The organism is Ralstonia sp. 25mfcol4.1 (assembly GCF_900104095.1).
Lineage (GTDB): Bacteria > Pseudomonadota > Gammaproteobacteria > Burkholderiales > Burkholderiaceae > Cupriavidus.
Window position 1 is genome coordinate 57,672 of record NZ_FNJO01000015.1, and the last position, 102,273, is coordinate 159,944.

Consider the following 102,273-nt stretch of genomic DNA (forward strand, 5'->3'; position numbering starts at 1 on the left):
CGCCGAAGGGATTTCATATTCGCGGCATCTGGCCGCCGCACCTGGGTCTGATCTTCCAGCTTGCGGCCATCCTGATCGCTTCGTGGGTGGGCGCCCGCCTGCTGGCGCGGCCGGTGCAGCAACTGGCCAGCGGCGCGAACCGTCTGGCGCAGGACGTCCACGCGCCACCGCTGGACGAAGACACCGGCCCCGCCGAAGCGCGCGACGCCACGCACGCGCTGAACCTGATGCAGCAGCGCATCCGTACCCAGCTGGCGCAGCAGTCGCGCTTCCTGGCAGCGGTGTCGCATGACCTGCGCACGCCGCTGACGCGCATGAGCCTGCGTATCGAACGCATCGAGGACAACGACGTGCGCTATCGCCTGCGTCAGGATCTGGCCGAGATGAATGGCCTGATCGACGCCACGCTGTATTACCTGCGCGAACGCGACGACGGCGCCGGCCCGCGCCAGCGGGTAGACATGGTGGCGCTGCTGCAGGCGGTGGTCGACGACGCCCAGGAAATCGGCCAGGACGTGCGCCTGTCTGGCGATGCGGCGCCGCTGCTGGCCTATCCGACCGAACTGCGGCGCGCCGTGGTGAACCTGGTGGAGAACGCACACCGCTATGGCGGGGCCGCGCACATCATCCTTACCGACAGCCCCGAGCGCGTCTCGATCGATGTTTGCGACAACGGTCCCGGCATTCCGCCGGCCGAACTGCAGCGCGTGCTGGAGCCGTTCTATCGCGTGGAGTCGTCGCGCAGCCGCGCCACCGGCGGGGTGGGCATGGGCCTGTCGATTGCCGCCGATATCGTGGCGCGCCACGGTGGCGAATTGAAGCTGACCAACCGGGCGGAGGGTGGCCTGCGCGTCAGCATCACGCTGCCGCGCGCCTGACCGTAGCGATCAAGCCTGCGCTCAGGCGCGCTGCGGCAGTCCGCTCTTGCCGATCGCCGCCAGCTGCACATACTGCGACCCGCGCAGGCCACGCGTGAAGTCCAGCGTGAAATCGCCGACGTCGATGCGGGCCTGCAGCACGCGCCGCAATTCCGCCGTGCCCGGCGCCTTCATGCCGGCGGCCGCGCGCACCAGCCAGGCCGCACCGATATAGCCGGCCAGCGTGGCAGGCGAGGGCGGCTCGTCCAGGTACTGCTTCATGCGGGCCACGTGCTCCTTCACTACGCGCAGCGTCGACTCCTGCGGTCCCGGTGCGATCTGTGTCACCACCATGCCACCCGCATAGCTGGCGCCCAGGATCTCGCGCGCCGACGACGGGCTGACCGCCGAAAGCCCTACCAGAAAGCCGTACCAGTTTTGCGCCGCCAGTGCGCGGCCCAGGCCGCCATAGGCGAGCGTGTCGCCAGCGACGATCACGGCGCCGGGCCGGGCCGCGGCAATGCGCCGGGCGCTGTCGTCGAAATTGCCCGTCAGCCCCACGGCGCGCGTCGAGATGTCCTTTTCCAGACGGGCCAGCCACGGCGTGCCGACTCCGAGCGTGCCCGCCGCGAAATCGGGCGATACCGCCAGCGCGATGCCGGTCAGCCCGTAGCTGCGCAGCTGATGCACGGCGGCATCGAGTTCGGCCTGATAGTCGGCGCGCGTGAACCACACGTTGTCGGCGCGCAGCGCCAGCCCCGACAGCGGCGCGACGATCTGCACCCCGCGCCGCGTAAGGTCCGCCGAGCCCGCCAGCGTGGGCAGGAGGCTGTCGCCAGGCCCGAACAGCACCTCCGCACGTTCGTTGTCGGCCAGCGCCAGGGCCTGTGCGGCGGCGGCGCGCGGGTTCGACGCGTCCGCATCGCGCACCAGATGAACGATGCGCAGCCCGCCGTTGCCGGCCTGCGACGCGTTGAAGGCATCAAACATCACCTTGGCACCCGCCAGATAGTCACGCGCCTGATCGGCTTGTGGTCCCACGCGGTCCACCAGGTGGCCCACGACAAGCTGGCGGCGCAGAATCTGGCCGGCCGGCTGTGCCAGCGCCGGCAGCACAGCGGCGGAAGTCAGGGCGCCTAGCATCTGCAAGGCGCGGCGGCGGCCCGTTGAAGCGGGCGGACACGCGAGGGGCGACTGCGGCAAGGCTGGGCGCATGGCAGTGGGAGTCGGATGGACAGGATGTGCTGCGGAAAGCAAAGGCGCGGCTTCGAGAGCCGGGCCCGAGACTATCGGCCGTTCATGACGCTTCCGTGACTTTTGCCAGACATGCGGCCCCCCATTGGCAGGGATGGCAGGCGGAGCATCGCCATGCTCTTGATGCGCATCAAGGTTGTTGCGCCGGGCGAGGCATAGCATCGATCGTCACTCCGCCCACAAAACGAGTCTCCGCATGTCCGCCCCCATTCCAGACGTCGCCGGCACGGCTTTCGACCGCCGCGCGCTTGCCGATTTCCGCAGCCTCGCCGGCCGTATCGACGGCAACGGTCCCCGCTATACCTCCTATCCCACCGCCGATCGCTTCCACAACGAAGTGGGCGACGCCGGCTACCAGACGGCGCTGCAGGCGTGCCGCGCCGATTCGCCGGCGCCGCTGTCGCTGTATCTCCATATCCCGTTCTGCGAGAACATCTGCTACTACTGCGGTTGCAACAAGATCATCACCAAGGATCACAGCCGTAGCGCGCAGTATGTGGACTACCTGTCGCGCGAAATGGCGATGGTCGCCGGGCGCCTGGGCGAGCGACGCGCCGTGATGCAGTCGCACTGGGGCGGCGGCACGCCGACCTTCCTCGACCCCGACGAAATGCGCCGGGTGATGGCGGCGCTGCACGAGCATTTCGTGCTGCTGCCGGAGGGTGAGCATTCGATCGAGATCGATCCGCGCCGCGTCACCGACGCACGCATGGACCTGCTGGCCGAACTGGGTTTCAACCGCATCAGCCTGGGCGTGCAGGATTTCGATCCCGAGGTGCAGGAGGCCGTGCACCGGGTGCAGTCGTACGAGGAAACGCGCGCCGTGGTGCTGGCGGCGCGCCGCCTGGGATTCCAGTCGGTCAGCGTGGACCTGATCTACGGCCTGCCGCACCAGACCACCGCGCGCTTCGGCAAGACGATCGAAAAGGTACTGGAGTTGCGGCCAAACCGGCTGTCGGTGTACAGCTACGCCCACCTGCCGCACGTGTTCAAGCCGCAACGCCGTATTGATGCCGCAACACTGCCGCCGGCCGCCGAGAAGCTCGATATCCTGGTCTCGACGATCGAACGGCTGACCGCCGCCGGCTATGTCTACATCGGCATGGATCACTTTGCGCTGCCCGACGACGACCTCGCGATAGCCCAGCGTGAAGGCCGGCTGCAACGCAATTTCCAGGGCTATGCCACGCATGCCGGCTACGACCAGATCGGTCTTGGCGTATCGGCCATCGGCGCCGTGGCCGGCCACTATGTGCAGAACGCCCGTACCACGGACGACTACTACGCCGCGATCGATGCCGGGCGGCTGCCGGTGGTGCGCGGTTTCGAGATGTCGGCCGACGACCATCTGCGCAAGGCCATCATCGGCGCGCTGATGTGCAATGGCACGCTGGACATTGCCGAGGTCGAAAAAACCTGCGGCATCGACTTCGCCGCCACCTTCGCCGCCGAGCTGGCCGACCTGGACCGGCTCGCGGAGGACAATCTGGTACGCCGCACGCCGGCCCGCATCGACATTACCGAGTTGGGACGCCTGCTGGTACGCCGCGTGGCCATGGTGTTCGACCGCTACCTGCGCGACGACGCCGCCCGTCCGCAGTCGGCGCCCAGCGCCGCCAACGATGCCAAGGTGATCCCGCTGGTGCGCTATTCGCGCGTGGTCTAGCGGCCGCGGCAACGGCGGAAACGAAAAAGCCCGCGACACATTCGCGGGCTTTTTACTGGGCGCAGGCCCGGTTGCCCGGACCTGGATTGAAGCGTAGGACGCTTATTTGGCTGCGTTGGCCATGTAATCGGACGCGGCGATCACGTCCGCATCCGGACCGGCGTAGCCACCCTTGGGCGGCATCACACCCTTGCCCTTGAGCGCGTAGTTGTGAACCACGTCCATGCCTTCCTTGAGGCGGGGGGCCCAGGCAGCCTTGTCGCCGAACTTCGGCGCACCGGCCACGCCGGCTGCGTGGCAGGCGGCGCAAACCTGTTCGTAGACCTTCTTGCCCGTGTCTGCCGATGCCACAGCCGGTGCAGCAGCGGGTGCAGCCGGTGCAGCGGCTGCCGGGGCAGGAGCTGCCGCAGGTGCGGGCGCGGCGGCGGCCGGTGCTGCAGCCGCCTCGGGCGCCGAGGCCGCAGCCTGGGCGGTGGCACCCTGGGCCGGGGCAGCCGGCTCGGGAAACTTGGCGCCGCCGGCATCGGCCATGTAGACCACGGCGCGGGCCAGTTCGTAATCGCTGAGATCGTCCGGAGACGTGCCGGCGCGGGCGGGCATCGCGCCCTTGCCGTTCAGCACAGCCTTCAGCAGGCCATCGAAGCCCTGGCCGATCCGGGCCGTCCAGTCGCCGGCCGTGCCGTACTTCGGCGCACCGGCCGCGCCCGTGGCGTGGCACGCGGCGCAAACTTCCTTGTAGACCTGCTCGCCCGTCTTGAAGACGCGCGGGGCATTGGGATCCTTGATTTCGAGTGACGCGACCGGCGCGATACGGCTGTTCACCGCCTCCACGCTCTGGGTGGAGCCGGCGCCCTCGCGGGTGCCATGTCCGACAAAATTGACCAGCAGGATGATGACGATGATCGGCACCAGGAAGGCGGCGATCACAACAGCGATAAGCTGCTTAGGGGTCTTGATTGGCGACTCGTGGTGGTCGTTTTGATGGACGTCACTCATACAGAACTCTCGATTTTGCGGGAAACCTATTGCACAGCACGTGGGGGCGGCTTGCTTGTCTGGCCCTGTCTTCGGGGATGAATCTGTCGGTCTTCGCGTCCGGGGCGTCTCCTGCCCCGCTACGTCTCTGGTACGACGCAAATAGCTGCCGATTATAGACCCAAGACTCGGCCCCGGGGGCCAAAAGCGACGGCTCAGAGACCTGTGAAAACCCGGGTTGGCAGGCCCCCGGCGCATCCCGCATGGACGGCCACGGACAAGTCGGGTATCCTATGCGACTTTCCGACGACGGCACTCGCCGTTGTCAATGCAGCTCACAACGCGCCCGTAGCTCAATGGATAGAGTACTGCCCTCCGAAGGCAGGGGTTGCTGGTTCGATCCCAGCCGGGCGCGCCAATCTGACTGATTCGCTGGCACTTCGCCAAATGTCCCCTTCGAAGCGCGAAATGCTTCGCGCCCTGGGCTCCGACGCCACGAGTACGCCATTTTCTGGCCACGGTGCGAATCTCTGTCACTCGCGGGGCCGATTTCCCTGAAAAGCCCGCATTCCCTTATCGCCCCATCCGCCGTTGATAGCTTTGCGTGATCCGGTTGACCAGCCCCGGATCGCGGGAATCGGCCGCCTGGAATTCCACGCGCACGCTGCCATCCGACTGCTGCCGGATCATGGCCGCCACGGGGGTGCTGCCGTAGTAGCCGGTGATATTGCCGGTGGTCGGCTCCTGCGTCTGCACGGCCACGCCCTGGTCGCGCATGGCATCGGCCGCCGCGTAGAACGAGCGGTCGTAGCTGGTCGGTCCCGGTCCTGGCGCGGGCGGATAGCCGTAATAGCAGCCGCCAAGCAGCAGGGCCGTCCAGAGGGCAAGGATCAGTGGCAGGCGTTTCATGGCATCCCCTTCAATCTGTCGGCGCCGAGTTTCCGTTCTAGCACCGGGGCGGGGGCGCTGGATATTGGGCGGAAGGCCCGGATGCGGAACGGCCCGGCACGCTGCAGGCCCAATGAACAGGTGAATCGATGCACCGCGCATCGAGACAGAGAGACAGGATGCAAGATGAACGAACAGACCGACTATCAGGTGATGGCGCTGGCCAACGGCAAGCCAGTCAAGATGTGGACGGCTGGCGTGCCCGTCGAGGCTGATGCCCGGCGGCAGTTGCAGAACACCGCGCGCATGCCCTTCGTGTTCCATCATCTGGCCGTGATGCCGGATGTACATCTGGGCAAGGGATCGACGATAGGCACGGTTATTCCTACCCAAGGAGCCATCATCCCAGCGGCGGTGGGCGTCGACATCGGCTGCGGCATGATGGCTGCGCGCACGACGCTCAAGGCGGCGGACCTGCCCGATTCATTGCATGGACTGCGCGGCGCTATCGAACGTGCGGTGCCGCATGGCCGCGCGCCGGGACGGCGCGATCCGGGTGCCTGGGGTGATCGTCCGCCCCACGCCGTGGACGAAGCGTGGAAGACGCTGGTGCCGGGCTTCGAGCGAATCTGCCAGAAATACCCCAGGCTCGCGCGGACGAACAACCATGTCCACCTCGGGACGCTCGGCACGGGCAATCACTTCATCGAAGTCTGCCTCGACGAAAGCGGCACGGTCTGGTTCATGCTCCATAGCGGGTCACGTGGCGTGGGCAATGCTATCGGCACGCAGTTCATCGAACTGGCGCAGCAGGACATGCGACACCACATTGCCAACCTGCCCGATCGTGACCTGGCGTATTTCGAAGAAGGCAGCGCGCATTTCGACGACTACGTCGAGGCCGTGGGCTGGGCGCAGGAATACGCGCGCCGCAATCGCGAAGTGATGATGGCCGCCGTGGTCGGGGCGGCGCGGGCCGCAATCGGCAAGCCATTCGCGGTGGATGAGCACGCGGTGAACTGCCACCACAACTATGTGCAGAAAGAGCGCCACTTTGGCGCCGATGTCTTCGTGACGCGCAAGGGCGCTGTCTCGGCACAGAAGGGCCAACTCGGCATCATCCCGGGGTCGATGGGCGCCAGGAGCTTCATCGTGCGCGGGCTTGGGAACGCCGAAAGCTTCTGCTCCTGCAGTCACGGCGCCGGCCGCACCATGAGCCGCAGCGAGGCCAGGCGCCGCTATACGGTGGCGGACCACGTCAAGGCCACCGCGCACGTGGAATGCCGCAAGGACGCGGCAGTGATCGACGAGATCCCGATGGCCTACAAGGACATCGACGCTGTCATGGCCGCCCAGAGCAGCCTGGTGGAAGTTGTCCACACCCTGCGGCAGGTGGTCTGCGTCAAGGGGTAGGCGGGGCGGAGCGGCCGGCAGATGCCGTTCCGTGTCATTCGTCGTTCAATGCTGGACCTCACAGCGCGAGATGCCGACCTCTGCGCAAGATCTGCCTGGCATGGCGGTGTCTTGCCAACGTCGCCTCAAGAGTGCAACAGTTTGTGCGGACCGCTCGGTCATAAGCAGGCACATCATCGCCGCAACCGTTGGTGCGAAGCCGATCGCCGGTGCCTGGCGCGTGCCTTGCATCGGTAGCCTTTCCCGAGAAGATCGTTGTTGAGAAAGGGGAGGGTTCATCATGCCCACGCTTGCCGCCGACCACATCGAAATGCTGCGCAAGGCCGTGCGCGGCAAGGTGCTGCTGCCGCACCACGCCGGTTACGACGTGGCGCGCACCGTCTGGAACGCCACTGTCGACCGCCGGCCTGCGGTCATCGTCCAATGCACGGGCACGGCCGATGTGATGCAGGCCGTCAACTTTGCGCGCGATCATGGTCTGCCGGTCGCCGTGCGCGGCGGTGGCCACAACATTGCCGGCAGCGCCATCTGCCATGACGGGCTGGTTGTCGACCTGTCAGGGTTGCGCGCCGTCCATATCGATCCGCGCGACAAGGTCGCGTGGGTGAGCCCTGGCGCCACGTTGGGTGATTTTGACCACGAGGCACAGGCCCTCGCCCTGGCCACGCCGCTCGGCATCAACTCGACGACGGGGGTGGCGGGGCTGACCCTTGGCGGCGGATTCGGCTGGCTGACCCGCCAGTACGGCATGACCGTCGATAACCTGCGGGGCTGCGAGGTCGTGACGGCCGATGGCGAGCGACGCTGGGCCGATGCCAACCACGAGCCGGAACTGTTCTGGGCCCTGCGCGGTGGCGGCGGCAATTTCGGCGTGGTCACGCTGTTCGAGTTCAAGGTGCATGCGGTGGGCCCGCTGGTGACGGCCGGGCTGATCGTGTTCCCGGCCGTCGAAGGCAAGTCGGTGCTGCGCCAGTACCGCGCTTTTACGGAATCGGCCATGCCTGACGATATGAACGTCTGGGTCGTCCTGCGCAAGGCGCCCCCGCTGCCATTCCTGCCGTCGTCGGCACACGGCGCCAATGTGGTGGTGCTGGCGGTCTTCTATAACGGCGACCCGGGGAAGGCCGACAGGGCGATCGACCCCCTGCGCGGATTCGGCCAGGCCATTGGCGAGCATGTCGGGCAGATGCCCTACACGGCCTGGCAGCAGGCGTTCGACCCGCTGCTGACACCGGGTGCGCGCAATTACTGGAAGTCTCACAACTTCACGCGGCTGGACGACGCGGCCATCGACCTGATGACCGACTACGCGGCGCGCGGGCCGTCGGCCCATGCCGAGATCTTTATCGGACAGGTGGGCGGCGTGGCCAACCGCGTGCCACCCGACGCCACGGCATACCACCACCGCGACGCGCGCTACGTGATGAACGTGCATTCGCGCTGGGACCGTACCGACGAGGACACTGCCTGCATCGGCTGGGCGCGCGACTTCTTCGACGCCACCGCGCCCTATGCCACGGGCGGCGTGTATGTGAATTTCATGACCGAGGACGAAGGCGCGCGCGTCAACGCGGCGTACGGCCACAACTTCGACCGCCTGGCGCGGGCCAAGCGCACGTACGATCCGCAGAACCTGTTCTGCTCGAACCAGAACATCAAGCCGGCGCCGTGACACGAGGCGCCGCACACCGCCCGGCCATGCGTTGCTATGATGCGGCGCATGGCCGACGACCTGTTCATCCCTCACCACGAGTACGAGATCACCGCAATCCGCGCGCAGGGCGCGGGCGGGCAGAACATCAACAAGGTGTCCAATGCGGTACACCTGCGTTATGACGTGCGCACGTCGTCGCTGGCCGCCGATCACAAGGAACGCCTGCTGGCGCTGCACGACCACCGCATCACGCGCGATGGGGTGATCGTCATCAAGGCGCAGCAGCACCGCAGCCTGGAAATGAACCGCGAGGAAGCCATCCGGCGCCTGCATGAACTGGTACGCAGCGTGGCCCAGCCGCCGCGCATCCGGCGCGCCACCCGGCCCACCCGGGCGTCGAAGGTCCGCCGTCTCGACGCCAAGGTGCAGCGCGGCCAGATCAAGGCGCTGCGCGGGCGGGTGGTCGATTAGAGGGCCGCCTCGGAAGCCGAACAAATATTTCAAACGGACGGAGACCGGGCGGGACAATGTGGCGATAGACAGGCATGCTCTGGCATCGCGCCGCCCAGCCATTTCCGATTTCGACAAGGAACGCCCCCATCCATGTCATCCGTCACGTCCGCCGCTACCCTGGAACCGATTCCGCGCGATCCCGGCTGGCCCATCGTCGGCAACCTGTTCCAGATCACGCCCGGCGAAGTCGGCCAGCACCTGCTGGCGCGCAGCCGTCATCACGACGGCATCTTCGAGCTTGATTTCGCTGGCCGGCGCGTGCCGTTCGTGTCGTCGGTGGCGCTGGCGGCCGAAGTTTGCGACCCGGCGCGCTTTCGCAAGATCATCGGGCCGCCACTGTCGTATCTGCGCGACATGGCCGGCGACGGCCTGTTCACCGCCCATAGCGACGAGCCCAACTGGGGCTGCGCGCACCGCATCCTGATGCCGGCCTTCAGCCAGCGCGCGATGAAGGGCTACTTCGACGTGATGCTGCGCGTGGCCAACCGGCTGGTGGACAAATGGGACCGCAAGGGGCCCGATGCCGATATCGCCGTGGCCGACGACATGACGCGGCTGACGCTCGACACCATCGCGCTGTCCGGCTTCGGCTACGACTTCGCGTCGTTCGCCAGCGAAGAGCTTGACCCGTTTATCGTGGCGATGGTGGGCGCGCTGGAAGAGGCCATGCGCAAGCTCACGCGCCTGCCGATCCAGGACCGCTTCATGGGCCGCGCGCACCGCCAGTTCGCCGACGACGTGGCCTACATGCGCAACCTCGTGGACGACGTGATCCGCCAGCGCCGGACCGCGCCCCGGCCGGGCATGGACCTGCTGAACCTGATGCTCGAAGCGCGCGACCCCGAGACGGACCGCCAGCTCGACGACGCCAATATCCGCAACCAGGTCATCACATTCCTGATCGCCGGCCACGAAACCACCAGCGGCCTGCTGACCTTCACGCTGTACGAACTGCTGCGCAACCCGGCCGTACTGGCGCAGGCCTATGCCGAAGTTGACGCCGTGCTGCCCGGCGACGCGCCGCCGGTCTATGCCGACCTGGCGCGCCTGCCTGTGCTGGATCGTGTTTTGAAGGAAACACTACGCCTGTGGCCGACCGCGCCGGCCTTCGCGGTGGCGCCGTTCGACGATGTGGTGATCGGCGGCCGCTACCGGTTGCGGCAGAACCGTCGCATCTCGGTGGTGCTGACGGCGCTGCATCGCGATCCGAAGGTGTGGGCGCACCCGGAGCGGTTCGATATCGACCGCTTCCTGCCCGAGAACGAAGCGGCGCTGCCGGCGCACGCCTATATGCCGTTTGGCCATGGCGAACGCGCCTGTATCGGCCGCCAGTTTGCGCTGACCGAGGCCAAGCTGGCGCTGGCGCTGATGCTGCGCAACTTCGCATTCCACGATCCGTACGACTACCAGTTCCGGCTCAAGGAAACGCTGACGATCAAGCCCGACAACTTCGTGCTGCGCGCCAGGCGCCGGCGTCCGCATGAGCGAATCGCCGTGCAGGCCGTCAACGAGGGGGTGGCCGATGCCGCGCAGGCCGACGTACGGGGCAACGGCCACGCCATGACCGTGCTGTGCGCGTCGAGCCTGGGCACGGCACGCGAGCTGGCGGAGCAGATCCATGGCGGCGCCGTGGCAGCGGGCTTCGATGCCACCCTGGCCGATCTGGACGACGTGGCCGATGCCCTGCCGACCTCGGGCCTGCTGGTGGTGGTGGCGGCCACTTACAACGGCCGCGCGCCGGATTCCGGCCGTCGGTTCGAAGCGATGCTCGATGCCGGCGGTGCCGGCGGCTACCGCGCCGAGGGCTTGCGGCTGGCGTTGCTCGGCTGCGGCAACGCGCAATGGGCGACATACCAGGCCTTTCCGCGCCGCGTGTTCGACTTTTTCACGGCCGCCGGCGCTGTCCCGTTGCTGCCGCGCGGCGAGGCCGATGGCAATGCCGATTTCGACCAGGCGGCGGAACGCTGGCTGGCGCAGTTGTGGCGGGCGCTGCAGGCCGACGATGCCAGCACGGGCGGCATCAGCGTGGACGTGCAGTGGCGCAGCGTCGAAGCCATGCGCGCCGACACCCTGCCGGCCGGCACGCAGGCCTTTACGGTGCTGGCCAATGCCGAACTGGTTGCCGATCCCGCCGGGCTATGGGACTTCGCCATCGAAGCGCCGCGCACATCGACGCGCGACATCCGGCTGCAACTGCCACCCGGTACGACCTACCGGACCGGCGATCACGTTGCGATCTGGCCACAGAATGACGCGGCACTGGTGGCGGCGCTCTGCGAGCGCCTGGACCTTGACGCCGAGGCCATGGTCACGCTGTCGGCCCGCCAAGGCGCCGGGCGCGGGCTGCCGATTGGCGAAACGCTGCCGCTGCGGCAACTGCTGACGCACTTCGTCGAACTGCAGGACGTGGTGTCGCGCCAGACGCTGTGTGCGCTGGCGCAGGCCACACGCTGCCCGTTCACACGCCAGTCGCTGGAGCAGCTTGCCGCCGACGATGCCGATACCGGCTACGCCGCCCAGGTGGCCGCGCGGCGGCTGAACCTGCTCGATGTGCTGATCCGCTTCCCGGCCATCGCCCTGACGCTCCCGCAACTGCTGGCCTGCACGGTGCCGATGCGGCCGCGCTTCTATTCGATTGCTTCGTCGCCACGGGTCTCGCCTGATGCCGCGACGCTGCTGGTGGGCACGGTCTGGGCGCCTGCGCTGTCGGGGCGCGGCCAGTTCCGCGGCGTGGCGTCCACGTGGCTGCAGGGCCTGCCGCCGGGGGCGCGCATATCGGCGTCGATCCGCACGCCGAATCCGCCGTTCGCGCCGCCTGACGATCCATCGGTGCCGATGCTGCTGATCGGCCCCGGTACGGGCATCGCGCCGTTCCGGGGCTTTCTGGAAGAGCGCGCCGCCCAGCAGGCGGCCGGGCAGAGCATCACGCCGGTGCAGCTGTACTTCGGCTGCCGCCATCCCCGGCACGACTGGCTGTTCCACGACGAGATCGCGGCCTGGGCCGACGCGGGCGTCGCCGAGGTCCACACGGCGTACTCGGTGGTGCCCGGCGCCGCGCGCTATGTGCAGGATCTGCTCTGGCAGCGGCGCGCGCAGGTCTGGGACCAACTGCAGGCCGGGGCGATGGTCTATGTCTGCGGCGACGGACGGCGCATGGCGCCCGCCGTGCGGCAGGTGCTGATCGAGATCGGCGCGCAGCAGGGCGGCATGACGGCCGACGCGGCATCGGACTGGTTCGCCGGTCTGGTGGCGCAGGGCCGCTACCGGCAGGACGTGTTCAACTGACAACCACGTGGCATCGGAGGGTCGCTACGGTTTTGGCAGGATTCCGCTGAACATTGTCAGTCGGCCGCCCGGCCGGGCCCTTACGCTGGAAACCATCCCTTTTTCCAGAATCCGGAGACTCCGATGGCTTCCCCCGCGATGCGCCAGGCGCGCGTGCTGGCGCTGTGCCAGGCGCTGTTCACGTCCGCCATATCCGTCGACCTGACGCTGACCGGGCTGGTCGGCTACACGCTCGCGCCAGCCAAGGCGTTGGCCACGCTGCCGTTCGCGCTGATTACCGTGGCGGGCGCGGCCACGGCCCTGGGCGTGCCGTTCGTGATCGAACGATTCGGGCGCCGCTTCGCGTTTTGCCTGGGCGGCGTGGCCTGCATGCTGGGCGGATGGGTGTCGGTGGCGGCGATCTGGCGCCACGACTTCTGGCTGTTCTGCGCCGGTACGGCCCTGGTCGGCGTGTTCCAGTCGTTCGCCCGCTTCTACCGGCTGGCCGCCGCCGACGCAGCGCCGCTGCCGGAAAAGCCGCGCGTGATCTCGGTGGTACTGACCGGCGGTGTGGTGGCCGCCGTGTGCGGCCCGGCCATTGCGGCGTGGAGTGCCGGCATGATGCTGCCGACGCCCTTTGCCGGATCCTACGCCGTGGTGGCGGCCTTCGGGGCGCTGACCGTGATGCTGCTGATGCTGGCGTACCGCGAGTCGCCGGTCGCCCTGGCCGCCGCCGCCGCCGACACCCGGCCGGCGCGCCCGCTCGGCGAGATCGTCCGGCAGCCGGTGTTCCTGGCGTCGTTTGCCAACAACGGCATTGGCAACGCCGTGATGATGTTCGTGATGACCGCCACGCCGATTGCGGCCATCGCGTGCAACCACACGATCGCGCAGGGCGCGCAAATCATCGAATGGCATCTGGTGGGCATGTACGCACCGTCGTTCTTCTCGGGGTGGCTGCTGCAGCGGTTCGGCAACCCGGTGATGCTGGTGGCCGGCATCGCGCTATCCGCGCTGGCTGCCGTGGTGGCGCTGTGCTCGACGTCGCTGGTGGCGTTCTACGTGGCGCTGCTGTGCCTGGGCATGGGGTGGAATTTCATGTCGGTGGGCGGCACGACGCTGCTGGCCGGCAGCTATCGGCCCAGCGAACGGGCGCGCACGCAGTCGGCCAGCGAGTTTTCGTCGGCCGTGCTGACGGCGGCCGCCACGCTGGCGGCAGGTCAGGTGCTGACCGTCTGGGGCTGGCAGGGCGTGAATCTGGCGGTACTGCCGGCGCTGGGCATCGCGCTGGTGGTGACGCTGGCGTGGCAGCGCCGGGAACGGGCGGCGGCGGTGGCTGCGGCAGTATGATCGTGGCAACGTAAGCGCCAGCGCGTCAATCACCCATCACGCAACACATCATGCACCTCGTCCCAGACCCGCCGCGCGTCGTGGTGATCGTCGCGCCAGATCCGTCGCAGGAACTTGACGTGACGGGGCCCACGGCAGTCTTCAGCACGGCAAGCAAGCTCTGCGGCCGCGACCAGCCGGCGTACGAGGTCCACGTGGCGAGCGTCAGCGACGACGCCATCGTGCATACCGAATGCGGGCTGCGGCTGCTGGCCGAGGCGCCGTACCACCAGATCGCCGGCCGGATCGGCAAGCCCATCGATACGATGCTGATCTCCGGCGGCGCGGGCTCGCGCGCCGCCGCGGATGACGCGCGGCTGATCGACTGGCTGCGCGAGCAGGCCGGCACGGTGCGGCGCATGGGTGCCGTGTGCACGGGCGCCTTCGCGCTGTGCCGCACCGGCCTGCTCGACGGCCAGCGCGTGACCACGCATTGGCGCCACGCCGAACGGCTGGCGCAGCGTCATCCCGAACTGACTGTCGATGCCGATCCGATCTGGATTCGCGCCGGACGCTTCTACACGTCGGCCGGCGTCACGGCAGGCATGGACCTGTCGCTGGCGCTGGTCGAGGAAGACCTGGGCCACGCGGTGTCGCTGGAAGTGGCGCGGGAACTGGTGATGTTCCTGCGTCGCCCCGGCAGCCAGGCGCAGTTTTCCACCGTGCTGCGCGCGCAAGCGGCGCAAAGCCCGGAGTTGCGCGCGCTGCAGACGTGGATCGCCGACAACCTCGGCCGCGACCTGTCGGTGGGGGTGCTGGCCGAGCAGGCGGCCATGAGCCCCCGCAACTTTGCTCGGGTTTTCGTCAAGCAGGTAGGAGAAACGCCAGCGCGCTATGTGGAGCGGCTGCGCGTGGAAGCCGTGCGGCGGCTGCTGGAAGGCAGCGACCGCCGGCTCGAAGCGATCGCCCGCACCACGGGATTCGGCAATGCCGATGTCATGCGGCAGGCGTTCCTGCGTCATGTGCAGACCACGCCCGAACGCTACCGGGCTGCGTTCCGGTCGGACGCGGCGGAGGCGGGGGAAGACGGCCTGGCGGCGTAGCCGTACGGGCCACGCCGCCGGCCGTACCGCATCAGCGGGCGTTCTGCAGCGCGGCGATACGCGATTCGATCGGCGGGTGGCTGGAAAACAGCGCCATCCACGACTTGCCGCCCGAGATGCCCATGGCCTGCATGTTCTGCGGCAGGCCGTCGGCGTCCAGTCCACCGAGGCGGCGCAGCGCGCCCACCATCGGCACGGGCGTACCCATCAGGCCGGCCGCGCCCGCATCGGCCCGGTACTCGCGATGCCGTGAGAAAGCCGCCACGATGATGCTGGCCAGGATGCCGAACACGATCTCGCAGACCACCACCGTGATCATGTAGCCGATGCCGGGGCCGCTCGATTCCTCGTCATTGCGGCGCAGCCACGAGTCGACAAAGTAGCCGACCACGCGTGCCATGAAGATCACGAACGTGTTCACCACGCCCTGGATCAGCGTCAGGGTGACCATGTCGCCGTTGGCGATGTGGGCCACCTCGTGCGCCAGCACGGCCTCCACCTCGTCATGCGACATCGATTGCAGCAGGCCCGTGGACACGGCCACCAGCGAACTGTTTTTCGACGCGCCCGTGGCAAAGGCGTTGGGCTCGCCGTCGTAGATGGCCACTTCGGGCATCGGCAGGCCGGCGCGCGTGGCCAGCTTCTCGACGGTCTGCACCAGCCAGAGTTCGGTGCTGGTGCTCGGATGGGTGATGACCTGGGCACCGGTGGACCACTTGGCGATGGTCTTGGACATCAGCAGCGAGATGAACGACCCGCCAAAGCCCATCAGCGCGGCAAAGGCCAGCAGCATGCCGAGGTTCAGGCCGTTGGACGTCAGGAAGCGGTTCACGCCCAGCAGGCTGGCGGTGATGCTGAGGACGAGCATGACGGCGATGTTGGTCGCCAGGAACAGGAAAATGCGTTTCATGGTTGTGGGGCAGTGCAGGTAAGGACGCGGACAGGCCGCAGGCGCGCACGGCACGCATCCGGCGTGCCGCGCGACAGGGGTAGGCGCGGCACATCTCGGCCGCGCGAAAGCGGGATCAGCCGCGCGGCGGGCGCGGCAGCCGGGGCAGGTCGGGATCGGGCAGCGGGGCGGCCGCGTAGCGCGGCACGGTGCCACGCGCGGCCGATGTCACCACACGCGGCAGGGGCGCCGGCAGCAGCTGCTCGGCAAAGTCGGCGCCGGGCGGCGTCGGCTCGGCACTATCGGCAGGCAGGGAGGAATCGGGCGAAACCGGCGCGGCAGACGGATGGGATACATCAGCCGGGTCGGCGGCCACCGCGACGTTGCCTTGCGCCATGGCGGCCACGTGCGGCGCCTGTATGCCTGGGGCTGCCATGGACGTACCAATGCCGGCCCAGGCCTGCAGGGGCAGGAAGGCAAGCAGCACGATCATCATCAGGAGCCGAAGCGGAGGCACGGGGGCGGGTGACGCACAATACAAAAACGATGCGTCGATTCTACAGGATGACGCGCCAGCCGCAGGGCAGCCGATTGCCGTGCCGACGCGGCCGTTACTGCAAGCCCGGCGGGACAGGTCTACACTATCGACTAACCCTGTAATGACTACAGGGATGAATCATCGATCCCAGTTCGGAGACTTCTGCCATGCGCATCGGCGAACTGTCGCGCCATAGCGGCTGCGACGTGGAAACCATCCGGTATTACGAACGCGAAGGGCTGCTCGACGCCCCCCAGCGCGAAGACAACGGCTACCGGCGCTATGGCGACGGTCACCTGGTGCAGCTGAATTTCGTGCGCCACTGCCGCTCGCTGGGCATGAGCCTGGCCGATGTCCGCCGGCTGCGCGACTTCCAGCGCAACCCGTCGCTGGCGTGTGCCGATATCGACACGTTGCTGGATCGCCAGATCGAGCAGATCCACGCGCAACGTGTGGCGCTTGAGGCGCTGGAAGGGCAGCTCCGTACGCTGCGCCATACCTGCGAAAATCCCAATCCGCATCCGGCCAGCGAGTGCGGCATCCTCCAGAACCTGCAGCAGGCTGCAGAAGGGGCTGGCTGCGAGTGCCATCCGGAGCCGCCGCGACACTGAACCGCCAGGCAGTTCACGCGAGCCGAGTCCCGGCCAGAGCGGGGATGTTTCTCATCGGCCGTGTGGCGATGGCTGTGCTAGCATGGCCGTTCGCGTCCCAGAGGCGCTTTTTTTCAGAAATTTCCTACGATGTCTCGCCGCCTTCCGTCCGCCGCCCTTGTCCTGGTTCGCACCATGCGACCGGCGTGCGCGCGCATGGTGGCGCAGCCCATCACCGCCACCCGCCGGATCAACGCCCCGCTTGATCCTGCCCGGTTCCCGGCCTGACCGACCCCACTCCTGAGCAGCAAGGGTCCGGTGCCGAACCGGGCCCGAGCCACCACGCTAATCCGCTGTAACGCCGCCGGTGCCTGTTGCGCGCCGGCCCGACCGAATTTCAACGGCTGCCGCCTGCGCCGGGGTTTCGTCCCGACGCGCGGCCACCGCTTTTGCGAGAGGCACTGCCATGGCAAAGACCAAGAACCCGACCCTCTACCTGACCGAACTCGACGTGACCCGCCTGGAGGGTATCGCCAGCCGTGCCGGCACCGCCGAGCTGGACGAGATGCTCGACGAACTGCTGGCCCGCGCGGCCATCGTGTCGCCCGATGCCATTCCCAGGGATGTCGTGACGATGAATTCGCGCGTCGTCTGCACGCTGGAAGGCGAAGCCGCGCCGCGTGAGTGGACACTGGCTTATCCGGACGATGCCGACCTGGCGGCGGGCCGGCTGTCGGTGCTGTCGCCGATCGGTCAGGCCCTGCTGGGTGCCCGCGCCGGCAAGACCGTCGACTATCGCCTGCCTAACGGCGGCGCGCAGCGCGTGACCATTGTCAGCATCGCGTTCCAGCCCGAGGCCAGCGGCCAGTACACGCTCTGAACCCACGGCCGCGCTGCGTGACGGAAGACGTCCGCGGCGCCCGCCACCTGCCCGTGCGCGTACCGCAGGGTAGGTGGCCTGTTCCGTACAGCGGAATACCCCTCCTGGCAGCCATTCGGTCGCCAACCCCTACCGTTCATCCACAGACCCGGCATTTCACGGCGAGCAACGCACCATTCGTCGCAGCGGTGTTTCTCGTAGAAGTGCTAGCCACTAACCTTCAGTCCGTGCTCGCATCGCTACACAGATAGCGCGTCCGGGCAGTAGTCAGCTGTATCCATAAAAAAGTTGTGAATCAGTTGAAGGAGTCCCAGATGAACGCCAAACGTATCCTTGGCGGCGCTCTCGTGCTTGCCACGTTTGCTGCGTCGACCGCTTTTGCCGCGCCCGCCTCGACCAAGAAGGTCGGCAAGTTCGACGTGTATGCCGATGCCGCGCGCCAAGGCAAGTTCGACACGTACAGTGAAGGCTCGAAGATCGGCAAGTTCGATTTCTTCACCGACGGCCAACGCAAGTTCGACAGCTACACGGACGGCGCCCGCCAGGGCAAGTTCGACAGTTTCGGCGAAGGCGCACGCAGCTTCAGCGGCGAGATCTCCGGCTCCGCGCTGGACAACTCGCGCAACGGCGATCTGTACGGCTACAAGGTCTGATGACCTGTCAGCCGGCCAGAACGCAAATCGGCGGCCCCGGGTCACCTCCGGGCCGCCGATTCTGATTTCCGGTTTCTCTCCCACCTGCGCGGCCGACCTCCTCCTTCTCTCTGAAGTCGCGCAGGTGATTTTTCCCCCGCCTGCCGTTATCGCATTTTTTCCCGTAGTTCTTTCCTGATTTTTCCGAAGTACCGTCAGAGCTGCCGCTGCGCGAAGGTGTCGCACTTGCGGATGTCGCCGGTCGTCAGGCCCTGTCGCAGCCACCGCACGCGTTGTTCGCTGGTGCCGTGCGTGAACGCCTCGGGCACCACATAGCCCTGCGACTGCTTCTGCAGGCGGTCGTCGCCGATCGCGGCCGCGGCCTTCAGACCCTGTTCGATATCGCCGGGCTCGATCAGCTGCTGGTTGAGCTTGCCCGCCGTGGCGGCCCACACGCCGGCCAGGCAGTCCGCCTGCAGTTCCATGCGCACCGAAAGCTGATTGGCCTGCGCCTCGCTCATGCGGCGCCGCGCGGCATCCACCTTGTTCGACACGCCCAGCAGGTTCTGAACGTGATGGCCAACTTCGTGGGCGATCACATAGGCCTGGGCGAAGTCGCCGCCCGCGCCGAACCGCTGGCGCAGTTCGTTGTAGAACGACAGATCGATATAGACCTTCTGGTCGGCGGGACAGTAGAACGGCCCCATGGCCGACTGCCCCGTGCCGCACGCGGTGGGCGTGGCGCCCGTGAACATCACCAGCGTCGGCGGCGCATAGCGGCGGTTCAGGTCGCTCTCGAAGATGTGTTCCCATGTACGCTCGGTATTGCCCAGGACCTTGCGCGTGAACACCGAGAGCTGGTCGGTGGCCGGCGGCCGGTGCGACTGCGATTGCGGGGCCTGTTCCTGCTGTTGCTGCAGCGCCGAGCCGCCCTGCAGGATCAGCCTGGGGTCGATGCCGAAGAAGTACGACGCGGCCAGCGCAACGATGATCGTGCCGATGCCGATCGATTTGCCGCCGATGCCGAATCCGCCACCTCCACCACGGCGGTCTTCCACATTCTGGCTTTCGGCTTCGTCATCGAGACGCATGTTGTTACGCTCCGGGGATCTGTTATGCCAATGGAGTATAGCAACGGCTATGCCACCGGCTCCGGCGCCCCTGCGCGCACACGCCGGGCAGCCGCAGCCACGCGGCGAACTGACGAACCTGCCGTGTCGCGCGGCAACGGGTGGCGCCCTCTGGCCCCGACGAGTAGCGGTAAGCACCAGCTGCCCGGGATGCGAAGGGGCGGCTACATCGCGTTTCTGTCAAAGGACGCCCTGCGCATCGCGATGGCCAAAAAGAGCGCCGCCCACGCCAATCGGGCTGTGGATTGGCGTGGGCGGCGGCTGAACGGGGGGTCAGCCCGTCCTACGCAAGGGAAAGCGCGATATGTGGTGCAGTCGTCAGACGGCGGCCGTGGCGGGCGCCTTGCTGATATCCAGCGCGGCCACTTCCGTACCAACCTCCGCCACGCGCAGCAGGTTGGTCGTGCCGCCCTGGCCGAACGGCATGCCGGCCGCAATCGTGATCTGGTCGCCCGGCGCGGCATAGCCTTCCACCAGCGCGGCGCGGGCCGCGGCTTCCACCATCTCGTCCACGCTCTGCACGTCCGGGCTCACCGTCGAATGCACGCCCCAGGTGATGGCCAGCCGGCGGGCGATATCCAGGTTCGGCGTGATGCTGACGATCGGCGCGCACGGCCGCTCGCGGGCGGCACGCAGTGCGGTGGCGCCCGACGACGTGTACGTCACCGTGGCCTTGGCGCCGATGATATGCGTGACCTCGCGCAGCGCGGCGCAGATCGCGTCCTGGCGCGTGGAAAGCGGCACCTCGTGCTGGGCGTCGATCATGTTGCGGTAGAGCGGATCGCGCTCCACCTCGGTGATGATGCGATCCATCATCGACACGGCCGGCACTGGATGGCGGCCGTTGGCGGACTCGGCCGACAGCATCACCGCATCGGCGCCGTCGTAGATCGCGCTGGCCACGTCCGACGCTTCGGCGCGCGTGGGCACCGGCGAATCGATCATTGATTCCAGCATCTGCGTGGCAATCACCACCGGCTTGCCCAGCTGGCGGCAGATGCGCAGGATGCGCTTCTGTACGCCGGGCACGCGCTCGGGCGGCAGTTCCACGCCCAGGTCGCCACGGGCCACCATGACGGAATCGGACACGCGCACGATCTCGTCGAGCTGCTGCAGCGCAGCCGGCTTCTCGATCTTCGACAGCACGCCGGCACGCGTGCCGATGATCTCGCGCGCCTCGACGATGTCCGACGGCCGCTGCACGAACGACAGCGCGATCCAGTCGGCGCCCAGTTCCAGCGCAAATGCCAGGTCGCGGCGGTCCTTGTCGGTGAGCGCGGGAATCGGGATCACGGCGTCGGGCACGTTCACGCCCTTGCGGTCGGACAGCGTGCCGTTGTTGGCCACCCGCGTGGTGATGCTGCCGCTGGCCACCGCCTCGATGTTCAGGCGTACCTTGCCGTCGTCGATCAGCAGCGACTGGCCCGCTTTGGCCGCCTGGAACAGCTCGGGGTGCGGCAGGTAGACGCGCGTGGCGTCGCCGGGGGTCGGGTCGCTGTCCAGTACGAACGTATCGCCGGCGCGCACGGCCACCTTGCCCACGGCGAACGTGCCGATGCGCAGCTTGGGGCCCTGCAGGTCGGCCAGGATCGCGATGGGTCGGCCCGTCTCGGCCTCCACCCGCCGCACGGCGTCGTAGCGGGCCCGGTGATCATCGTGCGTGCCGTGGCTGAAGTTCAGGCGGAACACGTCGGCTCCGGCATCGAACAGCTGGCGGATCACCGCGATGTCCGAGCTGGCCGGGCCCAGGGTGGCCACGATCTTGGCTTTGCGCTGGCGTCTCATGAAAGTCTCCTTCTCCATCCTCTTTTATGCTGCAGCTCGCGATCTCAAACGATCAGGATCGCGCGGAAATCGTTGACGTTGGTACGGGTGGGCCCGGTCACGACCAGATCGTCGAGCCCGGCAAAGAAGCCGTAGCCGTCGTTGTTGTCCAGGTGTGCGCGGGCCGACAGGCCGCGCGATGCGGCGCGCGTCAGCGTGTCGGGGCCCAGCAGCGCACCGGCGTTGTCTTCGGAACCGTCGATGCCGTCGGTGTCGGCCGCCATCGCGTGCACGCCGGGCAGGCCATCGAGTGCCACCGCCAGCGACAGCAGGAATTCCGCGTTGCGGCCGCCCCGGCCGTTGCCGCGCACGGTGACCGTGGTCTCGCCGCCGGACAGGATCACGCACGGTTTCTGGAACGGCTGCCCATGGGCGACGATCTGGCGGGCGATGGCGGCATGCACTTCGGCCACGTCGCGGGCCTCGCCCTCGATGCTGTCGGACAGGATGTGCGCGGTCAGGCCCAGTTCGCGGGCGCGGGCGGCGGCAGCTTCCAGCGACTGCTGCGCGCTGGCCAGCGTGACGCTGCGGTGGCCTTCGAAGCGGGCATCGCCGGGCTTGGGCGTTTCACCGGCGCCGGACTCCAGGTGCGCACGCACGTTGGCCGGCACGTCGATGTCGTACTTGGCGATGACCGCGAGCGCGTCGGCGCACGTGGTGGCGTCGGGCAGCGTGGGGCCGCTGGCGATCAGCGTCGGATCGTCGCCGGGAATATCGGAAATCAGCAGCGTCTCCACACGGGCCGGTGCGCAGGCCAGGGCGAGGCGGCCCCCCTTGAGCGCGGACAGGTGCTTGCGCACGCAGTTCATCTCGCCGATGCTGGCGCCGCTGCGCAGCAGCGCCTTGTTCACCGCCTGCTTGTCAGCCAGCGTGATGCCGGGCGCGGGCGCGGCCAGCAGCGCCGAGCCGCCGCCGGAAATTAGGCAAAGTACGAGGTCATCGGCTGTCAGGCCCTGCACCAGTTCCACCATGCGCTGCGCGGCCTGCTGGCCCGCGGCATCGGGCACCGGATGGGCGGCCTCGACCACTTCGATACGGTGGCAATCGGCGCCATGGTCGTAGCGCGTCACCACCAGCCCCGACAGCTCGCCTTGCCAGTGCGCGTCCACAGTCTGCGCCATCGCCGCAGCGGCCTTGCCTGCCCCGATCACCACGGTGCGGCCCTTCGGCGGCTGCGGCAGGTGTGGCGGCAGGCAGTGGCTGGCGCTCACGGCGGCCACTGCCGTATCGAACAGGTCGCGCAGCAAGGCGCGGGCTTGTGCAGGGTTGCGATAGTCGGTCTGCCGCTGGGGCGAAAGCAGGGCGGCGTTGGCGTCGGTGGCGAACATGCGAATCCTGAGGAATCTTGGGAAAAACGATGCAATCGCCTTCACGCAAAGGCGATTGCAATACTGCTATGGCATTTACTTCGCGGCTTTGGCGATTTCGTGATTCGACATGATCTCGATCGCACGGCACAGCGCCGAGTGGTCGAGCTTGCCGTAGCCATTGGCGGCGCACGCGTTGAACAGTTCCTGCGCGGCCGACGTGTTCGGCAGCGACACGCCCAGCGTCTTGGCGCCCTGCAGGGCCAGGTTCAGGTCCTTCTGGTGCAGTTCGATGCGGAAGCCCGGATCGAACGTACGCTTGACCATGCGCTCGCCGTGAACTTCAAGAATCCGCGATGCCGCAAAGCCGCCCATCAGCGCCTGGCGCACCTTGGCCGGGTCGGCGCCAGCCTTCGAGGCGAACAGCAGCGCCTCGGACACGGCCTGGATGTTCAGCGCCACGATGATCTGGTTGGCCACCTTGGTGGTCTGGCCGTCACCGTTGCCGCCCACCAGCGTGATGTTCTTGCCCATCAGCTCGAACAGCGGCTTCACCTCGTCGAACGCTTCCGACGGGCCGCCCACCATGATCGTCAGCGAGGCAGCCTTGGCACCCACTTCGCCGCCCGACACCGGGGCGTCCAGGTACGAAGCGCCGAGCTTGTTGATGCGCGCGGCGAAGTCCTTGGTGGCGATGGGCGAGATCGAGCTCATGTCGACCACGATCTTGCCGTAGGTGGCTTCCTTGCCGGCGGCCTTGAACGCGGCGGCGATGCCCTTTTCGGCGAACAGCACGGCTTCCACGTGCGGGGTGTCCGGCACCATGACGATCACGATGTCGGCGCGCTTGGCCACTTCCTCGGCGCTGGTGCAGACGGTGACGCCGGCATCGACCAGGGCCTGCGGGGCCGGGTTCACGTCATGCACGAACAGCGTGTGGCCGGCGGCGCGCAGGTGGCCCGCCATCGGTGCGCCCATGATGCCCAGGCCGATAAAGCCGACGTTGCGTTGGTTTGCCATGTTTGTCTCCATTGGATCAGATTGAGTGGGTTTCTCCCCTCTCCCATTCATGGGAGAGGGGCGGAGGAGAGGGCCAGCCGTTCGAATTGCCACTCTCGGCAAGCAGGGCGCTGTTGCCCTCTCCCCCAACCCCTCTCCCGCAAAGCGGGAGAGGGGAGCGGACTTTCCGTACTTCAGACGCCGTGCGCGGCGCGCCAGCCCAGGCCGGCTTCGGTGGTGGTCTTCGGCTTGTACTCGCAGCCGATCCAGCCCTGGTAGCCGATCTCGTCGAGGAAGCGGAACAGGTAGGGGTAGTTCAGTTCGCCGGTGCCCGGTTCGTTGCGGCCGGGGTTGTCGGCCAGCTGCACGTGGCGGATCTTCGGCAGGTTGGCGCGGATCGTGTTGGCGATCTCGCCCTCCATGCGCTGCATGTGATAGATGTCGTACTGCACGTAGAGGTTGGGCGCGTTGACCTGGCCGATCAGGTCGACGGCCTGCTGCGTGCGCGACAGGAAGAAGCCGGGAATGTCGAACGTGTTGATCGGTTCGACCAGCAGGTCGATATGTTCCCTGGCCAGCGCGTTGGCGGCGAAGCGCAGGTTCTCGACCAGCGTCTCGTTGGCCTGCTCGCGCTTGACGTTCTGCGGCAGGATGCCCACCAGGCAGTTCAGCTGCCGCACGCCCAGCACCTTGGCGTACTTGATGGCTTCACCCACGCCGTCCTGGAACTCGCCCACGCGGTCCGGGTGGCAGGCGATGCCCCGCTCGCCGGCATCCCACTTGCCGGCCGGCAGGTTGTGCAGAACCAGGTCCAGCTGGAAGCGGTTCAGGCGGTCGGCGATCTGGTCGGCGTGGAACGCGTACGGAAACAGGAACTCCACGCCACGGAACCCGGCGCGGGCGGCGGCCTCGAAACGGTCCAGGAAGCCCACTTCGTTGAACAGCATCGTCAGGTTGGCTGCGAGCTTTGGCATTGTGATGTCTCTCTCGGTGTTGGGAAAAACGGTGGCCCGGCCGCCCCGGTGGAGCGGGGCGGTGGGCGTACTGCAGGTATGACAGGGTTCGGCGCGAGACTTACGCGGTGACGGTCTCTTCGGCCAGGATCGCTTCTTCCGCGTCTTCCAGGTCTTCGATCGGCTCGAACTCGTTGATGTTGTCGATCTCGGTGCCCATCGCGATGTTGGTCACGCGCTCCAGGATCACCTCGACGACGACCGGCACCGAGAACTCGGCCATCAGGTCGCGGGCTTCGGCAAAGGCCGGGGCGATGTCCTCGGGCTTGAACACGCGGATCGCCTTGCAGCCCAGGCCTTCCACGACCTTCACGTGGTCCACGCCGTAGCCTTCCAGTTCGGGCGCGTTGACGTTGTCGAAGGCCAGCTGCACGCAGTAGTCCATCTCGAAGTTGCGCTGCGCCTGGCGGATCAGGCCAAGGTACGAGTTGTTCACCACCACGTGGATGTACGGCACCTTGAACTGCGCGGCCACGGCCAGTTCCTCGATCATGAACTGGAAGTCGTAGTCGCCGGAGATGGCCACGATGTCCGAGTTCGGCGACGCGGTCTTCACGCCGATGGCGGCCGGAATGGTCCAGCCCAGCGGGCCGGCCTGGCCGCAGTTGATCCAGTGGCGCGGCTGGTTCACCGACAGGAACTGCGCGGCGGCGATCTGCGACAGGCCGATCGTCGTCACGTAGCGCACGTCGCGCGGGAAGTACTGGTTCATCTCGCGGTACACGCGCTGCGGCTTGACCGGCACGTTGTCGAAGTCGCTCTTGCGCTTCATGGTGCGGCGGCGCTTCTGCACGTCGGCCACCCAGGCCTTGCGGCACGGCAGGCGGCCGGCCATCTTCATTTCGCGTGCCACTTCCACGAACAGCTCCAGCGCGGCCTTGGCGTCGGACACGATGCCCAGGTCCGGGCCGAACACGCGGCCGATCTGGGTGGGCTCGATATCGACGTGCACGAACTTGCGGCCCTTCGTGTACACGTCGATGCTGCCGGTGTGGCGGTTGGCCCAGCGGTTGCCGATGCCCATCACGAAGTCCGAAGCCAGCAGCGTCGCGTTGCCATAGCGGTGCGACGTCTGCAGGCCCACCATGCCGGCCTGCAGCGGATGGTCGTCGGCCAGCACGCCCCAGCCCATCAGGGTCGGCACGACCGGCACGTTGACCAGTTCGGCAAACTCGACCAGCAGCTCGTCGGCGTTGGCGTTGATCACACCGCCGCCGCAGACGATCAGCGGACGCTCGGCCTGGTTCAGCATCGAGATGGCTTTCTCGATCTGGGCGCGCGAGGCGGCCGGCTTGTACGGCTGCAGCGGCTGGTACGTTTCCGGATCGAATTCGATCTCGGCCACCTGCACGTCGAACGGCAGGTCGATCAGCACCGGACCCGGGCGGCCCGAGCGCATCAGATGGAACGCCTGCTGGAACACCTGCGGCACCAGCGCCGGCTCACGCACGGTGACGGCCCACTTGGTCACCGGCTTGGCGATCGATTCGATATCGACGGCCTGGAAGTCTTCCTTGTACAGGCGGGCGCGCGGCGCCTGGCCGGTGATGCACAGGATAGGGATCGAATCGGCCCAGGCCGAGTACAGGCCCGTGATCATGTCGGTGCCGGCGGGGCCCGACGTACCGACGCAGACGCCGATGTTGCCGGGCTCGGCACGCGTGTAGCCCTCGGCCATGTGCGAGGCGCCTTCCACGTGGCGGGCCAGCAGGTGGCGGATCGACCCAGCCTTGCGCATGGCCGAGTAGAACGGATTGATGGCGGCGCCGGGCACGCCGAACGCGGTGGTGATGCCTTCCTTTTCCAGCACGGCAATGGCCGCGTCGACTGCTCTCATCTTCGGCATGTCTCTCTCCAGTACGCTCAGAAGCAATGGTTGGGATTTCGTTCTGGCGTTGACTTTATGCCCGGAGAGGGCTGTGGATAAACAGAAGGGCGATCAGTTGATTCGATACCTGGCGTAAGGAATGCTGCAGCAAGTGACGCGTAAATGTGCACTTTCAGATACACGTCCGCGCCGCAACACGGCACCCCCCGATACGTGGGGTTGGGGTAATTTGCGACGGTTTTCCCCTATCGGCGGCAACCGGGCCCGGGTCAAAATAGCGGGTTTGGAATCGCCCTGTTTCGCCATGTACACGCGGCTGCCGAGCACCTACGAACTGATGGAAGCGTTGCAGACGGCGCCGGCCGAAAAATCGCCCGACGGCCGGCTGGCTATGGGCCTGTGGGCCGGCTTCGTCCTGGCACTGGTGCCGACGCTCGTGGCCGGCGGGGCGCTGGTCTGGTGGCACCAGGTCCTGGCGCAGGCGCCGCCGGCCTGGCTGCCGCAGGCGTTCCACGTGCTGCTGGCCATCAGCGGGGGGTTCTATGCCGGCGCGTGGCTGTCGCGGCTGCTGGCCGGCCGAGATGCACTGCGTCATCCCTTGCGGTGGCTGAGCCGCCGTGTCGATGCCCAGAGCGAAGTCGAGAATGCGCTGCTGCTGCGCCTGGGCCGGATTCCGGTGTTGCAACTGCGCGCGCGGCAGCGGCGCGTCCTGCTGCAGGCGCGGCTGTGGGAAGGGGGCGCGCGCACGGTGGCGCTGATCCTGGCGCTGGTGCCGGCGGCCGTCGTGCTGGCAGACGGGCTGGCGGTCATGGCCCCGGGCCATGGCCCCTCGGTGGTGGCGCTCTACGCCGTGGTGCTGGTCGGCGGCAGCGCGCTGGCGCTGTTCGCGCAACTGCAATGCAGCACGCCACTCCGACGCCTGGCCCACGTGCTTGGCGAGGCCGCGGAGATCAACGAAAAGCTCGGCCGCTAGGCCGGATCCGGTTCTTCCAGCGCCCGGCCGGGGAGCCATCTTCAGCGCCGTTCATGGCGTGCGACGGATGCACGGCATCGCCGTGCGGGGATGCGCACCATGGCGTCCATGCCTCACAATGTGTCGGCAGGAGACAAAAGGCGTTATGGACAAACTCAAACAAATCGAAGCATTCATCGCCGTGGTGGAACACGGCAGCATGGCCGCCGCGGCGCTCACGCAGAACGTGACGCCGGTCATGATCGGCCGGCGCATCAACGCGCTGGAAGCCCGCATCGGCGTGAAGCTGCTGCACCGGTCCACCCGGCGCATCGTGGTGACGGAGCAGGGCGCGGCGTTCATGGAGCAGTGCAAGAAGGCGCTGTCGGATCTGGATCGCGCCGAGATGCTGATCGCCGAAGGCAAGCACAAGGCCACCGGCCACCTGATCGTGTCGGCGCCGGCCGCCTTTGGCCGCAAGCACGTGGCGCCGCATGCGCCGGCGTTCCTGTCGGCCAATCCCGAAGTCCAGATCTCGTTCAACCTGACCGACCGGGTGGTGGACCTGGTGCGCGAGGGCTACGACCTGGGCATCCGCATCGGCGGCGCCATCGACCCGAACTTCGTGGCGATCAAGCTGGCCACCAACAAGCGCGTGGTGTGCGGCACCCCGGCCTACTTCGCCAGACATGGCGTGCCACATACGCTCGAAGACCTGGAAAAGCACAACTGCCTGGCATTCAACCTGCAGGGCGGCCAGCAGCGCGGCTGGTACTTCCAGCAGAACGGCAAGACCGTGACCGTGCGGGTGCGCGGCAACCTCGACTGCAATGACGGCGAACTGCTGCACCGCTGGACTGGCGAAAGCCTGGGGCTGGGATGGCGCTCGACGTGGGAAATCCTGCCGCAGCTGGAAAGCGGCGAGCTGATCACCGTGCTCGATGAGTTCGCGCTGCCCGACTACGACATCCTGGCGGTGTACCCGCAACAGCGGCCGGTGCCGGCCAAGATCCGCTTCTTCATCGAACACCTGAAGCAGGCGTTCGCCAAACCGGGCTACTGGACCGAGCGCGGCAGCAGCTGGACCGACGCCGCCCAGCGGCAGTCAGCCTGAGGGCGGAGATCGGGCGGAAATCAGGCGGGAAAGAGGGAAGACCGGAAGACCGGGAGACCGGGAGACCGGGAGACCGGGAGATCGGGAGATCGGGAGACCGGGAGACCGGGAGACCGGGAGACGGCAGGAATGCCGGAAGGGCAGCCCAAAAGAAAAAGCCCGCAGCCGTTGCGGTCTGCGGGCAGCCCTTCTTGCGAAGGACGGGGAGAGCTCATGAAGTGCGCCCCCGCAACTTCATGGCGAGGGGAATGATGCGCCTCCCACCCCGTCCACGTCCTTGATGGCGATCAAGCCTGATGCACTGGCCTACGCCAGCAATGCGGCGACCAGGTCCTTGCCGCGCGTGGCGGCCGGTACTTCCTCGAAGTGCAGCGCGCTTTCGACGTGATTCAGGTGCTCCACCATCAGCGCCACGGCCCGGTCGGCGTCGCCTGCGCGGGCGGCTTCGATGAACGCCCGGTGCTCGTCGGACGAACACGTGGCATCGCGCCGGCTCTGGTAAAGCATGGTGATCACCGCGCTGCGCATCGACAGCTCGCGCATGATTTCCGTCAGCACGTTGTTGCCCGCCACCTCCGCCAGCACGATGTGGAAATCGCCCAGCAAGCGGGTGCGCGTCTGCGCGTCGTTGCCCGCCAGCGACTTCCGTTCGGCGGCCAGATGCTTTTCGATGCGCTTGTAGTCGGCCGGCGTGGCGCGGGCCACGAATTCGCGCGCCAGTGCGGCCTCCAGGATGCGGCGCACGGCAAAGACCTCGCGCGCCTCTTCGGCGCTGGGCTTGGCCACGAACGCACCCTTGTCCGGCACGATCTGGATGACCTTGTCCTTGGACAGCATCAGCAGCGCCGCGCGCACCTTGGTACGGCTGACGCGGTAGACGCTGGCCAGGGCTTCCTCGCGCAGCTTGGTGCCGGGCGGCAGCCGGTGCGAGACGATGGCCGCGACGATATCGTCGGCAATCGCCTCGGCGGTCATGTCTGGATCGATATGCTCGGGCATGGTGTGCGCGTCTCTTGCCGGACCTGCGCGTTGACTGGGATGGCGCGATTCTACCGTCCCGACGCCGCCCCGGGCAGCGGCGCCGGCACAGGGACTTCCCCGACGCCGTCCGCCAGCGCCGACAGCCCTTCGTCCAGTTCGCCGGCCGGGATGGTGCCGTTGAGCACGCCGTGGGCGCGCTCGCGGTCGATATCGCGTTCCCAGGCCGCCACCACCACGGTCGCCACGCAGTTGCCGATCAGGTTGCCCACGGCGCGGGCGATGCCGATGAACCAGTCCACCGACAGCACCAGCACCAGCCCGATGGCGGGGATGGCCGGATGGGCCGACAGCGTGGCCGCCAGGATCACGATGGCCGACCCCGGAATGCCGTGCGCGCCCTTGGACGTGACCAGCGCCACGGCCAGGATGCCGAGCAGGTCGCCCAGCGCCAGCGGCGTATTGGTGGCCTGCGCGATAAACACCGCCGCCAGCGTCAGGTAGATCGAGAACGCATCCAGGTTGAACGAGTAGCCGGTGGGGATCACCAGGCCCACCACCGACTTCTTGATGCCCATGAATTCGAGCTTCTTCATGACCTGCGGCAGCACGCTGTCCGACGAGGCCGTGCCCAGCACCACCAGCAGTTCGGCGCGCAGGTAGCGGATCAGCTTCAGCACCGAGAAGCCGCACAGGCGCAGGATCAGGCCCAGCACGCCCAGCACGAAGACCACCACGGCGCCGTAGAACAGGATCACCAGGAAGCCGAGCTGCTTGAGCGACCCGATGCCGTACTTGCCCACCGTGAAGGCCACGGCGCCCAGCACGCCCAGCGGCGCCAGCTTGATGATGAAGCCCATCATCTTGAACAGCGTGGCCGAGAAGTTGTCGATCATCCGCACCAGCGGCTTGCCCGGTTCGCCCACCACCGACAGCGCGCAGCCGAACAGCACCGACACCAGCAGCACCTGCAGCACGTCGCCGCTGGTGAACGCGCCCATGATCGTGTTCGGGATCAGCTTCATCAGGAAGTCCACCGTGCCGGCGCTCTTCACCTTGTCGGCCGATTCGATGTAGGCGGCCATGGCCGAGATGTCGAGGCTGCGCGGGTTCACGTTCATGCCGGTGCCCGGCTGGAACACGTAGGCCAGCACGATGCCCAGCGCCAGCGCGATGGTCGTGACGATCTCGAAGTAGACCACCGCCTTGATGCCCACGCGGCCCACCTTCTTGAGTTCGCCGGCGCCGCAGATGCCGGCCACCACCACGCAGAAGACCACCGGGCCGATCAGCATCTTGATCAGCTTGATGAAGCCGTCGCCCAGCGGCTTGAGCTTGGCGGCGAATTCGGGAAAGGCGAGGCCCAGGAGGGTGCCGAGCGCCAGGGCAATCAGTACCTGGCCAAACAACGAACGGGTGAAGCGCGTGTGCAGGCGGCCGGCGGCGCGCTGCGTGGGTACGGCATGCTGCATTGTTGTCTCCGTGCCGGGCGGGTCCGTGGCGCATCGCTTGCCATCGGCCTGCCCTGATCTGGTTCAGGGGTGCCCGCCGTCACATGCCTGCCGACGCCGGGATGGTTGCACTTCCGGAAGGTACTGGGGCCAATCGGCCCGCCCGCCTTGCCCCACGCGGAAAGCCCCCCTGTTGAGGCGGAATCCACGCCATCCACTTGTCCGGACCGGATTGTCCGCGGCGGATTGTCGGTGCGTGGAAGCCAATATAGTGCATATCATTTTTGTATGCAATTTTTGAATTCACTGTGCTAACATGAATCGCACAGAATAGAGAGCACGGTCCCGGGCGCCCGCCCGGACTGGCAGGATTGCCAGGCATCCTTGAACCGGGCTCAGGCACCAAGCAGGAGAGACACGCACATGGCAGCAACCCCTACGCCGTTGTCCGCTGACACCGGCACCCGCATCATGGCCTGGGCCGACAGCCTGGCCGTCCATACCGATCAGCCCGGACTGCTCACCCGCACCTACCTGACCGACGCCCACCACGGCGCTGCCGCGCAGCTGACCGAATGGATGGAAGCGGCCGGCATGACCGTGCGCCGCGACGCCGCCGGCAACGTGATCGGCCGCTACGAAGGCACCAAACCCAATGCCCCCGCACTGCTGACCGGCTCGCACTTCGACACCGTGCGCGATGCCGGCCGCTACGACGGCAACCTGGGCGTGATCCTGCCGATTGCCTGCGTGGCCGAGTGGAACCGCCAGGGCAGGCGCTTTCCGTTTGCGCTGGAAGTGGTCGGGTTTGCCGAGGAAGAGGGCGTGCGCTTCAAGGCCACGCTGCTGGGCAGCCGCGCCATCGCCGGCACGTTCGACACCAACGTGCTCGACAACGTGGACGACTCCGGCAAGACCATGCGCGAAGTGATGCGTGCCGCCGGCTTTGAACCCGACCAGCTGCCCGCCGCCCGCCACGATCGCAGCCGGGTGCTGGCCTTCATCGAGGTGCATATCGAGCAGGGCCCCGTGCTGTTGAACGAAGGCCTGCCCGTGGGCGTGGTCACGGCGATCTCGGGCGCCACGCGCTTTATCGTCGAACTGGAAGGCCTGGCCGGGCACGCCGGCACGGTGCCGATGGACATGCGCCGCGACGCCGCGATGGCGGGCGCAGAGATCGGCCTGTTCATCGAGAAGCGTTGCGGCGGCAAGCCGGGCCTGGTGGGCACGGTAGGCCAGTTCAACGTGCCGAACGGCGCCACCAACGTGGTGCCGGGCCGCGCGACGTTTTCCATCGACATCCGCGCCGGCATCGATGCCGAGCGCGAGGCCGCCGTCAACGACGTGCTGGCCGAAATCGAACGTGTCTGCGCGCGCCGCAACGTGCGCGCGCAGATCCGCAAGACGCACGAGGCCGCCAGCGTGCCGTGCGCGCCGTGGCTGCAGTCGCAATGGGCTGCCGCCGTGGAACGCCAGAACGTACCCGTGCGTCACCTGCCCTCCGGTGCCGGCCATGACGCGATGGCCATCGCCGCCATCGCCGATGTGGCCATGCTGTTCGTTCGCTGCGGCAACGGCGGCATCAGCCACCATCCCACCGAGACCATGACGGCCGAAGACGCCCAGATTGCCGCGCGCGTGTTCGCGGACTTCGTCGAGCACTTTCACCGTCCCCAATAAGCCTACCGGCAACCAGAAGACTCCCGAGATACGAAGATGACCGCACGAGACAACATGAATCCCATCGAATCCACGCTGACCCAGTTCATCGACCAGCACCGTCCGCAGCAGGAAGCGTTCCTGGCCGAACTGGTCAAGGTGCCGTCGGACAACCCCGCCGGCGATTGCGCGGCCCACGGCAAGCGTGCCAAGGAACTGCTGGAAGGGCTGGGCTTCAAGGTGGAAGCCCACAAGGTGCCTGATGAACTGGTCAAGGCGGCCGGCATGATCAGCGCCACGAACCTGCTGGTGCGCAAGACGTTCGGCAGCGGCGGCCCCACCATCGCGATGAACGCGCACGGCGACGTGGTGCCGCCGGGCCTGGGCTGGACCAAGGATCCGTACGGCGGCGAGATCGCCGACAGCGAACACGGCCCGGTCATGTACGGTCGCGGCGTGGCCGTGTCGAAGTCGGACTTCGCCACCTACGCGTACGCCGTGCTGGCGCTGCAGGAAGCCGAGAGGCAGGGCGCGAAGATCAACGGCACCGTGGAACTGCAATTCACGTACGACGAGGAAACCGGCGGCGACATCGGCCCGAAGTTCCTGCTCGACGAAGGCCTGACCAAGCCCGACTACGCGATCTCGGCCGGCTTCTCGTACGGCATCACGTCGGCGCACAACGGGTGCCTGCACGTGGAAGTGACCGTCAAGGGCAAGCAGGGCCACGCCGCCATGCCGCACACGGGCGTGGACGCCATCGAGGCCGCCACGCACATCCTGCACGCGGTCTACGGCCTGCGCGCCGAACTGGCCACGCGCAAGAGCAAGGTGCCGGGCATCGACACCGCCACGCTGAACGTCGGCCTGATCAAGGGCGGCATCAACACCAACGTGGTGCCTGACCTGGTCACGTTCCGCGTGGACCGCCGCATGATTCCGGAAGAGATCGGCTTCGACGCCGAAGGCGAGCTGCGCGCCGTGGTGGAAAAGGCCGCCAAGGATCGTCCGGGTATCGAGGTCAAGGTCGAGCGCATCATCCTGGCCGAGCCGCTGTCGGAACTGCCGGGCGTGGACAAGCTGATCGGCGCGCTGAAGACGCGTGCCGAATCGGTGTTCGGCGTGGAAATCCCGGTGCAGGGCGTGCCGCTCTACACCGACGCGCGCCACTACACGAGCCGCGGCATCCCGACCGTGCTGTACGGCGCCGGCCCGCGCACGCTGATGGAAGCCCGCGGCCACAATTCCGACGAAAACCTGCGCCTGAACGACCTGAACCGCGCCACCAAGGTGGTGGCCCTGGCGCTGTCCGACCTGATGGCCTGAGCCGTCGGCATCGGCAGCCACGCAGAACCCTGTAGCACCCCCTTGTTGTGATGATGGCCCGTACGGCGTTTGCCGGCGGGCCTTTTTTCATGGCGGTGGCGGCCGCGCCAGCGCGGCGGGCATCGCTATTCCGCCAGATCCTCGCCGGGCACGGCCAGGCTCACCAGCCAGCGCCGCACCACGGCTTCCTCGTCGGGCGTCAGCCCCGCGCGCAACTGCTGGTCGACCTCGGTGGCGCGTACCTTGCACTGCGCCAGCAGCGCGCGGCCGGCCTCGGACAGCGCGACGGTCTGGATGCGGCCATGCACCGGATGCGGCTGGCGGACGATCGCACCCATCTTGTCCAGATTGCCCATGATGACGCTGACCGTCTGCGGCGTCAGCATCGCCAGCCGCGCCACGTCGGCGCCCGAGATGCCGGGGTAGGCCCCGAGCATCGTCAGCACGAAGAACTGCGGCAGCGTGACGCCCAGATCGGCCAGCGCGCGCTCCATACGTAGCCGGTTGGCCGCGCTGGCCTGCCGCAGCAGGTACGCCAGATAGCCGCTTTCACCGCGCTTGCCTTCGCCCGGTGCCGGAATCGCCACGTCGTCGGCGGGCTCGCTGTCCCGTTTCGCCGGGTTCTTCCCCTGGTTTTTCCCTTTGGACGGCAGGGTCTTTGTCATAATGTCAGAACTCTTACATTAATCTTCGAACTCTGACATCTTACCCGAAGGAGTTCGACATGGATTTCCAGGCTTTCACGCAGGCCGCGCCCGACGTCTACGCGTCGCTGGGTGGCGTCAGCAAGGCGGTGACGGCGTCCGGCATGGACAAGGCGCTGACCGAACTGGTCAAGCTGCGCGTCTCGCAGATCAATGGCTGTGCCTTTTGCCTGCAGTACCACCTGAACATCGCGCGCAAGCTGGATATCGACCCGCGCAAGTTCGACCTGCTGGCAGGCTGGCGTGACGCCGGCATCTATGCCGAACGCGAAATGGCCGCGCTGGGCTGGGCCGAGGCCCTGACGCAGCTGACCGATCCGCCGGCCCGCGATGCCGCGCTGGCCCGGGCCCAGGCGGTGTTCGACGACAGGGAGCTGGTGTTCCTGGCCGCGACCATTGCGTCGATCAACGCCTGGAACCGTATCGCTGTCGGGCTGCACTTTCCGCCGCCGGCGGCCGAACCCGACCGGAGCCAGGCATGAGCGCGAACATCGCTGCCGGCGGGCAGATCACCGGCCGGATCCAGATCCGGCGGCTGGAAACGGCCGCCGAGGTGGCCGACGCCTTCCCGCTGATGCACCAGCTGCGCCCGCACCTGGCCGATGCGGCCGAACTGGTCACGCGCTGGCGCCGCCAGACCGGCGACGGCTACCATCTGGCCGGACTGTGGGACGGCGAGCGCCTGGTCGCCCTGGCCGGCTATCGCTTCGCGGACAACCTGATCGTCGGCCACCATACGTACGTGGATGATCTTGTCACCGACGCCAACGCGCGCAGCGGCGGGTACGGCCGGCAACTGATGGACTGGCTGAAGGCCGAGACCAAAGCGGCAGGCTGCACCGAGCTTGTGCTCGATACCCCGCTGACCAATGTGCTGGGGCACCGCTTCTATTACCGAAACGGCCTGCTGGCGCGGGCCCTGCGCTTCTATTTTCCGATCGACTGAACCGGTCCACTTGAGCGAAACATGGCAACCCTGCTTCACCTGAACGTCAGCCCCCGTGGCGACGCCTCCACCAGCCGCCGCGCGGGCCGGATCGTGCGTGCGGAACTGGCCGCCCGACATGGCGAACTGACCGTGATCGAACGCGACCTGGCGGCCCAGCCGCTGCCGCCCATCGACGCGGCCTTTACCGACGCCAACATGGCGGTGGCCGCCGGACGCGCCGACGCCGATCCCGCCGCGCTGGCGCTGTCGGAGACGCTGATCGCCGAACTGCAGGCCGCCGACATGGTGCTGATCACCACGCCGATGCACAACTTCACGGTGCCGGCATCGCTTAAGACGTGGATCGACCTGGTCGTCCGGACGGACCGCACGTTTGCCCGGACGCCGCAAGGCAAGCAGGGCCTGCTGCGCGACCGCCCGGTGCTGGCCGTGGTGTCGTGCGGTGGCCGGTTCTCGGACGACGCCGCGAGCCAGCGCGATTTTTTCGGCCCGTACCTGACCTATGTGCTGGAGACGATCGGGCTGAAGCAGGTAGAGATCCTGCGCATGGAAAGTACGTCGCGCGGGCCCGAGCACGTGGCCCGGGCTTTCGACCAGCTGCAGTCCTGGTGCGCCACGGTGGTACCGAGGATGCTGGCGTAGGGCGCAGGGGTGTAGGGGCGCAGGGCGCAGAGGCGCTAGCGCAGGGCGTCCGGGTCGGGCAGCGTTGCGTCGCCCGCCCCCAGCGGGCGCTGCATCAGCAAGGTATCGATCCACTGGCCATGCTTGAGGCCGACCGATTCCAGCCGGCCAACGGTACGGAACCCCAGCCGCTCGTGCACGGCCACCGAGCCCGCGCCTTCGCCGCTGGACGTCAGCGCCACCACGGCAACCATCTGGCGCCAGGGGCCGGCCTCGCAACGCGCGATCAGCTCGGCCAGCAGCGCGCGGCCCAGGCCTTCGCCGGTATGGCGATGGTGGATATAGATCGAATCCTCGATCGCGAAGCGGTAGGCACTGCGGGCGCGATAGCTCGACGCATAGGCGTACCCCAGGATCTCGCCATCGCGCTCGGCCACGATATAGGGCAGGCCCTTGCGCAAGACTTCGGCAAAGCGCATCTGCATGTCGTCGGGCGTAGGCGCGACCTCCTCGAACGAGGCGCGGCCGTGCGCCACATGGTGGGCGTAGATGGCGTGGATGGCGGGCACGTCGGCAGCGGTGGCATCGCGCAGGGCGAAGGGCTTGCGGACGGGAACGGCAGTGGTTTCGGGCAGCGCGGACACGGTTTCTCTAAATAGTGCAGGGCAGCGCCGGCACGGTGCCGGCGACCCTGGAAGACGGGGTGATCATGCCCATGCACGATGCATGCCCGCCACATCCCGTACCTTACCGCGCCAGCGTGGTGCATGCGCGCGTCGCGGCGGTATAGTGCGGGATATTTGAACGCCCGAAAGCAGGCAGGAGGAAGCCGCCATGATCACGATCTACCATAACCCCCGTTGCTCCAAGTCGCGCGAAACGCTTGCGCTGGTGGAGACCGCTGCGCAGCGGCTGGGCGAGCCTGTGGAGATCGTCGAATACCTGAAGTCGCCGCCCACGCTGTCCACGCTGCGCCAGCTGCATACGATGCTGGGCGTGCCGGTGCGCGAAATGATCCGCGACGGCGAGTCCGTCTACAAGGAACTGGATCTGGCCGATTCGGGCCTGACCGACGCCGAACTGCTGGCCGCCGTGGCCGACAACCCCATCCTGCTGCAGCGTCCGGTGGTGGTGCGCAACCGCCGCGCCGTGATCGGCCGTCCGCCCGAGAACGTGGCCCCGCTGCTGGCCTGATTCGCGCGTTTGTTGCGGCGCACAAAATAGAACCGGCCTCCCCGAGGGAGGCCGGCCGGTCAGTTGGCGATTCGCTTCAGGCGAGTCGTCGTTTATTCAACACCCAGCCAGTGCATGGCCTCCTGACCGAAACTGATGCCTGCCAATACGAACAGCAGCACGATCGCGGTGACCGCGCTCACATAGATCAGCGCCTTGGCGACTTCAGCATCTTCCGTTGAGGAATGGAAATGCGAAACGACGTTGGTACGCGCGTGGGAGCGATGCGGCCAATGCAGCCTGCCTGACAGGTCCTTGAAGTGAAGGTCTGGATGGAAACGCATGGTCGCACCTCCTGGGCATGCCGCCGCGCAATGGGGTCGGCCGCTCTCGTGGCCCCGGCGGGCCACCGCACACTTCCAATATAGGAGACGCCGCGCAAATGTGGTGCCCTTGTCGCCACTGGCGGCCGCCGCCGGGCGCCGGCGCTTGTGGCCTAGCGCACCGATTTGCCCGGGCCGGGCTGTGGATGTGAGGCTTCGCTTTCGCTGTCGCCCTTGTCAGGCAATGCATCAGGCGATGATGCAAGCGCCGCCACACGCGCTTCGCGCGTGCGCAGTTCTGCGAGCATGTTGCAGAACAGGGCGCCTTGTTCCAGTGCATCGTCCAGCGCCACATGGGTATGCGGCAATGGATCGTGCCAGTGCGCCGGAAAGGCGGCCTTCACCGACTTCCGGTACGGCCGGCCTGTCAGCGCGAAGCCCAGCGTCTTGATGTCCAGCGCGGCCCAGCCGAACGGCGAGCGGCCGGCAAAGCGCATCATGTACCAGAACATCCAGGTGAAATCGAACCCGGCCGGAAAGGCGATGAAGACCGGCTTGCCCGGCAGCTTCTCGACCCATTCCACGTAGCGGGGCAGCACGTCCTCGGGGCGCTCCAGGTCGCGTCGGCAAGCCGCCCAGGCGTCGGGCTGGGTTTTCCACCACTGCATCTGCACCGGATGGCCCGCCGCGCCCGGCAGGGTTTCCAGGTTGGCGGAGAACGTGCCGATCACGGTCTTGTCCGCCAGCATCGCGGCCGATGCAAACGACAGCATCGAATGCGGCCCGGGAATCGGGCCATCGGCCTCGACATCGGTGCTGACGTAAATCTCCGGTCGCGTGTCGGGCGGCTGCTTCTTTGCCATGCGTCAGGCCAAGTCGATCAGGTGATCGGCCACAAACGGGTTGCTACGGCGTTCCTCGCCGAACGTCGATGCCGGGCCGTGGCCGGGCACGAAGGTCACGTCGTCGCCCAGCGGCCAGAGCCGCGTGCGGATCGAGCGCACCAGATCGGCGTGATTGCCGCGCGGAAAGTCGGTGCGGCCGATCGATCCGGCAAACAGCACGTCGCCCACGATGGCCAGCCGGTTCGCCCGCGAGAAGAACACCACGTGGCCTGGCGTATGGCCCGGGCAATGGTAGACCTCCAGCGTTTCGTTGCCGAAGGTCACCGTGTCGCCGTTCTGCAGCCAGCGGTCGGGTTCGAAGACTTCCGCGTGGCCAAAGCCGAAGCGGCGCGTCTGCTCGGGCAGTTGGTCGATCCAGAACCGCTCGTCTTCCTGCGGGCCTTCGATCGGCACGCCGTACTGGCGCGCCAGCGCGGCAGCGCCTGCGCAGTGGTCCACGTGCCCATGGGTCAGGAAAATCTTCTCCAGCGTCACGCCGTGTTCGGCGATGGCCTCGGTGATGCGATTCAGATCGCCACCGGGATCACAGACGGCGGCGCGCTGCGTGGCTTCATCGATCAGCAGCGAACAGTTCTGCTGGAAAGGCGTCACGGGGATCAGGAGGACTTTCATTTTTGTGATCTGTAAGCCTGCTCGGGCGCGTGCCTTCGAGGGGGTGGAGGTGGCCCGGAGGGTGGCCCATTGTAGCTGCCGAAAACGCCCCCGGCAGAGGGTAAAACGTTTGAATCGGCACTGAGAATCGTCCGCAAGTTACGTTTTGAGCACCCGTATGTTGCGCTGCGGCAACCGGCGCAATCCCTTGCCAGGCGGTGGATTGCGGGGAATTGCACGGCGTTGTAACAGATTTCGTAACAAAATCAAGGGACTAGCCTCAAAGGACCGATGTTAGACTGCGCGCTTATGTCCAGTCTGCCCCTTTTCCGTCCGGGGTCCGTGCGCGAGACAGCGCCCGGCTCCAACCGCTTCCTGCGTCACTGCGCGATCCTTGTGTCGGCGCTGGTGCTGGCTGCGTGCGCGACGCCACCGGGCGGCGACACCGACAACGCGTCGAACACCACCGGCGCGCTGTCCACGAAGGCGGCGAAGCCGGCGAAGTCCACCGCCAATGGCGCGAAGACCGACGATCGCGGCAACTGGAACCTGTTTGGCTGGCAGGACGAGAATGCCCCGACGCAGTCGTCGATCGACGGCCTGCGCGCCGACATGGGTACGTTCGAGCAGCGCGGCATGGCATCGTGGTACGGCAAGGGCTTTCATGGCCGCAAGACGGCCAATGGCGAACGGTTCGACATGCGCGCCATGACGGCGGCGCATCCGTCGCTGCCGCTCGATAGCTGGGTGCTGGTGCGCAACCTGCGCAACAACAAGGTGGCCGTGGTCCGTATCAACGACCGTGGCCCGTACCATGGCAACCGGATCCTGGACCTGTCCTATGCCGCGGCCAAGCGCCTGAGCTTTGTCGACCACGGCGCCACGCAGGTGGAAATCCGCCGGCTGTCGCGCACCGAGGTGGCGGCGCTGGGCCCGAACCTGGAAGCGGGTGGCATGGAAGCCGGTGACGGCAGCGGTGCCGACGAGGTGCCCGACACCGCCAATACGCTGGTGCCGGCGAAATCGAAGGCCAGGGCCAGGTCCGGCAAGACCGTCGTCAAACACAAGCACAAGTAAGGCGATGCACACCGGCCGGAATCCGATTCTCGCGCTCCCGACCCTCCGCCCGCTGCTTCCCTCGCAAGTAAGAAAATTCTCAAAAGGCACGATCTCCCGGATCGTGCCTTTTGTGCTTTCAGGCGTCGTTGTCGCCGTCGTCCGCCCCGTCCGCGCGCTGCGCGAGCGCCAGCTTGTACAGCGCGTCGGTCCTGGCGCCGGTAACGGCTGCGGCCAGCTTGGCGGCGCGCTTGGCGGGCAGCTCGGCCAGCAGGAGCTTCAGCACACGCTGGGCTTCCGCGTCAGGGGTCTCGGTGTCGGCGCCGTCGGTGCGGCCCGCGCCTTCCACCACCAGCACGAACTCTCCCTTGCCTCGCGTGGCTTCGGCGGCCAGCCAGGCGGGCGCCTCGGCCACCGTCAGCACCGGCGTTTCTTCAAACAGCTTGGTCAGTTCGCGCCCGATCAGCAAACGGCGTGTGCCGGGCAGGCCGGCGGCCAGCGCCGCCAGGGTTTCGGCGATGCGGTGCGGGGCCTCGTAGCACACCCAGGCGTGATCGAGCGCCGCCAGCCCGGCGATGGCGTCCTGGCGAGCCTTGGGCTTGCCGGGCAGGAAGCCGACAAAGGTGAAGCGGCCTTCGCCGGCCTCAAGCATGTCGCCCGCCACCGACAGCGCCGTCACGGCCGCACTGGGGCCCGGCAGCGGCACCACCTTCAGCCCGGCCGCGCGCACGGCTTCGACGAGCCGGGCGCCGGGATCGGAAATGCCGGGCGTGCCGGCATCGGATACGTAAGCAATGCGTTCGCCGGCCGCGAGCCGTTCGACGATGCGCACGGCCGCCTCCCGCTCGTTGTGCTCATGGACGGCCACCAGCGGCCGCTGCAGCCCCACGCGCGACAGCAGCTGGCCGGTGTTGCGCGTGTCTTCGCAGGCGATGGCGTCGGCCAGGCCGAGCACATGCAGCGCGCGCAGCGACAGGTCGGCCACGTTGCCGATGGGCGTGGCCACCACGTAAAGCGTGCCGGCGGGGTACGTCTGGCCGGCGGCCAGCTGGGTCCAGTCACTCATGCTTGAGAACTTCCGTTGAATCACTCATTCAAATCCACCACGCAAGCCAACCTGCGTAGCACGACGCAACGCGGCGCGCTGGCCGAAGACCGCGCGCTGGCCTATCTTCAGCGACAGGGGCTCGCGCCGGTCGTCCGCAATTATCGCTGCAAAGGCGGCGAGATCGACCTGATCATGCGTGCCGCCGACGGTACGCTGGTGTTCGTCGAGGTCAGGCAGCGCCGCAGCCGGGGGTTTGGCGGGGCAGCGCAGAGCGTGACGCCGGCCAAGCAGCGGCGCGTGCTGCATGCGGCGGCGCACTATCTGGCCACGCTGGACGGCGTACCGCCATGCCGCATGGACGTGGTCGCCATGGACGCCGGCCGGATCGACTGGCTGCCCGGCGCGTTCGACCTCACGTCGGCCGATGGGAACAGCGGCGCGGGCGCTGCGTCATAATGCGCGGGATTGTGCAGATGTCACCAGACCATGAGTATTGAAAGTATCGAGCAGCATTTCCTGGACAGTGCCGACACCAAGCGGCTGGCCGCGACGCTGATGGCGCCGCATATCGATGCCGCCGTGGAGCGGATGGTGACGGCACTGACCAGCGGCAACAAGATCCTGGTGTGCGGCAACGGCGGGTCCGCTGCCGACGCCCAGCACTTTGCCGCCGAACTGATCGGCCGCTTCGAGCGCGAGCGCCCGGGCCTGGCCGCCATCGCCCTGACCACCGACAGTTCGATCCTGACCGCCATCGGCAACGACTATGACTTCTCGGTGGTGTTTTCCAAACAGGTGGAGGCGCTGGGCCAGCCAGGCGACATCCTGCTGGCGCTGTCCACGTCGGGCGATTCGGCCAACGTGGTAGCCGCCGTCCAGGCCGCCCACCAGCGCGACATGGGCGTGGTGGCGCTGACCGGCAAGGGCGGTGGCCGGATTGCCACCTTGCTCGACGAATTCGATATCCATCTGTGCGCGCCCAGCGACCGCACGGCCCGCATCCAGGAAGTGCATCTGCTGACACTGCATTGCCTGTGCGACGGCATCGACGAAGCCTTGCTGGGCGAAGCATGACGCCCGGGCAGCCCGGACCGGCAAGCGTTATCCCCGGATATCCACAGGGCTGCCCACAACCTATGCACAGGAATCGCCATGTCTTCCACAGCCTTATCCACAGACATGGCGAAAACCTGAAACTGCAACCTGTTTCACGCATCCTTTCGGCATCCACCCAGAACCCAAGAACCGCATGACGAACGTGACCCACCCAAACAAGACCTCTCCCGCCCGCCTGGCCCGTACCGCTGTCACCGTGGCCGCACTGCTGGTGTCCGCCACGCAGCTGGCCGGCTGCTTCCCCGTACTGGCCGGCGCCGTGGGCACCGGCGTGGTGATGGCCACCGACCGCCGCCCGACCGGCACGCAGGCCATCGACCGTGGCCTGCAGGTGGAGATCGACAGCACGCTGAGCCAGCGTTACAGCGACAGTCAGGCGCGCGTGAGCACGACGGTGTTCAACCGCAAGGTGCTGCTGACCGGCGAGGCCGCGAATGCCCAGATCAAGCAGCAGATCGAGCAGTACGTGCGCGGGCTGTCGAACACGCGCGACGTGGTCAACGAACTGGAAATCACGGCGTCACCTGGTTTCATGACCCGCAGCAACGACACCTACCTGACCAGCAAGGTGAAAACGTTCCTGGTCACGGCTGATGGTGTACCGGCCAACTCGATCAAGGTCACCACCGAGAAGAGCGTGGTGTACCTGATGGGCGTGGTGACCACGACCGAGGGCGACAAGGCCACCGACGTCGCCCGTAACGCCAGCGGCGTGCAGAAGGTGGTCAAGGTGTTCGACTACGTGAGCGAAGCCGAACGGGCGCGCCTGGATCAGGCCGCCTCGTCGCAGAACGGCAACGCCGGCAGCGATGCCGTGGGCACGCCGGCGCCGGTGCAGACCGTGCCGGGCAGCCAGCCGAACGCGCCGGTCACGTCGGATGCGCCGGCGTCGATGGGCACCTCGGGCGCCACCACCAGCCCGGTGGCCGCCCCGGTATCGTCGCCGGTGGCCCTGCCGCCGGGACGCAATCTCCCCTGATCCATTTAAGGAAAATGCCATGACAACCCTGCTGCGATTCCCGATCTTCCTGCGCTGGACGGCCGGTATCGCGGCCGGGCTGTGTGCCGCGCCGTTGCTGGCACAGTCGCCGGCGGCGGCTCCGGCATCGGCATCCGCGCCTTCGCCCGCACCCTCGGCACCCATGACCGCCGGGCCTGCCGACGCGGGCAAGATGCCGATCGAGGTCCAGCGGTCGCGCACCGAGCAGGCGCGCAACCAGGCGGCCTCGTGCGCCGTCTGCCATGGCCCGGACGGCAGGCCGCCCGCCGATAGTCCCGTCCCCCGCCTGGCTGGCCGGCAGCAGGCCGAACTGGTCGAGCTGATGCTCAACTTCAAGAACGGCAGGCTCCCCGGCACGGTGATGCCCCAGATTGCCAAGGGCTATAGCGACACCGAGATCATCGCCATTTCCGCGTGGTTCGCGGACCAGAAATAGACCGATGCACCGACGATCCGTCCTGAAGGCGGCGCTGGCCGCCACGGCATTGTCCGGACTGACCGTGCGCCAGGCACGGGCCGCCGCGCCGGCAAAAGTGGTCGTCATCGGCGGCGGCTACGGCGGTGCCACCGCCGCGCGCTACCTGCGCACCTGGAGCCGTGGCGCGGTGGACGTGACGCTGGTGGAACCCGATGCCGCGTTCGTGTCGTGCCCGCTGTCGAACCTCGTGGTGGCCGGCTATCGCCAGATGGCCGACATCACGGTGCCCTACGACGCGCTGGTCAGGCGTCACGGTGTGAAGCACGTGCGCGATATGGCGACCGCCATCGACCTCGGCAGGCGCACGGTGCGGCTGGCCGGTGGCGCGACGCTGCCGTTTGACCGGCTGGTGCTGTCGCCGGGCGTGGAAATGCAGTCCGGCGCGATCGACGGCCTGTCGGCGCCCGGCGGCGAGCAGATCGTCCATGCCTGGAAGGCCGGTCCGCAGACCGATGTCCTGCGCCGGCAACTGGCGGCCATGCCGGACGGCGGCACCTTTGCCATCACCATTCCGCTGGCGCCATACCGCTGCCCGCCGGGCCCCTACGAGCGCGCCTGCCTGGTGGCGGACTACCTGAAACAGCACAAGCCGCGCAGCAAGGTGCTGGTGTTCGATGCCAATCCCGATATCACGTCGAAGGGCGCGCTGTTCCGTCAGGTCTGGCAGACGCGCTACGCGGGCATGATCGAGTACCGGCCCCAGCACGAAACGGTGGGTGTCGACCCGGCTACCCGTACGATCCGGTTCGACGTTCAGGACGACGAACGCGCGGACGTGGTCAACCTGCTGCCGCCGCAGCGGGCCGGTGCCATCGCCGTGGCGGCCGGACTGGCCACCGCCAACGGCCGCTGGTGCGAGGTCGATTTCGTGACGATGGCGTCGCGTGTGGCGCCGGACGTACACGTGCTGGGCGACGCCGTCCAGATCGCGCCGCTGATGCCGAAATCGGGCACCATGGCCAACCAGCACGGCAAGGTGGCCGCCGCCGCCATCCTGCAGCAACTGGCCGGGCAGGCGCCCGATCCGATGCCGCTCTATACCAATACCTGCTACAGCTTCACATCGTCGACCGAGGCCATCCACATCGCCACCGTGCATCGCTATGACGCCGCCGAGCGGACGATGCTGACGGTGCCGGGATCTGGCGGGTTGTCCACGGCCCCGAGCGCCCTGGAAGGCCGGTACGGGTTCGCATGGGCCCGCAGCATCTGGGCCGACATGCTGGCGTAGCGCAGTACAGCAGCGCAGATCAAAAAGGGCCTCGGGGGCCACAAACAAACCGCAGGATCGTGCAATGCCTGGCCGGTGCGGGCTGCTACGCTAATCGTGCCGAACGTCCATGCCCCTGTCTGGCCACAACCAGGACGCGGCTTTCTCTCAAGATCATGCAAGCCAAAGACCGTCTGCTCGCCCTCGCCATCATCATGGTCTGGGGTGTCAATTTCGTTGTCATCAAGGTGGGCCTGTCCGGCGTGCCGCCGATGCTGCTGGGTACGCTGCGGTTCAGCCTGGTGGTATTCCCGGCCATCTTCTTCGTCCCGCGGCCCCGCATTCCGCTGCGCATGCTGGTGGCCTATGGTGCGGCGATCAGCCTGGGCCAGTTCGCGTTCCTGTTCTATGCGATGGCCGTGGGCATGCCGGCCGGGCTGGCGTCGCTGGTGCTGCAGTCGCAGGTGTTCTTCACGGTGGCCATCGCCGCGCTGTGGCTGGGCGAACCGCTGCGCTGGCACAACCTGGCCGGCATGGCGATTGCCGCCGGCGGGCTGGCGTTGATCGGCAGCGCCGCCGCCCACGGCCCCGGCGGCATGACGGCGGCGGGCTTCCTGCTGACGTTGTGCGCGGCGCTGTGCTGGGCCACGGGCAATATCGTCAGCAAGAAGATCGGCCCCGTGGACCTGCTGGGCCTGGTGGTGTGGGGCGCGCTGATCCCCATCGTGCCATTTGCGCTGCTGTCGCTCTGGTTCGAGGGGCCGGCACGCATCGCCGATGCACTGACCCATGTCTCCGGCACGGCCGTGTTCGCGGTCGCCTACCTGGCGTTTGCCGCCACGATCTTCGGCTACACGATGTGGGGTCGCCTGCTGACGCGCTACCCGGCCAGCAAGGTGGCGCCGCTGACGCTGCTGGTGCCCGTGGTGGGACTGCTGTCGGCCCACCTGCTGCTGGGCGAAGACCTGGCGGCCGCGCAATGGGCCGGCGCCGTGGTGGTCATGGCCGGCCTGCTGCTGAACGTGTTCGGCAACCGCCTCTGGGCGGGCAGGGCGCTGGCACGCCGATAGCGGCGCCTGTCGGTCCGACCCGCGCCAATCCAAGGGTTAACCCGCAATAAGGCGACAATTCCCACCTGTTTTGTGCATATGGTTATCACTGTCGCATCCATATACGCGCCTTGACTTCAGGCAAAATAGCGGACTGGCCGCATACGCCCGGGAGCCCTCGACGATCACCGCAGGGCGCTCCTGAGAAGCCCGCCCCAACGGCGGCCAGCGCGCGCCGCGCCGTGGAGCAATCGAGCGCGGGCATTTGCCGTCCCCACGGCTCTCATACAGTTTGGAGCACAACACATGAAGCAGTTTGTCATCGCCGCCGCGCTGCTGGTCGCCGCCGCGTCCGCGCACGCCGCCGTCGACGCCGCCAAGGCCCAGGCCATCGCCAACAAGAACGCCTGCATGGGCTGCCACCAGGTAGACAAGAAGCTGGTCGGCCCGGCCTTCAAGGAAGTGGCCGCCAAGTACAAGGGCGACAAGGACGCCCTGACCAAGTTGTCGGCCAAGGTGAAGAATGGCGGTTCGGGCGTCTGGGGCCCGGTGCCTATGCCGGCCAACGCCGCCGTCAGCGACGCCGATATCAAGACCGTGGTGGAGTGGGTTCTGGCCGGCGCACCGGCCAAGTAATCGGGGCTCTGGCCTGGGCGGGCGGCTGGCAGTGCCGGCCGTCCGCGACGTTTGAAGTATTCGCAAGATGCATGCATGGGCCGGCGACGCACCGGCGCGGCAGGGGTCGACAGGAAACCGGGTAGTACGGGAACACAGCAAGATGAACGCAAAACGACGAGATGTACTGCGGATGACCGCCGTACTGTCGCTGATGGCCGCCACCGGCCTGATCAGCGAGGCACAGGCCGCGGAATGGAACAAGACTGCCTTCGACGGCAAGAGCGTGGCCGACGTGATCAAGGCGCTGGGCGGCAGCGGCACCGAGAAGAGCAGCGCCATCACCTTCAACGCCCCGGACATCGCCGAAAACGGCGCCGTGGTGCCGGTGGCGGTAACCAGCAACATCCCGGATACCGAGCAGATCGCCATCCTGGTGGAAAAGAACCCGAACACGCTGGCGGCCGACTTCACGATCCCGGCCGGCACCGAGCCGTTCGTGTCCACGCGCGTGAAGATGGGCCAGACGTCGGTGGTGCATGCCGCGGTCAAGGCCGGCGGCAAGTGGTACGTGGCATCGAAGGAAATCAAGGTCACGCTGGGCGGCTGCGGCGGCTGAGCGCCGCCCGGCCGTTGCACCGTTCGAGACCAGATTTCCAGATTACTGCTGACAGGAGAAGCACATGGCAGACCCGATGCGCGTTCGCGCCACTGAAAACGGCGGCGTCGTAGACGTCAAGATTCTGATGAAGCACGACATGGAAACCGGCCAGCGCAAGGATTCGGCCGGCAAGACCATTCCGGCCTGGCATATCCAGACCGTGGTGGCATCGTGCAAGGGCAAGGAAGTATTCCACGCGCAGTTCGGCGCGGCCGTGTCGAAGGACCCGTTCCTGAACTTCAAGTTCAAGGGCGGCGCCAAGGGCGACAAGGTCACCGTGACCTGGGTCGACAACCGCGGCGACAAGCGTACCGACGAAGCCACCATCGCCTGATGGCCTGACACCGGCCTGATACGGGCGAAGGAGAAGCAGCATGCGTCGAGCATTCATTCGTGCCACCGCGGCCCTGGCGGCCATCGGACTGTCCGCGAAGGCGGCGGCCCAGCAGGCCCCGGCCCCCACGTCCGCCGCGTCGGGCAAGGGCCGCGTCAAGGTGGTGTACCAGCTGTCGGACGGTATCGACCAGGCCGTGCGCGCCATGTCGAACCTGCGCAACCACCTGAACGGGGCGCCCGACACGAAGATCGTGGTGGTGGCATTCGGCTATGGGGTGGACTTCCTGGTGGAGGGCGCCAAGGACGCGCGCGGCAACACGTTCGAGGCCGCGGTGGCGTCGCTGACGTCGTCGGGCGTGGAATTCCGCGCCTGCCGCAACACGCTGACCGCCCGGCGCATTTCCGAGCAGAGCCTGTTGATGGACGCCAAGGTGGTGCAGGCGGGCGTGGTGGAAATCGCGCGCCTGCAGTTCGACGAAGGCTACGCCTACATCAAGCCGTGACGGACCGGGGCGGCCGCTGCGCATCGTCGCGGCCTGCCTGGGTTCACTGACAAGCCGTCCGGCAACGAGCCGCCGGACCCGCACAAGAAGGCCGTCCGCCCGCCAGCCATGCGGCGCGATGGCGAGGAGAATCCCCCAATGGTTACCGTGCGCAACATTCGCCGTCTGCGCCGCACCGTGGCCCCCGCGCTGGTGGCGCTGGGCGCCGTGGCGGCCGCCGTCACCGCGACGCTGTCCGGCCCCGCGCTGGCGCAGGACAACACCGCCGAGGAAATCGCCAAGTACCGCCAGATGCTGGCCGAAGGCAATCCCGCCGAACTGTGGGAAGCGGCTGGCGAGGAACTGTGGAAAAAGCCCGCCGGCCCGAAGAACGCATCGCTGGAGCAATGCGACCTGGGCAAGGGCCCGGGCGTGACCAAGGGTGCCTACGCCGAGCTGCCGCGCTACTTCAAGGACGCCAACAAGGTGATGGACCTGGAGCAGCGCCTGGCTTACTGCCGCGTGACGCTGCAGGGCCTGACCCAGGAAGAGGCCACGAAGAACCCGTTCGCGTCGCAGGGCAAGCCGTCCGACATCGAGCGCCTGGCCGCCTTCCTGACCGGCGAATCGCGCGGCGTGAAGATGAACGTCCAGCTGGCGCACCCCGAGGAAAAGCGCGTCTACGCGCTGGGCCAGAAGATGTTCTTCTACCGTGCCGGCGCCTATGACTTTGCCTGCGCCACGTGCCACGCCGTGGACGGCCAGCGCATCCGCCTGCAGGACCTTCCGAACCTGATGACCCAGAAGGGCGCCCAGGCTGCATACACCACCTGGCCCGCGTACCGCGTGTCGCAGGGCGAGGTCCGCACCATGCAGCACCGACTGTACGACTGCCTGCGCCAGCAGCGATTCCCCGAACCGGCCTACGGCTCCGACGTGATCACCGCCCTGACGATGTTCCTGGCGAAGAACGCCAACGGCGGCACGTACGACGGCCCGAACATGAAGCGCTGAGCACCGGAGCAGAACAATATGAAGACACTCCATACGATGGCCGCCGCCGCACTGGTGCTGCTGGCCGCATCGGGCGCGCACGCGCAGACCGCCGCCAGGGGCGCCAAGGCCGACAAGCCGGTCAAGGTCACCGACGCCGACGTGCGCCAGATGATCGAATCGTCGTTTACATCGAAGGGCCCGGCCACGGTCGAGGGCGTGACCAATCAGGACGCCACGCAGAAGGCCTGCAGCCAGTACCCGGACCGCCTGCACGTGCCCGCCGCCGTGGCGAAGAAGGTCGAGGCCGCCGAGCTGAAGCAGGTGAAGTACCCGGCCGACAACCAGTTCATCGGCGACTGGAAGGAAGGCGAAAAGATCGCCCAGAACGGCCGCGGCATGCAGTTCTCGGACCAGGCGGGCGCGCCCAACGGTGCCAACTGCTACGCCTGCCACCAGCTGACCAAGGCAGAGATCTCGTTCGGCAATATCGGCCCGTCGCTCTACCACTACGGCAAGCTGCGCGGCAATTCGCCGGACGTGGTGCGCTACACGTGGGGCAAGATCTGGGATTCGAACGCGTACAGCGCGTGCTCGAACATGCCACGGTTTGGCCACAAGGGCATCCTGACCGAACAGCAGATCCGCGACGTCATGGCGCTGTTGCTGGACCCGGCATCCCCGGTCAACCAGTAAGGGCGGCATGATGCGGGCGTGGCGCGTGGCGACGATATGGCTGCTGGCTGTGCTTGGCATGGCCAGCGCGCTCGCCCGTGCCGCCGAGGTGGGCGACACCATCCACCTGCCCGATGTCAGACTGCTCGACGGCCGCACGGTGCCTGCCTCGCAATGGGCGGGCAAGCCGGTGGTGATCGAGTTCTGGGCGTCGTGGTGCCCGTTCTGCGCGCTGCAGAACCCGCGGCTGCAGGCGCTCCACGACAAGACGCGCGGCACGACACTGCAGGTGCTGACCATCAGCATCGACAAGCAGCCGCAAGACGCCGTGGCGTACCTGAAGCAGCGCGGCTACACCTTCCCCGCGGCGATGGATTCCGACGCGCTGCGCCGCGCATTTGGCGCACGCAAGGGCCTGCCCGAGCTGTACGTGCTGGACGGGCAAGGACGCGTGGTGCAGAAGGAAGTCGGCGAGATGATCGACGACGACGTGGCCGCGCTGGCACGCTACGGCAAGCCCTGAGCCGGCGCGCCGGCGAATCAAACGGATAACAGCATGAACCGACGCGAGTTCCTGCAGGTGCTGGCCGTGGCCGGCGCCGGAGGCATGACGTTCCCCGGCGGCGACGCCCAGGCGGCCCAGGCCGCTGCGCGCCTCTATGACGTGCCGCGCTTCGGCAACGTCCACCTGCTGCACTTCACCGATTGCCACGCGCAGTTGCGACCCGTGCATTTCCGCGAGCCGAACGTGAACCTGGGCGTGGCCGAGTGGGCCGGCAAGCCGCCGCATCTGGTGGGCGACGCATTCCTGCGCCAGTACGGCATCGCGCCGGGCAGCGCCACCGCGCACGCGTTCACCTGTCTGGATTTCGCGGAAGCGGCGCGCCGCTACGGCAAGGTGGGCGGGTTTGCCCATCTGTCGACCCTGATCCAGCGGATGAAGGCCAGCCGGCCCGGCGCCCTGCTGCTGGACGGCGGCGATACCTGGCAGGGATCGGCCACGGCGCTGTGGACCAGGGGGCAGGACATGGTCGATGCGGCGCTGCAGCTTGGGGTCGATGTGATGACGCCGCACTGGGAAATGACGCTCGGCGCGGATCGCGTGAAGCAGATCGTCGACAACGACTTCAAGGGCAAGGTGGCGTTCCTGGCCCAGAACGTGAAGACCAGCGACTTCGGCGACCCGGTCTTCGATCCTTACGTGATTCGCGAGATAAATGGTGTGCCCGTGGCCATCATCGGCCAGGCGTTTCCGTACACGCCCATCGCCAACCCGCGCTACCTGGTGCCGGACTGGACCTTCGGCATCCAGGAAGAGAACCTGCAGCAGGTGATCGACGAGGTGCGCGGCAAGGGCGGCAAGGTGGTGGTGCTGCTGTCGCACAACGGCATGGATGTCGACCTGAAGCTGGCGTCGCGTGTGCGCGGGCTCGACGCCATCCTGGGCGGACACACCCACGACGGCGTGCCCGCCCCGGTGCCTGTGAAAAACGCCGGCGGGGTCACGCTGGTGACCAATGCCGGGTCCAACGGCAAGTTCCTGGGTGTGCTGGACTTCGACGTGCGCAACGGCAAGGTGACCGACTTCCGCTACAAGCTGCTACCGGTCTTCGCCAACTACCTACCGGCCGATCCGGCGATGAACAAGCTGATCCAGAAGGTGCGCGCACCCTACGAGAACAAGCTGGGCGAAGTGCTGGCCGTGAATCGCGGCCTGCTGTACCGGCGCGGTAACTTCAATGGCACTTTCGACCAGCTGATCCTGGATGGCCTGATGGCCGTGCAAGACGCCCAGATCGCATTTTCGCCAGGTTTCCGCTGGGGCACGACACTGCTGCCGGGAGAGCACATCACGATGGAAGCGCTGATGGACCAGACCGCCATCACGTACCCGTACACCACCGTGACACCGATGACGGGCGAGACGATCAAGACCATCCTCGAAGACGTGGCCGACAACCTGTTCAACCCCGATCCGTACTACCAGCAGGGCGGCGACATGGTGCGCGTGGGCGGCCTGCAATACACGATCGACCCCAACCAGCCGATCGGCAAACGCATCACCGACATGCGCCTGGCCGGCCAGCCGGTGGACGCCGGCAAGACCTACAAGGTAGCCGGCTGGGCGCCGGTTTCGGAAGACGCCCGCCAGACCGGCGGCCCCCCGATCTGGGACGTGATGGCCCAGTGGCTGCGCGCCGCCAAGGAAGTTAGCGCCCGCCCACTGAACCTGCCCACCGTGCGCGGCATGGACGGCAATCCCGGCATGGCAGCAACCTGAAACGCGGCCCAAAGTGTTGGTTCGAAGCGATTGAAAGGCCGCTCGCGATTCGGCTACAATCAGTCGCGACGGGCCGATAGCTCAGCTGGGAGAGCGCTGCGTTCGCAATGCAGAGGTCGGGAGTTCGATCCTCCTTCGGTCCACCAGGATTTTCCTTGTAAAACAACGCACTACGTCGAAAGATGTGGCGCGTTGTTTTGCTTTTGGGGGCTGGAGCTTCTGAAGGCCCAGCCCTTGCCTGGATATTCCTCCGCTCAAGCAGTTTCGTATCGATCCGATTGTTCGCTGGAGCGCAATGCGTCCAAATGCTCGCTTGAATCCTCGAAAGGAGGACGCGTGATGAGCAAACGAAACGTTACGGCAGCGACGGAGTCTCGAGCATGATGCGCAGGATTGCGGTGGTTGGCGACCGCCTCGCGCCACAGGGAGGACAGCTATCGGATAGTTCGAGTCCCCCAGTCTTCTTCCATGGCCACCAACTCGCCCTGATTGGTGGCAAAGCTTACTGCGAAGGCTGCGATAGCGTGGGAACCATTTGCAAGACCGGAAGCCCGCGCCGAATGTGGTTCATGGGTGAAGTCGCGCTGGATGGCGATCGGGTCCTTTGCCAATGCAAGACCCGGCCGCGCATCGTTGCCCAACTGGCTGGCGAAGTCTGGTACGACGACGCAGCCGAAGCGAACGGGCCGGTCGCGTCGAAGCCCGTTGTCCTCACGAACGCAGCCGAGACCTTCGACGAACTCGTGATTGCTATTTCGCCGACCGGGCCGGTAGCGGACTATCCATACTTTGTTGAAACATCCGAGGGCCAGAGCCAGTTCGGATACACAGATGCGCACGGGCAGTTGCCACGCGTTGCCACGGATGCACCAGGCTCAATCACAGTGTACTGGGGGGATGAGGCGTTGGCTAAGCGGCATGGGAACGGCGATGCCAAATAAAAGCAATCGCCTGCCCACCAACACCACAGCGCAATCCAGGGCCGAGGTTCAACTTAAGGTTGTGACCTTCTCGGAACTGTGGTCGGCATACCCTAGAATATCCCCCGTGTGCAAAGACCCCGCAACGGGCAAGGCCGCGTTTTCGGACGAGTGCGCTATCCGCGTAGGTGCATGTCTCGCCGCGGTCGGCATTACCAACAAGTCGTTCAAGGGCGCCCGCTGCTGGTTCAAGGACCATCCGCGCGCACATATGCTACGAGCTGAAGAGGTCGCAAACTGGTTGCAGCAAAGGCCGTTCGCCGGATGTCCCAAGCCTATCGATATGACAGGCAAGGATTGGGTTTCGAAGGCGCAGGGTAAAACTGGCCTCATTTTCTTTAAGGACTATTGGCTGCGAAACGGAGAAAGCAGTCCGACGGGCGACCATATCGATTTGTGGAATGGCGAACGACTGACAGCGGTCTCCTGGCGGGGGCGCGTGAACAACTTCATGCGCTTCACGGTAGGCGCCGGCGCCCTCTGGTATTCGGATCTGGCGAATGCCAAAAGGATTCTGTTTTGGCCAATCTCATGAGAGGCCTTTTCCGCCTCGTGGGTGGCAGTATGGCCGGCGGACTTCTTGGCGGCTTGGGAGGCCTCATTGCAGCACAGGCGGTGCCAATATGCGGCGAAGACTGCTTCGCATTTTCGGCCGGCCTCATCGTTGGAGGCGCCATCGCGGGGGTGTGCAGTTTTCCCCTGACCTATACATTGGCCCGAGCCATGGGTTGGCGCCGATCTGCCGTTTTCTTTCTCGTGTTTGCCGTTGTGACCGTCGCGGGGGCAAGATGGGCAACGCTACATCATTATTCGCGCGTACATGATCCGCAGGAATCGGCCGGTAAATGAGACGGCGCCCCGGAACCCCAGGAAATGCTACCGTTCCACCTATCGCCCACCATCCTTTGCCGTCCATGCGCGAACCCCACGTCGCCCCCGCCCTTGGCGCCGACAGCCTTGATGCCGAAGCCCGCCACCTGGCTGGGCGGCGGTCCACGCTGGTCAGTGTTTTCGTCAATATTGGCCTGACGATTGCCCAGGGCGTGATCGGGGTCGTCGCAGGCTCGCAGGCGCTGGTGGCCGATTCGCTCCATTCCCTGTCCGACCTCGTTTCCGATTTCGTCGTGTTGTTTGCCGGCCATCACAGCCGCAAGGGGGCCGATACCGATCACCCGTACGGGCATCAGCGGTTTGAGACGGCGGCCTCGCTGGCGCTGGGCGCGCTGCTGCTGGCCGTGGGCGTGGGCATGCTGTGGGCGGCGGTTGGCAAGATCCAGCATCCGGAGGGGGCGCAGCCGGTGCAGACGGTGGCGTTGTGGGTGGCGCTGGGGGCGCTGGCGGCCAAGGAGGGGCTGTTCCGCTACATGCTGCGCGTGGCGGAGCGAGTCAGGTCGAGCATGCTGGTGGCCAATGCCTGGCATGCGCGGTCCGATGCGGCGTCGTCATTGGTGGTGGCACTGGGCATCGGCGGCAACCTGCTCGGGTATCACGTGCTCGATCCCGTCGCGGCCATCGTGGTGGGCTTGATGGTGTCGCGCATGGGCCTGCGATTTGGCTGGGATGCGATGAACGACCTGATGGACCGCGCCGCCGACGAAGATGTGGTGGCCAGTCTGCGCGACGCGATGCTGGACACCCCCGGCGTGCTGGGTCTGCATGATCTCAAGACGCGCAAGATGGGGGACATGATCCTGGTCGACGTGCATCTGGAGATCCAGGCCGACCTGACCGTCGAGCAGGGCCACGCGATTGCCACCGAGGCCCGCCGGCGTGCGATGGAGCGCGACGACGTCCTGAACGTCATGACGCATGTGGACCCGGTCAGGGTGCCACGCACGCAGTCGGTGTCGGCCGAGTCAGCGTAGGTCGCTGCGCCGGTACAGGCTCAGGCCCACGGCCAGGAAGGCCAGCATGCCGGCACAGCCCCGGTTGATCCACTGCACGGCCCGCGCCGACAGCGTCCGCACCGCGTGGCGGCCGCCGAACGCGTAGATCGCCATCATCAAGATATCCATCAGCGCGGCAATCACGGCCAGGATCACGTACTGGATGGCGACGGGTTTGTCCGCGTGGACGAACTGCGGCACGAAGGCCGACGTGAACAGGATGGTCTTGGGGTTCGACAGGGCCACGAACAGCGCGCGCAGGAAGGCCGCGCGGCCGCTGGCCGACGTGGCATCCGACGTCGCCACCAGTTCCCGCGTGGGCGCCCGCCACATCGAGACAGCCAGGTAAAACAGGTAGGCCGCGCCCAGCCATTTGATCGCCGTGAACAGGTGCTCGGATGCCTGCAGCACCGCGCCAAGCCCGCAGCCCACGGCGCCGATCAGAATCAGGTCGGCCAGTGCGGCGCCGGCGATGCCGCAGGCGGCCACGCGCATCGGGCGAGTGGCGCCGTTGCTCAGGGCCAGCAACATCGTCGGGCCAGGGGTGACCATGACGGCGGCCACCGCAATCAGGTAGAGAAAGAGGGTTGTGCTGTCCATCGAAACGCGCTCCGGAAAGGCGCCGCATTGGCGAGGCGCCAGTGTGAGCCGATTCGCGCCGATATGCACGCGCTTCCTGTGGATAACCGGGTGAACAAACCTGTGGGCGGGCCTGGGGGCTGCCTGTGGGGCGGCTGTGGGACGTATACGTACAACCCGGCACGTATACGTCAGCGCCCCCGCCTCCTCCTGCATTTACCCACGCCCGTCCACGTCTGCGCCGCACGGTTTCCCAGAGGGTTATCTGTTCCGTAACCCCATGATTGGAAGGGAAGAAACGGGGTTATCCACGGCTACGGGGCAGTGTTAACCATTACTACTACTATTTATGTATACGTAAACAATGTCGGTATACGTATACGGACCATTGCGCGAGACGATCTGGCTGGCGAACGTCGTCGACGTTGCGCCAGGCTGTGGCGGCCGACTGGCCCAAGCCCAACGGCCGTCTCGTGGCAGGGTGCCGCACCCTAGCGCGGCACCTTGAACGCCTTGCGGGCCCGTAGTACCGCGGCGCGGGTCGAGCAGCCGTCCATGTGGTCGTTGACCAGCCCCATGGCCTGCATCAGCGCGTACATCGTGGTCGGGCCGACAAACTTCCAGCCGCGCTTCTTGAGATCCTTCGACAGCGCCGTCGATTCCGGGCTGATGGCCATCGTGCGCAGCACTTCCGGCGTCAGCGTCTTCGGGCGGCTTTTCGGGTCGGGTTCGAACTTCCAGAAGTAGGCCGCCAGCGACGGTTCGGTTTTCAGCAGTTCCTGCGCGCACTTCGCGTTGTGGATGGCCGCCTCGATCTTGCCCCGATGGCGCACGATGCCGGCATCGCCGAGCAGCCGCTCCACGTCGCGCTCGGTAAAGCGCGCCACCTTGTCGATCTCGAAATTGGCGAAGGCCTTGCGGAAGGCCTCGCGCTTGCGCAGGATGGTCAGCCAGCTCAGGCCGGACTGGAAGCCTTCCAGACACAGCTTTTCGAACAGGCGCCGGTCGTCGTCCACCGGAAAGCCCCATTCGTTGTCGTGATAGTGGCAGTAGTCCTCCAGATCACCGCACCAGCCGCAGCGTACCAGTGTCTGCGGCGCGGATTTCGTCGTCATTCGCCTTCGCTCCTTCATCTATGGCCCACACGGCGCCGCAGCGATCATGCGCCCGGAAGGCCACGTCGTAAAGACTGCAGCCGGCCGGATCCGGACATCCAACTGACAAACGGCGGAGCAATGCGGGCGAAAAAAAGCCAACCCGAAGGTTGGCTTCTTTGGGGCGGCAAACCGGCCGGTCAGGCCAGCTTCTTGCCCGTACGGTCGTGCATGAATGCCAGCGCGACCAGGCTGATGGCTGCGGCGGCAATCACGTAGTACGCGGGGGCCAGCTTGTTGTGGGTCGACTCGATCAGCCACGTCACGATCAGCGGGGCGAAGCCGCCGAAGATCGTCACGGCGAAGTTGTAGGCCAGCGACAGGCCGGTGGAACGCACTTCGGTCGGGAACTGCTCGGCCAGCACGGCTGGCGCCGGGCCCGTGAAGGCGGCCAGCAGGATGCCCAGCACGATCTGCACCTGCAGCAGCGTGGCGGTGGTCGGCGACACGTTGAGCCAGTGGAACAGCGGGTAGGCCAGCACCAGGATGGCCAGCGCCACCACGCTCAGCATGCGCTTGCGGCCCACGCGGTCGGACAGCATGCCCATCAGCGGGCACAGCACCAGGATGATGGCGCCGCAGATGGCCGTCGACTGGAACGTCGCGCCAAGCGGCAGGCCCAGCTGCTGCTTGGCGTACGAGGGCATGTAGAAGACCAGCACATAGGTGCAGACCGTCCACAGGATGGTCACGCCCAGGCCGGCCAGCACTTCGCGCGGATGGTCGCGCAGCACCTGCGAGAGGGGCGAGAACTTCACATTGTTGGCGCGGCGCTCGGCCTGGCGCTGCTCGAACTCGGGCGGCTCTTCCAGGTGCGAGCGGATGTACATGCCCACCGGGCCGATCAGCAGGCCGAACAGGAACGGAATGCGCCAGCCCCATGCGTCGATCTGGGCCTGGTCCAGGCCATTCGTGACCAGCGCCCCCATGGCGGCGCCCAGCATGAACGAAATACCCTGGCTGGCCTGCTGCCAGCTGGCGTAGGCGCCGCGCTCCTCGTCGGGCGCATGTTCGATCAGGAACGCCGTGGCGCCGCCGACTTCGCCGCCGGCCGAAAAGCCCTGGATCAGGCGCGCCAGCACGATCAGCGCCGGTGCCCAGAGGCCGATCGATGCATAGGTGGGGGCCAGGCCGATGATGGCCGTACCCAGTGCCATCAGCAGGATGGTCAGCGTCAGCGCGGCCTTGCGGCCCACGCGGTCGGCGTAGACGCCCAGCACGATGGCGCCGACCGGGCGCATGAAGAAGCCCACGCCGAACGTGGCCACGGTCAGCAGGAACGACGTCAGGTCGTTGCCAGTGGGGAAGAACAGCTTGGCGATGATGACCGCGAAGAAGCTGTAGACGGTGAAATCGAACCATTCGAGGCCGTTGCCGATGGTGGCGGCGATGATCGCGCGGCGTCGGGTGGCTTTGGACAGGTCGTTGGCGGATGCTGCAGTAACGGACATGAGGCTGGCTACAACGATGAAAGAACCGGTGGATGCCCCCGCAAGTGTGCCCCGGCGGTGACGCAAGCCAGCATCTTAAGCGATTCCTTACATCAATTTGTCATACGGAGGTGCCGACGAAGGTTGCCGATCCATCACCTGATACCCATGGCCCCGAACCGCGACGGCCTTATCCGACGCCGTGCCCATGATGGTTGGGCGTGTGCGGCGTCTGGGTGGGGGCGGCCAGGTCGAGCGGGGTAAGGTCGCGGGCCGGCGCCGGACGCTTGCGCGTGAACCACAGCCAGGCGGCGCTCGAGAGCCAGCCGATGACGAAGACGGTGTCGCCGGCATGGTTGAGCAGGGCCGGCGCCAGCGGCGTGCCGAACACGTCGGCCAGCATGTCGGCGGGCAGGCGCGCGACGATCCAGAGCAACACGGCCGGGCCGCTGCCGTAAACGCCGGGCTGCCACCACAGCGCGTGGGGCAGGGCGTGCAGGGGATCGAAACGCTTGGACACGGGCTTTCTCCGGCGGATGCGTGCGTCGCATCTCTGGAGGACATCATAGGCCGATTCGTGTTACGGCCGCTGTCGGTGTTTGGGGAAACCGTCCGGGGTGTGTGCGGTATCCAACGCCCAACATGCCCGGGGCGCGGGACCTTCAAGTTTTTTGCAGGACTTGTCCGCAAAAGCCATGCGTCACGGCGCGACATCTTTGCCAGACTCCATCCATTGGATACCTCCGCTTAACGGCCCGACGCCATGACTACCCTTTTGCCCGCCATCTATGTGTCACACGGATCGCCGATGCTGGCGATCGATCCCGGCCCCACCGGCGCCGCGTTTGACGCGCTGGGGGGCCGTCTGCGCGCGCTCAAGCCGAAGGCCGTGCTGGTGATATCCGCGCACTGGATCTACAGCACGCTGGCCGTCAGCACGCGTTCGCGCCAGGAAGCCTGGCACGACTTCGGCGGTTTTCCGCGCGAACTGTACGCGCTGCGCTATGACGCCCCGGGGTCGCCCGACCTGGCCGCGCGCGTGAAGGCGCTGATCGAGGCCGCCGCCATTCCGGGTGCCGGCTTCGTGGCCGAAGACCAGGACCGCCCGTTGGACCACGGCGCCTGGATGCCGCTGCGCCACTTCTTCCCCGATGCCGATGTGCCGGTGGTGCAGCTGGCCTTCAACCCATACCTGAGCCCGGCGACCCAGATCGAGATCGGCCGCGCCCTGGCGCCGCTGCGCGCTGAAGGCGTGCTGGTGATCGGATCGGGCAGCTTTACCCATAACCTGCAGGAAGTGTTTGGCGGCGGCGCCCGCAAGGCCCAGCATGGCCCCGAGACCGAGCCATACGTGGATGCCTTCCGGGGCTGGATGGCCGATGCGCTGAACGATGCGCTGGCCACCGGCGACGTGAGCCGGATCGCCGATTACCGCACCCAGGCGCCCTTCGCGCGCCGGGCCCATCCGACCGACGAGCACCTGCTGCCGTTCTACGTGACGCTGGGTGCGGCCATCGGCCCGGACGCGGCGACAGGCAAGGACGCCAGCGTCGCCCGTGTGGCCGATGAAGTGACGTACGGCGTGCTGGCCATGGACACCTTCGTGTTCGACGGCATCGGCACCGGCCACGCGCCGCTGCCCAAGGCGGCCTGATCGCTGGCTGAACGCTGCCTGAACGCGCCTTGATCGCTGCCTGATCCTGGCCGGACCGCGCTGGCGGTCAGGTCGTCAGGTAGCGTCGCACCGACCGCGCGCCGAACAGCGCGATATAGCCCATCGTCAGCGCCACCACGGCGATGCCGATGCGCAGGCTGGCCAGGTGCGCCACGCCGCCGATCATCACCGGGCCAAGCAGCAGGCCCACGTAGGCAAAGCGCGCCACGCGCGCGATGGCTTCGGCAGCGGTCACGCCGGGCAGGCGCGACGCCGCCACGAAGAAGATCGGCACCAGGTTCGCGGCGCCCAGGCCCATCAGGCTGAAGCCGATCAGCGCGGCCAGCGGCCACGGCACGGCAATGGCCAGTGCGATACCGGCAAAGCCCAGCCAGGCGCTGCCGGTCAGCGTGCGGGCATCGCCGAAACGGGCCCGCAGGCGGTCACCGCCGAAGCGGCCGCAGGCCATGCCGCCCGAAAAGGCTGCGTAGCCGAAGCTGATCCATGCCAGCGGCGCCTCGGCCACCTCGCGCATGTAGACCGTGGTCCAGTCGTACATGGCCCCTTCTCCCACCAGCCCCAGGAACGCCATCAGGCCCAGCAGCCACAATCCGCGCGTGGCGTGGTCCTTGTGGTGGTCGGCCGTGGGCAGCACCGGATGGTCGGCCAGCAGCCCGCGACGCGTGCCCAGCGCCACGGCGGCCGTCATGGCCGCGATCAGCGCCGTGTGTAGCAGCGGCGGCACCTGCAGGCTCAGCATCAGCCCGCCAAATGCCGCGCCAATCATGCCGCCCAGGCTGAACATGCCGTGCAGGGCCGACATCACGGGCCGTGTGCTGCGGCTGGCTTCGACGGTGGCGGCCTGCGCGTTCATCCCGACGTCGAACATCGCGTTGGCCATGCCGAACACCAGCAGCGCCGGCAGCAGCAGCGCGAAGCTGGGCATGGCCAGGATCACCAGCGTCATGCAGGCAAACGCGACACCGCCCAGCATCGACGCCCGCGCGCTGCCCATCTTGCCCACCCAGCGGCCCACCGGGCCCATGACCAGGATCGCGCCGCCGGTAACGGCCAGCATGGCCAGCGACAGCATGGCGTCGGACAGCCCGAAGCGGGCCTTGATGGTTGGGATGTGGACCCCCCAGGTGGCAAACGTGGCGCCGTTGGCAAAGAACAGCGCCATGGTGCCGCGCGTGGCGCGCGAGACGGCCGACGGGGACGGGGCGGGAGCGGAGACGGAGGGCGAAGTGGTATCGATCGAATAATCGGACATCAGGACAACCGGACACGGCCGGTACAACAAGGCACAGATCGGAAAAAACTCAGGCTGGCGCGGCGCCAGGCCGCAGCAGGCCGCGCTGGTGCAGCGCGAAGGCGAACGCGCCCAGCGCGCCTACCGCCAGCGCCACCATGACCCACAGCATCAGCCAGTAGCCGCCGGCCACGCGCCAGAGCAGGGCGCCAATCCACGGCGCGGCGGCCTGCATCAGCAACACCGGGGTCATCATTAACCCGTTCAGCGTTGCATAGTGATGACGCGAGATCAACTCGGGCATGGCCATCGCGCGCAGCATGGTGTTGACGCCGTTGGCGCAGCCATAGCAGACCGCCGCCACCATCAGCCAGTAGCCGTCGCCGAGCGTCAGGCACAGCAGGCCCAGGCTCATGACGATATACACCGGCATCGACAGCCGCACCGGGTGATCGATGGGCAACCGCGCCATGGCCAGACGGCCCGCCACCTGCGCAGGCCCGATCAGCGCCGCGACGACCAGTTGCTGGCCCACCGGCAGGCCCTTTTCGGTCAGCATCGGAATCAGGTGGGCGCCCAGCAGCGACGCGATCACGGCGGTGGCCGTGAAGGCCAGCACCACGGCCCAGAACACGGGCTGGCGCAGCGTGGTACGGGCGATGCCTGGCGACGCGGCGCCGGGCAGCGGGGAGCTGGCGTGTGCGCCGGTATGTGAATAGCTGGGATGCACCGCGTAGCGCAGCCTGGCGTGCAGCGGCGCGCAGACAAACAGGTTCAGCGCCGCGAAGATGACCAGCGTCTCGCGCCAGCCCCAATGCAGCACCAGCCACTGGCCGATCGGAATGAAGAGGGTGCTGGCAAAGCCGGCGAACAGCGTCACGTGGACGATCGGTTTCTGGTAGCCATCGCCGAACGCCTGCCGCAGCACCACGAAGGCCGGTTCGTAGAGCGTGGACGCCATGGCCAGCCCCAGCGGAATCCACATCAGCAGGAACAGCGCCGGCGACGGGCACCACGCCCACAACAGCAGCCCGATGGCGGCCAGCACCGACCCGATTCCCATGACCTTGCGCGCCGGCACGCGGTCGAGCAGGCGGCCCACCGCGAACGAGCACATCGCCCATACCAGCAACCCCAGCGAGAACCCGCCCGCCAGGAACGGCTTGCCGTAGCCAAGCGAGTCGTTCATCGGGCCGATGAAGACGGTGAACGTGAAGTACAGCGTGCCCCAGCTGATGATTTCGGTGATGCCGAGGGTCCAGACGATCTGGCGAGGCGATAGCTGGGCCGGGGCGGCGGTGGAATCGGGGGCGGGAGCGGTCATGGCGCGCCCGGCGCGATTAGGGGGGCGCCGGTGCGGTGCAGTCAGTGGAGCGGAAATTGTATCGGCGCAGCCACGGGTGAGGGAAGGCGCACGCCGGGGGGTATCGGGCGTCAGCCGCCAGAACCGGCACCGTCTGGCGGGCCCTTCAGTTCCACGGTGTTGCCGTCGGGGTCCTTGACGTAGATCGACGGGCCTTCGCCTTCGGCACCATAACGGCGTTCGACCGGGCTTGCATCTATATGATGAATATTCAGGTGCTCAAAAATCGCATTGGCATCGAACGGATCGATACGTAGGCAGAAATGATCGAGATTGCGGCCTTCCGTACCCGGGCCTGCGCCGCCGGCCCGACCGACGGGGCCGTCCAGCGATACGAGATCGATCAGCCCGCTGCCGGCCCGAAGCTGCGTGAGGCCGAAGGCGGGCTGTTCCTTTTCCACCGTGCAGCCCAGCACGTCGACGTAGAAACGTACCATCTGCGCGACGTCGGCGGTGCGCAACACCAGATGGTCGATACCGCGGATCGCGAACATGGCGCGTGGAATCCCGTGCGTGGCTACTTGTGCAGCCCGTCGTACTCGATGACCTTGAGGCTGGCCAGGTCCACGCCGTCCAGGCAGCGCGCATTCACGGCGGCCGTGGGATTGCCCTGCGGGTCGGTGGCCTCGGAGTACGGCCCTACGCCGCAGGTGGGGCAGAAACGGTGGGCGATCTTCATCGTGTTGAAGCGGTAGGTCGACGCGTTCTGGTCGGGCGTCTTCAGCCGGAAGTTCGTCTTCGGCACGAACCAGAGCAGATGGCCGCGCCGGCGACATATCGTGCAGTTGCATTGCAGCACCTGCGTGATTTCGCCGTCCGCCTCGAAGGCGACGCGGCCGCAGTGGCAGCTTCCCTGGTACGTGGTCATGGGTGTCTCCGGTTTGCCCAGTCTGGTTGGGGGCGATCACTGGTCCGGGATCAGCCGCTTGCCCAGACTGACCGCCGCATCGCGGCCGTAGCCGAGCCGGTCATAGAACGCCAGCACGGCGTCGTTGGTGTCGCGCACCAGCAGGTTGATTTTCGGGCAGCCGCGCTCGATCAGCAGGGCCTCGGCGTGCGCCATCAGCATACGCCCGTAGCCACGGCCCTGGAACCCGGGATGCACGGCCAGGTAGTAGACCCAGCCGCGGTGGCCGTCGTAGCCGATCATCGCCGTGGCCACCAGAAGGCCGTCCACTTCGCCCACGCGGAACAGCTCGGGCTGCGTCGTCAGCTTGCGCGCGATGTCCTTGTGCGGGTCGTTCCACGGGCGGGTCAGGCCGCAGGCTTTCCACAGGTCGACAACGGCGGATTCATCGGCGGGGCGGTAGGGGCGGAGCTGCATGGGTTGGCTGGGAGTCATACGGGTTCCCAGTGTAGCCATGACCGATCGGATGTTGAAAGGCCCACCCTCTCCCCCGGCTCCTCTCCCGCCTGGGCGGGAGAGGGGAGAACCGTTGGCATTTCAAGGACTGCTCGCAGACCCCACGACGATCGATTACGCCGCCCGCTGCCCTGCCTGCGGGTCGCGGAACAGCTTCAGCAGGCGGTCCCACTTGCCGCGCGCGGCCTTGAGGTTGTTTTCCTTCACGTGGCCGAAGCCGCGGATGTCGTCGGGCACGTTGGCCAGTTCCACGGCGGTGCCATGGTTGGCAGCCGTCAGGCCCTTCGACAGCTCGTCCAGCAGCGCCCGGTACTCGCCGATCAGCGCGCGTTCGGTGCGGCGTTCCTCGGTCTTGCCGAAGATGTCCAGCGCACCGCCGCGCAGCCCCTTGAGTTTGGCCAGGATGCGGAACAGCGTCATGGTCGACGGGCCGAAGCGGCGCTTGACCAGGTTGCCCTTGTCGTCGCGCTTGGCCGTGGTCGGCGGCGCCAGCCAGAAATTCAGCTGGTAGTCGCGGCCCGGTTCGCCTTCGAACTGCGCGCGCAGCTTGTCGAGGAAGATCGGATCGGTGTACAGCCGCGCCACCTCGTACTCGTCCTTGTACGCCATCAGCTTGGCCAGGTTGCGCGCTGCAGCCTCGGTCAGCGGCAGCGGCTTGCCGGCGCCCACCAGCGCGCTCTCGGCCGCGCGCACGCGGTTCACGACATCCCGATACTGCTCGGCGTAGGCCGCGTTCTGGTACTTCGTCAGCAGGTCCACGCGATTGGCGATCAGCTTTTCGAGCAGCGCACCGCTCGACGTCGGCAGCTTCACCACGTCGCCGCCCTCGGTCTGCGTCTTGAGCTTGCCGGCCAGCGACAGCACGTGGTCCGGGTCGTGAGCCATGTGGCGGCCCCAGTCAAAGGCGGCCTTGTTCTTGTCGACCGACACGCCGTTCAGTTCGATGGCGCGCTCCAGGGCCTCGAGCGTCAGCGGAATCCAGCCCTTCTGCCACGCGTAGCCCAGCACCAGCGGATTCGTGTAGATCGTGTCGCCCAGCAAGGCCACGGCCAGCGCGCTGGCGTTGAGGAAGTCGCACTGCTCGCCCACGGCGTTGCGGATATCCTGCTCCGCCGACAGGCCCGGGAACTGCCACTTCGGATCCTTGATGAAGGCGGCAGTCGGGGTTTGCGCGGTGTTCACCACGGCGCGCGTGCGGCCCGACTGGGTTTTCGAGATGACCTCGTCGGTGGCCGACACGATGGCATCGCAGCCGATCACCAGGTCCGCCTCGCCCATGGCGATGCGCGTGGCGTGCAGGTCGTCCGGCCGGGCCGCGATCTGCACGTGCGACAGCACCGCGCCGCCTTTTTGCGCCAGCCCCGCCATGTCGAGCACCGTCACGCCCTTGCTTTCCAGGTGCGCCGCCATGCCCAGCAGACCGCCGATCGTCACCACGCCCGTGCCGCCCACGCCGGTCACCAGGATGCCGTATGCGCGCCGGATCTGCGGCAGCACCGGCAGCGGCAGGTCGGGCAGGCCGCTCATCGACACGCCACTGGCCTTGGGCTTGCGCACCTGCGCGCCTTCGGCCGTGACAAAGCTCGGACAGAAGCCGTTCACGCACGAGAAGTCCTTGTTGCACGACGACTGGTTGATCTGGCGCTTGGTGCCCAGTTCGGTTTCCAGCGGCTCCACGGACAGGCAGTTCGACTTGACCGAGCAATCGCCGCAGCCTTCGCAGACGGCGTCGTTGATGAACGCACGGCGTGCCGGGTCGGGGAACGTGCCGCGCTTGCGGCGGCGGCGCTTCTCGGTGGCGCAGGTCTGGTCGTAGATCAGGATCGTGCAGCCCGGCACCTCGCGCAGTTCGCGCTGGATCGTGTCGAGCTGTTCGCGCGGATGCACGGTCAGCCCTTCGGGCAGCTTGATCGCACTGTTGTACTTCTCGGGCTGGTCCGTGACGATGACGATCTTCTTCGCGCCTTCGGCGGCTACCTGGAACGCGATGTCCTGCACCGACAGCTGGCCGTCCACCGGCTGGCCGCCGGTCATGGCCACGGCGTCGTTGTAGAGGATCTTGTAGGTGATGTTCACGCCGGCCGCGATCGATGCGCGGATCGCCAGCAGGCCCGAATGGAAGTAGGTGCCGTCGCCCAGGTTGGCAAACACGTGCTGGTCGCCGGCAAACGGCGCCTGTCCGATCCAGGCCACGCCTTCCCCGCCCATCTGGCTGAAGGTGCTCGTGTTGCGGTCCATCCAGACCGTCATGTAGTGGCAGCCGATGCCGGCCAGCGCGCGCGAGCCCTCGGGCACGTTGGTTGACGTGTTGTGCGGGCAGCCCGAGCAGAACCACGGCTTGCGCTCGGCGGTCACGCGCGGCGTGGCCAGTGCGCGTTCCTTGGCATGGATGATGGCCAGCCGCGATTCGATCCGCGCGCGGATATCGGCGGGCAGGTCGAATTTTTCCAGGCGCGTGGCGATGGCCTTGGCGATGATCGCCGGCGACAGTTCGTAGTGCGCCGGCAGCAGCCAGTTGTTCTGCGGGATCGACCATTCGCCGCCCGCGTTGTCCTTTTCGTCGAACTTGCCGTAGACCTTGGGGCGCACGTCGTCGCGCCAGTTGTACAGCTCTTCCTTGAGCGCGTACTCCATGATCTGGCGCTTCTCTTCGACCACCAGGATTTCCTGCAGCCCTTCGGCGAACGCGCGCGCGCCGTGTGCTTCCAGCGGCCATACGCAGCCCACCTTGTACAGGCGGATGCCCAGCTGGGCACAGGTGGCGTCGTCGAGGCCCAGGTCGGACAGCGCCTGGCGCGTGTCCAGGTAGGCCTTGCCGGCGGTCATGATGCCGAAGCGCGCGTGCGGCGAATCGATCTCGATACGGTCGATCTTGTTGGCCCGCACGTAGGCCAGGCCGGCGTACCACTTGAAGTCCAGCAGCCGGGCTTCCTGCTCCAGCGGCGGATCGGGCCAGCGGATATTGAGGCCGCCCTGCGGCAGGATGAAATCGTCGGGCAGCACGATCTGCACGCGGTGCGGATCGAGTTCGACCGAGGCGGACGATTCCACCACGTCGGTCACGCACTTCATGGCCACCCACAGCCCCGAGTAGCGGCTCATGGCCCAGGCGTGCAGGCCGTAGTCCAGGTATTCCTGCACGTTGGACGGGTACAGCACGGGCAGGCCGCAGGCCTTGAAGATGTGCTCGGACTGGTGCGCCAGCGTGGATGACTTGGCGGAGTGATCGTCGCCGGCCAGCACCAGTACGCCACCGTACTTGCTGGAGCCGGCCGAGTTGGCATGCTTGAAGACGTCGCCGGTGCGGTCGACGCCGGGGCCCTTGCCGTACCACATGCCGAATACGCCATCGAACTTGGCGTCCGGATACATGTTGACCTGCTGCGAGCCCCAGACCGACGTGGCGGCCAGGTCCTCGTTCAGCCCGGCCTGGAACACGACGTTGTGCGCCGCCAGGTGCTTCTTGGCCTTCCAGAGCGACTGGTCGAGGGCGCCGAGCGGGGAGCCGCGATAGCCGGAAATGAAGCCGGCGGTATTCAGGCCGGAGGCGCGGTCGCGTTCCTGCTGCAGCATCGGCAGCCGTACCAGTGCCTGCGTGCCGCTGATGTAGATGCGGCCTCGCTCCAGCGTGTACTTGTCTTCCAGGGAAACGTTTTCGAGCGCGCGGCGGATGGCGTCGCTGACCGGTGGGGTCAGGGGGGCATTCATATGTGCTCCTCTTTGGGCCCTGCGTGGGGCATGCTGTCGGGATCACCGACACATCATTGATGGGCAGCCGTTCGTGGTCTCTTGTGGAGGCGTCAAGCGGCCGTGTCTCTGCGCGGCATGGTAGCACCGGCGTGCAGGCCGCGGTACCGTGCGATGCAGCATAAAACGCGCCAGATACCCCCGTGCTTTCCCGTATACGCCTATGCTGCACGTGTACACTGCGGTGCATCCAAATGGCGCGCGCGTGTGAACGATGATGTCTGCGCGCCACACGCCGGGGGCGCCGCCACGGTGCAACCCGGCCCCATCCAGAAGAACCGAACATGACCAATTCCCCCCGCCAGGGCGCTACCCTGGCCGTGCTGATCGACGCCGACAACGCGGCGCCCGCCATCGTCGAAGGCCTGCTGGCCGAAGTGGCCAAGTACGGCGTGGCCGCCGTCAAGCGCATCTATGGCGACTGGACGCGCCCGAACCTGTCGGGCTGGAAGGACCGCCTGCTGGCCCATTCGATCCAGCCGATCCAGCAGTTCCGCTACACGGTGGGCAAGAACGCCACCGACAGCGCCATGATCATCGACGCCATGGACCTGCTCTACACGGGCCGCTTCGATGGTTTCTGCATCGTGTCGAGCGACAGCGACTTCACGCGCCTGGCGTCGCGCATCCGCGAACAGGGCCTGACCGTCTACGGCTTCGGCGAGCGCAAGACGCCCAAGCCGTTTGTCACCGCCTGCGACAAATTCATCTACGCGGACGTGCTGCGGGGCGATGCCGACACGGACGCCGATGCCGACACCGACGCCGGCACGGCGCCGACGCGCAGGCGCAGTTCGCAGGAGCTGCGGCAGGACTCCCGCCTGGTGCGGCTGCTGCAGAGCGCGTCGCAGGCCGTATCGGACGAGGACGGCTGGTCCACGCTCGGCGGCATCGGCAACTACATCGCCAAGCAGGCACCCGAATTCGATTCGCGCAACTACGGCTACGGCAAGCTGTCGGAGCTGGTTGCCGCCACCAACCTGTTCGAAGTGGAAGCCCGCAACGGCGGCAACAACAAGACGATCTGGGTGCGGCTGAAGAAGCGCGGCAAGGGCGAGGGCGGCCAGGGCGGACAAGGCGGCCAAGGCGGCCAGCAGGGGGGGCAGCAGGGCAGCCAGGCCCAGCAGGGTGGCCAGCCGCAGCAGGCCCAACCGCAACCGCAGGCCCCGCGCCCGGCTCCAGTGAAGCCGGCGCCCGCACCCATTCCCACACAGACCGTGGCGCAGCCGGTGCCCCCGGTGGAAACGCCCGCGCCCGTGGTGGACATGGAAGCCATGCCCGAACCCGCGCCTGCGCTGTCGGCAGACGACGAGGCAGCCGGCTCGGCCTCGACGCTGATCCCCGAAACCGTGGAAGCCGTCGATGAGACGCCGGCACCACGCGGCAGGCGTTCCAGGCGTCCGGACGTGAAGCTTAGCGAAACGCCATGGCCGATCGATCAGTCGGTATTCGCCGCACCGGGTACGACGGTCCTGGCGGCGCGGGCGACGGAGGCAGTGCCGGCGGCAGCGGCCGAGCCTGCCGAAGCTTCCGCCGATGTCGCCGGGGCGTCGTCGCCCGAAGCCGATACGGAGGCCAAGGCACCGGCCAGGCGGAAGCCCGCCGCGAAGAAGGCCGCCCCGCGCAAGCGTGCGCCGGCGAAGAAGGCGGCCAAGGCTGCGGAATAAGCGTTAGCTGGTCCGCAGGCGCCGCGCCCTCTCCCCCGGCCCCTCTCCCGCTGGCGGAAGAGGGGAGCAAAACCACCAGGGGTCGAAATACCTATTGGGTTTTCCCTCTCCCGCACAGCGGGAGAGGGGCTAGGGGCGAGGGCCAGGCGCGTGAACGGCTACCGCTTTACCGCACCAGCTGGTTGATCTCGATGATCGGCATCAGCACCGCCAGCACGATCAGCAGCACCACCACACCCATCGTCAGGATCAGCAGCGGCTCCAGCAGGCTGGTCAGGAACAGCGTGCGGCGTTCCAGTTCCTGCCCTTCGCCGGTGGCGGCGCGCTCCAGCATGATGGGCAGGTTGCCCGTGGCTTCACCGGACCGGATCAGGTGCACCAGCACCGGCGGAAACTGGTTCTGCGCGGCCAGCGCGCGGGCCAGCGACGCGCCTTCGCGCACCCGCGTGGTGGCGTCGTCGACGTTGTTCTTGAGCGCCACATTCGTCAGGGTCTCGCCTGCCGCCTGCAGGCTGCGCAGGATCGGCACACCGGCCGACACCAGGATGGCCAGCGTGCTGGCAAAGCGCGCGGTGTTGTAGCCGCGAATCAGCTTGCCCACCAGCGGCGCGGTCAGCAGCCAGCGATGCCACGACAGCTTGATGTCGGGCTGCTTCAGCAAGCTGCGGATGATCGCCGAAATCACCGCGATCACGGCCACCGCGGCCCACCACCAGTTGCGCACGAAGTCGGACAGCCACAGCATGATGATGGTCAGCGTGGGCAGCTTCTGCTTGGTGTTGGCGAACACGCTGACCACCTGCGGCACCACGTACGACAGCAGGAAGATCACGATGGCAAACGCCACGAACGTGACGATGGCCGGATAGGTGAACGCCAGGCGGATCTTCGACGTCAGCTGGTTGCGCGTCTCGATATAGGTGGCCAGCCGCTCCAGCACCACGCCCAGGTGGCCCGAGTGCTCGCCCGCCGACACCAGCGCACGATAGATGTCCGGAAAATCCTTCGGATGCTGCGCCAGCGCCACGGACAGCGAACTGCCGCCCATGACCTCGGCCCGGATGCCAGCCAGCAGTTCGTGCACGTACTGGCGCTCGGCCTGGTCGGCCAGCGCGCCCAACGCTTCGTCGAGCGGCAGGCCCGACACGATCAGGCTGGCCAGCTGGCGGGTGAACAGCGCCTGCTCCTGCGTCGACAGTCGCCGCACAAAGACGGTACTGCTGCTGCGCTGGGCCAGGCCGGCGCCGGCCAGCGGATCGACGGTAAGCGGCGTCAGGCCGCGCGCACGCAGTTGCGCGCGCGCCTGCTTGGGACTGTCGGCCTCGATGACGCCGCGATCGGCGCGGCCGGTGGCGTCAGCGGCTTCGTAGCGATAGGCGGGCATGCTGCGGTCCCCGGATTATTCGCGCGTCACGCGCAGCACCTCTTCCAGCGAGGTGGCGCCGCTGTCGATCCAGCGTTGCGCATCGCCGCGCATCGTGTGCATCCCCTTGGACAGGGCCACCTGCTTGATCTCGGATTCCGGCTGCTGGCGATGGATCATGGTCTGGATCTCGCTGTCGACGGTCAGCAGCTCGTAGACGCCCATCCGGCCCTGGTAGCCCGAATGGCCGCACTTGTCGCAGCCGACCGCATGCCACACGCGCTGCAGCGGCTTGCCCTGCGCGTGCAGGGCTTCCGCATCCGTCGCCGTGACCTCGATCACTTCCTCGCGCTTGCAGTGCGGGCACAGGCGCCGTACCAGCCGCTGCGCCAGCACGCCAAGCAGCGACGACGACAGCAGGAACGGCTCGATGCCCATGTCCACCAGCCGCGTGACGGCCGATGCCGAATCGTTGGTGTGCAGCGTGGCCAGCACCAGGTGGCCGGTCAGCGATGCCTGCACAGCGATCTGCGCGGTCTCCAGGTCGCGGATTTCACCGATCATCACCACGTCCGGGTCCTGGCGCAGGATCGCCCGCAGCGCCTTGCCGAACGTCATGTCGATACGCGGATTGACCTGCGTCTGGCCGATACCGTCGAGGTCGTACTCGATCGGATCTTCCACGGTCATGATGTTGGTCGTGTGCGAATCGAGCCGCGACAGCGCCGCGTAGAGCGTGGTGGTCTTGCCTGAGCCGGTCGGCCCCGTGACCAGCACGATGCCGTGGGGCTGGCGTACCAGGTGGTCGAAACCGCCCAGCGTCTCGGGCGCCATGCCCAGCTTGGCCAGGTCCAGCCGGCCAGCTTCCTTGTCCAGCAGACGCAGCACCGCGCGCTCGCCGTGGCCGGTGGGCAGCGTCGATACCCGCACATCCACAGGGCGTCCGCCCACGCGCAGCGTGATGCGACCGTCCTGCGGCAGGCGTTTCTCGGCAATGTCCAGCTGCGCCATGATCTTGATCCGCGAGATCAGCGCGCCGTGCAGCGCCTTCTTGGGCCGCACCACGTCGCGCAGCGTGCCGTCCACCCGGAAGCGCACCACCGACGCCGACTCGAACGGCTCGATGTGGATATCCGATGCCTGCTCGCGCGCGGCCTGGGTCAGCAGCGCGTTGATCATGCGGATGATCGGCGCGTCGTCCTCGGATTCCAGCAGGTCTTCGACGGCGGGAATGTCCTGCATCAGGCGCGACAGGTCCACCTCGCCCTCGACCTCGCCCACCACCTGCGCGGCCGAGCCATCCTGGCGGTTGTAGGCATCCGACATCGCCGCGTCCAGCGCGGCCGGCTCCAGCACGCGCAGGTGCAGCGCGCCATGCACGCGCGTCACCTCGGCCAGCGCGGCGGGCGACGTCTGGCGGCTAACCCAGACTTCGAGCCCGTCCGGGCGCTGGTGCGCGATCAGCAGCGGCGCCTCGCGCGAGAACGAATACGACACGAGCCGGGCCGCCATCGGCGACGGCGGCTCCAGGGGCGCTTCGGCTCCGGTGGCGGGGGTGGCGAGTGTTTCGGTGGCCATGTCGATGATGCTCAGCTCTGCGGGGCCCGACGCTTCGCGAACGCCTCGTCGTTGAACGACAGCGGCCGCGGCGTCACGGACTGGGGCGCCTGTTGCGGCACCGGCTGCGGCACCGGCTGCGGCTGCTGCGAACCCGGCTGACCAGGGGTCTGGTCCAGCGGCAGCGGACCCTGCTGCAGGGCGCCGCCGCGCGGATCCACGAACGGCGTGGTCGGCGCGTTGGCCGGCGGCAGCACCGGCGTCACCGCGTCATTCACGATCATGTTAGGTGACACGAAGCCTTGCTGCTGCGTGCGCATGTAGTCGTAGCGGTCCTGCGTCAGGCGGTCGGTGGCGGCCGTCGTGCGCATCACATACGGGCGCAGGAACACCAGCAGGTTGGTCTTGGCGCGGTTCTTGTTCTCGTAGCGGAACAACGAACCGATCCAGGGGATGTCGCCTAGCAGCGGCACCTTCTGCACGCCGTCGCCGTAGTTGTCCTCGATCAGGCCGCCCAGCACGATGATCTGGCCGTCGTCGACCAGCACGTTCGTCTCGATCGACCGGACGTTGGTGGTCGGGCCCGAGGTGTTGGCGAGCGTGCCCGCGACCACCGACGACGATTCCTGGTAGATCTGCATCTTGACCAGGCCGCCCTCGCTGATCTGCGGGCGCACGCGCAGCGTGATGCCGACGTCCTTGCGGTCGAAGGTCTGGAACGGCGTCACCGAGGCGCTGCTGCCGGTCTGCGCATAGGAGCCGGTCGTGATCGGAATGTTCTGGCCGATCAGGATCTTGGCTTCTTCGTTCTCCAGCGTGATCAGGTTCGGCGTGGACAGCAGGTTCACGCTGCCATTGGTGCCCAGTGCCCGCAGCAGCGCGCCCAGGCCCAGGGCCTTGTTCACCACGCCCAGGTTCAGGCCGCCCGCCGTGGGCAGCAACTGCTGAATCGCCGCCAGGCCGGCGGTCTTGTTCTCGCCGTAGAGCACGCCGGCCGCCGTCAGGTTGACGATGTTCTGGCCGCCCGTGCCGAAGTTCGTGCCGGCAAAGCCGGTGACGCTGCCGCCGTTGTTGACCAGGCCCTGCCACTGGATGCCCAGTTCGCTGGCCTGGGTGGAGGTCACTTCGACGATCATCGATTCGATGTAGACCTGGGCACGGCGCGCGTCCAGATCCTCGATCACGCCGCGCAGATTGCGGTAGACCGGTTCGCTGGCCGTGATGATCAGCGAATTGGTTGACGGATCGGCCTGGATGATGCCGCCCGTGGTGGGCTGCTGGTTCACGGCAAACGACGACGAGAACGCATTCGATCCGCCGCCCGAGCTGCCAAAGCCCGACGAGCCCGAACCGCTGCGGTTGTAGCCGCTGCTGCTGCCGCCGGTGTACTGGCCGCCCTGCGGCAGCGAGGTGGTCTGCGACGTGGCGCCCGTGGCGCCGGCGATGCCGCCGGCCTGCCCGCCCTGCGTCGAACTCGCGAAACTGCTATCCGCAGCGACGATGGCGCGCAGCGTGGCCGCCAGTTTCACCGCGTCGGCATTCTTCAGCGGTACCACCCAGATATTGCCGGGGCGGGCATAGGGCTGGTCGATCTTTTCGATCAGCTGGCGCGCCTGCTGCACGCGGGCCCGGCTGGTGGCGCGAATAATCAGCGAATTGCTACGTGGCTCGGCGACGACGGTCGTGCGCAGCGACGCATCGCCGGCTGCCGCCCCGCCGCCGGCACCGCCCGCCGCCGATGGGTCGAGCAGTTTCTGCAGCACCACGGCCGCATCGCTGGCCACGGCGTTCTTGAGCGGGACCAGTTCGACTTCGCCCGATGCCGGCGCATCCACGGCCGCGATGATGCGGGCCAGGCGGCGCAGGTTGTCGGCGTAGTCGGTAATCACCAGCGTGTTGTTGGCCGGGTAGGCGGTGATGGTGTTGTTGGGCGCGATCATCGGCCGCAGCACCGGCACGAGGTTGTTGGCCGACTCGTAGTTCAGCCGGAACACCTGCGTCACCACCTGGTCACCGCGGCCGACGCCGGCGCCGATCACGGTAGGCGAGCCCTGCAGCTTGGCATCGGCCTCGGGCACCACCTTCGTGAAGCCGTTGGATTCCACCATCGCATAGCCCTGCATGCGCAGTACCGACCCCAGCGTTTCCAGCGCCTGGGCTCGCGACACCGGCTGCTCGGTCACCAGGTTCACGGTGCCCTTCACGCGCGGGTCGATCACGAAATTCCTGCCCGTGGCCTGGCCCACCGCCTTCACCACCGATTCGAGGTCGGCGTTGACGAAGTTCAACACCACCTGGTCACGGTTGCGCGGCGAGATGTCGTTGGGTTGCGGTACCTGTTGCTGCGGCTGCGCCCACGCCATCGCGGGAGACAGCAGCGACAGGGTGCACAGCAGCGCGGTGGCGCGGGCGCAGACGGTGCGGACGAGGTGGTGGTGTGCTTGCGTTGTCATCATCGGTTTCAGGCCAGGGCTTCGGCTATCAGAAGCGCAGCCGTGTCACGTTGTTTTCCGTTCGTCCCAGCAGGCTCAACAGGCCCGCCAGCTGGGTGGCCGCCTCGGGGTCGGCATGGGCCGTACCTTCGAAGCGGGACTGCCGGCCGAGCGTGCCGCTGCCCTCCAGGTGCAGCGGTCCGGCCGTGGTCTTCAATTGCAGGCGGCCGTCGGCGCCGGCCAGGTCGACGTCCGCGCGATAGCTGCCCAGCGGGCGCAGGCGGCTCACCGCCGCCGACATCTGATCCAGTTGCAAGGTCAGATGCCCGAATGTCTGGTTGCCGGCAAACTTGCCCTGCAGCGCCGTCCAGTCGATCCGCATCGTGCCGTCCGGCCGAAGCGTGTTGAACGGGGCGCCGATGCCTTCCAGCAGCGACGCCGGCAGGCGGATGCCGCCCGACTGCACGCTCCAGCCGGTGGGCGTCACCGCCACCGTTACCGGCGCGGCCATCGTCATGTCCTGTTCCAGCACCAGGCGCAATGTGCCCGTCAGCAATGGCCAGAACGCCACGCGCCAGGTCAGCCGTCCCGGCAGCACGGTCGATGTCTGGCTGCCCGTGCCGGCCGACAGCGCCAACGTGGCGCTGCCATGCCACAGCGTGCCCGACGCATCGGCCAGCAGCACGCGGCGTCCGCTTTCCGTGGCGATGCGTTCGGCCATCCACGTGGCAGGCAGCGAAGCCGTCACCGTCACTACCACGGTTGCCGCGCCCAGCAGCGCCCAGCGCAGCCATTGCCAGCCGCGCGACGCGCGGGCGCGCCGGCGGGGCAGGCGCAGGGCCTCGAGCCGCGCCATCAGTTGCGGCCACCGGCACCGGGGCCTTGCAGCGTTGCCGTGACATTGACCAGCGCCGTGGCGCCGACATAGCTGATGCGGGCGTCCGTGACCTTGAGCCGCTGCTGGGCACGCACATCCTGCAGCCAGCTGGCCACCGAGCCGAAGGCCACCTTGTCCAGCTGGACCTGCACGGCGTTGTCGCCAGTGGCCGCCAGTCGCGTGGCTTTCAGGCCGTGCTGGCCGAGGTTGTCCTGCAGCGCCTGGGTCAGCGCATCGCCGCGCAGCGACGGCGCCGGGCTGGCTTGCAGCCCCCGCGCTTCCTGCGCCAGCGTTTCCATTTCGGCCAGGTCGGCGCGCTGCGCCGGCAGGTTGCGCATCAGGCGGTCGCGGCCGGTCGCGGCCGGCTCCCACAGCACCAGGTAGCCGAACACCAGCACCAGCACCACCGCGCCACCGCCCAGGATGGCCTGCTCGCGCGGATTGCGGGCGTTCCAGAAAGTGTCGAAGCGTTCGCGCCACGCGTCGGGCACGCGCGGGCGCAGCCTGCCAAGTCGGCCGGCGGACGTACCCGTTGCGGCGGTGCCGGCGGCGGGGCGATTGGCGGATTTACCGAACTTCATGCGCCGGCCCTGCCTTGCGCCGGGCTGTCGGCGCGCGCGTCGCTCTTGATCGTCCAGCGCGAGCCGGGCGCGGTCGGCGTGCCGCCCGCCCGCACGGCGGCGTCCGGCGGCGTCTTGTCTTCTTCCATCTGCAGGCCTGCTTGCCGCGCCGCGGTGCGCAGCGCATTGGTATTGGTGCCCGGCTTGAGCGTGACGTAGAGCGCGCCGGCGCGATAGTCGAGCTGCAGCAGCGCATCGGGCGGCAGGTCGTGGGCGGCGCGGGCGAAGCCATCGGCCAGCGGCAGGAAATCGCTGGGTGTACTGCGGCCGCTGGCCGTGCGCAGCTGTTCCATCTGGCGGCGCATCAGCAGCGGCGGCTCGGCCACCGGCGGCACGTTCGGAAAAGCGGTATGGAGGATATCGATCTGGGCGGCATCAATGCGTTTCGACTCCTGACGCAGCATCAGCCATTGGGCGTTCATGCCGATGATCTGCACCAGTGCCAGCCCCACGGCCAGCGCCACCGGCAGGCGCCAGGCCAGCACGTTCCAGCGGTCCATCCGGCCCTGGGCGAACTCGAACTGCGCCAGGTCGATCTGCGGATCGCGCAGGCAGGCTTCGGCGCCCGCCAGCCAGATGCGCCAGTTTTCGGAAATCCGCGATGCACGTGCGACCGGCCGCTGCGTACGCAGCGCGGGGACCGGAGCGTGGGCCAGCGCGGCGGGGTCGCCATGCCATGCGCCGGCCGGGGCCAGCACCTGCCAGGCGGCCAGGGCCTGGTCATTGAGCAACAGGCCGTAACCATCGTAAGGGCCGGTCCGGACCGTCAGCTGCCAGAGTCGGGCCGTGTCGGCGGCGGCCGGCGGCGGCGCGGCGGCGTCCAGCAGCGAGGCCGACTGGGCCAGCGCCGATGTCGCGGCTTCCACCACCAGCGTGGCCGGCTGGGCCGATTCATCGGCAGTGCTGGGTGCCACGGGGACGGACGGCTGCGGCGCGGGGGCGGGCGCGGCGTCCCCGGCCAGCACCGGTGCCGGGACATCGACCGCATCGGCGGGCGTCGGCGCCGGCGCGGTGCCTTCTTCCAGTGGCAGGCACAGCTGGGCCGGCAGCACGTTGCGCCGGCGGTGCTTGTGTTCGGTGAACTGGTCGAGCGCGGCGCGCAGCCACGCGCGGTCGGTAACCATCAGCAGGCGACGGCGCGGGCCGCGTGCCGGGGCGGCCGGATCGAGTGCGGGGCCCAGTGCGATATGGCACGGCGCGGCGTCCGTGGCCAGCATGTCTTCCACCAGGTTCGGCAGGGCCAGCCGCAGTCGGGCCGGCGGCAGCGGCGGCACCATGGCTGCCGTGAGCAGCACATCGCTGGCGGCCAGAATCAGGACCAGGCGATCCGCCGCCGGCATTTCCGCCGCCAGGGCGTGGCCTTCGCGCAACAGCTCGGGCATCGGCGACAGGCCGCCGGCGCGGCTTTTTTCCGCGGATGCCCGTACCAGCGCAAAAGGCATCGCGCCAAACTGCCACGGTTGCGGCTGGTCATGCGGCCGGTGCGGCAGGCGGACGTAGAGCGTGGTACTCAAGATTTCCCTGTTGTCTGTGGCGAAGATGCGCTGGAGACGCGTGGCTGGCCGATCAGCCGCCCGTTGGCGCCCCGCCGCCATGCGCCGGGGCAGGCTGGGGCGGACTGGCGGGCACAATCTCTGGCCCGGCGGCAGTTCGCTGCACCGGACCCGGCTCGGCGCAGCAGCATACCTTGCCTGTGTGACTTACGCGCGTCAATAGTGGTCGGACTGATTCTGCAGAACGATGATTCCTACACGCATCCGGGCAAAAACGGCTTGCGGCACGGCCCTGTTTCAGCGTTGCTCGGGCATGGCGTCGGCGTCGCGGACCCAGATGATGCGGGTGGTATTGCCACTGCCCAGCACGTCGGCCCGGAACACCAGCGACACCTTCAGCCGGCGCGCGCGCTCGTGCCGGACCAGGCCGTAGATCAGGAAATAGTGGGTGCGCACGTCGACCACGTCGCCCGGGTTGACCGCCTGCGGGGCGATGCCCTGCAGCTGGGACGTCACGTCGCCGGTGTTGTTGAAGTAGCTGCGGTCGCGCTGGCGCACCAGCTCGCGTGCCCGGTCGAGCGGCAACTTGTCGATCACGGCGGACAGGACTTCGGCTTCGGCGGTGTTGGCGTTGACCTTGGTACGCTCGGGCAACACCGTGACGAACGGTTCGAGCACCGCCACCATCGCCGGCGTATAGCCGGGCACCGCCAGCAGGTCTTCCACGCTGTCGGGCGGACGCGGCGCGGGCTGGCCGTTTGCCGAAACGCCCCGGGCCGCCCGCAGGAAATACTGCGCCGTCGGCTCGGCCAGGCCGGCGTTCATGCCCAGCGTTTGAAGCAGCCGTCTGAAGGCCAGCAGCGACGGCTGATCGATATTGGCCACGCGACCGGTGCCGTCGGCTTGCCAGATATAGAGGTTGGTCAGATTGAAGCGCGCCTGCGCGTCGAGGATGCGGCCGGACACGAACGACGTCTCGCCGCCTTCGGACGTGCTGACGCCCGCGCCCAGGAAGTCGGACAGCCGGGTTTCGGCCACGGGCACCGACCACGGTTCACCCAGGTAGTCCACCTGCGAGCGGCGCTGGTCGTCGCGCAGGATCAGGCGCGACCAGTCCACCGCCGCCCGTTCGATCCAGGCAGCCTGGGCCACCAGCCGCTGGTTCTCGATCGAGCGGATCTGCACCTGCTGGCGCCACAACATGCCGGACACCACGACCACGGCCAGCGTCACCATCAGCAGGGCCGTCACCACGGCGGCGCCTTGCTGGCGGCGGGGGCGCATGCGCGAGGGGGGGAAGGACGCGTGTGTCATCACATCCCCGTCATGCAGATTTTCTGGAACTGCCGCGTGGCATCGCCATCGCCCATGCGCGCAAACACGTTCAGTTCGACGGCACGCACCGCCACGCTGTTCGAGATCGTGCCGATGCCGGCCTGGGCATCGCTGGCGCCGGTGGCGGCCGCTGTGGCCGCTGCCGCGGCCTCGGCCGCATTGGCTACGGCGCTGCCTTGCATCAACGCGGTGCGTACGCGGCCGGTATCGATCAGCCAGCCTGCCGGTTCGACCCAGGCACGCGCCGACAGCTGGTCGGCGTCGCCAAGCAGGCGGCGAATCTGCAGGCCTGCGCTGCCCGGCTGGCGCAGCGCCATCAGCGCGCCCTGCACGTCGTTGCGGGAATAGGCCGCGCGGCTGGCCGCGCGCACGACGGTATTGCCGTCGAGCCGGTAGGCCACCACCTGCCAGGACGGCGGCAGGCCTTCGTCGCGGCGGTCACGCACCAGCAGCAGCTGGTTGGCGCCAATCTCGACGGGGCTGGCCTGCAGTTGGGCCGGTTGGGCCAGGTGCTCGCAATCGGACTGGAACTGGCCGTAAAGCACCTTCAGGGCATCGAGCCGGGCGTCGTGGTCGGTCAGCCGCTCGCGGCTGCGGGTCAGGGAATCGAGCGCGCGCCAGCCGATGACGGCCATGACTGCCAGCAGCGTGACGGCGACCAGCATCTCCAGCAGCGTGAATCCGCGCCGGGCACCGGACCGGATACGGCGCTCAGAGAACATTGCGGGTTTCATTGGGCGCCAGCGTGACCAGCCACGCAAGCCGCACGGACTTGTTGCCGGCGGATGGATAAACGGCGATTTCCACGCGACGGAACGACGGATTGGGCGTGCCCGAGACCGTTTCCTCGCACCACAATGCCACGCCGCCCTGGGGGCAGTCGTAGCCGCGCGTGCCGGGTTCGGGCCAGGTCTTGGACAGCCGCAGCGAGGCCAGGTGGTTTTCGGCGCTGAACTCGGCCAGCATGCGTTGCTGCAGCGACGCGCTGGACTCGACCATCGATCCCATCGCGCGCATGGCGGCGGTGAGGGCCACGGCCAGGATGGTCAGCGCGACCAGGACTTCGATCAGCGTGAATCCCCGGGCCGCGGCGCGGGTCGGGAAGGGCGGGCGGATCATTGCGTCACCGTCGCCACGTAGCGGCCACTGCCGTCGCCGGTCACGTCCACGCGGATCTCGCCGCGCGTCAGGACCAGCCGCTGCGGTTCGTCGATCGGCTCGCGGCCGAAGATCAGCCGTATCGACCCGGTGCCCAGCTGGCGGCCGCCCTGCACGACGACCGCGCCATCCAGCGGCACGCGCCAGCGTCCCGGTGCAAAGACGTCGGTGCGCATGGGAACCCAGCCCTGCGGCGTGGATTCAAGAAAACGCCATCCCGAAGCGTCGCCTTCCCAGGCCAGCGGCCGGGCGCCGAGCTGGGCATCTTCCTGGGCCAGTTCGAACAGGCGGGCGATGCGCTGGCCATCGTCGAGTACGCGGCCGCGATCATTGGGGGTGGCGTTGACCGCCACGAGGGAGATGACGATGCCGGCGATCACCATGACCACCAGCAGTTCGAGCAGCGTGAAGCCGTGCAGCCGGCGGCGCTGGAGTAGGGCGGCCTGGCCGCGCGGCGTCGCCGGAGTCATGAAGGGCAGGGGACGGGCTTATTCCCAGTTGCCGATGTCGGCGTCGTTGCCGCTGCCGCCAGCCTGGCCGTCGGCGGCAAAGCTGAACACGTCGATCTCGCCGCGCACGCCCGGGTTCAGGTACTGGTACGGATGACCCCAGGGGTCCTTGGGCAGCTTTTCCAGGTAGCCGCCGCCCTTCCAGTTATTGGGGATCGGTTCGGTCGTCGGCTTGTTGACCAGTGCCGCCAGGCCTTGCTCGGTGGTCGGATAGCGGCCGTTGTCCAGGCGATAGAGCTTGAGCGCCTGCATGATCGACGAGATGTCCTGGCGCGCGGCGACGATACGGGCCTCGTCCGGGCGGCTCATGATCTTGGGCACCACCAGCGCCGCCAGCACGCCCAGAATCACGATCACCACCATGATCTCGATCAGGGTGAAGCCGCGGGCGAGGCGGCGACGAAGTTGCGTCCGGAGGGCGGCAGTCTGGGTGACGGTTCTGCGCATCGGTTGTGTGCCTTGTTGGTCGAGGTATGGTCGGAGAGTATAACCCCCGCCAGATGACCGTTTGGTGTGCTGCCGGGGTATCAGATCCGCATAAATGTACCAATGTGCAACTGCAATAAAAATCTTGCATTCAGGATGCACGTTATCTATGATTCCGTCACGATGCAACTGACCCGATTCTCAGACTATGCCTTGCGCCTGCTGATGTATGTATCACGCGGCGACGGCACCCGTCCGATCACGATCGCCGAAGTCGGCCAGCAGTTCGACATCTCGCACAATCACCTCGTGAAGGTGGCGGCGCGGCTGTCGAAGCTGGGCTGGATCTCGGCCACGCGTGGGCGGCATGGCGGGCTGCAGCTGGGCCCGGGTGCGGAGAAGCTGTCGATCGGCACGGTCCTGCGCGAGCTGGAAGGGCAAAAGTCGGTGATCGACTGCGCCGACCCGCCGTGCGCGCTGAACGGCAATTGCCGGCTGAAGCGTGCGCTGGACCAGGCCGAAGAGGCGTTCTACCAGGCGCTTGACGGCGTTACGCTGGCCGAAGTTTCCGGCAACAGCCGGACGGCCGAGTCGATCATCAGTCTGCATCGCGATTTCCTGAGCCGGCGCGCGGCCTGAGGCAGCGGGCGAGACCCCTGCCACAGTCTGACGCCGGCTTTATCGTGGGTAAAAACATGCATTGGAAATGCATGAATTCACAGGAGTTTTTGCTGATGTTGTCCGCTGCTTCCCGCCCCTATATCGATGCCAGCGTCCCCGTGCTGCGCGAGCACGGTCTTGCCATTACCACGCACTTCTACCGCGAGATGTTCGCGGCGCGCCCCGAGCTCAAGAATCTGTTCAACATGGGCAACCAGGCCAACGGATCGCAGCAGCAGTCGCTGGCGTCCGCGGTGTTCGCCTATGCCGCAAACGTCGACCGCGCCGATGTGCTGGCGCCCGTGGTGGAGCGCATTGTCCACAAGCACGTGGCCGTCGGCCTGACCTCGGCCCACTATCCGATCGTCGGCAAGTATCTGCTCGAAGCCATTGCCGCCGTGCTGGGCGATGCCGCCACCCCGCCGCTGCTGGCGGCCTGGGACGAGGCCTACTGGCTGCTGGCCGGCGAACTGATCGCCGCCGAGGCGCGCCTGTATGACCGGCACGGCGTCAAGGCCGGCGAACTGCAACGCGTGCGCGTGATCGCCCGCGAGCAGGAGGGCGACCAGGTGGTCTCGCTCACGCTGGCGGCCACCGACGGCAAGCCGCTGCGCGACTTTGCCCCGGGCCAGTACATCAGCGTGGAAGCCATCCTGGCCGACGGCCATCGCCAGTTGCGCCAGTACTCGCTGTCTGGCGAGCGCGGCCTGCCCACGTGGCGCATTTCGGTCAAGCGCGAGGACGGCGGCGCCGAAACGCCGGCGGGCGCGGTATCGAACTGGCTGCACGACAACGCGCATGTCGACACTACGTTGCACGTCAGCACGCCATGGGGCGAATTCGCGCCGGCCATCGATGACCGCCGCCCGATCGTGCTGATGTCGGCCGGCATCGGCGTGACGCCGATGGTGTCCGTGCTGCGCACGCTGGCCAGGGAAAATCCGCATCGTCCGGTGCTGTTCGCGCACGCGGCCCGCCATGGCGGGCACCACGCGCATCGCGGCGACCTGGGCTGGGCGCGCGAACGGATGCCGAACCTTCGTACCCACATCAGCTACGAAACCCCGCAGGCTACCGATGTATCGGGCCGCGACTTCGACCACGCCGGCACGATGCCGATCGAATCGCTGCTCAAGGCCGAAGAGACCTCGGCATTCAACGATGCCCGCTTCTACCTGTGCGGCCCGCTGGGCTTCATGCAGGCCCAACGTCATGCACTGATCAAAGCGGGGATTCCGGTGGGTCATATCCACCGTGAAGTGTTCGGCCCCGATCTGCTCGACGACCTGCTCTGATCTTCGTCGCCCCCCGGCGCCAGCCGTTGGGCTGGCACGACTGACAGACAATCGACGCATGCGTCTGGTACGCTAGGCGACCTCCTGGATTCCGCCGCCTGGCGTATCGCTCGTGCCAACCCTGACCCGGCCTGCCTTCCGCTTCGACCTTTCCGCCTCCTGGCTGCCGCGCGCGGCCAGTCTGTTGCTATTTGTAGCGCTGTGCGCACTGGTCACGCACTGGGTGCTCGTGTTCAGCGCGATGCGGACGATTCCCGTACCCAAATCGGCGCGTATCGCCCAGACCGAGGCCGTGGAAACCGGTGCGGTGGCCACGCTGTTCGGCGGCAGTGCGCAATCGGGCGTGCGGGATGTCCAGTTGATCGGCGTGGTGGCGGACGTCGATGGCGTGGGTCCGGCGGCAGCCATCCTGTCGCTGGATGGCGGGCCGCCCAAGGCGGTGCGCGCCGGTGCCTCCCTCTCGTCCCAGATCCGGCTCACCGAAATTCATGGCCGCAATATCGTGATCGAGCGCAACGGCGTGCGCCAGGAAATTGCGCTGCCGCTACAGAACACCGTATCGGTCGGTCGTCCGGGCAATGCACCGGCGGCGGCGCCGCCGTCCGGTGCGGCCGCACCGTTGTCGACGCCGATGCCGGCCCCGGTGCAGTCGGCACCGCCGCCGGTGGCCAGTGCGCCGGTACAGCAGCCGCCTCAGCAGTTCCAGCCGCAGGCACCCCAACAGCAGGGCCTCGCGCCGCAGCAATTCCAGTCAGTGCCGCCGCACGGCGCCGAGAACCAGCTGCCAAAAGACTGATCAAATCGTAAAAATACGAGTTTCACAATATTGCGCAATCTTTGACTGTATTGCGGCCGTTTACGGCCCGAGTCGATTCTGTGAGGCCCGTAACATCGTATTAAAACTGCCAACTTGGCGTGGTTGTCTGCGTTCTAATCCGTACATGCCCAACGTGATGAAAAGGAGCACAGACATGCAACGCAATCACAAGACGCACATCCTGAAGAGCTTTATCGCCGCCTCGGCCGTGTTCATGGCCGCGGGTGCCGCCTTTGCGCAAACCACGCCGGCCCCCGCTGCGCCGCAGGCCGCTCCGCAGGGCGGCCCCGCGCCTCACCATCGCATGGGCGGACCGGGCGAGCACCACCATGGCGGCATGATGTGGATGAAGTCGGTCGACACCGACGGCGATGGCACGATCTCGAAGGCCGAAGCCGATGCGATGTTCAACAAGATCGATACCAACCACGACGGCAAGCTCGACAAGACCGAGCTGGCCGCCTATCGCAAGGCTGCCTGGGAACAGCGTCGCGCCGAGATGAAGGCCGAATTCGAGGCCAAGTTCAAGGCTGCGGACAAGAACAACGACGGTGCGCTGACGCGCGACGAGTTCAAGGCTGCCTTTCCGCGCATGGCCGACCGCTTCGACAAGCTCGACGCCAACCGCGACGGCAAGGTGACCATGGCTGAAATCCAGTCGGACATGCAGAAGATGCACAAGGACCGGATGGATCGCATGCAGCGTCGCGGCCCTGACGGAGCCTCGGCCCCGTCCGTTCCGTCGTCAAGCGGCAACTAAACCCTTGCCCCGGCAACAGCCAGGCGCGGCCTTCGGGTCGCGCTTTTTTGTTTTGGCTGGCACCATCCTTGCCTTGCCCACGTGACGCATGCGCCCGCTGCATATGACTGCCGTACTAGTCCCTGCATGAAATAAATTGCGGACTTGTGCACGACTTGCTAAATTTGCGCAAAAAAATTGCCGACAAACATATTGCGGAGCAACAAAACGTGAGCAAGGTGGAGCTGGACAAGATCGACCGGAAGATTCTGGAGGTCCTGCAGACCAACGGGAGGCTGACCAACCTGGAAGTGGCGGAGCGCGTGAATCTGTCGCCGAGCCCCTGCCTGCGCCGCATCCGTCGGCTCGAGGAAATTGGCGTGATTCGCCAGTATGCGGCGCTGCTCGAACCGAACAAGATCGGGCTGGGCCTGCTTGCCTATATCAATGTGCGGTTGGAAAAGCAGGGCGGCACGCCCAAGGGCAAGGCGCCGCTGGACCTGTTTCGTGCCGCCATCCAGACCTGGCCGGAAGTGGCCGCCTGCCACGCCATGACGGGCGAGATGGATCTGCTGCTCAAGGTCTATGTCGAAGATATGGAGCACTTTGCGCGCTTCATGCAGGAACAATTGCTGGCGCATCCGTCGGTGATCGATGTGCGTTCCAGCTTTGCACTGGAGTCGATCAAGGACACCACGGCGCTGCCCGTGGCCGGGGGAGCCTGACAGCGGCGCAAGCCGCACTTGGGTCCGCACCAAACAGAAACGGCGCACCTTGCGGGTGCGCCGTTTTTCATTCGGGGTCGCCGGACGGGGTCAGGCGGTGCCTTTCTGCGGCACCAGCGAGCGCCAGAAACGCAGGCCAAATCGGCGGACATCGCGCAGATTGCGCCGGACCATGTAGTCGAGGTCCGCCACCTGTTCGTCGATCGCCTCGGTCAGGCGGCTCACCGTGTCGGCGGGCGGCAGTTCCAGGTAGGCATCGGCTTCGCCATAGGCGTATTGCACCTTCATGCCGGCCTTCTTGGCGATGTGCATCATCGCCGCGTTACGCGACAGGCAGTGCATGTACAGCGTGCGGACGCTGGTATTGCGGCCGTGCATGGCGGCGCGCTGGAACAAGGCGCTGCCGATGCCCCGGCCCCGGGCGCTCTTCGACACCGACACGCCGAACTCGGCAACGCGGCCCTGGGCGTTGTCGCGCAGGTTTGCGAAGTGGCCGACGCCAACCAGTTCCAGGTGCTCGTCATAGACGCCAAACACGCTGTCGTGGTCGAAATCGATGCTTTCCACATAGGCTTCGATCACGTGGTTGCCAACCGACTGGCCAAAACGGAGCAGGCGATCTTCCTCGCCCAGGGCGAGAAAATGCTTCTGCAGACGCGAGCGATGATGGGCAGCCAGTTCGCGCACCAGTGTGGTGTGACGCTGGGTTGCCTGGCTCGCCTCGGCTGCGCGGCGAAGATCTTCGTCGGTGACTGCGCCGACGGCCTTGCTCAGTTCGAGCGGGTTCACTTGGTTTCCTTCTTCAGTGATCGGTATAAAAATAGCACCGTCGCGGTGGTCGTCCCTGCTCTTTCATCCAACTCTGTGCGGCATGAGTTCGATTTGTGATCCAGAATGCTGGATTCGGGCAAACACTAGGTTGCTGCGGCGCGAAAAGTATTGTAGTGGAATTGTCAGTCTCGCGTAAGCTACCCATCCGCCAAACCGTGGCGCGAAAGCGGGTCAGATAGAAAAATACTGACAATTCAATAAGTTATGAACGCGGCTGGGACGTCGACGGTGTGTGGGTTGTGGATTTGCTGCAACGCCGCACCCGGCTGGCTTGTCTGTCGCATCGATCCCCCAAGGGAAAGACAAAGCCCCATTCATGAACGAGCCACCGATTGTTGTGATCTATGCGCATCCTGCGCCCCGACGCTCGCGCGTCAACCATCCCCTTGCCGAAGCCCTTGCCGAACTGCCCCATGTGGCAGTGCGTGAGCTTTACAACCTCTATGTCGACTACGACATCGACGTCGTAGCGGAACAGCGGCTGCTGTCGACCGCCGAAACCGTGGTGCTGCTGTTCCCGGTGCGCTGGTACAGCGTGCCGGCGCTGATGAAGCTCTGGCTCGACGACGTGCTCGAAATGGGTTGGGCCTACGGGCCCGGCGGCACGGCGCTGCGCGGCAAGTCGATGCTGGCCGTGGTCAGCGCGGGCGGCCAGGCGGATGCTTACGGTCCCGACGGCGCCCACGGCCATCCGATCGGCGATTTCCTGCTGCCGCTGGAGCAGACCGCCCTGCAATGCGGCATGAGCTGGATGCCCCCGATCGTGCTGCACGACGCCGACCGCGCCGACACCGACGCCGTGGCGCTGCACATCGAACACGTGGCGCGCCATCTGGCGGCGCCGCCGCTGCCCCCGGAAACACAGGAATGGCCGGCATCCGAGGTCAGCGGGGAGGACGCGCAATGAACCAGCATGACTTCCTGATTGCCCTGCTGGTGTTCCTGGTGGCGGCCGTGGTGGCCGTGCCGGTCGCGCGCCGATTCCAGCTGGGCGCGGTGCTGGGCTACCTGATCGCGGGTGCCGCCATCGGCCCGTTTGCCTTGCGCCTGGTGACCAACGTCGAGTCGATCCTCCATTTCTCGGAGTTCGGCGTCGTACTGATGATGTTCGTGATCGGGCTCGAACTGGAGCCGCGCAAGCTCAAGGCGCTGAAGCAGAGCATCTTTGGCTACGGTTCGATACAGATGGCGGCGTGCGCGTTGGCCATCGGCATTGTTGCAGCCCTGTTCGGCGCGCCCTGGCAGGTCGCCATCGTCGCCGGGCTGGGCCTGGCGCTGTCGTCCACCGCCATCGCGTTTGCCACGCTGGCAGAGCGCAACCTGATGCAGACCGGCGCTGGCGCCGCCAGCTTCGGCATTCTGCTATTTCAGGATATCGCCGCGATTCCGATGATCGCGCTGCTGCCGCTTCTGGCGGCGGACGGCGCGGGTGCCACGGCCCACGGCCCGGAGAACTGGCAGACCGCCGCCAAGGCGGTGGCCGTGATTGGCGCGGTGGTCGTGGGCGGCCGCTACCTGGTGCGGCCGGCCTTGCGCGTGATTGCCCGCACCGGCATGCGCGAGATGTTCACCGCGTTTTCGCTGCTGCTGGTGGTCGGCATCGCGCTGATGATGGACGCCGTGGGCCTGTCGATGGCGCTTGGCACCTTCGTGGCCGGCGTGCTGCTGGCGGACTCGGAATATCGCCACGCGCTGGAGGCCGACATCGAGCCGTTCAAGGGCCTGCTGCTCGGTCTGTTCTTCATGGCGGTGGGCATGTCGATCGATTTCGGCATCCTCGCGCAGCAGCCCGGCAAGGTGATGGGCTTCGTGGCGGCGTTCGTGCTGATCAAGACCGCGGTGCTGACGCTGCTGGCCAAACGCTTCCGGGTGTCGCGCGGGCAGTGGCTGCTGTTTGGCCTGCTGATCTCGCAGGGCGGCGAATTTGCGTTCGTGGTATTTGCCGAGGCGCGCACGGTCGGCCTGCTGCCCAGGGAAACCGAGGCGCTGCTGGTGCTGATCGTGGCGCTGTCGATGGTGGCCACGCCGCTGTTGCTGCTGCTGTTCGACCAGTTGCTGGCCCCGCGTCTCAACGCGATGTCGAAGCGGCCCGACGACGAGATCACCAATCATCACAATCCGGTGATCATTGCCGGGTTTGGGCGCTTCGGCCAGATCATAGGGCGCCTGCTGTATGCGCAGGGCATTGGCGTGACAGTGCTGGACCATGATCCAGACCAGATCGAATTCCTGCGCCAGTACGGCTTCAAGATCTTCTACGGCGATGCCACGCGCATGGACCTGCTCGAAGCGGCCGGCGCCGGCGAGGCGAAGATCCTGATCGTGGCCATCGAGGACCTGGACGACAACCTCGGGCTGATCGACAAGGTGCGCCACCGCTGGCCGGACCTGAAGATCTACACGCGGGCGCGGCATGTGTCGCACGTCTACCAGCTCATGGATCGCGGCATCGGCATCGACAACTACGAGCGCGAGATGTTCGAGGGTTCGTTGATGCTGGGACGCAAGGTGCTGGAGGGACTGGGCTTCGACCGGGTGGAGGCGCGTGGCGTGGCGCTGCGCTTCCGGCGCCACAATATCGAGGCCATCGACCGCTTCTATCCGTACTACAAGGATCAGAAAAAGCTGGTCTCGCTGGCCAAGCAGGCGCGCGACGAACTGGAGGAGATGTTCCGCCAGGACCGCGACCAGCGGCGCAAGCAGGAAGATGCCGAATGGTCCTGAGCCCGCCCCGGCAGCCGTCCGGTGGCTGAAGCGGGCTGGGACGCGAAGGGCCCGACCCGCCCGATCAGCCCGATCAGCCCGATCAGCCCGATCAGCCCGACCAGCCTGACCAGCCTGACCAGCCTGACCAGCCCGACCAGCCCGACCAGCCCGACCAGCCCGACCAGCCTGATCAGCCTGATCAGCCTGCCCGGCTCAGTCGCCCCGGTCGGCTCAGTCGGCCCGGTCGCCCCGGTCGCCCCGGTCGGCACCCGGCATGCCCGGTGCCAGGCCGTGTTCGAGCAGCCCGACCACCATCTCGGCGAATGCCCCGTATGACAGCCGGCCACCGGGTTTGAGCCAGGTGAAGGTCCAGTTGATCATGCCGAACACGGTCATGGTCAGCGCGGTCTGGTTGTCGCGTGTCACGCGCTCCGGATAGGCGCGCTGCAGCAGGCGCGCGAACGCCGCCACCACGTCGCGCTCGCGCTGCAGGATCTGGTCGCGCTGCTCCTCGGCCAGAAACTTCACATCGTTGATCAGCGCGATATGGCGCGTTTGCGACGTCTCGTACTCGGCCAGGAAGGCGCGCAGCAGATGGGCGAATGTCTCGCGATGGCCGCGCGACTGGCGCGTGCCTTCGGCCTCCACCTCCGTGACGATCTGCATCAGCTGCCGGGTGTAGCGGTCCAGCAGGTCGAACAGGATCGCTTCCTTGCTCTCGTAATAGTGGTAGAGCCTGGCCTTGGACGTGCCGCAGGCCGCAGCCAGGTCGGCCATCGAGGTGCTGGGGTAGCTGGAGGCGGCAAAGGCGGCGGCCGCCAGGTCGAGAATCTGTTCGCGTTGCGCCTCGAAATCGGGCGCCTTGGTTCGTGCCATAGGGGTCGGATCGATCCGCCTGTTGTTCTGTTATCGGTACGGCGTCAATCGGTGTGGGCAGCGAGGGGGTTGCGGCGGATATCGCAGGATTCGAGGCTTTGCGGGTCGCCGCGCAGCTCCAGCTGTCCCGTGCTGACCAGCTCGCGGCAGCGCCAGAAGACGAACCAGTCGCTGGCCAGCAGGCCCTCGATGGCTCCCATCACGCTGCCCACCACCTGCACGGCCGGCGTCCAGTCTTCGGGGGCGCGCTCCAGGATCACGTCGTCGACGTTGTGATAGGCCGCGGGCACCAGCGTATTGCCCTTCCACAGCCGCACATCGGCGTTTTCCTTGACGTTCTGTTGCCACTCGTAGCCGAGCCGGCCCAGGCGCAGCACCGATACCGGGGCGATCGTCGAAAAACGACGTGCCAGCCGGGCGGCCGGATACATGCCGACGGCGGTCAGGCTGCCGTGCGTGGGGGCTTCCAGCTCGCGCAGGTCCATCGCCACTTCGTTGATGCGCTGCGGAGCCTGGTAGAGGTGGAACACCACCCGGCGCAGCATCAACTGGTCCGATGCGCTCTGGCCATGCCAGATGGCCACTTCCATGTCGTCGCGACGCAGTTGCTGGAGCTGGTCCAGCGCCTGGCGCATCTCGGCCGCGAAGTCGATATCGGTGTGCGGCGCCACGCGCTGCCAGAAGCCGGAGCGGATCAGGCCGGTGCTGTCGATATCGGCGATCGGACCCACGGCAAGATCGTCGCGCAGGACGACCACCGGGTCGGGGCGGGCGGCCTGGGCCAGAGCCTGGCGCAGCGTGTTGCCCGCGACATCGCCGTTGACGACATGTATGTATTGCATGACCGTGATTGTATAGGGTGCGACGGGTGCCGGACCTCCGGACGCGGCCGCCGCCACCGCCGTCAGGCGGCCGCTGGGCGGGCGATGCGACGCATGAAGCGTGTTCCGCCATTGTAATCACGGTGCGACACCGGCCGGGCATCGGCGGCTGTCTGACATGTGGGATTCCTGCCATACGTTCGACACCCTTGACATCGGCCCGGCGCGCTGGTCGGTCCTTACCGTTCGTCGTAGCTGACGACCACCCGAGGCGTCAGCGCGCGCGCCTGGCATGTCAGCACAAAGCCCTTTTCCATTTCCCACGGTTCGAGCGTGTAGTTCTTCTCCATTTCCACCTCGCCCTCCAGCACCTTGGCGCGGCAGGTACAGCAGACGCCGCCCTTGCAGGCATAGGGCAGATCCAGCCCGGCGGCCAGCGCGGTGTCCAGCACTTTGGCGCCGGTCAAAGGCAGGCGCATCTTGTGCTGCTTGCCGTCCAGCACCACCACCAGTTCGGCGGTGCCGGCCTGGTCGGCATGGGCGGGCGGGGCGGTCCTGGGCTGGGTCAGCGGCACGCCGAATCGCTCGGCGTGGATCCGGTGCGGATCCAGCCCCGCGGCCTTGAGGGCTTCCTCGACTTCGTCGATCATCGACGCGGGGCCGCACACGAAGGCGGCATCGATGTCGTCCACGGGCAGCAGGGTTTGCAGGAACGCCGTCACGCGGTCGCGGTCGAGCCGGCCGTGCAGCAGATCCACCTCCTGCGGCTGGCGCGACAGCACGTGGTACAGCGTGAAGCCCGACAGGTACTGGTTCTTCAGGTCTTCGAGCGCCTCGGAGAAGATGATCGAATCGACGCTGCGGTTGCCATAGACCAGCGTGAACCGGCTGCGCGGCTCCTGGGCCAGCGTGGTGCGGATCAGCGAAATCACCGGCGTGATGCCGCTGCCTGCCGCAAAGGCCACATAGTGGCGCGATGCATCGGCATCGAGCGGCACGTGGAAGCGGCCATCGGGTGTCATGACGTCGAGCACCTGGCCGGCGGCCACGTTGTCATGGATCCACGTGGAGAACACGCCGTCGTCCACCAGCTTTACAGCCACGCGCAGTTCGCCGCGATCGTCGTAGTCCTGCACGCCGCAGCAGATCGAGTACGAGCGGCGCACGTCCTTGCCCTCGACAGGCGCCTTGATCGTCAGGAACTGGCCCTGCGTGAAGCGGTAGGCATCGCGCAGTTCCGGCGGGACATCGAAGGCAATCGAGACCGTGTCCGGGGTCTCGGGGCGAACCTGCGCCACGCGCAACGGATGGAACTGTGGGGTCATGGGCCGGCGGTGCTCAATAGGGTTTGAAGTAGTCGAACGGCTCGCGGCAATCCAGGCAGCGATAGAGCGCCTTGCAGGCCGTGGAGGCAAAGCGCGACAGCTCCTGTGTGTGGACGCTGCCGCAGCGCGGGCATGCAATGGCAGGCGACTGCGGCTGGCGCGGCACGAAGCGCAATGGCTGGACGTTGCCACCGTGCGGGGCCGGGCTGGCGCACTGGCCCGGGGGCGCGATGCCGAAGGCGTGCAGGCTGGCGCGGCCGGCTTCGGTGATCCAGTCGGTGGTCCAGGCCGGCGCCAGCACGGTGCGCACGTGCCACGGCGCCAGGCCGGCTGCTTCGAGCGCGCGTCCGGCGTCTTCCTCGATCTGCGACATCGCCGGGCAGCCCGAATACGTGGGGGTGATGATGGCCTCGATGGTCTGGCCATCGTCGGCCAGCACCACGTCGCGCAGGATGCCGAGGTCGCGGATCGACACGACCGGGATCTCGGGGTCGGGCACGGCTTCCAGGGCGGCCCAGGCGCGGGCCAGCCGGTCCGTGGGCGAAAACGGGGATTCGGCGGGCGTGGAGCCGCCGCTGCGCGCGGCGGTGGGCGCGAACGTTGGCGCGAACGTTGGCGCGAATGGCGATGCCGGAGCCGGTGTCATCGGCGCGGGATGGGTACGCATGGCCGGCCTCGTTACCACTGCGCGCCCGGATGGGCCCGCGCCAGCCCCTGCAGCTCAGCCAGCAGGTAGCTCATGTGTTCGGAATGCACGCCGTGCTTGCCGGTGGACACGAACGCCGACGGCGCCGGGCGCTGCAGGGTGGCGTCATCGAGCGTGGCGGCAACGGTGGCCTCCCAGGCCTCGCGCAGGCCGGACGTCAGCACGCCCACGCCCTGTGCGGCCACTTGCTGCTCCACCGCGTCGTCGGCGAAGCATTCGTTCATATAGGGCAGCAGATGATCGAGCGCCCGTTGCATGCGCGCGTGCGAGGCGTCGGTGCCGTCGCCCAGGCGCACCACCCAGTCGGCGGCATGGTGCAGGTGGTAGCGCACCTCCTTGGCTGACTTTGCCGCGATGGCCGCCAGCTCGGCGTCGGTGCTGAGCGCCAGCGCCGGCCAGAGTTCGGCCATCAGCGCGCTGTACAGGAAGTTGCGCATGAGGGTGACCGCGTAGTCGCGGTCGGCGCGCGCCGTGCCGGCCAGCGGGCCGTGGTGGGGCAGCTCCTGTAGCGTCCAGTTGCGGAATTCCGGTTCGCTGCGCCAGTAGGCGTAGTCGTCCTCGTGGCGCACGCGGCCGGTCAGCCGGCCTTCCAGCGCGCCGGCGTGGCTGTACAGCAGTCGGGCCTGCCCGATCAGGTCGAGGCTGATATTGGCCAGCGCGATGTCTTCCTCGAGCACCGGGCCGTGGCCGCACCATTCGGCATTGCGCTGACCCAGGATCAGCGCGTTGTCGGCCAGGCGCAGCACGTATTGCAGGGGGGCGGTCTGTGCCAGCGGCAGGCGCGCCAGGGCGACGCCGTCGGCTACGTTGGTTTGCGTCATGGGGCCGGCCTTACATATGGTTCACTTCGTCGGGCAACTGGTAGAACGTGGGGTGACGGTAGATCTTGTCCGCGGCCGGGTCGAACAGCTCGGCCTTTTCGGCCGGCGCGCTGGCCGTGATGGCGGCCGACGGCACGACCCAGATCGACACGCCTTCCTGCCGGCGCGTGTAGACATCGCGCGCCATGTGCAGCGCCTGCCGGGCATCGGCAGCGTGCAGGCTGCCGCAGTGCTTGTGTTCCAGGCCCTGCTTGCTGCGGACGAAAACTTCCCACAGCGGCCATTCCTTTTGTTGTGTCATGGTGGTCTCCGGATCAGGCCGCCTTGGCCGGGGATGCGCGCCGGGCGCGCTTTTCGGCATGGGCCAGCGCCGCCTCGCGTACCCAGGCGCCGTCTTCGTGCGCCTTGACGCGCGTGGCCAGCCGCTCGCGATTGCAGGGGCCGTCGCCGTTGATCACGCGCCAGAATTCTTCCCAGTCCAGCGGGCTGTAGTCGTAGTGGCCGCGCTCGTCGTTCCAGACCAGGCCGGGGTCGGGCAGCGTCACGCCAAGCACCCTGGCCTGCTCGACGGTGGCGTCGACGAACTTCTGGCGCAGGTCGTCGTTCGATATCCGCTTGATGCCCCAGGCCATGGTCTGGGTGCTGTTGGTGGACGCTGCGTCGGGCGGCCCGAACATCATCAGCACCGGAAACCACCAGCGGTCCACGGCGTCCTGCACCATGGCGCGCTGGGCTTCGGTGCCGCGCATCATGCTCAGCAGCGCGTCAAAGCCCTGGCGCTGGTGGAACGACTCTTCCTTGCAGATGCGGATCATGGCCCGCGCGTAGGGGCCGTACGAGCAGCGGCACAGCGGGATCTGGTTCATGATCGCCGCCCCATCCACGAGCCAGCCGATCACGCCGACGTCGGCCCAGGTCAGCGTGGGGTAGTTGAAGATCGACGAATATTTGGCGCGGCCGCTGTGCAGGCCGTCGAGCAGATCGTCGCGCGACGCATTGAGCGTTTCGGCCGCGCTATACAGATAGAGGCCGTGGCCGCCTTCGTCCTGCACCTTGGCCAGCAGAATGGCCTTGCGCTTGAGCGACGGGGCGCGGCTGATCCAGTTGCCCTCGGGCTGCATGCCGATGATTTCCGAATGCGCATGTTGCGAGATCTGCCGTACCAGCGTCTTGCGGTAGGCCTCGGGCATCCAGTCCATCGGCTCGATCTTGGCGTCTTCGGCGATGCGCGCGTCAAAGGCGGCCTGCCGCGTGGCCTGGTCGGCGTCGGCCGATGTGGGCCCATGCTGCGGCTGGCCCGGCAGGTCGAGGCTCTGTGTGTACATCACGTCTCCTTGACTTTCGTCTTTGGCGGGGGGCCGACCTGTTGGTGGTGCGCTGGCGCGATACGGCGGAGAAGGGCGCGGACTGTTGTGGGGTCGGTCAGTCGGCTAAATATAAATATAAACCGACTGGTCGGTCAATTTAAGAGTTTTACGATGGACACGTGGATTCGGCGCCACGTGTAGTATCGAGCTTCCACGACTTAATGGAGGGCAAAGCTATGTCGAGCAAGGCTTACGGCAAGATCGCGGTGGCCGTGGATGGCAGCAGCACGTCGGATCTGGCATTGCAGGAGGCGATTCGGGTGGCCAGCGGCGGCGGCACCGTGCTGGCGCTCTACGTGGTCGACAACGGTGTGATGCTGTTCGATGCGGGGTTCTACGATCCCACGCAGATCGAACGGGCCTATGTGGACAGCGGCAAGAAGGCGCTGGAGGCTGCCAGCGCGGTGCTCGGCAATGCCGGCGTGACCTTCGAGACCAAGCTGGTGACCGATCCGGCCGTCATCGGCGACATCGCGGGATCGATCAATGCGGCCGCCAGCGAATGGGGCGCGGACCTGCTGGTCATCGGCACCCATGGCCGCCGTGGCGTACGCCGTCTGGTGCTGGGCAGCGTGGCCGAAGCCGTGATTCGCCAGTCGACGACGCCCGTGCTGCTGGTGCGCGGCAAGGCATCCGCCGATTGATCGTCGACGGATAGTCGGCCCGGGGGCCGAGCAGACGGACGCCCGGCTGCTGGCGCCGGCGCGGTGGTCAGCCGGCGAACCGGAAATGGCCGCCGCGCAGCACGATCTCGCGGGCTTCGGTCAGCTCGAATAGCGTTTCCGCGAGCTGTTCGATGCGCCGGCGGTTGCTGGTGAAGGCGCGCACGAGATCCTCCTCGCGCGCCGATTGTGCCCCGCAATACGCTTCCAGTGCTTCTGCCGTGACCGAGTATTGCGACCGGGTGCCGTTCACAGTGGCGGGGCAGGACAGCGTCAGGCTGGCGCCGCAGTAGGTGGGAACGGTGCTGGGGAAGGTGATATCGACCATGGCGTGCCTCGTCTTGCCGGGAACGGGGAAACCGCGAATATCCTCTCAATATAGGCAATCGCGGTTGCCAGGCAAGCCGGCTGGCCCGTGTCTCAGGGCAAGCCCCGATCCCTCGCGTCAGCCGGCGCGCGCCCCCGGCAGCCGGACGCGCCCCGCCTCGGCCTGCTCGGCCGCCAGCGCGCGCAGGTGGATAACGGTTCGATGGGCGCTATCGATATGCGCGTCCGCGTAGGTGCACTGTTCAGCCAGGAAGTGCTCGAACGGGGCGTCGGACGGCGTCAGCGGTGCCATGCGCGCGGCCGCAATCGCCGCACTGACGCCGGTGCGGCCTGGCCGAACGGCCACTTCGGCCAGGCGGGCTTCCAGATCCGTCAGCAAAGACTGAATGGCGGCACCGGGCGCGGCATGCACTTCGCCCGATTCCGCGCCCGCCCGGACCAGGCCGGCCAGCGACGCCATGCGTCGCGCCGTGACATGCAGGGCGGCATGGGCCGCGCCAAGGCGTGGGTCGAGGTCCGCGGCGCACTGGGCCAGGGTGTCTTCGGCACGGGTTGAAGCCCTGCCGGCCGCCACGCGCAGGGCTTCCAGCCGCATGCGGGCTGGCGTGACGCTGCGTGCGGTGCTGATCGCGGCACGCAGGTAGACGGCGTTGACGGACAGGGCGTCCAGGCTGTGCCGGTACGCGCGCGACAACTCGGCGCGCGGGGCCAGTATGTAATAGCTGGCCAGCGCGATCAGGCATCCGATGGCCGTATCCATACCCCGCAGCGCCGCCACATGGCTGCTGCTCGACGCGGGCTCGCCCAGCCACGAAAACAGAATGACCGCCGGCGTCAGGCAGAACGCGAAGCCGCCCGCGCTGCCGGCCAGGCGCAGTGCGTAGGCGGCCGCCAGGAATATCGCGCTCAGCCCCAGCGCCAGTGTCGGGTTTGGATGGGCCAGGCCCACCAGGCAAGCCAGCAGGGCGCCAGCCAGCGAGCCGGCAAAGCGGTGGAACGAGATCTGCCGCGTGGTCTGCAGGCGCGGACTCAACACCATGATCACCGTGACGGCCACCCAATAGCCATGGTCGACTTGCAGCAGTTGCGATGGGAGCAGGCTCAGGCCGCCGGCGAACGCCATCCGGAGCGCATGACGGGTGATTCTGGCATCACGTGCGGCGATATCGGCGAGCGTATGCCCGATCCGGTCGGCGATGCCGGCCAGTCCGGCATTCTGCCAGGCAAACGATTCGCGCCAGCGATCGAACGATGGATGCTGGGCCAGCGCGGCCAGGGCGGACTGATAGGCCGGCGGGGCGCCCGCGTTGGCGCGCTGGCCGATCAGCCTGCGCACATCGCGATCGAGCATGGCGCTCAGGGCGGGCAGGTCAGGCGCATGGCGGGCCAGCGCCTGCCGTACCTGCGCCTGCGTATCGGCCAGGCAGCGCGCGGCATACACCAGAGGCAGGCTGTGCTGTCCGCCGGCCCGCTCGCGCAGTTCGCCGGCCACGATCAGCAGGGCAAAGATGGCGTCCGCCACCGTTACCGCGTAGGCGTAGTGCAGCATGCCGACCGGATCGACCATGCCACGCCGGCCGATGACCGCGGCGCGTGCAGCCTCGATCCGCAGCCGGATTTCCTTCTTGTATAGCGAGGTGTCTTGCAGCCCCGGCGTAGCCAGGTGCTCGGCAAAGCGCCGGAGGGCATCGTAGGCGGCGGTGATCTCGGGCCGGGGTCGCGCGTCGCGCTGCGAGGGGATCAGCACCAGCGAAATCAGGCACGCAAACACGCCGCCGCGCAGATAATCCACGCCCGCCGTCCAGGCATGAACAAGCACCGACGGCTCGGCCACCGGCTGCAGGCACGCGGCAATCAGCACGACATAAAGCAGCTTGAAGCACAGTGCGGCGGCGGGGCCTCGTATTTCCGCCAGTCCGGCGACCAGGCCCGCGCAGATGACGACCGCCAGCGCGATCAGGGGCGACGACGCCAGACTGGCGCCGATCACGCTGGCCGCCGCACCGCCAATCCCCACCGCGCCAAGCCCGCGCATGCGTGCGCCAGCCGTGCCTTGCCGATCTGCCAGGCACGTCCAGATCGACGCCGTGGCCGACCACAGATAGCCGTTGTCTCCCGTCAGCCAGGCGATGCCGGCCAGCGCGAAAAACGACAGGCCATAGACCACGCCGCGCTGCAGGAAGGCGGAATCGGGCCAGAAGGAGAGTGAGCGCGGGACGCGGCGCATGATGGGGGCGTTGGAGTGGATGTCTCAGGGTGAGTACGGATCCCACTCTACGGGGACTATTGCTGCGTCGCAACATTTCCGTCAAACCGAGCCCCTTTGCCCGGCAAGAGTGCTGTATCGCACCAACGGCGGGAAATGTGTCGCAAGACGGTGCAACTGTCACATTTCCGAAGTTCTACGATTGAAAGAACTTCAGTCGGGGTGAGATTCCCCAGATTTTGGGTAAAAAAAACCCGCGCAGGTTGTGCGCGGGTTGGAATCCACCGAGGTGGTGGAGGAGACAGACTTCACTATACACGACTTGTTGCGACGCACCAAGCGGCTTCTAAAAAAATGACTGCAACATAGCACAATCACCGTTGTTGTCGTACAACAAGCGGCGTGATATCACCGAAAGAGGTAGGCGATCCATATCGCGGCACCGAGTCCGACGACGTCGGCGAACAGGGCGCAGCCAAGGGCGTGTCGGGTATTTCGCACATTGACGCTGCCGAAGTAGACCGCCAGCACATAAAAGGTGGTTTCCGTCGATCCCTGGATGATGGCGGCGAGCCGTCCCTGGAAGGAATCGACGCCGTAGGTGGTCATCACATCGACCATCAGGCCGCGGGCGCCGGCGCCGGACAGGATCTTCATCAGCCCGACCGGCAGCGCCGGGACAAAATCCGTGTTGACCCCGAGCCACATGAAACCGGCGGTCAGTCCGTGCATGACCACGTCCATGCAGCCGCTGGCCCGGAAAAGTCCGATCGCCACGAGGATCGCGACCAGATAAGGAATGATCTGTACGGCCACGCCGAAACCTTCCTTGGCGCCGTCGATAAAGGCATCGTAGACATTGACGCGCCGGAGCGCGCCGCACACCAGGAACAGCGTGATCAGCGACAGGATGAAGCCGCTGCCCGCCAGGGCCGTCATCTGGCTGACCTGGTCGGGTGGGGCGTGGCGCAGCCAGGCAAACAGGCCGGCCACGGCCAGGCCCGCCACGGCAAAGGCGGCCAGCACGGCCGGCTTGAGCAGGTTCAGCCGCTGTACCCAGGCCACGGCCAGCAAGCCGGCCAGGCACGACGCGCCCGTGGCCAGCAGCGTGGGCAGGAAGATGTCGGCCGCATTGAAATTGACCAGCCCCTGCTTGACGGCCATGGCCTGGCGAATGGCGATGACCGATGTCGGAATCAGCGTCAGTCCGGCCGTGTTCAACACGATGAACATGATCTGGGCGTTGGTCGCCGTGTCCGGCTGCCGGTTCAGCGACTGCAGCTCGCGCATCGCATTCAGGCCCAGCGGCGTGGCCGCGTTGTCCAGCCCCAGCATATTGGCGGACACATTCATCATCATCGCGCCCTGGGCCGGGTGCCCCTGCGGCACGCCCGGGAAGAAATGGCGCAGCAACGGGTTGACCAGTCGCGCAAACAGGTCGATGACCCCGGCGCGCTCGCCAATGCGCATGATGCCGATCCACAGGCTCATCACGCCGACCAGGCCGAGAGAAATCTCAAACGCGGTGCGCGAGCTGTCGAAAAGGCTGGTCAGCAGGGCCGGGAACACCGTGGTGTCGCCGCCAATGAGCCGCACACAGGCGGCCAGGAAGGAAATCAGGAAGAATCCGAGCCAGACGAGGTTCAGTGCCATCGACGTAAATAAGGCCAGTGGAGGGCTTCGCCACGTGCGTCGCGGCGAAGCCTCGCATCATAGCCTGCCGGTCTCACGCGATGTCGGCCCCGCGTTCCGCCAGCAATGCCCGCAGGATCGAGCGATGGCAGTGCGACTCATCCTCGCAATAGCAACCCAGCGAAAAATTTGTCTGGTGGGAGAAGGCGGCCAGCAGATCCAGCGTGCGGCTGGCGTCGGGCTGAGCCATCTCGGCACGAAAGTGCTTTTCGAAGGCGCGCCATGCCTTGGGGTCATTGGCGGCCTGGGCCGCCAGGGCTTGCGACACCAGTTCTGCGGAAGGCGAGAGCACGGGATACCAGGCGTCGTAGAAATCCCGGCTGGCGAATTCTGCTTTCGGCACCCCGCGCGGCGGGCGGCGCACGGTGCCCATGCGCAGGCCTTCGCCGCTGGTGCGCGGTTCGCCGAGCCTGACGATGCGGATGGTCATCGGAAACTCTCCAGAATCACGCCGTGACGGCCTGCTGCAGCCCCAGGTCGTGGATCATGGTGTCACGCATGACAAACTTCTGCACCTTTCCCGTCACAGTCATCGGCATTTCTTCAACGAAGCGGATATAGCGCGGAATCTTGTAATGCGCGATCTGGTCGCGGCAGAAGGTTCGGATGTCGTCCTCGGTGGCGGTCTGTCCGGGTTTGAGCACGATCCACGCGCAGACTTCCTCGCCGTATTTGGGGTCGGGCACGCCGAACACCTGCACCGCCTGGACCTTGGGATGGCGGAACAGGAATTCCTCGATCTCGCGCGGATAGATGTTCTCCCCGCCACGGATCAGCATGTCCTTGACGCGTCCGACGATGTTGCAATAGCCGTCTGCATCGATGGTGGCCAGGTCGCCCGTGTGCATCCAGCCGTCGCGGATGGCCTCGCGCGTGCGTTCGTCGTCGTCCCAGTAACCCCGCATCACGGAGTAGCCGCGCGTGCAGAGTTCGCCGGTCTCGCCGCGCGGCACGATCTCGCCCGTGGCATCGACCACCTTGCATTCCAGGTGCGGCTGGACGCGGCCGACCGTGGCCACGCGCTTGTCGAGCGGATCGTCGGTGGCGCTCTGGAACGACACCGGGCTGGTTTCTGTCATGCCGTAGGCGATCGTCACCTCCGCCATGTGCATGTCAGTGACTACTCGCTTCATCACCTCGATCGGACACGGGGCGCCAGCCATGATGCCGGTGCGCAGCGTCGAGAAATCGAACCGGCGGAAGTCCGGATGATCGAGCTGGGCGATGAACATGGTCGGTACGCCATGCAGCGCGGTGCACCGCTCGTCGGAAACGGCCTGCATGGTCGCCAGTGGATCGAATGCCTCGCCCGGAAATACCATGCAGGCGCCGACTGACACGCAGGCCAGGACGGACAGGACCATGCCGAAGCAGTGATATAGCGGGACGGGAATGCAAAGGCGGTCGCTGGCACCCAGGCGCATGGCCATGGCGACGAAGCGGCCGTTATTGACCACGTTGTGATGGGTCAGCGTCGCGCCTTTGGGGTTGCCGGTGGTGCCGCTGGTGAACTGGATATTGATCGCGTCGTGGGCGTCCAGCTGGCGGGTGATGGTATCGAGCACGCTGCTTTCAGGCGGCTGCAGCAGGCTGGCATAGTTGAGCATGCCTGGGGTCGGCGCTTCGCCCATGCGGACGACGGACTGGAGATGGGGCAGGCGGGCGGCGCGCAACTGGCCAGGCGTCGATTCGGACAATTCTGGTGCCAGCGCCTGCAGCATGCCTATATAGTCGCTCGACTTGAATCGGGTCGCCGTGATTAGCATCCGCACGCCAGCCTTGTTTAGCGCGTATTCCAGTTCCGCCTGGCGGTAAGCGGGGTTGATGTTGACCAGGATTGCGCCAATCCGGGTGGTCGCGAATTGGGTAACCAGCCATTCGGCCCGGTTCGGCGACCAGATGCCGACCCGGTCGCCGGCGGAGATCCCCCTGGCCAGCAGGCCGGCGGCGAGCTGATCGACCTGATCGGAAAATTCCCGCCACGTCCACCGTATCGACTGTTCCCTGAAGATCACGGCGTCGCCGTTGGGGTTTGCCGTAACGGCACGCGCCAGCAGCGCGGGGATCGTATCGTCGGACAGCGGGATATCGGTCGCACCAACCACGTGTGAACGGTCGATGGGCACGGATTGCTTCATGAGTGTCTCCTTCAACAGCGTCTTCTAATAGGTTGGCTGCCAGCTTAGGACAGTTCTGAAACCGAGGCTGTCGCCCCCGTGACAGTTGGGCCGATTTGGGCGGCTGAACTTTTCATGGAAAGGGCTTGCGTACCCGGCCAATCCCATCTAATATTCGCCCCCTCGCAACACAAAGCGCGCTGCAAACGCAGCAGTGACAAGGGTTGCGGGGTTGGCAGGAGGTTGGGGTTGCGAGGTTTGCAGCGCTGGCCGGCAGAAAAAAGTTCTGCGAAAACTGTTGACGAAACGTTGAATGCTCTGCATAATCTCGTTTCTCCGCTGCAACGAAAGACGCAGCGACAGCGAACGGCAAAGCCGGTTGCTGGGGTTCTTTAACAAACAAACAACCGATAAGTGTGGGCGCTTGATGGCGAACGCCACGG

The 102,273-nt window shown here is 67.0% G+C and carries 101 protein-coding genes and 2 tRNA genes (1 of these 103 cut by a window edge); 49 read left to right on the forward strand and 54 right to left on the reverse strand.

Annotation, left to right across the window (positions count from 1 at the left end):
- On the forward strand, positions 1-878 hold the 3' portion of the coding sequence (locus BLQ58_RS22865; RefSeq protein ID WP_092602261.1) for an ATP-binding protein. The gene continues 421 nt to the left of window position 1, outside the view; 878 of the gene's 1,299 nt are visible here — the last part of the coding sequence; its start codon lies beyond the left edge, outside the window; the stop codon is at positions 876-878.
- A 21-nt stretch (positions 879-899) separates the two neighbouring features.
- Here the strand turns inward: BLQ58_RS22865 and BLQ58_RS22870 are convergent, their stop codons facing one another.
- Positions 900-2,072, reverse strand: a complete 1,173-nt coding sequence (locus tag BLQ58_RS22870) for an ABC transporter substrate-binding protein (protein ID WP_092602263.1) — start codon at positions 2,070-2,072, stop codon at positions 900-902.
- Positions 2,073-2,307: 235 nt separating this feature from the next.
- Between BLQ58_RS22870 and hemN the strand changes: the two genes are divergently transcribed.
- Positions 2,308-3,777, forward strand: coding sequence for an oxygen-independent coproporphyrinogen III oxidase (hemN, locus tag BLQ58_RS22875; protein ID WP_092602265.1), 1,470 nt, complete (start codon positions 2,308-2,310; stop codon positions 3,775-3,777).
- Positions 3,778-3,879: 102 nt separating this feature from the next.
- On the opposite strand, the gene BLQ58_RS22880 is transcribed toward hemN, so the two are convergent.
- Positions 3,880-4,773 carry a c-type cytochrome gene (locus BLQ58_RS22880; protein WP_092602267.1) on the reverse strand — a complete coding sequence of 298 codons (894 nt, stop codon included), beginning with the start codon at positions 4,771-4,773 and terminating at the stop codon, positions 3,880-3,882.
- A 321-nt stretch (positions 4,774-5,094) separates the two neighbouring features.
- Here BLQ58_RS22880 and BLQ58_RS22885 point away from each other — a divergent pair.
- A tRNA-Arg gene (locus tag BLQ58_RS22885) sits at positions 5,095-5,170 on the forward strand.
- Positions 5,171-5,325: 155 nt separating this feature from the next.
- Here the strand turns inward: BLQ58_RS22885 and BLQ58_RS22890 are convergent.
- Complete coding sequence (locus BLQ58_RS22890; RefSeq protein WP_092602269.1) at positions 5,326-5,661, reverse strand: hypothetical protein; 336 nt, start codon at positions 5,659-5,661, stop codon at positions 5,326-5,328.
- 165 nt (positions 5,662-5,826) lie between these two features.
- Between BLQ58_RS22890 and BLQ58_RS22895 the strand changes: the two genes are divergently transcribed.
- From BLQ58_RS22895 to BLQ58_RS22920, 6 genes are all read left to right on the forward strand, one after another.
- Complete coding sequence (locus tag BLQ58_RS22895) at positions 5,827-7,053, forward strand: RtcB family protein (protein ID WP_092602271.1); 1,227 nt, start codon at positions 5,827-5,829, stop codon at positions 7,051-7,053.
- Between the two features lie 280 nt (positions 7,054-7,333).
- Positions 7,334-8,725, forward strand: a complete 1,392-nt coding sequence (locus tag BLQ58_RS22900) for an FAD-binding oxidoreductase (protein WP_092602273.1) — start codon at positions 7,334-7,336, stop codon at positions 8,723-8,725.
- A gap of 48 nt (positions 8,726-8,773) precedes the next feature.
- On the forward strand, positions 8,774-9,178 hold the full coding sequence (gene arfB, locus BLQ58_RS22905; protein ID WP_175459975.1) for an alternative ribosome rescue aminoacyl-tRNA hydrolase ArfB: 405 nt from the start codon (positions 8,774-8,776) through the stop codon (positions 9,176-9,178).
- A 132-nt stretch (positions 9,179-9,310) separates the two neighbouring features.
- The gene (locus BLQ58_RS22910) at positions 9,311-12,505 is read left to right on the forward strand and encodes a bifunctional cytochrome P450/NADPH--P450 reductase (protein ID WP_092602277.1); all 3,195 of its coding nucleotides are present in this window, start codon (positions 9,311-9,313) and stop codon (positions 12,503-12,505) included.
- Positions 12,506-12,628: 123 nt separating this feature from the next.
- Positions 12,629-13,834, forward strand: coding sequence for an MFS transporter (locus tag BLQ58_RS22915; protein ID WP_092602279.1), 1,206 nt, complete (start codon positions 12,629-12,631; stop codon positions 13,832-13,834).
- Positions 13,835-13,884: 50 nt separating this feature from the next.
- Complete coding sequence (locus BLQ58_RS22920) at positions 13,885-14,916, forward strand: GlxA family transcriptional regulator (protein WP_092602281.1); 1,032 nt, start codon at positions 13,885-13,887, stop codon at positions 14,914-14,916.
- A 31-nt stretch (positions 14,917-14,947) separates the two neighbouring features.
- On the opposite strand, the gene htpX is transcribed toward BLQ58_RS22920, so the two are convergent.
- On the reverse strand, positions 14,948-15,826 hold the full coding sequence (gene htpX, locus BLQ58_RS22925) for a protease HtpX (RefSeq protein WP_092602283.1): 879 nt from the start codon (positions 15,824-15,826) through the stop codon (positions 14,948-14,950).
- A 115-nt stretch (positions 15,827-15,941) separates the two neighbouring features.
- Entirely contained in the window at positions 15,942-16,301 is a 360-nt protein-coding gene (locus BLQ58_RS22930; protein WP_254776074.1) for a hypothetical protein, read from the reverse strand.
- Positions 16,302-16,510: 209 nt separating this feature from the next.
- On the opposite strand from BLQ58_RS22930, the gene BLQ58_RS22935 reads away from it, so the two are divergent.
- From BLQ58_RS22935 to BLQ58_RS22945, 3 genes are all read left to right on the forward strand, one after another.
- Positions 16,511-16,954 (forward strand): Cd(II)/Pb(II)-responsive transcriptional regulator, encoded by a 444-nt coding sequence (locus tag BLQ58_RS22935; protein WP_092602285.1) that lies wholly within the window; start codon positions 16,511-16,513, stop codon positions 16,952-16,954.
- A gap of 445 nt (positions 16,955-17,399) precedes the next feature.
- Complete coding sequence (gene rnk, locus BLQ58_RS22940) at positions 17,400-17,813, forward strand: nucleoside diphosphate kinase regulator (RefSeq protein WP_092602287.1); 414 nt, start codon at positions 17,400-17,402, stop codon at positions 17,811-17,813.
- 314 nt (positions 17,814-18,127) lie between these two features.
- Positions 18,128-18,466 (forward strand): hypothetical protein, encoded by a 339-nt coding sequence (locus BLQ58_RS22945; protein WP_092602288.1) that lies wholly within the window; start codon positions 18,128-18,130, stop codon positions 18,464-18,466.
- 194 nt (positions 18,467-18,660) lie between these two features.
- Here BLQ58_RS22945 and BLQ58_RS22950 read toward each other — a convergent pair whose 3' ends face one another.
- The 6 genes from BLQ58_RS22950 to gcl all read right to left on the reverse strand — a co-directional run bounded on the left by BLQ58_RS22950 (position 18,661) and on the right by gcl (position 26,564).
- Positions 18,661-19,536 (reverse strand): KPN_02809 family neutral zinc metallopeptidase, encoded by an 876-nt coding sequence (locus tag BLQ58_RS22950; RefSeq protein WP_092602290.1) that lies wholly within the window; start codon positions 19,534-19,536, stop codon positions 18,661-18,663.
- Between the two features lie 357 nt (positions 19,537-19,893).
- Positions 19,894-21,360 carry a pyruvate kinase gene (gene pyk / locus BLQ58_RS22955; protein ID WP_092602292.1) on the reverse strand — a complete coding sequence of 489 codons (1,467 nt, stop codon included), beginning with the start codon at positions 21,358-21,360 and terminating at the stop codon, positions 19,894-19,896.
- Between the two features lie 44 nt (positions 21,361-21,404).
- Complete coding sequence (locus BLQ58_RS22960; RefSeq protein ID WP_092602294.1) at positions 21,405-22,727, reverse strand: glycerate kinase type-2 family protein; 1,323 nt, start codon at positions 22,725-22,727, stop codon at positions 21,405-21,407.
- Positions 22,728-22,802: 75 nt separating this feature from the next.
- On the reverse strand, positions 22,803-23,738 hold the full coding sequence (locus tag BLQ58_RS22965; protein WP_175459976.1) for a 2-hydroxy-3-oxopropionate reductase: 936 nt from the start codon (positions 23,736-23,738) through the stop codon (positions 22,803-22,805).
- Between the two features lie 161 nt (positions 23,739-23,899).
- Positions 23,900-24,679, reverse strand: a complete 780-nt coding sequence (gene hyi / locus BLQ58_RS22970) for a hydroxypyruvate isomerase (protein WP_092602298.1) — start codon at positions 24,677-24,679, stop codon at positions 23,900-23,902.
- Positions 24,680-24,779: 100 nt separating this feature from the next.
- Positions 24,780-26,564 carry a glyoxylate carboligase gene (gcl, locus tag BLQ58_RS22975; RefSeq protein ID WP_092602300.1) on the reverse strand — a complete coding sequence of 595 codons (1,785 nt, stop codon included), beginning with the start codon at positions 26,562-26,564 and terminating at the stop codon, positions 24,780-24,782.
- Between the two features lie 286 nt (positions 26,565-26,850).
- Here gcl and BLQ58_RS22980 point away from each other — a divergent pair, with 286 nt between their 5' ends.
- Together BLQ58_RS22980 and BLQ58_RS22985 are read left to right on the forward strand one after the other, a co-directional pair.
- Entirely contained in the window at positions 26,851-27,519 is a 669-nt protein-coding gene (locus BLQ58_RS22980; RefSeq protein ID WP_092602302.1) for a hypothetical protein, read from the forward strand.
- Between the two features lie 145 nt (positions 27,520-27,664).
- Complete coding sequence (locus tag BLQ58_RS22985; protein WP_092602304.1) at positions 27,665-28,612, forward strand: LysR family transcriptional regulator; 948 nt, start codon at positions 27,665-27,667, stop codon at positions 28,610-28,612.
- 306 nt (positions 28,613-28,918) lie between these two features.
- On the opposite strand, the gene BLQ58_RS22990 is transcribed toward BLQ58_RS22985, so the two are convergent.
- Together BLQ58_RS22990 and BLQ58_RS22995 are read right to left on the reverse strand one after the other, a co-directional pair.
- Positions 28,919-29,611 (reverse strand): GntR family transcriptional regulator, encoded by a 693-nt coding sequence (locus BLQ58_RS22990; RefSeq protein ID WP_092602306.1) that lies wholly within the window; start codon positions 29,609-29,611, stop codon positions 28,919-28,921.
- A gap of 50 nt (positions 29,612-29,661) precedes the next feature.
- Positions 29,662-31,062, reverse strand: a complete 1,401-nt coding sequence (locus BLQ58_RS22995) for a C4-dicarboxylate transporter DctA (RefSeq protein WP_092602308.1) — start codon at positions 31,060-31,062, stop codon at positions 29,662-29,664.
- 402 nt (positions 31,063-31,464) lie between these two features.
- Between BLQ58_RS22995 and BLQ58_RS23000 the strand changes: the two genes are divergently transcribed.
- Positions 31,465-32,721 (forward strand): allantoate amidohydrolase, encoded by a 1,257-nt coding sequence (locus tag BLQ58_RS23000; protein ID WP_092602310.1) that lies wholly within the window; start codon positions 31,465-31,467, stop codon positions 32,719-32,721.
- Positions 32,722-32,757: 36 nt separating this feature from the next.
- Positions 32,758-34,026, forward strand: coding sequence for a M20/M25/M40 family metallo-hydrolase (locus BLQ58_RS23005; protein ID WP_092602312.1), 1,269 nt, complete (start codon positions 32,758-32,760; stop codon positions 34,024-34,026).
- Between the two features lie 125 nt (positions 34,027-34,151).
- On the opposite strand, the gene BLQ58_RS23010 is transcribed toward BLQ58_RS23005, so the two are convergent.
- Positions 34,152-34,691 (reverse strand): MarR family winged helix-turn-helix transcriptional regulator, encoded by a 540-nt coding sequence (locus tag BLQ58_RS23010; protein ID WP_092602314.1) that lies wholly within the window; start codon positions 34,689-34,691, stop codon positions 34,152-34,154.
- A gap of 59 nt (positions 34,692-34,750) precedes the next feature.
- Between BLQ58_RS23010 and BLQ58_RS23015 the strand changes: the two genes are divergently transcribed.
- The 3 genes from BLQ58_RS23015 to BLQ58_RS23025 are packed head-to-tail and all read left to right on the forward strand — an operon-like array spanning position 34,751 to position 36,321.
- Complete coding sequence (locus BLQ58_RS23015) at positions 34,751-35,212, forward strand: carboxymuconolactone decarboxylase family protein (protein WP_092602316.1); 462 nt, start codon at positions 34,751-34,753, stop codon at positions 35,210-35,212.
- Positions 35,209-35,676: a GNAT family N-acetyltransferase gene (locus BLQ58_RS23020; protein WP_092602318.1), complete on the forward strand. Its 468-nt coding sequence runs from the start codon at positions 35,209-35,211 to the stop codon at positions 35,674-35,676. The genes BLQ58_RS23015 and BLQ58_RS23020 overlap by 4 nt, the downstream gene beginning before the upstream one ends.
- Positions 35,677-35,697: 21 nt before the next feature.
- Positions 35,698-36,321, forward strand: a complete 624-nt coding sequence (locus BLQ58_RS23025) for an FMN-dependent NADH-azoreductase (protein ID WP_092602320.1) — start codon at positions 35,698-35,700, stop codon at positions 36,319-36,321.
- Between the two features lie 35 nt (positions 36,322-36,356).
- On the opposite strand, the gene BLQ58_RS23030 is transcribed toward BLQ58_RS23025, so the two are convergent.
- A complete protein-coding gene (locus BLQ58_RS23030; protein WP_092602322.1) occupies positions 36,357-36,944 on the reverse strand; it encodes a GNAT family N-acetyltransferase in 588 nt (195 codons plus the stop codon).
- Positions 36,945-37,134: 190 nt separating this feature from the next.
- Here BLQ58_RS23030 and arsC point away from each other — a divergent pair, with 190 nt between their 5' ends.
- Entirely contained in the window at positions 37,135-37,494 is a 360-nt protein-coding gene (arsC, locus tag BLQ58_RS23035) for an arsenate reductase (glutaredoxin) (protein ID WP_092602324.1), read from the forward strand.
- Between the two features lie 92 nt (positions 37,495-37,586).
- On the opposite strand, the gene BLQ58_RS23040 is transcribed toward arsC, so the two are convergent.
- From BLQ58_RS23040 to BLQ58_RS23050, 3 genes are all read right to left on the reverse strand, one after another.
- On the reverse strand, positions 37,587-37,817 hold the full coding sequence (locus BLQ58_RS23040; RefSeq protein WP_092602326.1) for a hypothetical protein: 231 nt from the start codon (positions 37,815-37,817) through the stop codon (positions 37,587-37,589).
- Positions 37,818-37,969: 152 nt separating this feature from the next.
- The gene (locus BLQ58_RS23045) at positions 37,970-38,659 is read right to left on the reverse strand and encodes a 3'-5' exonuclease family protein (RefSeq protein WP_092602328.1); all 690 of its coding nucleotides are present in this window, start codon (positions 38,657-38,659) and stop codon (positions 37,970-37,972) included.
- A 3-nt stretch (positions 38,660-38,662) separates the two neighbouring features.
- Positions 38,663-39,313 (reverse strand): MBL fold metallo-hydrolase, encoded by a 651-nt coding sequence (locus BLQ58_RS23050; protein WP_092602330.1) that lies wholly within the window; start codon positions 39,311-39,313, stop codon positions 38,663-38,665.
- A 288-nt stretch (positions 39,314-39,601) separates the two neighbouring features.
- On the opposite strand from BLQ58_RS23050, the gene BLQ58_RS23055 reads away from it, so the two are divergent.
- Positions 39,602-40,369: a septal ring lytic transglycosylase RlpA family protein gene (locus BLQ58_RS23055; protein WP_175459977.1), complete on the forward strand. Its 768-nt coding sequence runs from the start codon at positions 39,602-39,604 to the stop codon at positions 40,367-40,369.
- Positions 40,370-40,487: 118 nt separating this feature from the next.
- Here BLQ58_RS23055 and rsmI read toward each other — a convergent pair whose 3' ends face one another.
- Positions 40,488-41,414, reverse strand: coding sequence for a 16S rRNA (cytidine(1402)-2'-O)-methyltransferase (gene rsmI / locus BLQ58_RS23060; RefSeq protein ID WP_092602332.1), 927 nt, complete (start codon positions 41,412-41,414; stop codon positions 40,488-40,490).
- Between the two features lie 15 nt (positions 41,415-41,429).
- Here rsmI and BLQ58_RS23065 point away from each other — a divergent pair, with 15 nt between their 5' ends.
- The 18 genes from BLQ58_RS23065 to BLQ58_RS23150 all read left to right on the forward strand — a co-directional run bounded on the left by BLQ58_RS23065 (position 41,430) and on the right by BLQ58_RS23150 (position 55,137).
- Positions 41,430-41,852, forward strand: a complete 423-nt coding sequence (locus tag BLQ58_RS23065; protein ID WP_092602334.1) for a YraN family protein — start codon at positions 41,430-41,432, stop codon at positions 41,850-41,852.
- A gap of 30 nt (positions 41,853-41,882) precedes the next feature.
- Positions 41,883-42,470, forward strand: a complete 588-nt coding sequence (locus BLQ58_RS23070; protein ID WP_092602336.1) for a phosphoheptose isomerase — start codon at positions 41,883-41,885, stop codon at positions 42,468-42,470.
- 175 nt (positions 42,471-42,645) lie between these two features.
- Entirely contained in the window at positions 42,646-43,491 is an 846-nt protein-coding gene (locus tag BLQ58_RS23075) for a BON domain-containing protein (protein WP_092602338.1), read from the forward strand.
- A 19-nt stretch (positions 43,492-43,510) separates the two neighbouring features.
- Positions 43,511-43,948, forward strand: coding sequence for a c-type cytochrome (locus BLQ58_RS23080; RefSeq protein ID WP_092602340.1), 438 nt, complete (start codon positions 43,511-43,513; stop codon positions 43,946-43,948).
- 4 nt (positions 43,949-43,952) lie between these two features.
- Complete coding sequence (locus BLQ58_RS23085; protein WP_092602342.1) at positions 43,953-45,221, forward strand: NAD(P)/FAD-dependent oxidoreductase; 1,269 nt, start codon at positions 43,953-43,955, stop codon at positions 45,219-45,221.
- A gap of 155 nt (positions 45,222-45,376) precedes the next feature.
- Complete coding sequence (locus BLQ58_RS23090; protein ID WP_092602344.1) at positions 45,377-46,270, forward strand: EamA family transporter; 894 nt, start codon at positions 45,377-45,379, stop codon at positions 46,268-46,270.
- A gap of 285 nt (positions 46,271-46,555) precedes the next feature.
- Positions 46,556-46,885: a c-type cytochrome gene (locus BLQ58_RS23095; protein WP_092602346.1), complete on the forward strand. Its 330-nt coding sequence runs from the start codon at positions 46,556-46,558 to the stop codon at positions 46,883-46,885.
- 142 nt (positions 46,886-47,027) lie between these two features.
- Positions 47,028-47,483, forward strand: a complete 456-nt coding sequence (soxY, locus tag BLQ58_RS23100; RefSeq protein ID WP_066736675.1) for a thiosulfate oxidation carrier protein SoxY — start codon at positions 47,028-47,030, stop codon at positions 47,481-47,483.
- A gap of 64 nt (positions 47,484-47,547) precedes the next feature.
- Positions 47,548-47,859: a thiosulfate oxidation carrier complex protein SoxZ gene (soxZ, locus tag BLQ58_RS23105; RefSeq protein WP_066736673.1), complete on the forward strand. Its 312-nt coding sequence runs from the start codon at positions 47,548-47,550 to the stop codon at positions 47,857-47,859.
- A gap of 40 nt (positions 47,860-47,899) precedes the next feature.
- Positions 47,900-48,364, forward strand: coding sequence for a DsrE family protein (locus BLQ58_RS23110; protein ID WP_092602348.1), 465 nt, complete (start codon positions 47,900-47,902; stop codon positions 48,362-48,364).
- Between the two features lie 138 nt (positions 48,365-48,502).
- Positions 48,503-49,357, forward strand: coding sequence for a sulfur oxidation c-type cytochrome SoxA (soxA, locus tag BLQ58_RS23115; RefSeq protein WP_092602350.1), 855 nt, complete (start codon positions 48,503-48,505; stop codon positions 49,355-49,357).
- A gap of 18 nt (positions 49,358-49,375) precedes the next feature.
- Positions 49,376-50,032, forward strand: coding sequence for a sulfur oxidation c-type cytochrome SoxX (gene soxX, locus BLQ58_RS23120; protein ID WP_092602352.1), 657 nt, complete (start codon positions 49,376-49,378; stop codon positions 50,030-50,032).
- A 10-nt stretch (positions 50,033-50,042) separates the two neighbouring features.
- The gene (locus BLQ58_RS23125) at positions 50,043-50,534 is read left to right on the forward strand and encodes a TlpA disulfide reductase family protein (RefSeq protein ID WP_175459980.1); all 492 of its coding nucleotides are present in this window, start codon (positions 50,043-50,045) and stop codon (positions 50,532-50,534) included.
- 33 nt (positions 50,535-50,567) lie between these two features.
- Positions 50,568-52,292 carry a thiosulfohydrolase SoxB gene (soxB, locus tag BLQ58_RS23130; protein ID WP_092602356.1) on the forward strand — a complete coding sequence of 575 codons (1,725 nt, stop codon included), beginning with the start codon at positions 50,568-50,570 and terminating at the stop codon, positions 52,290-52,292.
- A 70-nt stretch (positions 52,293-52,362) separates the two neighbouring features.
- Positions 52,363-52,438, forward strand: a tRNA-Ala gene (locus BLQ58_RS23135).
- Positions 52,439-52,672: 234 nt separating this feature from the next.
- Entirely contained in the window at positions 52,673-53,233 is a 561-nt protein-coding gene (locus tag BLQ58_RS23140; protein WP_092602358.1) for a PAAR domain-containing protein, read from the forward strand.
- On the forward strand, positions 53,211-53,807 hold the full coding sequence (locus BLQ58_RS23145) for a type VI secretion system amidase effector protein Tae4 (RefSeq protein WP_175459978.1): 597 nt from the start codon (positions 53,211-53,213) through the stop codon (positions 53,805-53,807). The genes BLQ58_RS23140 and BLQ58_RS23145 overlap by 23 nt, the downstream gene beginning before the upstream one ends.
- Positions 53,808-54,186: 379 nt before the next feature.
- On the forward strand, positions 54,187-55,137 hold the full coding sequence (locus BLQ58_RS23150; protein WP_092602412.1) for a cation diffusion facilitator family transporter: 951 nt from the start codon (positions 54,187-54,189) through the stop codon (positions 55,135-55,137).
- On the opposite strand, the gene BLQ58_RS23155 is transcribed toward BLQ58_RS23150, so the two are convergent.
- From BLQ58_RS23155 to BLQ58_RS23170, 4 genes are all read right to left on the reverse strand, one after another.
- Positions 55,129-55,758 (reverse strand): LysE family translocator, encoded by a 630-nt coding sequence (locus tag BLQ58_RS23155; protein WP_092602362.1) that lies wholly within the window; start codon positions 55,756-55,758, stop codon positions 55,129-55,131. The genes BLQ58_RS23150 and BLQ58_RS23155 overlap by 9 nt on opposite strands.
- Positions 55,759-56,228: 470 nt before the next feature.
- The gene (locus BLQ58_RS23160) at positions 56,229-56,852 is read right to left on the reverse strand and encodes a DNA-3-methyladenine glycosylase I (RefSeq protein ID WP_092602364.1); all 624 of its coding nucleotides are present in this window, start codon (positions 56,850-56,852) and stop codon (positions 56,229-56,231) included.
- A gap of 179 nt (positions 56,853-57,031) precedes the next feature.
- Positions 57,032-58,342, reverse strand: a complete 1,311-nt coding sequence (locus tag BLQ58_RS23165) for an MFS transporter (RefSeq protein ID WP_092602366.1) — start codon at positions 58,340-58,342, stop codon at positions 57,032-57,034.
- Between the two features lie 169 nt (positions 58,343-58,511).
- Positions 58,512-58,841: a hypothetical protein gene (locus BLQ58_RS23170; RefSeq protein WP_254776076.1), complete on the reverse strand. Its 330-nt coding sequence runs from the start codon at positions 58,839-58,841 to the stop codon at positions 58,512-58,514.
- 243 nt (positions 58,842-59,084) lie between these two features.
- Here BLQ58_RS23170 and BLQ58_RS23175 point away from each other — a divergent pair, with 243 nt between their 5' ends.
- Positions 59,085-59,975 (forward strand): DODA-type extradiol aromatic ring-opening family dioxygenase, encoded by an 891-nt coding sequence (locus BLQ58_RS23175; protein ID WP_092602368.1) that lies wholly within the window; start codon positions 59,085-59,087, stop codon positions 59,973-59,975.
- A 67-nt stretch (positions 59,976-60,042) separates the two neighbouring features.
- Here BLQ58_RS23175 and BLQ58_RS23180 read toward each other — a convergent pair whose 3' ends face one another.
- The 6 genes from BLQ58_RS23180 to BLQ58_RS23205 form a co-directional block, all read right to left on the reverse strand.
- The gene (locus tag BLQ58_RS23180; protein ID WP_254776080.1) at positions 60,043-61,158 is read right to left on the reverse strand and encodes an MFS transporter; all 1,116 of its coding nucleotides are present in this window, start codon (positions 61,156-61,158) and stop codon (positions 60,043-60,045) included.
- A gap of 139 nt (positions 61,159-61,297) precedes the next feature.
- Positions 61,298-62,551 (reverse strand): MFS transporter, encoded by a 1,254-nt coding sequence (locus BLQ58_RS23185; protein ID WP_092602372.1) that lies wholly within the window; start codon positions 62,549-62,551, stop codon positions 61,298-61,300.
- A gap of 110 nt (positions 62,552-62,661) precedes the next feature.
- Positions 62,662-63,084, reverse strand: a complete 423-nt coding sequence (locus BLQ58_RS23190; protein WP_092602374.1) for a VOC family protein — start codon at positions 63,082-63,084, stop codon at positions 62,662-62,664.
- Positions 63,085-63,107: 23 nt separating this feature from the next.
- Positions 63,108-63,458, reverse strand: a complete 351-nt coding sequence (locus tag BLQ58_RS23195) for a GFA family protein (RefSeq protein ID WP_092602376.1) — start codon at positions 63,456-63,458, stop codon at positions 63,108-63,110.
- Positions 63,459-63,494: 36 nt separating this feature from the next.
- Complete coding sequence (locus BLQ58_RS23200; protein WP_092602378.1) at positions 63,495-63,914, reverse strand: GNAT family acetyltransferase; 420 nt, start codon at positions 63,912-63,914, stop codon at positions 63,495-63,497.
- A gap of 153 nt (positions 63,915-64,067) precedes the next feature.
- The gene (locus BLQ58_RS23205) at positions 64,068-67,661 is read right to left on the reverse strand and encodes an indolepyruvate ferredoxin oxidoreductase family protein (RefSeq protein ID WP_092602380.1); all 3,594 of its coding nucleotides are present in this window, start codon (positions 67,659-67,661) and stop codon (positions 64,068-64,070) included.
- Positions 67,662-67,984: 323 nt separating this feature from the next.
- On the opposite strand from BLQ58_RS23205, the gene BLQ58_RS23210 reads away from it, so the two are divergent.
- Positions 67,985-69,367 (forward strand): NYN domain-containing protein, encoded by a 1,383-nt coding sequence (locus tag BLQ58_RS23210; RefSeq protein ID WP_092602382.1) that lies wholly within the window; start codon positions 67,985-67,987, stop codon positions 69,365-69,367.
- 166 nt (positions 69,368-69,533) lie between these two features.
- Here the strand turns inward: BLQ58_RS23210 and gspF are convergent, their stop codons facing one another.
- The 11 genes from gspF to gspG form a co-directional block, all read right to left on the reverse strand.
- Positions 69,534-70,751: a type II secretion system inner membrane protein GspF gene (gene gspF / locus BLQ58_RS23215; protein ID WP_092602384.1), complete on the reverse strand. Its 1,218-nt coding sequence runs from the start codon at positions 70,749-70,751 to the stop codon at positions 69,534-69,536.
- A gap of 15 nt (positions 70,752-70,766) precedes the next feature.
- The gene (gene gspE, locus BLQ58_RS23220) at positions 70,767-72,242 is read right to left on the reverse strand and encodes a type II secretion system ATPase GspE (protein WP_092602414.1); all 1,476 of its coding nucleotides are present in this window, start codon (positions 72,240-72,242) and stop codon (positions 70,767-70,769) included.
- A gap of 77 nt (positions 72,243-72,319) precedes the next feature.
- A complete protein-coding gene (gene gspD, locus BLQ58_RS23225; protein WP_092602386.1) occupies positions 72,320-74,740 on the reverse strand; it encodes a type II secretion system secretin GspD in 2,421 nt (806 codons plus the stop codon).
- A gap of 28 nt (positions 74,741-74,768) precedes the next feature.
- Positions 74,769-75,575, reverse strand: coding sequence for a type II secretion system protein N (locus BLQ58_RS23230; RefSeq protein WP_029051567.1), 807 nt, complete (start codon positions 75,573-75,575; stop codon positions 74,769-74,771).
- The gene (locus BLQ58_RS23235) at positions 75,575-76,177 is read right to left on the reverse strand and encodes a type II secretion system protein M (RefSeq protein WP_029051568.1); all 603 of its coding nucleotides are present in this window, start codon (positions 76,175-76,177) and stop codon (positions 75,575-75,577) included. The genes BLQ58_RS23230 and BLQ58_RS23235 overlap by 1 nt, the downstream gene beginning before the upstream one ends.
- A complete protein-coding gene (gene gspL, locus BLQ58_RS23240; protein WP_049815971.1) occupies positions 76,174-77,730 on the reverse strand; it encodes a type II secretion system protein GspL in 1,557 nt (518 codons plus the stop codon). The genes BLQ58_RS23235 and gspL overlap by 4 nt, the downstream gene beginning before the upstream one ends.
- 276 nt (positions 77,731-78,006) lie before the next feature.
- Positions 78,007-79,023, reverse strand: a complete 1,017-nt coding sequence (gspK, locus tag BLQ58_RS23245) for a type II secretion system minor pseudopilin GspK (protein WP_029051569.1) — start codon at positions 79,021-79,023, stop codon at positions 78,007-78,009.
- Positions 79,023-79,766 carry a PulJ/GspJ family protein gene (locus tag BLQ58_RS23250; RefSeq protein ID WP_254776078.1) on the reverse strand — a complete coding sequence of 248 codons (744 nt, stop codon included), beginning with the start codon at positions 79,764-79,766 and terminating at the stop codon, positions 79,023-79,025. Before BLQ58_RS23250 ends, gspK begins: the two co-directional genes overlap by 1 nt.
- Positions 79,756-80,163 (reverse strand): type II secretion system minor pseudopilin GspI, encoded by a 408-nt coding sequence (gene gspI, locus BLQ58_RS23255; RefSeq protein WP_029051571.1) that lies wholly within the window; start codon positions 80,161-80,163, stop codon positions 79,756-79,758. The genes BLQ58_RS23250 and gspI overlap by 11 nt, the downstream gene beginning before the upstream one ends.
- Complete coding sequence (locus BLQ58_RS23260; RefSeq protein WP_029051572.1) at positions 80,160-80,672, reverse strand: prepilin-type N-terminal cleavage/methylation domain-containing protein; 513 nt, start codon at positions 80,670-80,672, stop codon at positions 80,160-80,162. The genes gspI and BLQ58_RS23260 overlap by 4 nt, the downstream gene beginning before the upstream one ends.
- A gap of 18 nt (positions 80,673-80,690) precedes the next feature.
- Complete coding sequence (gspG, locus tag BLQ58_RS23265; RefSeq protein ID WP_092602388.1) at positions 80,691-81,158, reverse strand: type II secretion system major pseudopilin GspG; 468 nt, start codon at positions 81,156-81,158, stop codon at positions 80,691-80,693.
- Positions 81,159-81,320: 162 nt separating this feature from the next.
- Between gspG and BLQ58_RS23270 the strand changes: the two genes are divergently transcribed.
- From BLQ58_RS23270 to BLQ58_RS23290, 5 genes are all read left to right on the forward strand, one after another.
- The gene (locus tag BLQ58_RS23270) at positions 81,321-81,776 is read left to right on the forward strand and encodes an RrF2 family transcriptional regulator (RefSeq protein ID WP_029051422.1); all 456 of its coding nucleotides are present in this window, start codon (positions 81,321-81,323) and stop codon (positions 81,774-81,776) included.
- A 95-nt stretch (positions 81,777-81,871) separates the two neighbouring features.
- Positions 81,872-83,092: a globin domain-containing protein gene (locus BLQ58_RS23275; protein WP_029051421.1), complete on the forward strand. Its 1,221-nt coding sequence runs from the start codon at positions 81,872-81,874 to the stop codon at positions 83,090-83,092.
- A gap of 121 nt (positions 83,093-83,213) precedes the next feature.
- On the forward strand, positions 83,214-83,888 hold the full coding sequence (locus tag BLQ58_RS23280; RefSeq protein WP_254776082.1) for a general secretion pathway protein: 675 nt from the start codon (positions 83,214-83,216) through the stop codon (positions 83,886-83,888).
- Between the two features lie 175 nt (positions 83,889-84,063).
- Entirely contained in the window at positions 84,064-84,669 is a 606-nt protein-coding gene (locus tag BLQ58_RS23285) for an EF-hand domain-containing protein (protein WP_029051419.1), read from the forward strand.
- 209 nt (positions 84,670-84,878) lie between these two features.
- On the forward strand, positions 84,879-85,373 hold the full coding sequence (locus BLQ58_RS23290) for an Lrp/AsnC family transcriptional regulator (RefSeq protein ID WP_029051418.1): 495 nt from the start codon (positions 84,879-84,881) through the stop codon (positions 85,371-85,373).
- Between the two features lie 90 nt (positions 85,374-85,463).
- Here BLQ58_RS23290 and BLQ58_RS23295 read toward each other — a convergent pair whose 3' ends face one another.
- Positions 85,464-86,162, reverse strand: a complete 699-nt coding sequence (locus BLQ58_RS23295; RefSeq protein WP_029051417.1) for a GNAT family N-acetyltransferase — start codon at positions 86,160-86,162, stop codon at positions 85,464-85,466.
- 358 nt (positions 86,163-86,520) lie between these two features.
- Here BLQ58_RS23295 and BLQ58_RS23300 point away from each other — a divergent pair, with 358 nt between their 5' ends.
- Both BLQ58_RS23300 and kefC read left to right on the forward strand, forming a co-directional pair.
- Complete coding sequence (locus BLQ58_RS23300; RefSeq protein ID WP_092602390.1) at positions 86,521-87,111, forward strand: glutathione-regulated potassium-efflux system oxidoreductase KefF; 591 nt, start codon at positions 86,521-86,523, stop codon at positions 87,109-87,111.
- Entirely contained in the window at positions 87,108-88,928 is a 1,821-nt protein-coding gene (gene kefC / locus BLQ58_RS23305) for a glutathione-regulated potassium-efflux system protein KefC (protein WP_029051415.1), read from the forward strand. Before BLQ58_RS23300 ends, kefC begins: the two co-directional genes overlap by 4 nt.
- Before the next feature lie 213 nt (positions 88,929-89,141).
- On the opposite strand, the gene BLQ58_RS23310 is transcribed toward kefC, so the two are convergent.
- The 7 genes from BLQ58_RS23310 to paaA form a co-directional block, all read right to left on the reverse strand.
- Entirely contained in the window at positions 89,142-89,786 is a 645-nt protein-coding gene (locus tag BLQ58_RS23310; protein WP_092602392.1) for a TetR/AcrR family transcriptional regulator, read from the reverse strand.
- Between the two features lie 44 nt (positions 89,787-89,830).
- Positions 89,831-90,628 carry a DUF1835 domain-containing protein gene (locus BLQ58_RS23315; RefSeq protein WP_092602394.1) on the reverse strand — a complete coding sequence of 266 codons (798 nt, stop codon included), beginning with the start codon at positions 90,626-90,628 and terminating at the stop codon, positions 89,831-89,833.
- Between the two features lie 218 nt (positions 90,629-90,846).
- Positions 90,847-91,932: a 1,2-phenylacetyl-CoA epoxidase subunit PaaE gene (gene paaE, locus BLQ58_RS23320; protein WP_029051413.1), complete on the reverse strand. Its 1,086-nt coding sequence runs from the start codon at positions 91,930-91,932 to the stop codon at positions 90,847-90,849.
- A gap of 13 nt (positions 91,933-91,945) precedes the next feature.
- On the reverse strand, positions 91,946-92,599 hold the full coding sequence (gene paaD / locus BLQ58_RS23325) for a 1,2-phenylacetyl-CoA epoxidase subunit PaaD (protein ID WP_092602396.1): 654 nt from the start codon (positions 92,597-92,599) through the stop codon (positions 91,946-91,948).
- A gap of 11 nt (positions 92,600-92,610) precedes the next feature.
- Positions 92,611-93,459: a 1,2-phenylacetyl-CoA epoxidase subunit PaaC gene (paaC, locus tag BLQ58_RS23330; protein ID WP_049815946.1), complete on the reverse strand. Its 849-nt coding sequence runs from the start codon at positions 93,457-93,459 to the stop codon at positions 92,611-92,613.
- Between the two features lie 10 nt (positions 93,460-93,469).
- Positions 93,470-93,760, reverse strand: coding sequence for a 1,2-phenylacetyl-CoA epoxidase subunit PaaB (paaB, locus tag BLQ58_RS23335; protein ID WP_029051433.1), 291 nt, complete (start codon positions 93,758-93,760; stop codon positions 93,470-93,472).
- Between the two features lie 13 nt (positions 93,761-93,773).
- Entirely contained in the window at positions 93,774-94,784 is a 1,011-nt protein-coding gene (gene paaA / locus BLQ58_RS23340; RefSeq protein WP_029051434.1) for a 1,2-phenylacetyl-CoA epoxidase subunit PaaA, read from the reverse strand.
- Positions 94,785-95,002: 218 nt separating this feature from the next.
- Here paaA and BLQ58_RS23345 point away from each other — a divergent pair, with 218 nt between their 5' ends.
- Positions 95,003-95,470: a universal stress protein gene (locus BLQ58_RS23345; protein WP_029051435.1), complete on the forward strand. Its 468-nt coding sequence runs from the start codon at positions 95,003-95,005 to the stop codon at positions 95,468-95,470.
- A 67-nt stretch (positions 95,471-95,537) separates the two neighbouring features.
- Here the strand turns inward: BLQ58_RS23345 and BLQ58_RS23350 are convergent, their stop codons facing one another.
- The 6 genes from BLQ58_RS23350 to BLQ58_RS29340 form a co-directional block, all read right to left on the reverse strand.
- A complete protein-coding gene (locus BLQ58_RS23350; RefSeq protein WP_029051436.1) occupies positions 95,538-95,816 on the reverse strand; it encodes a DUF1488 family protein in 279 nt (92 codons plus the stop codon).
- A gap of 117 nt (positions 95,817-95,933) precedes the next feature.
- Entirely contained in the window at positions 95,934-98,042 is a 2,109-nt protein-coding gene (locus BLQ58_RS23355; RefSeq protein WP_029051437.1) for an FUSC family protein, read from the reverse strand.
- Positions 98,043-98,429: 387 nt separating this feature from the next.
- Positions 98,430-99,674, reverse strand: coding sequence for a nucleoside recognition domain-containing protein (locus BLQ58_RS23360; RefSeq protein ID WP_029051438.1), 1,245 nt, complete (start codon positions 99,672-99,674; stop codon positions 98,430-98,432).
- Between the two features lie 73 nt (positions 99,675-99,747).
- A complete protein-coding gene (locus tag BLQ58_RS23365; RefSeq protein ID WP_029051439.1) occupies positions 99,748-100,143 on the reverse strand; it encodes a DUF488 domain-containing protein in 396 nt (131 codons plus the stop codon).
- A 16-nt stretch (positions 100,144-100,159) separates the two neighbouring features.
- Positions 100,160-101,851, reverse strand: coding sequence for an AMP-binding protein (locus BLQ58_RS23370; protein WP_029051440.1), 1,692 nt, complete (start codon positions 101,849-101,851; stop codon positions 100,160-100,162).
- Between the two features lie 147 nt (positions 101,852-101,998).
- The coding region (locus BLQ58_RS29340) for a hypothetical protein (protein WP_217636056.1) at positions 101,999-102,273 on the reverse strand (275 nt) is incomplete at its 5' end.

Excerpts from the sequence above, each read along its gene's own strand:
- BLQ58_RS22870 (WP_092602263.1), bottom strand. The coding sequence starts at position 2,072 with ATGCGCCCAGCCTTGCCGCAGTCGCCCCTCGCGTGTCCGCCCGCTTCA.
- hemN (WP_092602265.1), top strand. The coding sequence starts at position 2,308 with ATGTCCGCCCCCATTCCAGACGTCGCCGGCACGGCTTTCGACCGCCGC.
- BLQ58_RS22880 (WP_092602267.1), bottom strand. The coding sequence starts at position 4,773 with ATGAGTGACGTCCATCAAAACGACCACCACGAGTCGCCAATCAAGACC.
- BLQ58_RS22890 (WP_092602269.1), bottom strand. The coding sequence starts at position 5,661 with ATGAAACGCCTGCCACTGATCCTTGCCCTCTGGACGGCCCTGCTGCTT.
- BLQ58_RS22895 (WP_092602271.1), top strand. The coding sequence starts at position 5,827 with ATGAACGAACAGACCGACTATCAGGTGATGGCGCTGGCCAACGGCAAG.
- BLQ58_RS22900 (WP_092602273.1), top strand. The coding sequence starts at position 7,334 with ATGCCCACGCTTGCCGCCGACCACATCGAAATGCTGCGCAAGGCCGTG.
- arfB (WP_175459975.1), top strand. The coding sequence starts at position 8,774 with ATGGCCGACGACCTGTTCATCCCTCACCACGAGTACGAGATCACCGCA.
- BLQ58_RS22910 (WP_092602277.1), top strand. The coding sequence starts at position 9,311 with ATGTCATCCGTCACGTCCGCCGCTACCCTGGAACCGATTCCGCGCGAT.
- BLQ58_RS22915 (WP_092602279.1), top strand. The coding sequence starts at position 12,629 with ATGGCTTCCCCCGCGATGCGCCAGGCGCGCGTGCTGGCGCTGTGCCAG.
- BLQ58_RS22920 (WP_092602281.1), top strand. The coding sequence starts at position 13,885 with ATGCACCTCGTCCCAGACCCGCCGCGCGTCGTGGTGATCGTCGCGCCA.
- htpX (WP_092602283.1), bottom strand. The coding sequence starts at position 15,826 with ATGAAACGCATTTTCCTGTTCCTGGCGACCAACATCGCCGTCATGCTC.
- BLQ58_RS22930 (WP_254776074.1), bottom strand. The coding sequence starts at position 16,301 with ATGATGATCGTGCTGCTTGCCTTCCTGCCCCTGCAGGCCTGGGCCGGC.
- BLQ58_RS22935 (WP_092602285.1), top strand. The coding sequence starts at position 16,511 with ATGCGCATCGGCGAACTGTCGCGCCATAGCGGCTGCGACGTGGAAACC.
- rnk (WP_092602287.1), top strand. The coding sequence starts at position 17,400 with ATGGCAAAGACCAAGAACCCGACCCTCTACCTGACCGAACTCGACGTG.
- BLQ58_RS22945 (WP_092602288.1), top strand. The coding sequence starts at position 18,128 with ATGAACGCCAAACGTATCCTTGGCGGCGCTCTCGTGCTTGCCACGTTT.
- BLQ58_RS22950 (WP_092602290.1), bottom strand. The coding sequence starts at position 19,536 with ATGCGTCTCGATGACGAAGCCGAAAGCCAGAATGTGGAAGACCGCCGT.
- pyk (WP_092602292.1), bottom strand. The coding sequence starts at position 21,360 with ATGAGACGCCAGCGCAAAGCCAAGATCGTGGCCACCCTGGGCCCGGCC.
- BLQ58_RS22960 (WP_092602294.1), bottom strand. The coding sequence starts at position 22,727 with ATGTTCGCCACCGACGCCAACGCCGCCCTGCTTTCGCCCCAGCGGCAG.
- BLQ58_RS22965 (WP_175459976.1), bottom strand. The coding sequence starts at position 23,738 with ATGGAGACAAACATGGCAAACCAACGCAACGTCGGCTTTATCGGCCTG.
- hyi (WP_092602298.1), bottom strand. The coding sequence starts at position 24,679 with ATGCCAAAGCTCGCAGCCAACCTGACGATGCTGTTCAACGAAGTGGGC.
- gcl (WP_092602300.1), bottom strand. The coding sequence starts at position 26,564 with ATGCCGAAGATGAGAGCAGTCGACGCGGCCATTGCCGTGCTGGAAAAG.
- BLQ58_RS22980 (WP_092602302.1), top strand. The coding sequence starts at position 26,851 with ATGTACACGCGGCTGCCGAGCACCTACGAACTGATGGAAGCGTTGCAG.
- BLQ58_RS22985 (WP_092602304.1), top strand. The coding sequence starts at position 27,665 with ATGGACAAACTCAAACAAATCGAAGCATTCATCGCCGTGGTGGAACAC.
- BLQ58_RS22990 (WP_092602306.1), bottom strand. The coding sequence starts at position 29,611 with ATGCCCGAGCATATCGATCCAGACATGACCGCCGAGGCGATTGCCGAC.
- BLQ58_RS22995 (WP_092602308.1), bottom strand. The coding sequence starts at position 31,062 with ATGCAGCATGCCGTACCCACGCAGCGCGCCGCCGGCCGCCTGCACACG.
- BLQ58_RS23000 (WP_092602310.1), top strand. The coding sequence starts at position 31,465 with ATGGCAGCAACCCCTACGCCGTTGTCCGCTGACACCGGCACCCGCATC.
- BLQ58_RS23005 (WP_092602312.1), top strand. The coding sequence starts at position 32,758 with ATGACCGCACGAGACAACATGAATCCCATCGAATCCACGCTGACCCAG.
- BLQ58_RS23010 (WP_092602314.1), bottom strand. The coding sequence starts at position 34,691 with ATGACAAAGACCCTGCCGTCCAAAGGGAAAAACCAGGGGAAGAACCCG.
- BLQ58_RS23015 (WP_092602316.1), top strand. The coding sequence starts at position 34,751 with ATGGATTTCCAGGCTTTCACGCAGGCCGCGCCCGACGTCTACGCGTCG.
- BLQ58_RS23020 (WP_092602318.1), top strand. The coding sequence starts at position 35,209 with ATGAGCGCGAACATCGCTGCCGGCGGGCAGATCACCGGCCGGATCCAG.
- BLQ58_RS23025 (WP_092602320.1), top strand. The coding sequence starts at position 35,698 with ATGGCAACCCTGCTTCACCTGAACGTCAGCCCCCGTGGCGACGCCTCC.
- arsC (WP_092602324.1), top strand. The coding sequence starts at position 37,135 with ATGATCACGATCTACCATAACCCCCGTTGCTCCAAGTCGCGCGAAACG.
- BLQ58_RS23040 (WP_092602326.1), bottom strand. The coding sequence starts at position 37,817 with ATGCGTTTCCATCCAGACCTTCACTTCAAGGACCTGTCAGGCAGGCTG.
- BLQ58_RS23045 (WP_092602328.1), bottom strand. The coding sequence starts at position 38,659 with ATGGCAAAGAAGCAGCCGCCCGACACGCGACCGGAGATTTACGTCAGC.
- BLQ58_RS23050 (WP_092602330.1), bottom strand. The coding sequence starts at position 39,313 with ATGAAAGTCCTCCTGATCCCCGTGACGCCTTTCCAGCAGAACTGTTCG.
- BLQ58_RS23055 (WP_175459977.1), top strand. The coding sequence starts at position 39,602 with ATGTCCAGTCTGCCCCTTTTCCGTCCGGGGTCCGTGCGCGAGACAGCG.
- rsmI (WP_092602332.1), bottom strand. The coding sequence starts at position 41,414 with ATGAGTGACTGGACCCAGCTGGCCGCCGGCCAGACGTACCCCGCCGGC.
- BLQ58_RS23070 (WP_092602336.1), top strand. The coding sequence starts at position 41,883 with ATGAGTATTGAAAGTATCGAGCAGCATTTCCTGGACAGTGCCGACACC.
- BLQ58_RS23075 (WP_092602338.1), top strand. The coding sequence starts at position 42,646 with ATGACGAACGTGACCCACCCAAACAAGACCTCTCCCGCCCGCCTGGCC.
- BLQ58_RS23080 (WP_092602340.1), top strand. The coding sequence starts at position 43,511 with ATGACAACCCTGCTGCGATTCCCGATCTTCCTGCGCTGGACGGCCGGT.
- BLQ58_RS23085 (WP_092602342.1), top strand. The coding sequence starts at position 43,953 with ATGCACCGACGATCCGTCCTGAAGGCGGCGCTGGCCGCCACGGCATTG.
- BLQ58_RS23090 (WP_092602344.1), top strand. The coding sequence starts at position 45,377 with ATGCAAGCCAAAGACCGTCTGCTCGCCCTCGCCATCATCATGGTCTGG.
- BLQ58_RS23095 (WP_092602346.1), top strand. The coding sequence starts at position 46,556 with ATGAAGCAGTTTGTCATCGCCGCCGCGCTGCTGGTCGCCGCCGCGTCC.
- soxY (WP_066736675.1), top strand. The coding sequence starts at position 47,028 with ATGAACGCAAAACGACGAGATGTACTGCGGATGACCGCCGTACTGTCG.
- soxZ (WP_066736673.1), top strand. The coding sequence starts at position 47,548 with ATGGCAGACCCGATGCGCGTTCGCGCCACTGAAAACGGCGGCGTCGTA.
- BLQ58_RS23110 (WP_092602348.1), top strand. The coding sequence starts at position 47,900 with ATGCGTCGAGCATTCATTCGTGCCACCGCGGCCCTGGCGGCCATCGGA.
- soxA (WP_092602350.1), top strand. The coding sequence starts at position 48,503 with ATGGTTACCGTGCGCAACATTCGCCGTCTGCGCCGCACCGTGGCCCCC.
- soxX (WP_092602352.1), top strand. The coding sequence starts at position 49,376 with ATGAAGACACTCCATACGATGGCCGCCGCCGCACTGGTGCTGCTGGCC.
- BLQ58_RS23125 (WP_175459980.1), top strand. The coding sequence starts at position 50,043 with ATGCGGGCGTGGCGCGTGGCGACGATATGGCTGCTGGCTGTGCTTGGC.
- soxB (WP_092602356.1), top strand. The coding sequence starts at position 50,568 with ATGAACCGACGCGAGTTCCTGCAGGTGCTGGCCGTGGCCGGCGCCGGA.
- BLQ58_RS23140 (WP_092602358.1), top strand. The coding sequence starts at position 52,673 with ATGATGCGCAGGATTGCGGTGGTTGGCGACCGCCTCGCGCCACAGGGA.
- BLQ58_RS23145 (WP_175459978.1), top strand. The coding sequence starts at position 53,211 with ATGGGAACGGCGATGCCAAATAAAAGCAATCGCCTGCCCACCAACACC.
- BLQ58_RS23150 (WP_092602412.1), top strand. The coding sequence starts at position 54,187 with ATGCGCGAACCCCACGTCGCCCCCGCCCTTGGCGCCGACAGCCTTGAT.
- BLQ58_RS23155 (WP_092602362.1), bottom strand. The coding sequence starts at position 55,758 with ATGGACAGCACAACCCTCTTTCTCTACCTGATTGCGGTGGCCGCCGTC.
- BLQ58_RS23160 (WP_092602364.1), bottom strand. The coding sequence starts at position 56,852 with ATGACGACGAAATCCGCGCCGCAGACACTGGTACGCTGCGGCTGGTGC.
- BLQ58_RS23165 (WP_092602366.1), bottom strand. The coding sequence starts at position 58,342 with ATGTCCGTTACTGCAGCATCCGCCAACGACCTGTCCAAAGCCACCCGA.
- BLQ58_RS23175 (WP_092602368.1), top strand. The coding sequence starts at position 59,085 with ATGACTACCCTTTTGCCCGCCATCTATGTGTCACACGGATCGCCGATG.
- BLQ58_RS23180 (WP_254776080.1), bottom strand. The coding sequence starts at position 61,158 with ATGGCGCTGTTCTTTGCCAACGGCGCCACGTTTGCCACCTGGGGGGTC.
- BLQ58_RS23185 (WP_092602372.1), bottom strand. The coding sequence starts at position 62,551 with ATGACCGCTCCCGCCCCCGATTCCACCGCCGCCCCGGCCCAGCTATCG.
- BLQ58_RS23190 (WP_092602374.1), bottom strand. The coding sequence starts at position 63,084 with ATGTTCGCGATCCGCGGTATCGACCATCTGGTGTTGCGCACCGCCGAC.
- BLQ58_RS23195 (WP_092602376.1), bottom strand. The coding sequence starts at position 63,458 with ATGACCACGTACCAGGGAAGCTGCCACTGCGGCCGCGTCGCCTTCGAG.
- BLQ58_RS23200 (WP_092602378.1), bottom strand. The coding sequence starts at position 63,914 with ATGCAGCTCCGCCCCTACCGCCCCGCCGATGAATCCGCCGTTGTCGAC.
- BLQ58_RS23205 (WP_092602380.1), bottom strand. The coding sequence starts at position 67,661 with ATGAATGCCCCCCTGACCCCACCGGTCAGCGACGCCATCCGCCGCGCG.
- BLQ58_RS23210 (WP_092602382.1), top strand. The coding sequence starts at position 67,985 with ATGACCAATTCCCCCCGCCAGGGCGCTACCCTGGCCGTGCTGATCGAC.
- gspF (WP_092602384.1), bottom strand. The coding sequence starts at position 70,751 with ATGCCCGCCTATCGCTACGAAGCCGCTGACGCCACCGGCCGCGCCGAT.
- gspE (WP_092602414.1), bottom strand. The coding sequence starts at position 72,242 with ATGGCGGCCCGGCTCGTGTCGTATTCGTTCTCGCGCGAGGCGCCGCTG.
- gspD (WP_092602386.1), bottom strand. The coding sequence starts at position 74,740 with ATGACAACGCAAGCACACCACCACCTCGTCCGCACCGTCTGCGCCCGC.
- BLQ58_RS23230 (WP_029051567.1), bottom strand. The coding sequence starts at position 75,575 with ATGGCGCGGCTCGAGGCCCTGCGCCTGCCCCGCCGGCGCGCCCGCGCG.
- BLQ58_RS23235 (WP_029051568.1), bottom strand. The coding sequence starts at position 76,177 with ATGAAGTTCGGTAAATCCGCCAATCGCCCCGCCGCCGGCACCGCCGCA.
- gspK (WP_029051569.1), bottom strand. The coding sequence starts at position 79,023 with ATGACACACGCGTCCTTCCCCCCCTCGCGCATGCGCCCCCGCCGCCAG.
- BLQ58_RS23250 (WP_254776078.1), bottom strand. The coding sequence starts at position 79,766 with ATGTTCTCTGAGCGCCGTATCCGGTCCGGTGCCCGGCGCGGATTCACG.
- gspI (WP_029051571.1), bottom strand. The coding sequence starts at position 80,163 with ATGATCCGCCCGCCCTTCCCGACCCGCGCCGCGGCCCGGGGATTCACG.
- BLQ58_RS23260 (WP_029051572.1), bottom strand. The coding sequence starts at position 80,672 with ATGACTCCGGCGACGCCGCGCGGCCAGGCCGCCCTACTCCAGCGCCGC.
- gspG (WP_092602388.1), bottom strand. The coding sequence starts at position 81,158 with ATGCGCAGAACCGTCACCCAGACTGCCGCCCTCCGGACGCAACTTCGT.
- BLQ58_RS23270 (WP_029051422.1), top strand. The coding sequence starts at position 81,321 with ATGCAACTGACCCGATTCTCAGACTATGCCTTGCGCCTGCTGATGTAT.
- BLQ58_RS23275 (WP_029051421.1), top strand. The coding sequence starts at position 81,872 with ATGTTGTCCGCTGCTTCCCGCCCCTATATCGATGCCAGCGTCCCCGTG.
- BLQ58_RS23285 (WP_029051419.1), top strand. The coding sequence starts at position 84,064 with ATGCAACGCAATCACAAGACGCACATCCTGAAGAGCTTTATCGCCGCC.
- BLQ58_RS23300 (WP_092602390.1), top strand. The coding sequence starts at position 86,521 with ATGAACGAGCCACCGATTGTTGTGATCTATGCGCATCCTGCGCCCCGA.
- kefC (WP_029051415.1), top strand. The coding sequence starts at position 87,108 with ATGAACCAGCATGACTTCCTGATTGCCCTGCTGGTGTTCCTGGTGGCG.
- BLQ58_RS23310 (WP_092602392.1), bottom strand. The coding sequence starts at position 89,786 with ATGGCACGAACCAAGGCGCCCGATTTCGAGGCGCAACGCGAACAGATT.
- BLQ58_RS23315 (WP_092602394.1), bottom strand. The coding sequence starts at position 90,628 with ATGCAATACATACATGTCGTCAACGGCGATGTCGCGGGCAACACGCTG.
- paaE (WP_029051413.1), bottom strand. The coding sequence starts at position 91,932 with ATGACCCCACAGTTCCATCCGTTGCGCGTGGCGCAGGTTCGCCCCGAG.
- paaD (WP_092602396.1), bottom strand. The coding sequence starts at position 92,599 with ATGCGTACCCATCCCGCGCCGATGACACCGGCTCCGGCATCGCCATTC.
- paaC (WP_049815946.1), bottom strand. The coding sequence starts at position 93,459 with ATGACGCAAACCAACGTAGCCGACGGCGTCGCCCTGGCGCGCCTGCCG.
- paaB (WP_029051433.1), bottom strand. The coding sequence starts at position 93,760 with ATGACACAACAAAAGGAATGGCCGCTGTGGGAAGTTTTCGTCCGCAGC.
- paaA (WP_029051434.1), bottom strand. The coding sequence starts at position 94,784 with ATGTACACACAGAGCCTCGACCTGCCGGGCCAGCCGCAGCATGGGCCC.
- BLQ58_RS23345 (WP_029051435.1), top strand. The coding sequence starts at position 95,003 with ATGTCGAGCAAGGCTTACGGCAAGATCGCGGTGGCCGTGGATGGCAGC.
- BLQ58_RS23350 (WP_029051436.1), bottom strand. The coding sequence starts at position 95,816 with ATGGTCGATATCACCTTCCCCAGCACCGTTCCCACCTACTGCGGCGCC.
- BLQ58_RS23355 (WP_029051437.1), bottom strand. The coding sequence starts at position 98,042 with ATGCGCCGCGTCCCGCGCTCACTCTCCTTCTGGCCCGATTCCGCCTTC.
- BLQ58_RS23360 (WP_029051438.1), bottom strand. The coding sequence starts at position 99,674 with ATGGCACTGAACCTCGTCTGGCTCGGATTCTTCCTGATTTCCTTCCTG.
- BLQ58_RS23365 (WP_029051439.1), bottom strand. The coding sequence starts at position 100,143 with ATGACCATCCGCATCGTCAGGCTCGGCGAACCGCGCACCAGCGGCGAA.
- BLQ58_RS23370 (WP_029051440.1), bottom strand. The coding sequence starts at position 101,851 with ATGAAGCAATCCGTGCCCATCGACCGTTCACACGTGGTTGGTGCGACC.